Here is a 110964-nt window from a genome sequence, read left to right on the forward strand (position 1 = left end):
GGCAGCGAACAGGTGACCGGTTGGATCGTCGTGCAGAAGATAGTATTGCGCGTCTATCGTTCGCTCGGCCGCAGTGGCCAACAACAGCCGTGATACGAGCGCTTCTTCTCCATCACTGATCAGCTTGATGCCTGACCGACCGTCTTTAGGATCCCCAAGGCGATTGGCCGCCTGACCCAGAGCCGTGCTGGAATTTGCCGGTAGCGCAGCTGATACCGTCTTTTCATACGTGCGGGTTTTCGGAGCGCAAGCGACAAGAAACAGCGCGCAATAAACACTAATCACGAACTTCCACAGCGCCATTGGCTTTCTCCAACCCTATGCCCTAGGTGACTACGCCCGAGCACGCGATTGCAAGTTTGTTCTATGAAGCCTGAGGTTGTTTCGTTCGCTAGTGTTGATTTCGTAACTCTCGCAAGCGCCATGTTGTTGGTTTGCGATTTCGGCACACCCCTAGTTTCAACGGACTATGGCAGAACCCAGATGCGTCGAACCACACCGCTTGTAACCAGTTTCCGTGTTATAAGTCTCTGATCAGGTAAAATGATGCTCTCTGATTTTGGAAGTTTAGGTGCTCTTAGCATTGACGTGTTACGATTCCACCCCACAGTTTTGACGCAGATTCTCGGAGCATCCAGAGTGTTTGTGAGGACAACCGCCTTGTTGATTTTTGCTGTGTCGACCCCGGCCACGGCATTGCAGCTTCGCGAAACAGGGCGTTATGAACTTAATCAGCCCGCAAGTCTTGACTACGATCCGACCTTTTGTGGGTTGTGGATTGCGAACGAGGGGCCCGAGGCAATTCTCGTTACATTGCAAGGTGATGAATTGCGCCGTATATCCAGCGATCTCTTTCGGATCAAAGCAATTGCTGTTGAAGGGGATCACTTGTTGCTGGGCGATGGTCTCGGCAGTCTTCAACGTGTCACCAAGGACGGATCACGCCTGGGAGCACCCTTCGAATTGGAAGGTGGTTTCGCGGATACGGAAGGAATTGCGATCAACGCCAAGGGACAGATCGTGACCGTAGAGGATGACCCCGAACGGTTGTCGTGGTTCACCTCAGAGGGTGCTTTGACGGCGAGGTTGGATACCATGAAGCTCTCTCCTCCCTTGAGTGAGGCGCAGGGCATCGCGATTGATCCGCGTACCGGCCACATGTTGATTGTTGATGACTGGGAAGGGTCAAACAGCCTGTATGAGTTCACGGCAGATGGCCAACTGCTCGCCCAGCAAAGTTTGTTGGAATTCGGAACCGATCCAGAAGGCATCGCCATTAGGCCGGGATCCAACCAACTGTTCGTGGCATTCGACGGTGGCGCGAAGATTGTGACATTTGACTACACACCCACTTTGCCTGAAGGATCGCCGCCGCTCCCGCCGGGCGCGGATTGCATGATGTTCTGAAAATTTGGTTGCTTGCTTCGGCTGGCGCAGGTTTCGGCTAGTCGCGCTCGCTATCCAAAGTTTCGCGTATGAGCGTCAGATTAGGCAATGATTCATGGAACGGTTCAGGCCCGAGTTCGGACAAAACTGGAGCCAGGGATTCCGACATCCGCTCCATACAAGCTTTCAAAAACTCAGCGCCTTGCGGTGTAGGCCGAGCAATTTTCGAACGCTTGTCATTGGGGTTGGCTTCAAGAGTAATCAGGTCATGATTTTCAAGACTGGAGAGCATGTGCGTCATCGAAGTTTTAGGCACTTGAAACGCGTTCGAAAGTTGCTGTGGAGTTTCACCCTCGGGACGCCGTACCAGATGGCCCAAAATTCCGAATTGAGTCGCCGTCATCCTACCAGGTAAGAACGCTTCCAGCTTGGTCGAGATCAACTGATTGATGATCCCGACCTCGGTGAAGAACCGGTAAACTTCGTTGGTCTCATCTTCAGGCTTCATTCAGAATTCGTGTCTCCAGCGGCCAGCGGGGTGTGGCAATTGGTTCAGGTCCATACCCCAAACGCAGCAACATTTGCACCGTGTGGCGCGGTGACGCAAGAAGCTCATGCGCCAGAGCGTATTCATCGGCCATCTCAGGATATTCCTGAAGGGCCTGACTGACCGGATGCACGCCCAGGCCCATTTCGGTTGTCTTCAGGTAAAAACGCATCAACTGACGCCCGGCATCGATTTGATCGCTTCGCGTATTTTTAGCTGTCGTGAGAACTGCGTACTGCGGTGTCGCGTCTAGCATAGCGAAGTAGTCTTGCATGTGCGCCTGAGTGCCTGGGTGATCAACGTTCATCAGGGTCTCATTGTCCAATAGGCCGGTAAGTCGCAGCGTTTCCAGCATGGGATCACGCAGTTCAATCCCGTCTGGGTTTGCGTTGATTTCTGCTTTGCCGATCCGCATCAGGTCGACGGATTCTCTAAGAGTCTGTGGAGTTCGCATTTCGATTTCAAAAGCGCGTTTTGTGAGGTCTCGAATACGGGCCACTAGATCCTCATCGGAAATCAGAGTGGCATAGTTTTCAAGGACCGATATTTCCGCCTCAGAGAGCCGCTGTTCAGTGTACGGTTCTTTATTTGAATGTCGGTTGAGGATTTGATCTGAGAGTGGATCGGATGCCCCGCCAGATACAAACATCGCTTCTGCGATAGGTCCGTCATTCCCTTCTGGCAGTAACTCGACCTCAGTATCAAACCCGTGGGCACCTGCTGCCAGAACCATCGTTTCAACAAATGCACCGAAGCCAATATAGAGCTGGCGGTGGTAAGGATCGGTTTCCGGAAGCTCGCGATCTGTATCACGGTGGATCCGCACCTTGTCTTGCCCAACCAACTCGATCAGCCAAGGTTGCAAATTGTGCGGATTGGGGGCGAGAATTGCGTAGGACAAAGCAGCCTTGCGTGGGTCATCATACGGTTTCGGCGTCCACGGAGCTAAAGCTTCATGGGGTGTACGTGTCGTGAGAAACCCAGCCGCGCCCGTTGCCGCCAGTATTGTGCCTCCGCCTAGAATCTTGAGAAAACGTCTTCGGTTTGGCATCTTGACTCTCCAATAGTACGATATCGAACTAAATTAATACGAAATCGTACTATTTCAACCCCAATCGATGCAGTGATTGTTTGAGCGACTAGAAAAAGAATATCAGAGCAGCAGGAGGCAACTGCGGGTTGCCGTTATCGACAAGTATTCGGAGCGCCTTTAGTACCGAAAATAAGCAGATATTTTAGATGATTAATGGCTGGATACGAGAAGATCAGAGGCTGTTGAGCCGATGCTTTTCGAGTATCTCGCAAAGCATAGCCTTGGCTTGCAGCCTGTGTTCTCGATGACGTTCACGGGCGACATCCGGTCGACCTTCACTAATCGCATGGAAAACAACCCGGTGGTCTTCATTGGATTTGACGGGCAGGGGTCTGATGAACAAGGTCGTTGCGCGCGCGCGGCGCACCTGGTCGCTCATCATGGCGACAATCGCTTCGACCCGTTTGTTGCCGCCCAACCGAACGAGCTCTTGATGAAACAACTCATCGGCCTCGGCCCAGGCTTCAAGATCTTGGGATTCGATGGCTCGGTCCATCTTCGCAATTGATCCAGCAAGTACCGAAAGTTCATCTTCTGAATAACCCGCTTCGGCAGCGCGTTGTGCAGCGAGGCTCTCGAGCTCCGTCAGGATGTCGTAGATTTCACGCATATCGTCTGATGAAACCGGCAGTATCCGCACGCCTTTGCGGGGCCGCATTTCCAGCAACCCCTTGCTTTCCAACATGAGCGCAGCTTCCCGTATCGGGGTGCGGGACATACCAAGGGTTTCGGCGAGTTCCGACTCTAGGTGGTCCGTTCCGGCTGCAAGTTCGCCGGACAGGATCATCTGCCGCAAATCCCTAACGGCGCGTTGCGTATTGGAAAGAGTTTTTGCGTCTTGACCCTTCACGGCGTCTCCAGGTTGATCTTTCGTCCCTCCGCAGCCGAGAGATAGATGCTCTCTTCGATGCGGATCACGTCCAAATAGTCTCGAGCCGTGTTTTCCAGCGGCGTGCCCTTTACAAGGCCTGAAACGACGTGACTTTGCAAGGCGTGGACGCAATCGCCGCCAAATCCATTATGATCGCTTGGAGGTAGAATTTGCTGCTGCGTCTGCTTTCCAAAAGCGCGGAGTTCAACTGAACCATCGCCGTTAAGAACCAATGATCCTGTTGTTCCTTCAATGAGAGCTTCACCCATAGTTTGACGCAGGTTTTTGGCGCTGTGGTCAAGACACCTGTTCCCATCGAACAGAGCTTTCAAACCGTTGGGATGATCAAACAGGATATAGCCGGCATCCTCACCCGCGATAATGGGGTTCACTTGGCGCAAGTCCGCATAAACTGCGCTGGGCGCATCGAACAAGAATCGGAATGTGTCTACCCAGTGAACTGCTGTTTCATGAACCAGGAAACGCGGCATGTCCTGAAAATACGGCTGCCGGTCAAGATAGGCGCGTGGTCCTTGTCCGTCGCCAGGCCGAAGCCGGAAAGTAGCTTGTAGAGGTGTACCAATTCGACCCTCGGTCATCGCCTCTTTGATCGCGCGATACCAAGGTTGAAAGCGAAAGTTCTCGTGTACAACAATAGTTGCTCCTACCGCTTCGGCCTCTGAAACAATTTTCTCAGCTTCATGCAACGACATGCAGAAAGGTTTTTGGCAGATCAACCACTTTATTCCAGAGTGCAGCGCCGTTCGGATGGCATCGGCCTGCGCCACAGGCGGGAGGATGATGTCAACGAGATCTGGTTTTTCCGCCTCCAGCATTTTTGACAGATCATCGTAAGCGGCCAGTCCTGTTTCTTTCGCCTTTTTGATGTCACGGTTGCAGGATGCAATCGGAACCGCTCCGGGCATTCGAGACCAGCTTTCGTAGTGGAACTTGCTGAAATACCCCGCACCTACGCACGCGACCGTGATGGCTTGTTGAGTATTCATGCCAGCAATGCTTCCAATACCGATGAGGCTGCGTCCTGCGTTCCGGCGGTGCCACCAAGGTCACGCGTCAGGTTTTGACCGCTCTCAGTCACCATTTCCACGGCTTCCCGTAAACGTTCGCCATCTTTGGACAGTTCTGGATGATTATGGGTCAACCCTAACCATTCAAGCATCATTGCTGCAGACAGGATCATCGCGAAAGGATTGGCAATGTCTTGTCCCGCAATGTCCGGAGCAGAGCCGTGACAGGGTTGGAACACGGCGTGGTTCAACCCGATATCTGCTGAAGGAGCCAATCCAAGACCGCCCATAAGGCCGGCGCCAAGGTCAGAAAGGATGTCGCCGAACATGTTTTCAGTCACCAAAACATCGAATTCCCAAGGCTTCTGCACCATCCAAAGCGCAGTGGCATCAACATAAGCATGGTCTGCCTGCAATTCGGGATGGTTTGCAGCTTCTGCATCAAACATCGATCTGAAGAACGCAAAGGCGCGGAATACATTGGCTTTGTCGACACATGTAACTCGACCCCGACCGCGCCCGGTTCTTTTGCGGTTCTGGGCGAGTTCAAACGCAAACCGGAACAGTTTTTCGGAAACCTCACGAGTGATCAGCAGAGTTTCACGTGCTTCGTGTTCGGTAACTTCTCCAGCGCCTTGGGTGAAGAACAGTCCTTCTGTGCTTTCGCGTATCAAGACAAAGTCGATCTCTTTTCCGGGAGGCAGCGCCAAGGGGGTCATTTGTCCGCTGTTTACCTTTACTGGTCTTACACCAGCGAAAAGTCCCAGTTGCTTTCGCAGATCGATCTGTGGTGAAATCTCGGTTCCGTCAGGGTAGCGAACATCCGGAAAACCCATTGCAGATAGCAGAATCGCATCAGCCTTGCGTGCAGTTTCAAGTGAACCAGTCGGAAACGATTCTCCAGTTTTGGCGTAGTGGGCTGCGCCCGCCGGAGCGTCTGCAAACACCAGTTCGTAGGAAGGACTGCCGCGCGAGAGCTGACGCAGAATTTCAAGCGTAGGGGCCATAATTTCCGGGCCGATTCCGTCCCCGTGGAACACTGCCACATCATAACTTTTCTTCATCTTAGCCCGCTTCCTTCCCGTTTCGCATTCATAGCGCGATAGCAGCTTTCACTACAGTCCGTTGACAACGCATTCTTTAATGTATACGCAAATAAATGCAATAATAAACGCAAAGATGTTTGGGAGGACTTGGAAATGAAACTGAAGCTAGGGCAGTTGGCGGCCGCAGCCGTGATTGCAACCGGAATTTCAGGCGCTGCTGCCGCGCAGGATTACCCTTACCGTGATATCACCACAGCTGTGGTCTGGGGGGCCGGTGGCGGCACGGACACGATCAACCGAATGATCATGGCCGAAATGGAAAAACACCTTCCAGTCTCGATCAATGTGATCAACCAAACCGGTGGAGTCGCAGGCTCCAACGGCATGGTCTACGTCATGAACCAACCAGACGATGGCTACACATTGGTTGGTCTGTCTGAATCGAACGTCACCGCTGCTGTGCAGGGTGGTTGGGATAAGAAATTTGACTTTTGGTATCCGTTTATTGTTGGCGGATCACCCGATCTGATCTCGGTTCCGGCGGACAGCCCTTACAATACTCTGGAAGAACTGGTCGACGCTGCCAAAGCCGCTCCTGGCACTATTCCCGCTGCCGCGTCCGGCGCGGGTTCGATCCACCACTTGAATCTTCTCGCCATCGAGAAAGGGTCCGGTGCAGAGTTCAAGTTTGTTCCATACAAAGGCTCAGCGCCCGGGCAGGAAGCGGCGATAGCAGGTGAGGTTGCGTTGGTTGTGACTTCGCTGGCTGAACAAGCTCCTTTGATCGAAGGCGGACAATTGAAGCCACTTGCGATGTTGACACCGGAAGATGCGCAGATTGCCGGAGCTACAGTGCCATCTGCCTTTGGCATCTATGACGGTCTCGACAAGTATCTGCCGCTAAAACAAGCCATCGGATTTGCCGTTCACAGCTCGGCTGGAGATGATGTGAAGGCGGCCCTCGGCGATGCGTTCGAGCAGGCGATTGCATCCGATACCGTCGCTGAATGGGCTGAGGCAAACAATTATGATGTCGGTGGTCAACACGGCGAAGAAGCTCAAGAATTGTTTGCGAACCTTGAGGCTACTTTTGCCTATACCTTGCAAGATTTGGGCGCTGCCACGGTCGATCCAGCCTCGCTGGGTATCGAGAAGCCCTAATCCGATCAATTTTGGAAGGGCGCGTTTGATCGCGCCCTTTCCTCTAGGAGGCAGGCATGGACAAAATCGACGAAACACTGGTCATGCGGACCCGCGACTTCTGGGCTGCTATTGTTCTAATAACAGTGTCCGTCTTTTTCCTTTGGAAAACGTTGGACATCCCACTTTGGGGTGAAAACCGCGCAGGTGTAAGTGGGTCGGACTGGTACAACTCGGCTGCAATTGTACCGTTGTTCATCTTCGGTGGATTGCTTGTGTTGTCCTTCGTCTTGCTGGCTATTTCGATCTGCTCAGGTGGAGCCCAGAACGCGCTCACGGCTTTGGGGATCGGATGGGATAAGTGGGAAGCCTATCGAGCAACAACAATAGGCCTGATCCTTCTTGCATACGTCGTCGGGCTGGTTCCCAGAGTGGACTTCATATTGTGCTCGGGGTTACTGATTACAGCTTTGACTTACGGTTACTACGGCGGTCACGCGCGGCGTGCTTTGGTAGCCTGTATCGCAGTTGTCTCTGCCGGGCTTTTTGCGTTCGCTGTATTTCCCGCGCAGGCGGAATGGAATGCACACAGTGATGATTGGTTTACACTGGCCCTATGGGTCTCGCTATCACTTGTGGTGTTGACCAAAGCGGCTTCCGAACGCGTTTTGCGGTTAGTGCCAGTCGTCGCAATATTGGCCCCGCTGATCCTCGTTTGCGCGATGGCCTTTATTTTCCGACAGAACGTGCCCGCGCGCGGGGGACTGATCTTCAAGCAAATCGAATACCACTACTACGTGACGCTTCGTCCGTTTTGGAAAGACTGACCGGATGGACTTTATCCTTTCGCAACTGGCTGGGTTTGGGACCGCATTCGTTGGTCTGGCAGTGGACCCGCTGACCTATCTGTATTTGATTGCATCCGTGTTCCTAGGCATCACGTTCGGCGCATTGCCCGGCCTGACCGCAACGCTGGCAGTGACGATCCTGACGGGATTTTTCGGCAACAAGATCCCATTGGACTATTCGCTTATCGCTTTGCTCGGGGCCTATGTCGGCGCGATTTACGGCGGCTCTTACCCGTCTATTCTGCTGAACATACCTGGCACAGCAGCCAGCGCGGCGACGGCCATGGATGGCTACCCTCTGGCCAAAGCAGGTCGAGGGGGCGAAGCACTTGGTCTGACCACAACGGCCAGCTTTATCGGTACGGTTATCGGGACGATCACGCTTTTGATTTTTGTCTGGGCACTGCTTTTGGTTTCGAAGAACATCGCGAGTCCGGAAAAAGCACTTTTGGCTTTGTTTGGCATCCTTCTATCTGGCACACTTATGAGCGAGGATCTGGTGATCAAGGGATGGATCGCCGGTCTGATCGGGCTTGCAATGTCTATGGTGGGGCTCGATCCGCTTCTGTCTGAGCCGCGCTATACTTTCGGCTGGTCTTACTTGTTGAGCGGGTTTCAGGTCGTGCCAGTTTTGATGGGGGCCTTCGCCATCCCCCAAATCATCGACGGCTTGAGGCATGTTGAGGCCGGGAAAGTTCTGGCCCTGAAAGGTCGCATCCTTCCGAACCTACGCTCCATCCGACGCTACCTGCCCACCATTGGCCGGTCAGGAGTGATTGGGACCGGGGTGGGAGCGCTTCCTGGCGTCGGCGAAGATGTCGCCGGTTGGGTCAGCTACGGTGTCGGCAAGACCGTATCTGCCGAGGGCGACAAGTTCGGAAAAGGGTCATTGGAAGGTCTGCTATGCTCTGAAACAGCAAACAACGCCTGCATTGGGGGCGCGCTAATCCCGCTTTTGGTTTTGGGCATTCCCGGTTCACCACCCGCCGCGGCTTTAATGGGGGCTTTCAAGATCAACAACGTGATCCCGGGCCCCACGATAGACCCCGAGATCATTCTGCGCGTAGTCGCAATCCTGGTGTTGGCATCCCTGACTATGTTCTTGATGGGCCTGTTCACTGCTCGGGTCTTTATCAAAATACTCGCCATACCGCAGACCATCTTCTTGCCGGTTGTGATGGTTCTGACAACAATCGGGTCCTTCAGCGTCGGTGGTGGCATCAATGATCTCTACCTGATGCTTGGTGTCGGCGCCGTCGCCTATTTTATGAACCTGATGAAGTACCCAATCGCTCCATTGGTCATTGGGGTTATACTGGGAAGCCTGTTTGACGAAACTTTCCGCCGATCGCTGTTCTTGTCGGACGGGGATCTTTCGGTCTTCTTTTCACGACCCGGTGCGGCCATTCTACTTGTGCTCAACGTTGGTCTGATCCTCAGCCAACTGCCCGTGGCAAAGCGCGCTTTCTCACGTCTGAAAGGACTTTCCGTCTGATGTTTGTGGTTACCGTCACCTTCACTCTCAAGCCCGGTACGAGAGAAACCTTTTTGCCGCTAATGGTCGAAAACGCTTCAACCTCTTTGCGTGAAGAACCCGGATGCCAGCAGTTTGACGTTTGCCTAGGCGACGATCCCGAGACAGTTTTTCTCTATGAGGTTTATGATGACAGCGTGGCGTTCTCCGCCCACCTGGAAAGCGCGCATTTCCAGTCCTTCGATACGGCTGTGGCTGATATGATCGCCACCAAGACTGTTCACCAGTATTCCGAGGTCATCCGATGAACGATTGGGAAATTCACGCCGTGAAATACGCGGATCGCAATGCCCGCACTCGACGCGACAGCTTCATATTGGATGACAATCACGATGCACCTCACGCGATGGACTATTTCGTTTGGGTGCTCAAGCGTGGCAACAAAGTTATACTGGTCGATACCGGATACGACGGCGACGAGGCAGCCGCCCGTGGTCGTCCCATTGCGATGGACCCACGCGAGGCTTTGCGCCCATTAGACATCATGCCTGAAGCGGTGACCGAGGTTATCGTGACCCATCTCCATTATGACCACGCTGGGGGGCTGCATATGTTCCCAAATGCGAAGTTGCACATGCAATCGGCGGAAATGGCCTTCGCTACAGGTCCCTGCATGTGCCACGACCACTTACGCGCGCCTTTCTCGGCGGGCCATATCTGCGAGGTCGTAAAGCGCCTCTATTCAGGCAAGGTCGTGTTCTACGACGGAGAGGCCGAGATAGCAGATGGGGTGACCGTACACTGTATCGGCGGGCATTCGCGGGGGTTGCAATGTGTTCGTGTAAGAACAGCAGCCGGGTGGATGGTTCTCGCCTCTGACGCCTCGCATTACTATGAGAATTTCATGGCCCGCAAAGCCTTTCCCATCGTAGTCGATTTGCAGGACATGATGGATGGTTTCGAGACACTCGAGAAGTTAGCCTCACATCCTCGACTTATCGTGCCCGGCCATGATCCACTTGTGCGCGAGATTTTTCCCGTCGGAGCAGCAACGCACATCCATAGGCTGGATCCAGGGCCGACGAAGGACATTAGAACATGCTGATCGGCGTCATAGCGGACGATTTCACTGGTGCGAGCGACATTGCGAACACCTTGGCAAAGGGCGCCGAGCCGGAAGGTGGGTTAAGAACCGCGCAGTTTCCAGGTATTCCGGATACCCCGGCCGACAAAGAGATCGAAGCGGGTGTCGTCTCACTCAAGAGCCGCACTGCACCTGTCGAAGAAGCTGTTGCGGACGGCCTGCGAGCCCTGCGATGGCTTAAAGATCAAGGATGCCGCCAGTTCATCTTCAAGTATTGCTCGACCTTTGATTCCACTAGGCGGGGAAATATCGGCCCGGTTGCGGAAGCGTTGGCCAACGAACTGGGCGCGCAAAAGGTGGTTTTCTGTCCAGCATTTCCGACAACGGGGCGCACCATCTATCACGGCCATCTATTTGTGCTTGGCAAGCTGTTGAACGAGTCCGGGATGGAAAATCACCCTCTTACTCCGATGACGGATGCGGACATCAGGCGGTGGTTGCAGTATCAGACCCAAGAAGCGGTTGGGTTGGTTTCAATTGACGCCGTGACGCAAGGACCAGAGGCGATTGCTACTGCTTTGCGGAACGTCGACGAACGCTTTGTGATCGGTGATGCGATTTCGGACGAGGATTTGCTGGCCTGGGGCGAGGCTCTGAAGGATGCCCAGCTCATTACTGGGGGATCTGGGATAGCGCTGGGGCTACCCAAGAACTTCGTCAGAAGAGCTTCGTCCAAAAGAGGTGGCAGTGTATTCACAGGTATCGCTGGGCCCGCCGCTATCCTTGCAGGGTCTTGCTCAGGTGCGACCCGTGGTCAGATCGATGTTCATGCTAAATCCCATCCGACCTTCGCCATTGACGTTCCGGGTGTTATGTTCGGGGATGTGACTACGCAAACGCTTCTGGATTTCTTTGAAACGCATCCGGGTCAGGCACCGCTCGCCTATTCATCGGGAAGCCCGGATGATGTGCGCGCGGTACAAGGTCAATTTGGCCAAGAAGCCGTGGCGGAAAAGCTGGACAATCTCTTTGCAGATACCGCGCGCGAGCTTGTTCAGAAGAGCTACAAGCGATTGGTGGTTGCCGGAGGGGAGACGTCGGGAGCTGTCGCCAAGGCTGTCTCTGAGGCACTGGGATCACCGGCCATGTCACTAGGGCCAGAGATCGACCCGGGCGTACCAGTCTTGAGCGTTGGAAAAACTGAACCCATTGCGCTGGCTCTAAAGTCTGGAAACTTCGGCGCTCCGGACTTTTTCGCTAGGGCGCTCAAAATGATGGAGGCCGGCAAATGAGTTCTAAAGAACAGGCGCTGCGAAAGCAGATGTCGGACCTGTGTGCATCGCTGTTTGCGCGCGGATTTTCCGTCGGCACTGCTGGCAACGTCTCTGCGCGTCTGCACGACGGCATCCTCATGACACCAACCAATTCCACCTTGGGCGATATCGACCCCGAGCGCATCGCTAAGATTGATTTGGATGGCAACCACGTCTCCGGCGACAAGCCGACCAAGGAGGTCTTTCTGCATCAAGCCTTCTATGAGACGAGGCCACAAGCTGGTGCAGTGGTGCATCTGCATTCGACCTGGGCCACTGCACTGTCTTGTCTGGAAGACACCGATCCTGACGACTGTATTCCACCGCTTACGCCATATGTGGTTATGCGTGTCGGCACAGTCAAACTGGTTCCATACGTCAAGCCGGGCGACCCGACGTCCGGTGATTTGATCCGCGATCTGGATGGCAAATATAGTGCGGTTCTGTTGGCCAATCACGGTCCCGTCGTATCGGGAGAGGATCTGTTTTCAACGGTCTCTGCAGCAGAAGAGTTAGAAGAAACAGCCAAGCTGCTCGTGACACTGCGCGGCCTGCCAACCCGCCTACTGGATGCAGAACAAGTCGCAGAACTCAAAGAGACTTTCGGAAGGATTTGATCTGGCACCAAAATGGTGCGTGTGCAAACTATCGGGCAAATCGTGCAAAGTTATCCGGTGACTTACCTCAGCAGATCTCAAGCGATACAACCCAGCAAACGATTGGCGGAGAAAGAGTTTTTTATAAGGCCACGTTCACCACTATAGACGGTACTGATAACTATGTCCTCTACCCTTTAGAGGTATCGACGACAGCGGGTGACTATTATGGCGGGGCAAGTAGCTGGTTCTTTTCGACGACCGGGCCTTGCTAGAAGGCGTTCCGCTTGCATTAGCCAGCATAAGCACAAACAATCCGAACAAGATGAATTACGTATGCTTTGTCGATGGAACAGCAATCGAAACAGCCACAAGTAGCGTAATTGTTGAAGGCCTCTCAGGCGGTGATGAGATGATCCAGGCGGATGGGAGACCAGTTAAGATTTGATGGGTTGGCGCTAATGATGTGAGCCTTGCAGAATGCCTTGCAAATCAGAAGCTTTGGCCTGTGAAAGATTGATATGAATGCGCTTGGACGCGGAATCCCGAATTGTGATCTCTTTGTCTCGCAACAACACTAAGTTTCTAGCGGCCAAAACGGACTTTCGCCGCGGTATAACGAATGTCGGTTTTTGGATTTCAGAAACTTATTGAGCGCTGATCTCCCCCGGTTTTTTCCCCTTGTTTATGCTGTGTTTGCCTTAGTAATTGGACTTTTTTGAACCAGTGATAAGTTCATTGTTGACAATTTTGGACTCCATTTTACAGAATCGGCCATGATCCATCCAATTGATCGCAAGCTAGATATCGTTGTCCTGGTGAGTCCGCATTTCAATGTTTCGGCGACTACGTCTTTCGTGGATCCTTTCAGAATAGCCAATTACCTGACAGGTTCGGCTCGATTTTCTTGGACCTATGTCTCGGACCTCGGTGGACCAGTTGAGTCTAGCAGCGGCCTTGTCGTTGACACTGCCCCATTGGCGGCCGTGACGGGGCGCAAGCCCTGGTTGGTTCTGGTGAGTACAAGTTGGTCACCTGAACGTCACGGAACATCTCAGTTTAAGGTGGCCCTTCAGAAGTGGGAGGCGTGCGGAGCAATCGTTGGCGGCTTGGATACTGGTGCGATTGTTCTTGCGGCTGCTGGACTGCTTAAAGGCAAGACAGCGACGGTTCACTATGAGCACATCGATGCCTTTGCTGAAATGGCCCATGATACCACAGTGTCAGAGAACATGATTGTTATGGATGGAAAGATGTTCACTTGTTGCGGGGGTTCCGCAGCGACTGATCTGGGTTTGCGGTTTGTGCACTCCGTCGATGGTGAGAGTATCGCCAATGCATCTGCGCGATATCTTTTTCATCACAATGTACGCGGTGAGGGCCAATCACAGAACCCCAAAGACGTGGAGCCACTGGGGTATGTCACCTCTGGGGTGGTAAGGGACGCGATCGACTTGATGGAGGCACATTTGGAAGCCACTTTGTCGATCCCTGAAATATCAGCGAGGTTGAAGATTTCGCAACGACAACTTAGCAGATTGTTTCGGCAATATGTCCAGAAGTCGCCGATCGAGTACTACCGTGACATACGCCTTGATCGCGCGCGTGGACTAGTAACCCAAACAGAGCTGAAATTCAGCGAGATTGCAGAAGCATCAGGATTTAACGGGCAAGTTCATTTCAGCCGGGCATATCGAAGCCGTTTTGGCCTCACACCAACTGCAGACCGTATTGAAGGCCGTACTCCATTCGAGTTCCGCGCGTGGCCAATGTTCAAGCCTGATATTAAGTCCGAAGGTGTTGGGTAGCTTTTTGCATCGCCGTAAGCATCTTGTCGCGTTGCGCTGATAACTCTTCGGTACTTTGCCCTTGAGTTTGATCGTTAATGCCATCGACCAGTTTATTGATGACATCCTCATCAAGACGAGGGTTGCCCAGGTCGTCCCACCAGCCATTGAATGTATCCTTGAAATGGTCACAGAAGGCCCGCAGACCGCCGTCGCCTGCACCCAGGTGGAAAAGCGTCGTCGGACCCATCGCGGCCCACCGCAATCCCGGGCCGGCCCACATCGCTTTGTCGATGTCTTCGACGCTCGCAACGCCTTCAATCGCCATATGGACGGCCTCGCGCCATACTGCAGCTTGTAAGCGGTTTGCGACGTGTCCGGGCATGCCCTTCTTGATCCGGATCGTGACTTTACCCAGATCTTCGTAGAACGTCTCTGTTCGGTTCAGAACATCTGAACCGGTTGCGTCGTTCGCCGTCAACTCGACCAGCGGAATGAGATGTGGCGGGTTGAACGGATGACCTAAGATGAGCTTACTCGGATCGCGCCATCCCTGTTGGAGAGCCTCGAGTGTTAAGCCGGATGTTGAGCTTGAAACTATTGCATCAGCACCCAACTCTGGCTCAACTTCCGCATAGGTGGAATGTTTGATCGGCAACCGCTCGGGCACATTCTCCTGAATGAACTGCGCGTTTCGCACGGCCTCAGCTGCGGTCGGTGCAAAGGTGATCGCATCTCGGGTGGCGTGGCCAACTTGGCCCAATTCTTCCAACGCAGGCCACGCCTTTTCAATGTATTTACGGACGGATGCCTCAGCGTTCGGATCGGGATCAAATACAGTCACACTGCGACCCGACGCGAGGAACAGCGCTGCCCAGCTTGCCCCGATGACACCGGCTCCGAGAATGGCGGTTCTTTCGATTTCCGACATCAGAACAGTCCCGGATTCAGGGGGGATGCCGCAGTCATACCACCGTCCACAGTGAACAGTTGGCCAGTCGCAAAAGACGACTCGTCAGAAGCTAGCCAAACAGCCATCGCAGCAATGTCTGCGGGCTTACCAAAGCGTTTGACCGCATGGCGTGCCAGCGCGTCTGATCTAGCCTTTTCCGGGTCATGGGCGAGTTCGAATGCTGCGTCCAGCATGCCGGTCTCAATCCATCCCGGGCAGATTGCATTGCAGCGCACCGCAGGTCCATGGTCCACTGCGATAGAGCGTGTAAGCCCATGCACAAACGCTTTTGAAGCATTGTAGAGCGCCATCGACGGGTCAGCGGCATTGCCCGAGATCGAACCAATGTTGATGATCGAACCACCCTGAGACATTTTCGGAACAAAGGCGCGGCAACAGTTAAAAACGCCTCGTGCGTTTACTCCCATCACCAAATCCCAATCCGCGTCTGAGCTTTCGGTCACTGTTTTTTCGACCTGAACGCCGGCGTTGTTTACCAGGATATCTACCAGGCCGATTGTTCGGGCAGTACGTGCAACCGCTTCGGGATTGGATACATCCAGCGTATACCATGCTACGTGATCCGGTAGATCATCTGGCTTAGGGCCGCGCCCGCAGGTGGCGACAGCCGCACCTTCGGCTGCGAAGGCCTCAACGATGCCGCGACCAATGCCCTGTTTGCCGCCGGTAACAAAGGCGCGTTTCCCAGCTAACCGCATCAGTGTGCCACCATAACGTGACGGACTGCGGTGTAAGCATCCAGCGCATAGACCGACATATCGCTGCCCGTGCCCGAGCCCTTCATCGCGGCCCATGGCATCTCGGGGGTCGCAACCCCATGCGTGTTTACCCAGGTGAATCCATAGCGCAACTTGGACGTCATTTGCATTGCTCTCCCAACATCTCGTGTCCAGACCGAAGAGGCCAAACCGTAAGCTCCGGTGTTGGCGATCTTCAACGCATCTTCTGCCTCAGAAAACCGAGAGACAGTTACAACGGGTCCAAAAACCTCATTGCAGGCAATCTCTGCTGTGTTGTCGACATTGGCGATGACTGTCGGCTGGTAGAAAAAGCCGTCTTCTTCGCCAGACGCCCCACCGGAAACGATTTCAGAGCTGCTGCGTGCGCGATCCACAAAACCCGCTACACGATCCCGCTGTGTCGCAGAGACAAGCGGGCCCATTTCCGTTCCTTGAGCTTTCGGTGCACCGATCTGGATCTGGCCAACCTGATCGGCAATCGCGGCCACAAGTTTGTCGTAAACTCTGTCTGCAACCATCACGCGGCAAGGCTGTGCGCAGTCCTGACCGGCATTGAAGTAGCTGCCATATCGGATCGTCTCGGCCACAGCATCGAGATCAGCATCATCAAAGACAATGACTGGCGCCTTGCCGCCCAATTCCAGATGAACGTGTTTAATTTTCTGGGAAGCAGCCCGCATTGCAGCCATGCCTGTCGCCGGAGAACCCGTAACACTGATCCCCTCCATCTGTGGGCTGTTCATCAGGGTATTCCCCACGCCGGGCCCGCGACCATGGATCACGTTAAGCACGCCTTTTGGCAGAACATCTTGTAACAGTTCTGCAAGTCGCAGAGTAGATAGCGGCGTGATCTCGGACGGTTTCAACACCACCGAACATCCTGCCGCAATTGGTGCAGCAATCTTCCAGGACGCCATCATCAGCGGATAGTTCCAAGGGGCGATGGCTGCGACAGGGCCAATGGGGTCGCGCCGGATCATCGACGTATGACCCGCGACATACTCTCCAGAGGCAGACCCCATCATGGTGCGCGCAGCCCCGGCGAAAAAGCGAAAGACATCAATCGTCAGCGGCATTTCATCATCATGAGCCGATGGCCAGGGTTTTCCCACATCTAGGCTCTCAAGTTCTGCCAACTCCTGGCTGTTCGCCTCGATAACATCAGCTATCTGAAGCAAGATTGCAGCGCGTTCTGCAGGGGTCGTAACCGAAAAGGTTTCAAATGCCTCTGCTGAGCCGCGCACCGCCGCCTCGATCTGTGCATCGCTGGCTTCTTTTGCGGTACCAATAACCTCTCCTGTTGCAGGGTTCAGGATGTTCAAGGCGTCGCCGGTGCCTTCAACCATTTCGCCGTTGATCAACATGTTCGTCTGCATATGCGTCTCCTCAGAAGCCAACCTGATCGCCGCCTTTTAGTGCGAGCCGCATGCGCGCTTCTGCTGGCGTCGCGACCGTAAGGCCAAGGTTTTCAACGATTGATCGGATGCGCGTGACCTGTTCCGCGTTAGATTTTGCCAACTCACCCTTGCCGATGAACAGGCTGTCTTCGAGACCGACACGCAGGTTACCGCCCCGCATCGCGCTTTGGGTCGCAAATGGCATTTGGTGACGACCAGCGGCAAGGACCGACCATTCGTAATTCTCTGCTCCGAACAGCTTATCGGCTGTGTTGTGCATGTGTGTCAGATGGTCGGCATCTGCGCCAACGCCACCCAAGATGCCAAATACCATCTGAATGAAAAATGGCGGTTTGATCAGGCCCTGATCCACGAACCATTTGACGTTGTAGAGATGTCCAAGATCATAGCATTCGAACTCGAACTTGGTGCCGTGATCTCCACCAAGTTTTTCGATGGCGTAACGAATTGTTTTGAAAGTGTTGGGAAAGATAAAGTCTTCCGTCATCTCCAAAAATGGCCGTTCCCAGTCGTGCTGAAACTCGGTGTATTTCTGCAGCATCGGAAAGATACCAAAGTTCATGGATCCCATGTTGAGCGATGCCATCTCTGGGCTGGTAGACGTCGCCGCCAGCAGCCGCTCATCCATCGACATCCCCAAGCCGCCGCCGGTCGAGACATTCATCACAACATCGGTGGACTGCTTGATTACGGGTAGAAACTGCTTGAACAGCTCAGGTCGGGGATCGGGTTTTCCTGTCTCCGGGTGCCGTGCGTGCAGGTGAATGATTGATGCCCCTGCCTGGGCCGCCTCAATACTGGCCGTCGCAATCTCGGCCGGTGTAATCGGCAGATGCGGAGACATTGACGGCGTATGGATGCCTCCGGTCGGCGCGCAAGTGATAATGACTGGCTTGGGCATCAGAGCTTCATCTGCTGCACTTGTGCAGACAGCCCCCCGTCCAGAACCCACAACTGGCCAGAGGCATAGCGCGCCTCGTCCGAGGCAAGCCAGTTGACCAAATTTGCAATATCCTCGGGCGTCCCGTAGGTCCGCATTGGATGAACATCGCGCACGGCCTTTTGCAGCGTTTCAATGTTGCCACCTCCTCCGCCGGATCCATCGCCGTTGAAGAAGCTCTGCAGCATTGGAGTGTCGATATAGCCAGGGCAGATGGCATTCACCCGGATACCTTCTGGGCCATGATCGCAAGCCATTGCGCGCGTCAATGCGTGAACTGCACCCTTGGTCGCGCAATAGGCCGCAAGCCCAGGGTCTGCGATGAACCCGTCGTAGGAGCCAAAATTGATAAGGCTTGCGCTATTCCCTGTCTTCGCCGCTTCGCGCATCAATGGGATGGCGTATTTCGAGGTCAGGAACGTGCCCGTGGAATTAACCGCAAAGCTTTGATTCCATTCCTCCAACGTGGTCTCTTCAACCGTTTTTTCGATCTCAATCCCCGCCGCGTTCACTAGGATGTCCAACTTTCCGTGTGCGGCGCGCACATGATCCATCGCCGCAACCGAGTCTGCTTCTTGAGTCACATCCAGCTTAACAAAATGACTGCCGTCGTCGTCGTGTTGATCTAACGACCCTTCCGGTGTGAGGTCAGCGGCAAATACCGTTGCGCCTTCTCTTAGAAACCGAGCGACAATCGCGCGCCCGATTCCACCGCGGGCACCAGTCACGAGAGCAACTTTTCCGTTCAGCATCATTTGTTTCAATCCTTCAATGGCGGATAGCGGTAGCGGCGTGCAGCCACTGTCCAATCCATATTGTTGCGTACATACTGCTGACTTGCATCGGACGGCGGGTTGTAGTCCCAAGGCTCGCTGGCACCGGCCTCCATCGCGGCATGTAATGCACGGCGCGATTTTTGTGTGGCGATTATCTTCTTTCGCAAAGCACTGCCGTCCCAACGTTCGGCGACTTCGGCTGCAAAACGAGTTTTCGCGTCGGAGTAGCTTGGGTCCGAAGCTAAATTATTCGTTTCCATCGGGTCAGCACTCAGGTCATAGAGCTGCGGTGGGTCGCTATCACAATGAATATATTTCAAGGGCCCGCGCCGGATCATGATCACAGGATAGCCCGTCATCTCGGCACAGTATTCTCCGATCGCCTCATCAACTGGATCATCTTCACTCCGAGCCAGAGGCATAAGGCTACGACCGTCGATCGGCTCTCCAATCATCGTCTCATCACCGCCACCGATGTCGATAAATGTCGGCAACAGATCGACCAGTGACACTGCATTTTGAGCGGCCCCAACAGCGATGCCTGGCCCGGCCATGACCAGTGGAACTCGCGCGGAGTGCTCGAAAAAGTTCATTTTGTACCACAGCCCTCGTTCACCCAGCATGTCGCCATGGTCGGCTGTGACAATCACAATGGTGCTGTCCAACTCGCCCGTTTCTTCGAGGGTTTGAACCAGCTCTCCGATTTTGCTGTCGAAGTAACTGACGTTTGCCAAGTAGGCATGGCGCGCGCGCAGGATTTCTTCCTCGGTCAGTGGCACATAAGACGCTTCGATCCCATCCAATAAACGTCGTGAAAAGGGGTCTTGATCCTCCAACGCGGGCACAAAGGCGGGCAAGTCAATTTCATCATCTGTATACAGGTTCCACCATTCGGGCCGCGCAACGTAAGGATCATGCGGGTGAATGAAGCTCACCACCATCGCAAAGGGCGCATCGTTCCCACGTGCTTTGTCTCGGGCAACATCGAAGAGCCAGCGATTGGCGGCAAAGCCAACTTCGTCGTCATAGTCGATCTGGAAGGTAGCGTGGGCAACGCCGCTTTCCTTGACCGTTTGCATATTGTGATACCACTTGTCGATCCGCTCGTCCGGGGCCTCCCAATCCGGGGTCCACGCAAAATCAGCAGGATAGATGTCGGTTGTCACACGATCCTCAAATCCATGCATCTGATCCGGCCCGACAAAATGCATCTTGCCTGCCAAACATGTACGATAGCCCAGCGATTTCAGATAATGCGCAAATGTCGGCACCGAAGCCTTGAACTCGGATGCATTGTCGTAAGCTGCGATGCGACTGATGTGCTGACCCGACATAAAGGAAAACCGTGAAGGCGCACAGAGAGGGGAATTGCAGTAAGCTGCATCGAAGCGCATGCCGCGCGCGGCCAACGCGTCAAGATGTGGCGTCTTGGCGACCTTATGCCCGTACGCCCCTGTGAAATGCGGAGCCAATTGGTCCGCCATGACCACAAGGATGTTTGGCCGCGTCACGTGGCACCTTTTGCGTAAGCGTCCAAGACTAAGCCATGGAAGTGATGAACGGCGTGCTCGGACTTGCCAGACCCATCCGGGTCATTGACGATCCGACCTTGTGTGAACGCAGGCGTTTTCATCCCGCGCTGCACGCTTTCGACGAGGCTGATATCTTCGACCTGAAGTACCTCGTCCAGATAGCGAATTGCATCCAGCTCCATCGCGTCAGGTTCCGGCGTCTCAAGGAAGAAGTCGTAAGTTTCAAGCGTCCGATCTGGCCCAACAGGGATAATGTTCAACACGATCATGCTGGACCGTCCCGGATATCGCATCAGGCAAGTGGTAGGATAGAGCCACCAAACCGCGTGGGTTTTTACCGTGGCGTTCGAGACGTCATAGGCGGTATTTGGACTGTTGCCTGCGTCAGCCATATGGCTGGAGTAAATGCCGTAGGTCGTAACCTTGTAGGTATCCATATCCACGAGGTCACAAAAATCCTTATGGGCCGTAGGGCAATGATAGCACTCAAGGAAATTGTCCACGACGTTCTTCCAATTCGACTTGATGTCGTAGGTCAAACGGTGGCCAAAAGTGAGTTGATCCACATCCGGTGCCCAATGGCGCACCTCGGTTTCTAGGTTTCCGGATTGCTCTGACAAAGAGGCAGCCGTCGGATCCAAATTGACAAAAACAAAACCGCAGAATTCTTCAACCTGTACAGCATCGAGACAAATCTCATCCTTGTTGAAGTCTTCTAGGTTTTCAGTATGTGGCGCACGCGCCAATTGCCCGTCAAGTTTATAGACCCAGGCATGATAGGGGCACATAATCCGTGTTGTATTGCCTTCGCCTGATAGCAGTTCATGGGCACGGTGTTTGCATACGTTGTAAAAGGCGCGAAGCTTACCCTCTTTGTCGCGCACAACCGCAATAGGTTGACCGGCAATATCCACTGTTACATATGATCCCGGCTCTTGTGTTTTCTCGACATGACACACCCATTGCCAAGTTTTGGAGAGGATGGAGCGAAGGTCTGCGTCAAACCACTTGCGCTCGGTGTAGGCAGCAGCCTGCAATGAGCTGGAGCGCGATGGGTCAGCATGATAGCCAAAGAAAATTGCACCTGAATCAGTCATGATAGCGTCTCCGATGTTAGGTTAAATCTATTGCACGTGGGATTCGAAGCTATGTTTAATCAGCCGCTAGTTTGATTATTTTCGCTAAGCATTTGGCTTTCGGGGACACCGTATTAACCCATCAAGCACTGCGTTTAGCTGACAAGCGAATGCTGGGCCCTTGACTGCATCTGTTATGCGGTCATTCGTGCACACTGCAGGAATCGGCAAAATGGGCTCAAACCGAACATTCTCTGCACTGCGGTTGTGGGAATCTGGCGGAGTGTCTGGATTGCGGGGCAAAGTCGCCTTTTGTTGACGCCGCTTTTGCTCACGCAGCATTTCCTCGCATCTGCGGCAGCGTCCTCTCGTTGGTGCAGCAAATTTCACGAGACCGGACATTGAAGCCCATTCGGTTAGTCGGCTTTCAATCCGACCTTTCGCCGCGACCAACCTCAATCACCAAGGGGCGGACGAAGCCAACATTCATTCGTTGAACGTTTTCGACGGGTCGTCCAGTGTAAAAGGGCGTGAATCGCACATAGCTGTACGTGGAGTAGTATTGACCCTTTGGAAAAGGCTTAGAGAACGTTCAAGCGACCGGAATTCGCTGGGCCTGATCACAGGAGCAGGGAAGCATTTATACGCAGCTTTTGTCAGGACTACAAAGCCTGGAATGATCATTGCATGGCGATAAGCACCGCAACCGAGTGTCTCAAACGTCCAGAAATGATATCAGAGTTATCGAAGGCTTACTCTGATTTCGTTGGCAAATACGCCACTCCCGACATCGAGCTACAATTGATATCTTTCGGAACGGATGCATCCTTCGACCCAAGCAGGCTGACGTGCGGAACTGCGGGAATAGAAGGCTCTCGTCTGAAGCAACCGTTTTTAATCAAAAGCGTGCACGGGGATTGGTCTGATGAGTACATAGCACATAACAAGGAAAGCGTGGACGGCTCGTTTCGGCTCGAACAGATTTACTTTATAGATCCATTTCCTGAGGATAATAAGGAGAACGAAGCCGCTTTTCTTCCTATTTTGTGAACGTCAAAGTTGGGCTTTCCTGGCACCTTCGTCGCAAGATCCATGAACGATCGCTCCAGGATGGAGCTCCCTTTGCTGTGCGTCGTATGAATGGGCAAGATGCAGGACAAATCTGCCGTTCAACTTTTCTGTGGTGGTGTCTGCTTATCTAATAGTCGTATTATCCGTTCAGTTAGTTATGCTTGAACCAGAACAGGTAATTTGATCCTGCAATTTGGTGTTGTTGACCTTCAAACCTGACAAATTTGGATTTTCTATCAGGTCGCTGCTCAGACTCCCACATCGCTCGACGAACACCCACCTTGGCGTTAAGTTGCCCGAACAGGTTGGCGAAAATGATCAACCACGAAGGCACGGATTGGGCGGAGGCAACAAAGCATTATGCCCGAGAAAAATTAATGACATCGAGATTAACGCATTTCTTCCAAAAAGCACTTGGTCGTAAGCGCAATAGTCACAGGTTATCGAATGAGGACGAAAATTTCGTCGGCAGCGCAGCCTCGGGAATGTTGGCACAAATTCAGCACGAAACGAATATGCGCGCCGCGCGTGGGAACGAGCCGATCTCCGTTCGTCTTGTCCCCCAAGTGCCAATACGGGATGCGGATGCCGCGGCGGGTTGGATCGGAGGAGGGGCTTGTCGGTTACTTTGCCCTCTGGCGCCATAGCGCGTGTAGAAGCGATTTCGACCTGAATGTCGAGAGCTTCGCGCCAGGCGAGGACAGAAATCAGCACCAGGTTCTCGCCAATTGGACTGCCCGTGTAAGCGGCGGTCATTGGGGGCATCTACATAGGCAAACGGTTTCTTATCGCGGCTTGCTGGATGTTTCGCGGCATGGCGACCTTTGGATGCTTGATGACCTGACGATTATCAGCGCCAAAACAGGAGGGTAATTCAGTGGCTGAAACGCGGCCTCAAAACCAGTCATTTGAGCACTTATCGGAAATTGGACTCACAATGCGAGCAGGGAGCTGACATTTCAGTGTTTCGGCATTCACTTGAATTGCCACCAATCGCCAATGTCTCGAAAGGCACCAAAAGTACGGCAGTGCGTTGGCAGTTCATTTTGAGGCCGAAACGTCTTAGGCTGTGAAATGGGCCGTAAACGGAGGAACCAATCGTAATACGAACAATCGCACTCGCGCTTGTGGCAAGCGTCATTGCAAACCCTTCTTTTGCAACGTTTCTTGTTTCCTGCGAAGCGCCTGATGAGTCAGGCGTTTCGGTAGCATTTGGCTTTGGATCTGTACCCGGCCTTGCGATTATCAGCGCGACGATCCACGCGGATGGACAGGACTGGAGCATGACAGAGACAGAAGGTGCGCTGCCCATTGTTTTGGCGCAGGGGGCCTCGGAGAACACACACACATTGCTGGATTTCGCCGATCCTGAGTTTGATCGCATTGTTGCATCCGTGCGGCTGATTACGGCTGATGAAGGCGATGACCAAATCACCGTTGGCACGCTTAAGATCCCAGAGGTCGGGGTCTTTCCGCTGGTCTGCGAAGGACCATGACCCATATCTGTGCCAGAAACGTGTGGGCGGGGCAGAGAGAGAATTCCGATGCCCATGACCTGGTGAAAGAACATCCAGTTATAGCTTCATTCTCCGTTTTTTGGCGATCTCGGCCCGCCCTGACCTATAGATATGAGGTCAACACCCCGGACAAATTCAGACGTGGCATTTTCTAGCTGGATTCCACACCACGCCCACCCGGCAACCTTCTAGCGGCCACGCCACCTCAGGAGACAGTCGCATGATCCAAGAAATACAACAACCTGGAGATCCAGTAGCCGACATTCTCTTCAATTGGCTTCCATTTCTTGGGATGGTTGCGCTTGGCGTAGTAGGATTGATCATCACCGCGCGGGGCTATCGGCACTATCTCAATTCGACGTATCTAAAGCGAGCCGGCCGACCTGGGCAGGCGCGCGTGACCGACAAGTGGGTCAAGAAGGGCCACGTTGGTCGCAACGAACGGCATCGTACGAAACCTTCGAAACGTTACTTTCTGCGCTTCCAACTTTTGGATGACCCGCGCGCATTTTCCCTAAAAGAAGTCGCTCCGGTAGACCTTTGGAACGCGGTCGAGGTCGGCGACGCGGTCGACGTGCTCTATCACCCGAGGCGGCGCTTGATGCGCCTTGCTGCCTGGGCGAAGTACAGCGGGACAATCGCAGGTGCGGCCCAGATGGCGATTGGTGCGATCATGCTGTCAGCAGCCATCGCTTCGGTTGCAGAAGGCGCAGTCTCCGCTTTGCGAAGTCCTGAGCAGCGCATTGCAGGCGAAAGATGGGTTCGCAGCAAGGCAGAGGTTTTGATCATGGGTAAGCCTGCGGATCCGTATCTGCGTATGTTTGCCCCAGGGTCTCGGATGATCCGTGTCGTGTTCGGAGAGACCCATGGCGGCGCATTCTTAGGGAATGAGCGCTTTATCCGTGTGACCCCAGCAGAAATTGAAACTTACGCCATCGACGACGAAGCGATCCTGGTTGCCTGGATGGACCCGGAGAATGAATTCAATGCCGTTCTGGACCTTGAGAGGCGTGACACAGATTTGCGCTGATTGTTTTGACTAAAATTAAGGCGACAAATACACGCAGATGGCGAGTTGGCCCGAATTACGTGACTGATCTTGGTTGCAAAGAAAGTGCACTTTTGATTCTGGAAAAGTCGAAGTGCTGAATAACCAGATTGGCAATGCAAGCATCAACATCGCTTTATGTCTGCCGCATGTGAACACGTGCTGCGACAGCGCTCTCTGAAATTCAAAAATCTAGAAGGTCCGCGAGTCGCACGTTGATTATTGGTCTGATGCTGCGTTGTTGATGAATGTCCGGTTCGAAGGGCCTCGCCGCAGCAACTTGACCAGGATGTGTAGGTCGGCTTTAGGCCGGGCATGTAGCCTTAGATTGGAGGTACGGCGCGTTCGGTGACCAACTGTCTGGCCGCCACCCTTTCGCGATGTATCATGTACAGCCCTGCACTGATGATGATCGCAATGCCAATCAGGCTAAGCGTATTCGGGAAGTCATTGAAGACAAGATAGCCGAACAAGGTCGCGACCGGCAGCTCAAAATACTGCAGCGGTGCCAGCGTGACGGAAGGCGCAAAAGACAGCGCATAGGTCATCATCATGTGGCTCACCGTCGCGAAGAAGCCAGCGCCCAAAAGCCACAACAGAGCGGTGTCTGTTGGCCAAACGGGATTAAACAAATCAGAGCCGGAACCTTGCGCAACAATTAGAGCTGGAATGCAAAACAGGCTGGCGATCAGACCGGTGTGGAATTGCAGGGTCACGGGGTGCACCCGACGCGACAATCCCCGGGTCACAAGAATGTAGAAAGCGAAGGCAACTGCCGTTCCTACCGGAATAATAGCGACCGCGCCGAAAGCTGCGAAACTGGGCTGGATGACGAACAACACCCCGACAAACCCCACAAGCGCCGCGCAGACGCGACGCGGGCCGACATCTTCACCAAAATAGAACTTGCCGACCAACAAGACGATGAACGGGGCCACGAACACGATTGCTAATGCATCGGCAAGGGGCATCACCCGGATCGCGGCAATGAAGCAAAATGTTGCGAACACCAACAGCAATGAGCGGAAAACCAGCACCATCACCTGACCTTTCGCCACGCGCAACGACAGTCCCATTATCCAGATGAAAGGCGCCATCAACGCGCATTGTACCACAAACCGAGCAGCCGTAATCTGCCCAACCGGCACACTGGTTGACGCGAGTTTCGCAGACACATCCAGCAAAGGAGCGGTTAGGCAAAACCCCAGCATCAGCGCAACGCCAACAAGTGTGCGATCCGGAGATTGAGGTATGCGTTCAGCTGAGGTCATCACTTTATTTAGAGATGTCGCCAAATGCGTGTCTGTTCTCAATACGACGACAGGCAAAAATCCCGCTATCCACGAGTTCGGGTTGAATTGGATATAGCGCTCGTGGCGAATGTCTCTTCTGACGGTCCGCACAGTCGCATCAGATGGCCGGGCCAAATGGCAGCTAGGGCCGTTATCACACATCCCAACAAACTGACTTATCGGAAGCTTTGTCCGCAGAGCGGTCATTCGGGGTGAGGCGATCAGTGTCTGCTGTGCGGACAAAGCGGCCACATGGGCCGCTCAACAATTCAAATGACATGCGCGGTCGTCTATTACAAAGTGCGGGTTGAGGAGTGCGTCATGTCCGATGTTTTCGACCGTATTGCAGACTGGTTGCAAAAGCTGGCCTTTTTCGACGGCGATGTTGGTGGCCTGGTTGAGCATCTCAGTCACAGGCTGATCGACGGCGGTGTGCCAGTCGCGCGGGTTTCGCTGGGCCGTCTCATGATGCATCCCGTCATCGGACTGGTCGATGCAACTTGGGATGCATCAACGGACCGCATAGACTGGACTGTCATGCCACGGAGTTCAGTGACCGATGACCTTTTTGACAAGGCGCCGTTCGGTGAAAACACCAAGCTGACCGCCAAAATAGCCACTAAGTTCTTTCAAAGTGATATCTGGGATCTGGCCGACGGGCTGGTCGGCGAGACGGAAATGATGCCGGTGCTGCGTGCCAATCTGACCGATCCGTCAACCCGTGACAAATATCCGATCTACCAGAAGCTGGCTGCATCGGGCATCACCGATTACCTGGTATTTTCCGTTCCGTTTGGCAAACGGAGCATTACCTTCGAAAGCGGCACTCAGTGGGTACTGGGCGCTTCGGTGTCCTTCGCGACAAAAAGGCGCTCCGGCTTTACACAGCGGGAAATCGACGGCCTCACGCGACTGTCGATACCACTGTTTGGCACCGTCCACGTCTTCACGGAGCAGTTCCTGGCGGCTGAACTGATGGAGGCCTACCTGGGCAGGATTTCAGGCCGATCCGTCTTGAACGGCCAAATATCGCGTGGCGATGTCCGCGAGATCGATTGTGCACTTCTGTTCAGCGACATGCACGGCTCTACGGCCCTGAGCCAACGCCTGTCACCGGGTGACTACGTGGCCGCGGTCAACCGATACTTTGACTGTGTCGCGGGTGCGGTACACGACCATGGTGGCGAGGTGCTGAAGTTCGTCGGTGATGGATTGCTCGCGATTTTCCCGTTTGATGGTCATCGGCGGCTGCCCGAGGACATGTGCGAGGCAGCCCTGTCGGCGGCACGGGAAGCGTTTCAAAGGCGCGAGGAAATTGAGCCCGAGAATCGAACGGATTTTGGAATCGGCCTGCACATGGGCGCGGCGATCTACGGCAACGTGGGAACTGAAAGCAGGCTGGACTTCACGGTGACCGGGACTTCCGTCGCAATGGTCAGCAGGTTGGAGGGGCTGACCCGGTCCGTTGATGCACCCATTCTTGCGACGAGCGAGTTTGCCGAACTTGTCACCGAAACACCCAGCACGTTGGGATCACACACCTTGCGCGGTTTCGACGACGGCGTGGAAGTCTTCTCATTCGAACCCCTGGTTTGACAGCCCACCGCTCCGGTAATTGATGCAGAGTTACCCGGCGGCCGATGTCCGCTTTGGGCTCGGTGCAGACCTTCGCTGCGTTCCAGCTAACAGACCTCTTTGCGGACAAAGCGGACGTTCGAACTCAGACGCAATAATAACTCCGCGCACAATTGGCAAACAGGCTCAATGCTGTGATCAGAACCTGACCCTAAACGCCAGCCCAACCAATGGCGCTGTTTCATAGGTCTGACGACTAATTTCCGCTCCATTCGCATCATCTAGCGTCAGGCGGCCGTCAAATTCTGCGCCTGCAAATACGCTCAATGAAACTCCAGGATTTGGGTTGTATCCAACGGAAAGTACGACGGGGACACTCTTGTCTTCGCCCACCCCGTCCTGCGCGAGACCTTCCCCATCCAACCTGAATCGAATTCTCTCCGATCGTGCGGTTAAGGAAAGATCTATGGTCTCAGTCAACGTGTAGCTCAGGGTCAACCCGGGGCCTTGTGTCGCTCCAATCCCTGAGCCAGTGTTCAAGTTCCAGCGATCATTTAGGTCCCAATCGATCAGCAGGGCCGGAAAAAAATCTGTACCACCATCGTCAAATTGAGAGAACGCGCCAAAGGCCGGTCCTATCGTCAGGCGCTCGTTAAGTTTCCAAGCAATACCCGCGAAAACACCGTAGGTCCTACCATCAGATGCGGAAGCTCCAATTTGATAATCCCACCTGATCTGTGGTGACACAAAAACTGTTGCTGTATCGCTCGCACGAAATCGCAGGGGAACAGAAACGCGAAAGTCACGGAGGTTCTCCCATGGCTGATTGTTCGATTGACTGAAGCTATAGTCCAGCTTGCCGAAGCTGGTTGAAAGCCCAATGGAGTTTCCTCCTTCCAGATTGTAAAGTGCGGTAGCACGTAGAAATGCTCGGCTTGCAGAGAATTCACCGCCGTCACTCAAATCCGCGTCCCCTTGAAACGCAGCAAGCCCATCAACCTGATACGCCCAACCTAGCCGGGGCTGCGCGGCTGAAGGTGACGCTGCAAATCCTAGAGAAATAGCTCCAAAGCAGCACGTCAGAAAAAGGTTTTTCATTTGGCATTTCCCACGTGACGCTGATTCCTTTTGAGTTGCCATTCCTGAACGAGCGTTTCAAGTCCCTAATGGTCGGATCTGTGGACTGCGGAGACATGGCTACTCAATGACATATTTATGCAATACGAAGCTTAAGCACTGACACTGATAACCTATAGCTGAATGCAGTTTATTCAGCGTGATGAGCAAGCTTGCCGTCCCATTCCTCTGACGAAACTTTGGGTTCCGGCGGGTCCGCAATGTACGACGGTGTCATTATCTGTGTTCCGTTTTCATTAAACACATCGACAATGTTTTCGCGCAAATCGGACAAAATCTTAGGCAAGCGCGATCCGCGCGAAGTGTATGCGTTGATCTCATAATTGATTGCGTAGTCAGCCAGCTGCGTCCAAAGCACAAAAGATTCAGGGTTCTTTCTTAACCCTTGAGTACGATGAGCTGCCTCTATCAGCATCGCTTTGATTTTCTTTGGTGGCTCCTCGTATCCGATCCCTACTGTCGTGTGAACCAACAGCCCTCGACCATCCACTTTGCGCGAATAGTTTACGACTTCGGAGTTGAGCAGCTGTGCATTTGGAATGCTAATCATCTCGTTCTTTATCGACTTAATGAGTGTTTCCATCAGTTTGATCTCGGTTACATCCCCAATCTTGTCGCCAACCTGAATTCGATCACCGACATTGGTACTGCGTCTATAGATGACAAACAGACCGGCCATCATATTCGAGACGACTGTGTTCGACCCTAACGATACCATGATACCGGCAAGGATAGTCAGGCCTTGGAAGGCTCGAGAGTCAGATCCGGGAATATAAGGGTAGGCAAACACCAGCGCGATAACAATCAGCAAAGCCCTGCACAGCATTTTTGTTGGTGCAATCCAATGATCTTCAAAATCTTTCAGTTGGAACGCGCCGCTCTCGACGTTGTCGAAAAAAAGATCGAGGCCTCGAACTCCCAACCGTGTCACAGCTGCAATGATTGCGAGCATGATCAAGTTGGGGATATATTCAACAATTGCCAAAACGACGGTTACGAGCGGCTCGCTGACATACTTCAAGAGGATCTGGGCAATGCCCTGGGTCTCGGCAAAGGAGAGCAGCACCAATGAAAGGTAGTAGTAGAAAAAGAACAGAAACAGGACCCACATCAATATGTGTATTGAATAGACGATAATCGACGCGATTGCCCTGCTTCTCAAGAGCGATTTCGTGGCTTCTTCAACACCTTCAGCTCTCTTTTCCAAGATGTTTCTAAGTAGTCTAATAACATTTGCCGTTTCGCAAAAAACGCATAAGAAGTGAGGGCAAAGACTGCTGTCCAAACAAAGGCAGCCATCGCACTATCTACTCGGCCCTCATTGGACCGAGCATCTCGGTATTGAAGGATTGCAGTCTCAATCGCTTCGGACTGAAGCCCAGCTAGAACTTCAATAACCATTTGTTCGTGCTCAGCATCAGCTTGGGTGGTGATCGTAACCATCTGCCCGTCAACGCGTATCATTTTCCCAAATTCGGCGTCCGAAATCTCAAGCTGTACTGAAGCTTTCGTGGATGCATTGGCGACTTGAGCGATCCGCTCCTCAATTTTTCTCGCTCGTTCGGTTGCGGGCAGCGCACTTGAACCGCGAACCACGAACAATTCTTCGCCATCCACTATCACTGGCGCAATAAACTCGGGATCTTCTCTCTCTTCAGCCGGAGCGAGGATTTCTTCAGACTGAGCAAGCGCAACAGTGCAGGAAAATAGAAGAGGCAGTAACCATAGCGTAAGGGCCCTCATGATTTTGCTCCTTCTGCGGGAATAATATGCACATCGCGTTGCGGGAACGGTATAGATATGCCTTCTTTGTCAAACCGCTCTTTTGCTTGACCGGTCAGGTCCCAATAAACGGTCCAATAGTCATCAGACTTGGACCATGGACGGCAGAAGATGTTGACGGAGTTGTCTCCCAACTCACCCACGAAAATTTCTGGTTCTGGTGCCTTCAGACAAAGCTGGTGATGCGCAACCAAGTCTTTGAGCACTTCAATTGCTTGGGCAGCGTTGTCCGAATAGGCGATGCCAAAGACCAGATCGACCCGACGTTCTTCGGATGCACTTACATTGGTAATGACATCCCCCCAAATCTTGCTGTTGGGAACTATAATAATCTGGTTGTCGAATGTTCTGATCTTGGTTGAAACCACCGACATCTCATCCACAAACCCAGATGAACCGCCCACTTGGATATAGTCGCCAGTGTCGAATGGCTTGAGGACCATGATCATCAGACCGCTTGCGAGGTTTCCTAGCGTTTCCTGCAATGCGAAACCTAGGATGAACGACAAACCACCGAGCACGGCAAAAAGCGGTGTGACGTTAACTCCGAACAAAGCTAAAACGACGAGTATACCAAGGACGAAAACGGCCCAGTATACGGCGGTGGCAATGAAGCGTTTCAGCATTCTGGAGATAGTTGGAATTTTGTTCAGACCCCGTTCAGTGACCCGGCGCACCATCCGAGCAATGAACATCATGGCCCAAACTGCCAACAAAACACCCAGACCGGCCATCAGCAGGCCTACGCCCCCATCCCACGAGAACAACCAGGCCCAAGCGTTCTGAAAAAGCGTTTGAAGGTCGGTAGTTTTTAGGGCTCCCGTTTTCAACGCGAGAATATAGTCAGAATGCGGTTCTAGATCTTCCGCCTTCGCGCCTTTCAGGGCCCATGCTTCGAGTACCAGACGATAGTTGTTGAGAGTTTCTGATCCAGAGTCGTTCAAAGAGGACAACTGAGACCGCAAGTTGTCTTCCCGAGCTCCGCTCGCCGACCGAAGTTGCAAGTTTACTTGCGCGACTTCTTCGAGCCGAGAGCGCACATAACTCTGCCAAGTACCAGCGACTTGGGAAAGCTCTTCCGCGGTTAGGGGAACAAGTAGGATCTCGAGATCGTCAGCCGCAATCATCTCATCAACGACTGCATTTTTTAGATCGTCATTCTCGACTTCCACAGCCTCTTGGTCGGCCTCAGTCTCTTGCGCGCCGGCAGGAAAAGCACTCGCTAATGCCGTGAACCAAATGAATGACCAAATCTTCAACGTTCTCAGTGCTCGTCTCATCTGTCTGTCCCTTACTTCTTTAACGGTCGAAGAGAGCACACACAGATGCAACAAATCCAGACTTATGTTTATGTTTGAATATTTCCTTGTGACGAACCCCACGGATTTTTGGGTCGCCGTAGATATAGAGAACCTCTCAAATTCGCGGAACCATAGATCTGCGAATGAAACAGAAATTTCCCAAAGGGGTCATAGACTTGCCGTGCACGTAGAATTGGGAGCCTTTTCCATTAGACCCATTAAACCGAGAATAACGGCCTCCTGGCGACACCACTCACTTGCGTCTCCAGGAGGCAACCAGACAAGTCTGGCGAATGCGCGAGCAACAGAGGTAACACAAATTCGCCACGCATTCGAATACTTGAATCTAAAATACAACAAATCAAGTAATTTTACGCGCGCCAAAAAGTTTGCTCTCGCGTGCATGAGAAATACTTGTTTATTCCAGCTTACACGTCCGCTTCAGAAAACGTGGCGGCGCTGTGCAGATGGCGGGTGACGAACTTTGACTGTAGCGAACAGAATTTGCGCTCATGCCAACTTGGTTGACTAACAGCGGCCAACCACACATTCGACTTAGTCTGGCCAGTCCCATGGTCAGACTAAATCCCCGCGTTGCCCATCATCCCAGATAGAGGTGACGCGGGGAACTTTGATCCATCTTTCAATTAGTACCGTAACACCAACACCCCAAAACTACAGCCCGCGTTGTTCACCTGGTTTCCCTCCGAACGATGCGGGTTTTTTTGGGGGATGGGGATATAATGAGTTTCCATTTTGCAGAGCGACCGACTGGACCCTCTACTTCTGATTTGGTCGATGGCGCAAGTGTTGGCCTCATTACCACCTGCTTTTCAAACCATTCGAAAGGACGCAGCCATTCATTTTAGTTTGAAGATTCGCGTTTTCGGTTTTCCCTCACATCTTCATTCTGCAATATTATAATGGGATTGTTCCTATGAAAACGACAACTAAGACCCTTGTTGCCGCTGCCGTTCTTGCATGCGGAGCAACCGTAGGACATGCTAAGGACAAAAATATTCTGCCAAAAGACAACGCAGAGTTCGTAAACTATGGCGAGGAATCCGGCTGGAATATGTTTGTGGATTAGAGCCGAAATACTTGCCTGATCGAACGGGTGGATGAAAATACCAACGTTGTTCAAATGGGTCTGACCCCAGACAAAGATTTTGGCTACATGGGTGTTTTTACAAAGGCAGACATCGAATTTGAGGATGATAAAGTCTAGCTGCTCATGGACAACAAATTATACTATGGCGATACAACAGCGGCGCCACCTAATTTGGCGGACGGGTACAAAGGCGGTTATCTCATTGCCAACAATCCCGACTTCGTCACAGACGTGATGGAGCGCGAAACCATGATTGTAATGCCACAGTCTATTTTTGCCTTCGAATTAAGCCTTGCTGGCACCAAGAAGGCAATTGAAGCGGCGCGTGAGTGCAATGCTTCTCTGACCAACTGATCGGTGTCGATACTTCAAGGCCGTCCACTTTGTGGGCGGCTTCGTTTGTGACTGCGCGAACCCTGTGTATCGAGGAAGCCTATAATCGATTTCAGGCTTCAATTTCGATCAACTCTGTTTTGTAACTTAGATAGTTTGTCCCTTTGTTCCAAAATAACTTCTTAGAGGCGCAAAAATACGTCCGCTTCGGGCTCGAAGGGGACGTTCGCCTCACTTTACATGAGTGACTGCTTACCTCCCCAAGCACTCACATGGGAGTGAGCGATGACGCCCCAGTTACTGACCTGAGCCCGATGATCCTTGCGGGAGATTCAACTCAATCGACGACGATGGTGACGCTCGTCTCGGCTCGAAAGTCCGGTGGAAAGTCATCACTTATGCGACAATTGCCAATCACGAAATGCGGACGACTCTTGCTGCTCGCTCAATCTTCAAACGTCGATCTTTTCTGCGATATTCAGCGCGTCTTCCAATCCAACGCCAAGATATCGAACTGTGCTGTCAACCTTGGTGTGGCCAAGCAAAAGCTGCACCGCGCGTAGATTACCTGTTTTCCGGTAGATCAGTGCCGCTTTTGTGCATCTCAGCGAATGCGTGCCGTATTTGCTCAATTGAGGGAGGGCTTAAGCTGAACCGAAAAACGGACAGCATTTTCTCCAACCTTCTAAGTAGCCTTTCGTGTTCCCCGGCACTTGGGAAATTCCACGCACCCAAAGAAAGCACTACCCGATTTCCTGTTAGTGCGTTTGACCATATTAGCGCCGCATCTCGGGCAAGATGTTCGGCCTATTCGCCCGCTAGGCCTGTCTGTCGAGCTTTTTACTTTGGAAGCAGCCATCCTCTCCAGGTTTTTCAGGTGTTCTTTCTTCGTCTCCCTGCTGTTTTCCAATGCTATGTTGCGTAGTTTCGCTACGTACGCGGTCACTTGTACGTCCGAGAGTGCAATCTTCTTCTCGACTGCAATTAGCCTTCCGAGGTCTTGCAGTCCCCAAGCGACGCTTTCTGGCATCGCCGTTTTTGGTCGGGCCGAGCCCGTAAACACCACAAAGTTGTGTAAAAGACTTTCCTCAATACCCAAGATGACTTGGACGGCCTTCACGTGGGCATAGTTCTGCCGAAGCGGATTTTGAAAACTGCGGCGCTTGCCGCCTTTTAGCACTTGGGTCCAACTACGTTGGTCGGAACTGCCAAAAATCCAACCGGACATGTTCTTTGTCTCAACAACAAAGATGCCATAGCGAGAGATCAGGAGATGGTCGATCTGAGTAGTGCCACCGGCTACGGGAAGCGTTAAATCGGACAAGACCTGATAGTCTTTTTCGTTCAATACTGATGTGAGTGCTGAATGCACCCGACGTTCACCTCTGGCGCCTTTTCTTTCAGGTGTATTGTAACTTGCTTCAAGTGCCCAAAAAGCGGATTTCAACAGGAATTTTAGCATAACAATTCAAACCATTCCTTTGTTGAAGCTGATCTAACGCTGCACTGCTGTGCACCAGGCTCAGAATTTGAATGGACATTTTGTTACTTGGGTTTTTTGAAGTGCGACCGCTTGTTAGCGGGCGCCAAAAGGTTGTTAGATTATGACAAATCTGGTGCACCTTAAGTGCAAAGAAGATAGATTGTTTTGAGCAATGCGCACCAAACAAGAGCCTTTATACATCTCGAAGAAAAGCTATTGTCGAGCACTAAGTATCCGATACACGGACGCCCGACCTATACCCAGCCTACGCGAGATTTCCGTAGCGCCGATCCCTTCACTTGCAAGAGCAATCACATCAACCGACTTTGCCTTTGCCGTAGGTTTGCGACCCTTGTACTTACGCGTCTTTGCCTTATCTAGTACTACCGCAAAGTACTTATACACCTGTGTGCGCAGTTCGCCGTGGTTCATGCCCGATGCTTCTATGTGCTTTGTTATTGTGTCGCCGCACACTGCAAGACGCCGTGCCAGAGTACCAGCCTCTTTAGGGCATCTTGTGCGCTACGACACCCGAAGGGTCCTACGTTTAGTGTTTGGTCTAGTGCAGTGTTTTCGTGTCGTGTCGGGTATTGGCCAACGGAAGTAATATATGCCGTGTCTGGACAGAGAGAGATATGCATGCAGCTTCATTTTGTGTCACACCTGTGTGTCACACCGCTCTAATGCTTGCTATCTAGTTGTATTGTTAGGTTTTGGTGGAGCCTAGGGGAGTCGAACCCCTGACCTCTTGCATGCCATGCAAGCGCTCTCCCAACTGAGCTAAGGCCCCATAAAGGTACCGTCGTAACGGTGGACGGACGTTTATGAGACGCCGTCGATGAGTGCAAGTCCTAAAATCGGAATCCGCAAAAAATTCAGACCGACCTCGCAGGCCGGGTCGAGGCGGCGGGGCCGCCTCGGGATCCATCAGTTTTCGTCTTCTGACGACATGTCCTTTATATCGTCTAGTGAAACGTTGTCGCCGTCGTCATCGTCGTCCAGCAGATCGTCATCCAATTCGACATCGACATTATCGTCATCATCCAAAACGATGTCTTCGTCCGACGACGCTTCGCGCGCCTTGACCGATGCGGCATCTTCAGCATCCGCGGCGATCATCCGGCTTTTTCCGGTATCCAGCTCCACGACCTCGCCCGTATAGGGGCTGACGATCGGGTCCTTGTTCAGGTCGTAAAACCGTTTGCCGGTTGTCGGGCAGACACGCTTTACGCCCCATTCTTCCTTGGGCATATCAAATCCCCTTGATATCAGGTGAATCTCATCAATGATTCAGGTCACCTGCCACATGCGGCAGGCACTGTCAAAGCCTTTGCGCAAAGGAGGCCCACCCATGGGGCGACACGCATTGCCCGGAACACCTCCGGTGCCGCTGACACTGCGCAGATCGGCGCGCGCACGGCGGATCAGTTTGCGAATTTCCCAATTGGATGGACGGGTTACGCTGACCTACCCGACAGGGGTGGCTGAAGCCGAAGCGCTGAATTTCGCACAGCAGAAAGAGGGCTGGATCCGCGGGCACCTGCAGGATCGACCCAGCATTGAAGCAGTTGGCGTAGGGCAGTTCATTCCGATCGAGGGTACGGCGCGGCGAATCGTTCCTGCATCGGGGCGGAGGGTCTTGCTGAGTGGCGATGCGATCGGGGTTCCGCCCGGTGCCGAAGCACGGCGACTAGCGCGGTTTCTAAAAGAGCTTGCCCGCGATCGTCTGACCGGTGCGTGCGATGATTACGCGGCGATGCTGGGGCGGTCGTACAGTAGCCTTACTTTGCGCGATACGCGTTCGCGCTGGGGGTCGTGCAGTTCTGCGGGCGGGTTGATGTTCTCGTGGCGGTTGATCCTCGCCCCGACAGAGGTTCTCCATTATGTGGCCGCGCATGAAGTGGCGCATCTTGCCGAAATGAACCACTCACCTGCGTTCTGGGCGCAGGTCGAGCGTATTTTTGGCCCTTACAAAGAACCACGCCGCTGGCTGCGAGACAACGGGGCTGAACTGCACAGATATCGCTTCGACTCCGTCGCTTGACCTCAGCGCGATTTGTGATCACATAAACTCATGTTAACCTCACGCCCCGCCGAGTCTCATACGGCAACCCATGATCGCGTTTATCGCGCCCTCAGATCCCGCATCATGCATGGAGAGATTGCCCCGGGGCAGGCGTTGACGCTGCGCGGGATTGGCAAGGAATTCGGTGTGTCGATGACTCCCGCGCGCGAGGCGGTGCGACGTCTGGCGGCAGAAGGTGCTTTGTTCCTGTCCACCTCCGGTCGGGTATCAACGCCGGAACTCACGCGCGATCGGATCGAAGAGCTGGCGGCGCTGCGCGCGCTGCTTGAGGTTGAACTGGCCAGCCGGGCCCTGCCGCGCGCGCATATGGCGCTGATTGACCGGTTGCAAAGCATCAACATGGCAGTAGCCGAGATGGTCACGAAACGCGATGCAGTGGGATATATCCGTGCAAATCTGGAATTTCACCGCACGCTGTATCTACGCGCGCAGGCCCCCGCGATGCTTGCCATGGCCGAAACCGTCTGGCTGCAACTGGGTCCAACGATGCGTGCGCTATATGGTCGGTTGCGGAGGACCGAGCCACCGCACTACCATCGCCTGATCATCGCTGCGCTCAAGGCCGGGGATGAGCCCGGTTTGCGACTTGCTGTACGTTCGGATGTGACACAGGGGTTGCGGCTGCTTGTGACCTGAGCGGCTTGTTGCCTATCTCTCTGTTCAGGTGATTTCGAATGTCGCTTTGCTGGCCTGAGCGACAGGGCTGCGCTATCCTGAGCGCAAATCACAACAAGAGCAGATTTAATCATGATTAATCGACGAATGTTCTCCTTCGGGCTTGGGTCAACCCTGTTGGCGGCCTGTTCCACAGGCACCGCACCCAACACTGCTCCGGCTTCGCGGATGCGTGCTGTTCCGAACGCCGGATGGGATGCCTGGGTGGCCAGTTTCAAAAACCGGGCAGCGTCTCAGGGCATTTCGCAGACGACCCTTAACCGCGCGTTTCAAGGCGCAGGATATCTGCCCGAAGTGATCGAACGCGATCGCAATCAGGTCGAATTCAAACGCTCGCTTGAGGATTATCTGGCCATTGCCGCGTCGGACGAGCGGATCAGCACCGGCAAACAAATGCTTGTGCGGCATGCAGGAACCCTGTCGCAGATCGAAGCCCAATACGGTGTCGACAAAGAGGTCGTCGTGGCTGTTTGGGGCCTAGAAAGCCGCTATGGCGCACGGCGGGGCGATGTGCCGGTGATCTCGGCAACGTCGACTCTGGCCTATGACGGGCGGCGCGGAGCGTTTTTTGAGAAGCAACTGGTGGCGGCGCTAAAGATAATTCAAGAGGGCGATACGACCCCGGCTAACATGACCGGCAGCTGGGCCGGAGCGATGGGCCACACACAGTTCATTCCGACATCTTACCTTGCTTATGCGGTCGATTTCACCGGCGACGGGCGGCGCGATATCTGGTCCGATGACCCAGCAGATTCACTTGCGTCAACGGCTGCTTATCTGGCACGTGCCGGTTGGGTGCGAGGGCAGCCTTGGGGCGGTGAAGTCGGCACGGTTTCGGGCACGCCGGCGGCAGTGCTGCAACCGCAGACGCCCGGCCCACGTATTGCTGTGTTCCGCAATTTTCAGGTGATCAAGCGCTACAACAATTCGGACAGCTACGCGATCGGCGTAGGTCATCTTTCTGATCGCATTGCTGGCGGCGCGCCGTTCCAAGCGTCATTCGGGCCGGATGCGACCGGTTTGACGCTGGAGGATCGTAAAGAACTGCAGCGCCGCCTGACATCCGCGGGCTATGACACACAAGGCGCAGATGGTGTTATCGGCAAGAATACTGAGGCGGCAATTAGCGCCTACCAGCGCGCCAACGGGTTGTCCGTGACTGGCCAGCCTTCGGTGGCTCTGTTGCAGCGGTTGGGTGGCTGACGGGTTAAGCCGCCAGCCCTTTCGAACCGATATCCAGGAACTTCTGACGGCGGTCCTTGATCAGGGCTGCCGCGTCTTTCCCATCAAGCTCTTCCAGCATCGAGGCAATTGCAGACCGCACGGCTTCGACCGCCGCCGGGCGGTTGCGATGTGCACCGCCCTTGGGCTCGGTGATGATGTGGTCACAAACGCCCAGCTTGTGCAGATCCTGAGCGGTAAGGCGCAACGCCTCGGCGGCCTCGCGCATCTTCTCGGCATCTTTCCACAGGATCGACGCGCAGCCTTCGGGCGAAATCACCGAGTAGACCGAATGCTCCAACATCGCTACGCGGTTCGCAGTCGCAAAGGCGACCGCGCCACCCGAACCACCTTCGCCGATGATTACGGACACCAAAGGAACGCCAATCTTTAGGCACATCTCGGTTGAGCGCGCGATCGCCTCGGACTGGCCACGTTCTTCCGCCCCCTTGCCGGGATAGGCCCCAGCTGTATCGATCAAGGTGATTACCGGCAGGCCAAAGCGGCCTGCCATTTCCATCAGGCGTACAGCCTTGCGATAGCCCTCGGGGCGGGCCATGCCGAAATTGCGTTCAATCCGCGATTTGGTATCGCTACCTTTTTCGTGGCCAATCACCATGACGGGTTGATCGTTGAACCGCGCCAGACCGCCAATTACCGCCAGATCGTCGGCAAAGTTCCGGTCACCTGCCAGTGGGGTGAATTCGGTAAACAGCGCATCCACGTAATCGTTGCAGTGTGGACGTTCAGGATGACGCGCCACCTGACATTTCCGCCATGGGGTCAGATCGGCATACAGCTCGTCCAGAAGCTTGGCGGCCTTGGCATCCAGCGCGGCGGCCTCTTCCGTCACATCCATTTCTTCATTGGCACGGGCCAGCGCGCGCAGCTCTTCAGCTTTGCCTTCGATCTCGGCCAGCGGTTTTTCGAAATCCAGATACTGGGTCATGACGCCTCTCAACGCGGAAGTTCCCTGCTATATGACCAAAGGTGGTCCGGGATGCAACTCAGCAAGATTTGTGGTCGCGGAATATGCGACCACGGACGGGCAAAGAGAAGGAAGGATACCGATGGCCACCAGCTACGAAGATCGCGTGTTGCGCGTGTTGGCCTACATCCATGATCACCCCGCCGGGGATCTGTCGCTGGATGCTTTGGCCGAGGTCGCAGCCATGTCGCGGTTTCACTGGCATCGCGTGTTTCGCGCCATTACTGGCGAGACCTGCGCGCAGGCCACCCGTCGGATACGCCTGCACCGTGCCGCCTGCTGGCTGGTGCAAACAGACAGACCGGTTACGCGGATCGCGACCGACATTGGCTATCCGAACCAAAAATCCTTTGCGCGGGCCTTTTCCGAGGCCTACGGCAGCAGCCCCACCGCGTTTCGACGTGCGGGGCAAATACTGCCGGCCCATCCAATGTTCAAAACCGGAGGATATCCGATGCATCCCGTAACAACCCGAACCGAACCGTCCCGCCGAGTCATAGCGCTGCCACATAAAGGGGCGTATGCCGAGATTGGCCGCAGCTTTGAGGCCTTTGGTGCCCTGTGCGAATCCCGCAAACTGTGGCCGCAAGTCGGCCCGATGATCGGGCTGTATCTCGACAGTCCGGACGATGTGCCCGAGGATGAATTGCGCAGTTTTGCAGGTGCTGAATTCTGCGGTGATGATACGCCCGAGGGGATGGAAGACCTTGAAATTCCGGGTGGCAAAACAGCGGTGCTGACCTTCAAGGGACCTTATTCCGGCCTTCACGGCGCGTATCAGGCATTATTTGGCAATTGGTTGCCCGAGTCTGGCGAAGAACCTGCGGACCATCCGTGTTATGAGATCTATCTCAACGATCCACGAGAAACGGCCCCCGAGGATCTGTTGACAGAAATTTGCCTGCCGCTCAGGTAACCTAATTCGGCCACAGCACCGGATAGAGCGAGGCCACAAGCAGGGCCGCCATCGTCCAGTTGAAAACCAGCAATCGGTGCGGGTTCGTCAGGATTCGCGCCATTTGCTGTCCAAGAACCGTCCAGGTGCTGACCGAGGGCAGGTTGATGGCTCCGAACACCAGCGCGACCAGCAGAATCGCGTTGATCGTTTGGTCGGGCGCATAGGCGGCTGTCGCGGTCAACGCCATCGCCCAGGCTTTTGGGTTCACCCATTGGAACGCTGCAGCCTGCAGGAACGTCATCGGGGTGCCTGCAGCATCGGCACCTTTGGCGGGCGCTGCGTGGGCGATTTTCCAGGCCAGATACAGCAGATACAGAACCGACAGTACTTTTAACACGGTATGACTGATCGGATACCGGTCAAAGATCTGAACCAGACCCGCCCCCACCAGAAGCACCATAAAGGTAAAGCCCAAACCAATGCCCAGCATATGCGGGATTGTCCGGCGAAAGCCGAAATTCGCACCCGATGCCATCAGCATAAGGTTGTTAGGGCCTGGAGTGATTGACGAGACAAAAGCAAACGCGATCAGGGCCATCAGGATATCGTAGGTCATGGCTGCATTTTCTCGCTGAACCCGGCAAATGAAATTGCGTATTCGTGCGTTCTAAGGCTAATGTCGCAATAAATGGCGAAGATTGATCAGATCAACCAACAAATATTGCACGAACTTTCGCGCGATGGCCGCGTCAGCAACCTCGATCTTGCCGAGCGGGTGGGCCTGTCCCCATCCGCTTGCTTGCGCCGGGTGCAGGAGCTTGAGCGGGCAGGGGTCATTTCCGGCTACCGAGCGGTGCTGAACCCGGCGGCGCTGGGGGTGGGTTTCGTTGCCTATATCGGCGTTGGTTTGGGCGAGCACACAAAAGCGGCGCAGGAAGGGTTCGAAAGGGCCTTGCAACAAGCGCCCGAAGTGGTGGAATGTCACAATATCACGGGCACGATCGAATACCTGCTACGGGTCGAATGTGCCGATCTGCCTTCCTACAAAACCTTCCACACCGAGGTGCTGGGTACACTGCCGCATGTGACCTCGATCACCTCATATGTTGTGATGGGATCGCCCAAGGATATGCGTGCGTGACCATTAAAAAGTGATTTTTAACCATCTTGCGAGGTCAAAGTTCAGCGCCTAGTGTCATCTCAACAGGATCGTCGGCAGGGATTAACCCCGAAGCAGGCGCAAATTCAGGGAGTAGACCATGACATTTTTCCGCACCGGAGCGCTGGTGGCTGCCTTGGCAATGTTTGCCGGCGCTTCGACAGCAGCACCTTTGAAGTTACAGCCAGCTAGCCCTCAGCCCAGCCCAAAAGCCGGTTTGAACGTAAAATACAGTTGGGAAGGTAACCCGCCTCGCAAAATCCAGAACCTCTCGAAGGTCAATCATCTGCTGAAAAAGGCAAAGCCGGGTCAGCCCCTCCGAGGTTTGGACTACAGAGACACGAACGAAGGTGATCCTGTCCTGACCTACAATCAGGCGTTCAATGTTGCCGCGGAAATCAGCGGATATATCCGGTTTGATTCACCCGGAGTTTACGAGCTTGAGACCTGGTCGAACGATGGGATTGACGCCTGGGTCGGCGGTCAGCAGATTGGCTATGTCAACGGCCGTCAGGGCTGCGAAGCCAACCAACGCACCGAGGTCGAAGTGCCGCAGGCGGGTTGGTATCCAATCAAAATCAAGTATTTTCAGAAATACGGTACCTCGTGCCTGATGATGAAATCAGGAAAGAAGGGTGAGCGTTTCACATGGACACCAAACAATGTATTTGGACGCTGATCAGATCGATTAGGGCGCTCGGCTGAGCGCCCTTTTTTCTTAGTTACCCGCCGCGATCAATTCCGCCTGTGCCACAATTACCTCGGCCTGTTTGATTGAGGCGATATCGACCAAACGCCCTTTGTAGACAGTCGCGCCTTCACCGTTGGCTTTTGCCTCTTCCATGGCAGCCAGGATCTCGCGCGCTTCGGACACTGCTTCATCCGACGGTGTGAAGACCTGATTGGCCAATGCGATTTGCTTGGGGTGGATGGCCCATTTGCCGACCATCCCCAGTGTGGCAGACCGTTTGGCCTGCGCGATATAGCCCTCATCGTCTGAGAAATCGCCAAACGGGCCGTCGACAGGCAGCACGCCATGAGTCCTACAGGCGGCGACAATTGCGGCCTGCGCCCAGTGCCACGGATCGGACCAGTGCTTCTCACCCTCGCGCAGCATATAGTAGTTTTCCTGCGTACCCCCGATGCCGGTTGTTTGCATGCCCATTGAGGCTGCAAAATCTGCGGCACCAAGGCTCATGGCCTGCAGGCGCGGGGATGAGGCTGCGATTTCTTCGACATGCGCCAGTCCGGCGGCAGATTCGATGATCACTTCGAATGAAATTGGCTTGGTTCGGCCCTTGGCACGCTCGATTGCGGTAACCAGCGCGTCCACGGCATAGACATCGGCCGCGCAGCCTACCTTGGGGATCATGATCTGATCCAGACGGTCGCCTGCCTGTTCCAGCACATCAACCACGTCACGGTACCAATAGGGTGTATCCAGCCCATTGATCCGAACCGACATGTATTTATTGCCCCAATCGACTGTGTTCAGCGCCTCGATTACGTTAGCGCGAGCGGTATCCTTGTCGGAAGGAGCCACCGAATCTTCTAGATCCAGATTAATGACGTCTGCAGCTGATGCAGCCATCTTGGGAAATAGCTTGGTGTTCGAGCCCGGGCCAAACAGTTGGCAGCGATTGGGCCGGGCCGGAGCGGCAGGTTGGATGCGGAAGCTCATTTGGACCTCATGAGAGTAAGGAAATTGCGTTTAGGGTTGGTCATGGGATATTAAATTGCGCAATGCTGCGCAAGCGTGATTGTGCATATGCGGCAATGCGTATGCAGCATGATTGAAGATACTGGCAAAATGGGGTGCTTAAAGTTTGATCAGTTTAAAAACTTCGAACAATCTTGTGCAAGAAAGTCCAAATACGCAAAAACTTCCCGCTGTGGGCGGGCAGGCAAGAAGAATTTGAGAAACCCTCGTCAAAACGGTTCTCTAGCTTAAGCCAGAATCAAAGGAGTGCACCGCAATGATCGAGACACCGTACCTGTTGTTTTTGGGCGATGCGCCCGACTTGTTGGCGGCCAAAGTGGCCATTGGTATCCGCGACTGGCGTCCTGAGAATGCCGTGGGTCAAATAAGGCTGGATGGTTGCAAGACTGATTTGGGTCTTACCGAAATGACACTTGCCGAAGGTAAAGCTGCTGGTGCCAAGACTCTTGTCATTGGTGTTGCCAACCGAGGTGGGGTCATCAGTGAGGCCTGGAAAGAGGTTCTGATCGCAGCACTGGAGATGGGTTATGATCTGGCGTCGGGCCTGCACAACCTGCTGCGCGACGAAGGCGATCTGGTTGCTGCGGCACAGACTCACGGCTGCACATTGCACGACGTCCGTGTACCGACCGTAGGATATCCTATCGCAAACGGCCGCCAGCGTACTGGTAAGCGGTGCCTGGCCGTTGGAACCGACTGCTCTGCCGGCAAGATGTACACTGCGATGTCCATGGACGCTGAAATGCGCAAACGCGGCATGAAATCCACCTTCCGGGCCACCGGTCAGACCGGAATTCTGGTCACGGGTCAGGGCGTTCCGCTGGATGCGGTTATCGCCGATTTCATGGCGGGATCCGTTGAGTATTTGACACCGGACAACGATCCGGATCACTGGGATCACATCGAAGGGCAGGGCTCGTTGTTCCATGTGTCCTATTCTGGCGTGACCATGGCGCTGATTCATGGCGGTCAGCCCGACGCGCTGATCCTGTGCCACGAGCCGACCCGGACCCATATGCGAGGATTGCCTGAGTATTCGCTGCCGACGCTGGAGCAGTTGCGCGACACAGCGCTGCCGCTGGCGCGTGTTGCTAACCCGGAATGCCAGGTTGCGGGCGTGTCGATCAACACCCAGCATCTGAGCGAAGACGACGCACACGCATACATCGCCAAGGTTGAGACCGAGATGGGTATCCCAGCAACCGATCCTTACCGGTTTGGTGCCGGTAAACTGGTGGATGCGCTGGCCGCACTGTGATCTAAGCAGGTTGCCGATCGCCCCTTGCTGTCGGCAACAGACACCACTTTCGATGAAAGGTTGAACGCGTGCAGATTGACGTTTCCCGCGATGTATTTCGGCTGGCGCAGGTATTCACTATCTCGCGCGGCTCACGGACTGAGGCAAAGGTCCTGACGGTTCGGATCTCGGATGGTGTGGATCATGGTTGGGGCGAATGCGTGCCCTATGCGCGCTATGACGAAACGCTGGATTCAGTCGAGGCCGAGATTGCCGGCCTGCCCGACGTATTCTCTCGCTATTCCCTGATGGATCTGCTGCCTGCCGGCGCGGCTCGGAATGCATTGGATTGTGCGCTTTGGGACCTTGAGGCGAAACGCTCCGGCAAACGGGCGTGGGAGCTGGCGGAACTTGCCGCACCGGGGCCTGAAGTTACGGCCTATACTCTTTCCCTGGACACTCCCGAGGCAATGCAGGCACAGGCAGCAGAAAATGCGTTCCGACCCTTGTTGAAGATCAAACTTGGTACACCGGACGACATGCCCCGGCTTGAGGCTGTGCGGGCTGGTGCGCCGGACTCCAAAATCATTATCGACGCCAATGAAGGTTGGTCTGCTGAAGTGTACGCCGATCTTGCGCCGCATCTTGTGCGACTGGGCGTTGCTCTGGTTGAACAACCTCTGCCAGCCGGTGAGGATGATGCACTGATCGGCATGGATCGTCCGGTGCCGGTATGTGCCGACGAATCCTGTCACGATCGGGCCAGCTTGCCTGCGCTAAAAGGCAAATATGATGTGGTGAACATCAAACTCGACAAGACCGGCGGTCTGACCGAGGCGCTGGAGCTGCGAAAGGCCGCGCTGGCCGAGGGCTATGGCATCATGGTCGGATGCATGGTTGGAAGTTCGCTGGCCATGGCACCTGCAACGCTGGTGGCGCAGGGCGCGATGGTGACGGACCTTGACGGACCGCTTTTGTTGGCAGAAGACCGCGACACACCCCTGATTTTTGATGACGCCGGAGTGCATCCGCCCAAAGCGGCACTTTGGGGCTGAGGAGAAGAACATGACCCGCACCGTTTATGTGAATGGCGAATACCTGCCTGAAACCGAGGCAAGCGTCTCGATCTTTGATCGAGGTTTCCTGTTTGCAGACGCCGTCTATGAAGTAACCAGTGTGCTGGATGGTAAGCTGGTCGATTTCGAAGGCCACGCGGTGCGGCTGAAACGCTCGCTGGACGAGTTACAGATGGCTGAACCCTGCAGCAAAGAAGAACTTCTGGAAATCCATCGCAAACTGGTCGAGCTGAACGACATCGAAGAGGGTCTGATCTATCTACAGGTTTCGCGCGGCAGTGACGGCGACCGGGATTTTGTGTTTCCGTCAGCGGATACCAAGCCTACGCTGGTTTTGTTCACGCAGAATAAGCCAGGTCTGGCCGACAGCCCCGCGTCGAAGAAAGGGGCCAAGGTCATTTCGATCGATGACATCCGTTGGGGCCGCCGCGATATCAAAACCGTGCAACTGCTGTATCCGTCCATGGGCAAGATGATGGCGAAAGCGGCTGGCTGTGACGATGCCTGGCTGGTTGAAGATGGCTATGTCACCGAAGGCACCAGCAACAACGCCTATTTCGTCAAAAACGGCAAGATCGTCACCCGCCCGCTGTCCAACGACATTCTGCACGGCATCACCCGCAAGGCGGTTCTGCGCATGGCAGCCGAGGCGCAGATGGAGATTGAGGAGCGCCTGTTCACCATCGACGAGGCGAAAGAGGCGGATGAGGCCTTCACCACTTCGGCCAGCGCCTTTGTCATGCCGGTGGTTGAGATTGATGGCGTGGCACTGGGTGATGGCACGCCGGGCCCGATTGCCAAACGCCTTCGCGAGATCTATCTGGACGAAAGCCGAAAGGCCGCAATCTAAAGCAAAGGCCCGCCAAAACGGCGGGCTTTTTCGTTTTCGGGGCGTCAGCCTTTTTTCGTGACGTTCTCTTCAAACGCGACCTTGAAGGCGGCTTGTTTCTCTGCGTTCGCTTCGGTCTGGTAGTTGGCCTTCCACTCATCCATGGTCATACCATAGAAAATCTCGCGCGCTTCGTTTTTGTCCATGTCGATGCCCTTGGCATTGGCGGCTTCCTGATACCAGCGCGACAGGCAATTGCGGCAGAACCCGGTCAGATTCATCATATCGATGTTCTGTACGTCGGTGCGATCCTGCATCAGATGCTGCTGCAAACGGCGAAACGCTGCGGCCTGAAGTTCGATTTCGGTTTGCTTGTCCATTGTCGGGCTCCGAATGATTGTCTTGCGTTCTGAACCTGACCTAGCAATCCGTGGGCCATGTTACAACGAACAGGAGGGGCCTTAAGGCCCCTTGGAACGTCAGGTTTGGATGCTTTATGCCAGTTTGAGGGCCAGCCACGGCACAAGGCAAAAAATGATTGTCAGGATTTTGTAGTTCGCAAGATACCTGAAATAGGCCCTCTTAACGTCGGCCCGCTCCATTTGGAACATTCTGCCATGCACGCCTGCAATCCAGTCCTGCATGATGAGGATCATAAGTGTGCTGAACAACAAAACAGCGATGTTAAGGGCGGTCATCCAGCCGAAGACAGTAGTCAGGAATTCCTGAGTCATGGTCGTCTCCTTTCCGTTAATATATGGGTGTCAGTATATTGGCTCACAATATTTCGAGGATCGGAAGCGGCATGAAGTGACCTAACGTCATAGTCCGCTATCGTTCAGTGCATCCTGCAGAATAACGGCCAATCGTTCGGCCCAGCTGCGTTGCCCGTCATGATCCGCAATCAGATCATTACGCAGTTCGATCAGTGCATTAGGACGGCCGAAACTGCTGCAATGCTTGTCGATCGCATCGCCGGGTAGCACACCTGTATAGGGTTCATTTACCCCAACGCACAGATAATCCTCGGCGTTCAACCGGTTGATCAGCGGGCGCGAGAACCGCTCATCCGGTGTGTGCAAGACGCCGATGTGCCACGGCCGAGGATCGCGGCCACGGAGCTGGCGCGTAAAGGAATGCATCGAGATGATGACCGCATGCGGCAGGGCCGCAAGCTGTGCCAGCGCATCGTGATAGGGCCGGTAACACATATTTAGACGACGCTCACGCTCGGTCGCATCTGCGTGTCGGTTACCGGGGATGATCGAACCGTCATAGAGCTTCATCAGCAGCGTCGGATCGTCCTCGCCCCGGTTGGGGTCAATTACGAGGCGCGAGAAGTTGGCTGCGATTACGGGGGCGTTCAGGACCTCACCCAGATGCTTTGAGACCTCGTAGGCGCCCACGTCATAAGCGATATGGCGTTCCATATCTTCGCGCGGCAGGCCCAGGTCTCCGCCGTTGATATCGGGCGGCACCATGTTGGTGGCGTGGTCACAGGTAATCAGCCAACGCGACGGGCGATCCGCGCCGTGAACAAAAAACGGAGAGTATGTCATGAGCCTGTCATCTTGTTTGTCGCAGGTGTAGGACAGTTGCGTTGGAAAGGGAATTGCGCAATAAGCAGCCTGAGCAATGTTTGCGGTAACATTTACGCGTTTGAGGAGAGCCTGATCAATGCGACGCCTGAGAAATGTGAAAATCGTGGCGACGCTGGGACCGGCGTCCAATGACTATGATACCATCCGTGCGCTGCATGAGGCAGGGGCCGATGTATTCCGGCTGAACATGAGCCATGGCAGCCACGATGAGATTCGCGAGAGGCACCGTATAATCCGGCAGATCGAAAAGGATCTGGAAAGCCCGATCGCGATTCTGGCCGATCTGCAGGGGCCAAAGCTGCGCGTTGGCGTGTTTGCAAATGATGCGGAAGAACTTGAGGAGGGCGCAGCTTTTCGTCTGGACCTTGACCCCGCAGCCGGGGATATAACCCGTGTCTGCCTGCCACATCCCGAAATTTTTGCCGCATTGGAGCCAGGTGCGCGCCTGCTGGTCAATGACGGAAAGATTCGTCTGATCGTACAGGATTGCGGACAGGATTTTGCACATTGTACCGTTGAAGTCGGCGGTACGATCTCGAACCGCAAGGGTGTGAACGTGCCTGACGTGGTGCTGCCATTGGCAGCGCTGTCGGCCAAGGATCGCGACGATCTGGAATTTGTCTGCCAACTGGGTGTGGACTGGTTGGCGCTGAGCTTCGTTCAGCGTGCCAAGGATGTGTTCGAGGCGCGCGCACTGGCGGATGGCCGAGCATCGATCTTGTCCAAGATCGAAAAACCTGCTGCGGTCGAAGCTTTTGACGATATCCTTGACGCCTCAGACGGGATCATGGTTGCGCGGGGTGATCTGGGCGTCGAACTGCCTGTTTCGGCAGTCCCCCCGATCCAAAAACGTCTGGTGCGTAAATGCCGTACAGCCGCGAAGCCTGTGATTGTCGCAACCCAGATGCTGGAAAGCATGATCGAAAGCCCAATGCCCACACGGGCCGAGGTTTCAGACGTGGCCACCGCGATCTACGAGGGTACCGATGCAATCATGCTGAGTGCTGAATCGGCTGCTGGTTCTTATCCCATCGAGGCGGTTCAGACGATGAACAAGGTTGCCATCGAAGTTGAAGCTGACCCAACCTACACTCAAATTATTGCCGCGTCGCGTACCGCCAAGGGTACGACCATCGCTGATGGTATCGTGGCTGCGGCACGCGAGATTGCCGAAAAGACTGACATCAAAGCCATCTGCTGCTTCACTCAAAGCGGGACCACCGCCTTGCTCACCGCCCGTGAGCGTCCCGGTGTGCCTATCATCGCGATGACCCCCGCCACCGGCACCGCCCGCAGGCTTTGCCTGAGCTGGGGTTGTCATTGCGTCTTAACCCCTGAACAAGAGCGGTTCAAAGGTGCGGTCGTCAGCGCCGCTCGCGCCGCCCGTTCGGGTGGTTTCGCCGCTGAGACTGATCAGATTGTGGTCACCGCCGGCGTCCCTTTCAATGTTCCTGGCACCACCAACATCTTACGTATCGCCCCTTGTGATGAACGGCTGATCTACAACACTGATCCGGGCTAAGCCCGGATCACCACTACTAATTTCAGTTTGATACCAAGCGTATGCCTAATATTTGGGCATATAATAATATTTATTTACAGTGCCTTAGAAGTTTGAGGGTTGTATCCAGCAATAATCTCTCTGTTTTTGCGTGTTTTTTCGGGATACTTGCCCTTAGGGCGGTCTACTCAAGCAAGTTCCAGGTTCCGGCTGCCCTGCCGGGGGCGAGGGCCCCGGCCAAAGCAACAATAACGGAGGAACGGCATGACAACGAAAATTGTCATAGGACTGGACGGGACAGAAACCGGAGAACGCGCGATCGCCTTTGCCAAAGACTTGGCCGGGCGTATCGGTTCATGCGAGCTTCTGGCGGTTTACGTCATCGAATGGTCTCCTTTCACATTCCAGACACCAGAAGAGAACGCCCTGCGCCACAAACGGCGCGAAGAAGAGGTTGCGTTAGCTACGTCACGGATCATCGAGCCAGCGGTCGAAGCGTTGAAGGCTGCAGGATTCGAGGCGCGCGGCATCGTCCGTCACGGAGATGTGGCGGAAACGCTGAATGCAATCACGGTTGAAAACGGTGGCTCCCAGATCGTTGTGGGTCGGGCCTCGGCAGATGGGTTTAAAAAACGCCTGTTTGGCAGTTCGACCCAGAACCTTGTCATGCACGCCGATGTTCCGGTTACGGTCGTGAACTGAGGGGAGAGATTATGATGAATATTCAGAACAAACTGAGTCTGGCAGCACTTGCCGCTCTGGTTGCGAGCCCCACTGCCGCACAGGAGGCGGTCGGGTTGGACGATAAAATCAACCAGGCCTTTGCTGATTTCACCGGGCCTTTCGTCAGCTTTATTTTTGCCCCGTTTCCGGGCACCGGGTTCCCTTGGATCGTGGGTTGGCTGGTCATCGCCGCGACCGTCTTCACGCTTTATTTTGCCTTTGTACAATTGCGTTTCTTCGGTCATGCGATCAGCCTTGTGAAAGGTGACTATTCTGATCCCAATGATGCGGGTGAAGTTAGCCACTTTCAGGCGCTGGCAACGGCGCTGTCCGGTACAGTTGGCCTCGGTAATATTGCTGGTGTTGCGGTCGCCGTCGGTATCGGCGGGCCAGGTGCAACTTTTTGGATGATTGTCGCAGGCCTGTTGGGCATGGCGTCGAAATTCACCGAATGTACGCTGGGTGTAAAGTACCGCAACGAATATGATGACGGCACCGTTTCTGGTGGTCCAATGTATTATATGTCGAAAGGGTTCAACGAACTGGGCCTGCCGGGCGGTAAAATTCTGGCCGTTCTGTTCTCGATCTTCTGCATCCTTGGCGCGCTTGGTGGGGGCAATATGTTCCAGGCCAATCAGGCGCATCAGCAGATCGCAGGCATCGTCGGAGATTACCCGGGCTGGATCACTGGCCTGGTCTTTGCAGGCATCGTCTTTGCAGTGATCGTGGGCGGCCTGAAATCCATCGCGCGCGTGACTGAGAAAGTCGTTCCTTTCATGGGCGTGATGTATGTGGCCGCGGCTCTGGTGATCATTCTGATGAACGCGGATCAGATCGGTTGGGCCTTTGGCCAAATCTTCGCGGGAGCCTTCACCGGTCTTGGTGTTGCTGGCGGTATGGTCGGCGCATTGATCCAGGGCTTCCGGCGTGCGGCGTTCTCGAACGAAGCGGGCGTTGGTTCTGCGGCGATTGCCCACTCGGCGGTTCGCACCAAAGAACCGATCACCGAGGGCTTTGTGTCTCTGCTGGAGCCGTTCATTGATACGGTCGTAATCTGTACCATGACCGCGTTGGTGATCATCATCACCCAGCAGCTGATCGTCGATCCGGAGACCGGAAACTATATGCTGAACGAGGCGGGCAACGCGATTGCAACCGTTGATGGCAACTCGGGCGTTAGCCTGACCTCTGCCGCCTTCGGCAGCGCGTTCAGCTGGTTCCCATACGTGCTGGCGATCGCCGTGGTCCTGTTTGCCTTCTCGACCATGATCAGCTGGTCCTACTACGGCCTCAAGGCCTGGACTTATCTGTTCGGTGAAGGCCAGACCAAAGAGCTGGTGTTCAAGGTCATTTTCTGCATCTTCGTAGTCATCGGTGCAGCGGCCAACCTTGGCCCCGTTATCGACTTCTCGGATGCGGCGATCTTTGCCATGGCGGTTGTGAACGTCTTCGCGCTCTACTTCTTGATGAAAGTGGTACGTCAGGAACTGGCATCTTATGCAGAGCGTTTGAAGAGCGGTGAAATCCGCAAATTCGAACATTAATCCAAACCACCGGGGCGGCGCGCGTCGCCCCGGTGCCTAGCCAGCCTGCAAAAAGCGCAGATTCTGGCCCAAACCCCCTTGCCAGTATGACCGAACTTGCGTAAACGGCGCTTCTGATCGCGTGACCGGCCGAGATGGCATGCCGAGTCGCGTCTGAAACCGAACCCCGAAAGGAGACGGAAATGCCTAAGATGAAGACAAAGTCGAGCGCCAAAAAGCGCTTTAAGGTGACTGCGACCGGTAAGGTCCTTGCTGGCCAGGCCGGCAAACGGCACGGCATGATCAAGCGGACCAAGAAATTCATCCGCGACGCCCGTGGCAACACCACCCTGTCCGCCCCCGACGCCAAGATCGTCAAGGGCTACATGCCCTACGACCGCTAAGAGGAGATTAAGAGATGTCCCGCGTTAAAGGTGGAACCGTAACTCACGCCCGTCACAAGAAGGTCATCAAGGCTGCCAAAGGTTACTATGGCCGCCGCAAGAGCACCTTCAAGGTTGCCCGTCAGGCCGTAGACAAGGCCAACCAGTACGCAACCCGCGACCGCAAGAACCGCAAGCGCAACTTCCGCGCGCTGTGGATCCAGCGTATCAACGCCGCTGTCCGTTCGCATGACGAGGCACTGACATATTCCCGCTTCATTAACGGCCTGAACCTGGCCGGTATCGAAGTGGACCGCAAAGTTCTGGCTGACCTGGCTGTGCACGAACCGGAAGCGTTCGGCGCGATCGTCGCCAAAGCACAGGCCGCGCTGGCTGCCTGAACCTCTTTCGAGAGACAGTGAATGAAAGGCCGTCCCAGTTGGGACGGCCTTTTTTTGAATCCGTAACGGGTGTCGATTGCGCCAGTTTGCCAAATTGAGCTTTCTAGGGCGACGAAGATAGATATCTCACCGCCTCCAACATCCTGGGCTGAATTGTACTGCAGACAACGCACCAAGCTCCGGCATCAGGGTGCAATGGTTGATGCGAGCGATCCAATCCGCCTTGAGAAATGGTAGTGTGCAACGCCCGTGAAATGCCGTGAATTCAGTGGGATGATTTTATGAGATCGTTCAGACCATGGCAGGCATCGCAGGTGATGCCCGGTATGGGTGGCGGAGACGAAGGGATTCGAACCCTCGAGACGGTTTCCCGCCTACTCCCTTAGCAGGGGAGCGCCTTCGACCACTCGGCCACGTCTCCGCTGGCCGGTATATCCTTGCCTGTCATCCAGATACAAGGCGATTTTCTATGTCTGGAAAATTTTTCTGAATACCGATGATCAAACCCACAAGAAGGAGCGCTGGGGCTACCGGAAGCAGGGGTGCGAAACCCCCGAAATGCTGAAAAACATGCAAAACCTTGCCAACTCCACCTGTTCTGGCGCATATTTGTCTAGTTTTAAGGCTCTAATAACTATTCAGATTTAGCTTTCTGAGGCGACAGATATCGGGCGTGGGGTGTTTGGCACCCTGGTAGGTACCTTTTGGGGGAAGGGGACTTGGGTTTGGCCTGGTTGAAATTGTTTTGTGTTTTCTTGGTTCTAGCGACGCTGCCTGCGTCGGCCATCGCATCAATCGGAAAAGTGCTCAGTGCTAAACCGGGCGCGGATATTATCCGGGCCGGTAAAAAGATACGCTTGCGTGAAGGGATGGATGTTGTTTCAGGCGATACTATTTCGACCGACAGATCAGGCGTGGTTCAATTGGTGTTTGTAGATGAAACCAAGATCGCGGTTGGTCCGAACGCGCGAATGATCCTGGATGTCTCGATGCTGCGAGGCAATCGGAAGGCAAAAAACTTCACCGTGCAGGCGCTGGGCGGCAGTTTCCGTTTCATTTCAGGCAAAAGCCGAAAGCGCGCTTATTCGATCAAAACGCCCGATGCCACCATGGCCGTGCGGGGAACGACATTTGACATGTGGATTACATCCGGCAGCCAAAGCGCGATGCTGGTTATCGAGGGCACCGTTCAGATGTGCGGCCGACGCGGGTCGTGCCGGTCGGCAAGCCGACAGTGCAGTCTCTTTGCGACCGGTTCGGGCGGTCAGGTGGGGCGCCCGATAGATCAGGAGCAGTATGACAAAGCGCTAAAAGGTGGTTTCCCCTTCATACGCTCGCAAACGCAACTGCTGCCACCGTTTCGGGTGAGTGCCGAAGGGTGTTCGGGCAGACAGGCTCAGGCCCCAAAGATTGAATCTGAAAGGCCAGAGCGGCGCGAAGCGCGGCGGCAAACGGAACAAGGTCGTTCTGAGGTGTCGGCGGCCCGCGAAAGCGGGCGATCCGAAGCGCCAGACCGGGCCTCAGCCAGCGCCGAAGGGCGTTCTGGGACATCAGCGCGCGCAGGTGTAAGCGCCTCGGGTGAAACGAGAACATCCGTAAACGCATCCAGTGGAAATATCGGTGGATCGGGTGTCAGGGCAACGGCGACGGCAGGTAACGCTTCAGCGATAGCTGGTTGGTAGCATCAGGTTACATATATTTTCATGTTCCCCTGCGCCTGGAAGGTGAACGTGGTGGGTAAGATAAGAGACAAAATTGGGCATCGATTAGTATTCAGGCTTGTGGGCTTGGCGCTGATCCTGATGGGCTGCTTCATTAGGGTCGCGGATCCGTATCCCGTTCAAATGTCCAGATTGATTTACTTCGATATCCTGCAGCGTATTTCACCACGGGCTTACAACCCGGATCTGCCGGTCCGCGTGGTGGATATTGATGAAAGGTCTCTGGCAGAATGGGGCCAATGGCCTTGGCCTCGTACCCTGTTGGGTCAGATGGTCGAACGATTGGGCGAATACGGTGCCGCTGCGATTGCCTTTGATATGCTGTTTGCCGAGCCCGACCGATACTCTCCGATGCGACTGTTGCAAGACCCGACCTTGTCCGGACTATTGCAGGTGGATCAGACCGCGATCGATCTGGACAATGACGTCAGATTTGGGGACGAAGTTGCGAAATGGCCAGTGGTTCTGGGTGTGGCAGCCCGGCAAACCGATAGCGGTTCGGCCATTGTACCGAAGGCGGGGTTAGTCGAAATCGGAGAGAACCCCGCAGCTGGCCTTGTCAGCGTTGCCCACTGGACCTCTCTGGCACCGCCATTGGGGGAAGAAGCGGCCGGGATCGGGGGTGTTAATGTTTCGCCCCAAGGAAGTTTGGGTGTGGTGCGACGGGTCCCTGTGCTTTGGTCCGGGCCCAACGGTGTATTACCTGCGCTTGGGGTTGAAGCCCTGCGGGTGGCCATGGGCGAATCCGTTTATTTTGCCGAAGGATCGCAGGACGAGATCGGCATCATGCTTGAGGTTGGTCTGGGTGATTTTGTGCTGCCGACCACCGAGAATGGCGAGATCTGGGTGCGTTACAGGCGGGACAATCCTGGCCTCTATCTGTCGGCCGATGATGTCATGCGCAGCGGTAGTGATCCAACGCTTCAGTCAGAGATAGAAGGACGGATCATTCTGGTCGGCACCTCTGCGGCGGGCTTGTTCGATATACGCGAAACGGCACTGGGTGAATCTGTTCCCGGTGTTTCGATCCACGCCCAGATTATCGAACAGATCATCCTTGGCGATGTGCTGAGCAGATCGGATGTTACCTCAGCGCTTGAGTTGTTGGCGTTCGTGATCCTGGGCGTCGTTGTCACAGTGGTCATGTCCAACTATGGGGCGGTCGCTTCTTTTGCTGCAGGCGGTGTGGCCGCATCGGCCGTGATTGCCATCAGTTGGTTGGCGTTCCAGAACCAGTCGGTTCTGTTTGATGCGACCTTCCCTTTGGCCGGAGGTATGGCCAATTTCGGGCTTCTGGCCGGGTACCTCTTTGTTTCGACCGAGCGGGAGAAGCGGGTGATCCGCCAGACTTTCTCGCATTATGTCGCACCGGAAATCCTCGATGAGATGGAGGCCAACGGGCATCAGCTGCAATTGGGAGGTGAATCTCAGGAGATCACGGTGATGTTTTCGGACATTCGGGGCTTCACGCCATTGTCCGAGTCTGTATCAGCCACCGATCTGGTGGCCTTGCTGAATGCGCTGTTCTCAGAGATCGGGGATCAGATTCTGGTCGAGCGTGGAACGATCGACAAGTTCATCGGCGATGCGGTTATGGCTTTTTGGAATGCACCGCTGCCCGTGGATGATCACCCGTGCCGCGCTGCTTTGGCCGCGCTGAAGATGCGCGGCGCGTTAGATAGGTTCAACACTTTGCCCATCATGCGCGGGCGTCCTCCCATCGCTCTGGCGACAGGCTGCGCAACCGGAGCCGCCTGCGTAGGCAATATCGGCTCGCGGCGCCGGTTCAATTACACAGTAATCGGAGATGTGGTGAATGTGGCAGCGCGGATCGAACAAAACTGCCGACATGTGGATTATGATATTCTAGTCTCAGACTCTATTCGCCGTGTCACCAATTCTGATCTTGCGCTGCTAGAGGCGGGCTTCGTGGATTTGAAAGGCAAAAGCGAGCCAGAGCCTGTTTATGTACTGGTCGGAGATCGAGAAGTAGCAGGCAGTGCATCGTTTCAAAAGCTGCAGACCGCACACATAGGTCTACTAGAGGCGATACGCGCACGGGAATCACAGACCGTAGTCGCTGGGTTGTGCAAGGAATGTGCCAAGTATGCGATGGCGGTTGAGCCAGGTTTGGCATCATTCTATCGCGCGCTACCGGGGCGCATGGCGGATTTCCGATCAGAGGTGCTTCATGCGCGGCCGGTGTTTAGTCATCATCATGGTCTGCGCGAAGGTGCAGAGTAAGTACTTCGCCATATGCTTTGGAAAAGAGAACGGGGCGCTGTTGAAAATCAACTGCGCCCCGCCGGAAGTATCAATCTCGCCCCCTCGAATACCATCTAAAACAACACGGGCTAAAACTTTCGATATATTCGAGATCGACCTTCTGTCCCCATATTTAACGAATTCGGCAGGGTAGACAGTGAAGAAGTTCACATTACCCTGAAATTGTTTAAATTTTTTCTTAGCGCCAGTCGAAAAACCCCGGTCCGGCCTGTATCAGCAGAGAGGCGGCCATTGTCTGACCCAGTTTTGCGCCGTCTTCGAGCGCCCCGGTGGCCTCTTCGCTGATCGCCTCGGAACCGTCCGGGCGCAGAACTTCTCCACGCAGATGCAGTTGGCCATCTTGGACTTGTGCCAGACCGGCGATCGGTGTTTCGCATGAGCCATCCAGCCCGGCCAGCAGGCTGCGTTCAGCCGCAAGGCGTTGGCTTGTTTCAACATGATGAATCGCCGCCAGCATCTCGGCGGTGCGGCTATCGTCGCTGCGCCGTTCAATGCCGATGGTGCCCTGCGCAATGGCAGGTAGCATGTCATCAGGCGATATAGCAGTCGCGGGGACGTCTTTCATATCCAAGCGGCGCAATCCGGCCATGGCCAGGAAGGTACAATCGGCCACGCCATCTGCCAGCTTCTTCAGGCGAGTCTGCACATTGCCGCGAAACTCGACCACTTTCAGATCGGGCCGCCGATTCAGCAACTGCGCCCGGCGGCGCAACGATGAAGTCCCGACAACTGCGCCCTCTGGCAAGTCGTGAATCGAACTCAGCGTCGGAGAGATAAAGGCATCGCGCACGTCTTCACGCGGCAGAAAAGTATCCAGCACCAGCCCATCAGGCTGTTCGACCGGCATGTCCTTGGTCGAATGCACGGCGACATCAATCTCGCCCTTCAGCATCGCCTCTTCGATTTCCTTGGTGAACAGACCCTTGTTGCCAATCTCTTTCAACGGCCGGTCCGCGTCGATCATGGCGCGGTTGTCACCGGTGGTCTTGATTACCACGATCTCAAACGCGTCCTCAGGCAGGTCGAAAGCGGCGCCAAGTCTCTGACGGGTTTCATAGGCCTGCGCCAGCGCCAGCGGAGATCCACGGGTGCCGATTTTCAGAGGCGATGCGGGGGTAGGCAATATCAGACTCATGTGCACAGCTTTAGTCGCGTCACATTGCCCTGACAATGGGGGCAGAGCTTGACAAATTGCCACTGAGGGCCGACGCGTTGCACCAAACCGGAACACTGGGGGCACGAATGGCCGAGACAAAGAAATTGCTACGGGCGCTGGCGGGGGAAGTGCAGGATGTGCCGCCGATCTGGATGATGCGACAGGCCGGGAGGTATTTGCCTGAATATCGTGCAACGCGCGCACAGGCCGGAGATTTCCTGTCTCTTTGCTATAACCCCGAGCTTGCCGCCGAAGTCACCCTTCAGCCCATTCGCCGCTACGGCTTTGATGCCGCGATCCTGTTTGCTGATATCCTGCTTGTGCCGCAGGCGCTGGGTGCGGATTTGTGGTTTGTCACCGGCGAAGGTCCTCGCCTTTCGACAATTACACGGGAGTCGGAGTTTGATGCGCTGAAGCCGGTTGATGCAATTCATGAGACGCTCTCTCCGGTGTATGAAACCGTGCGTATTCTTTCGCGTGAGCTTCCTTCTGAGACAGCTCTGATCGGATTTGCAGGCGCGCCCTGGACAGTGGCTACCTACATGATCGCCGGACGGGGCACCCCGGATCAGGGGCCAGCCCATGCGCTGCGCGAAGAAAACACTGCGCTGTTCGAGGCGCTGTTGGATCGGATCACGGCCGCGACAATTGAATACCTGTCTGCCCAAATCGAGGCAGGGGCCGAGGTTGTCAAAATATTTGATAGTTGGGCGGGATCATTGAAGGGCGAAGCGTTTCAGAAATACGCCGTAGAACCCTGTCGCGAGATTACTGCTGCCATAAAGGCCCGCCATCCGGGCATTCCCGTCATCGGTTTCCCACGCGAAGCGGATCAGGGTTACATCGGTTTCGCCAAGGCCACCGGTGTGGATTGTGTCGCGCTGGACAATTCTGTGTCGCCCGAATGGGCTGCTGCGAATGTGCAAGTCGATGGGTGTGTGCAGGGCAATTTGGCTTCATCGCATATGGTGACAGGCGGGCAAGCGCTTGTCGATGAGACGCGGCGGATTGTCGAAGCCTTCTCAAAAGGACCGCATATCTTCAATTTGGGTCATGGTATTACGCCAGATGCGGACCCTGAGAACGTTCAATTGATGATCGATACGGTGCGCGGGCGGTAAGCCTGGCGAGGGGGCCAGCCCCCTCTTGGCCTGCGGCCAATTCGCCCCCGAGGTATTTTTAGCCAGATGAAGCGGGAGGAAGTTCGTTCAAAATCTCATTTGTATGCTCTCCGCGTTTGGGGCTGGGCCGCGGTTGCCAGTTGTAGGTTGAGAATCTAGGAGCGGCTGCGGCTTGACGTGTTTCGTCGTGGTCGACCCATGCTTGGCGAGCCGAATTCATGGGGTGATCTCGTGCTTCTTGTGGACTTAGGACTGGGGCAACGCAGGCGTCCGTGCCTTGAAACAGCGCCGCCCATTCGTCGCGCGGCTTCTCGGCAAAGATTTTGCTCAACCGCTTCGTCAGGTTGGGCCACGTCGCATGGTTATATTGCTGAGCGAATTCCGCGTCATCGCTGAGCCCGAGGATGTCCAGGAAGTGAGCATAGAATTTTGGCTCCAGACATTGAACTGAGATGAAACCGCCATCTGCGCAGGCGTAGGTTCTGCTCCAATGCGGTCCGTCAAGCAGGCTTTGACCCCGGGTGTCGGACAGGTTGCCGGTTTGGCGCAGGCTCATCAGCAAATTCATCATGTGTGCCGAGCCATCGTAGATGGCGGCGTCCACCACCGTGCCTTTGCCTGTGCTCCGGGCATTCAGAAGCCCGGCGAGCAGACCTGCAACCAGATACATCGCACCACCGCCGATATCCCCGACAAGTGTTGCGGGCGTCAAAGGCGGTTGGCCGGGCAGCGACGCGTAGGATAAAGCCCCTGAAAGGGCGATATAGTTGAGATCATGGCCCGCTGTCTCAGAAAGTGGGCTATGCTGCCCCCAGCCTGTCATTCGGCCATAGACCAGCTTTGGGTTCAGGTAATGACAGTCTTCCGGCCCCAGCCCCAGCTTTTCCATCACGCCGGGGCGAAAACCCTCGATCAGCGCATCAGCCGTTGCGATCAGCCGTTTTGCAACGCTAAGGTCCTGCGGGTCTTTGAGGTCCAGCGCAATTGATCGTTTGCCGCGATCCAGCAGCGAACGTTCAGGCATACCCGGAGTGACGGCGGACCCTTTGCGATGGATGGTGATGACATCGGCGCCCATATCCGCCAGCAGCATGGCCGCGAAGGGGGCTGGGCCCAGCCCCTCGATTTCGATGATGCGTATGCCGTGCAGCATGTCTTCCTCCTGCGGCGCAGGGTTTCTGTTGGGCGGAGCGAATGCAAGCGAAGAATCCCGATCCAGTGCCTTGGTGTGAGCAAACTGGTTGCCTGCATCGATGTTTCAGGGCTAGGTCTTTGTGGTCTGCCGTAGGATTAAAAAGAGGTTGAGAGATGCAGTTAAGCGATACCCGTGAAATTCAGGCGCCGCCTGCCGCCGTTTACGCTGCGTTGCTGGACCCTGAAGTATTGAAAGCCTGCATCAGCGGCGCGCAGGAGATTACCGGCGATCCAACCGAGGGGTATAATGCGACCGTGGTGCAAAAGGTTGGCCCTGTGAAGGCGACTTTCAAAGGCACAGTGACCATGTCCGACATGATTGAGCCCGAACGCCTGACCATCGCAGGTGAGGGCAAGGGGGGTGCTGCAGGCTTTGCCAAGGGAAGCGCTGATGTAACCTTCGCGCCCAGCGAGGCTGGTGGCACCCTTCTGACCTACGAGGTCGAGGCTAAGGTGGGTGGCAAACTGGCTCAGCTGGGCAGCCGCCTGATTGATGGGTTTGCCAAGAAGATGGCCGATCAGTTTTTCGCCAATCTTCAAGAATATTTCGAAGGTCCGCCACCGCAAGAAGACGCTGCCGAAGAAGAGACCAAGTCAGGCTGGCTAGGTCGCCTGACGGGACGAGACTGAACCCTGCGCACACGCGCATGGCACTGTGCGGAATTGGACTGTTCGACGATGGTCCGTCACGATAGGTTGCGGGGTCAGAACGAGGGTACGCATGACGACCATATTGTCGATCCGGGATTTGCGGAAGTCTTATGCCGATGGGTTTGAGGCGCTGAAAGGTGTGTCTCTGGACATTGAAGAAGGTGAGATTCTAGCGCTGTTGGGCCCCAATGGGGCGGGTAAAACAACGCTGATCTCGACTGTGTGCGGTATTACCACGCCGACTTCGGGCTCGGTCACCGTAGGTGGCCATGACATCCAGACCGAGTATCGCGCAGCCCGCAAGATGATTGGGCTGGTGCCGCAGGAAATCGCGCTGGAACCGTTCGAGAAGGTCTGGAACACTGTCCGCTTTTCGCGCGGGCTGTTCGGTCATAGCGGAGACAACGCTAGGATCGAGGAAATCCTGCGCAAGCTGTCCCTATGGGACAAACGCCGTAACGCAATCAAGGAACTATCGGGAGGCATGAAGCGACGTGTGCTGATCGCGAAAGCCTTGGCGCATGAGCCAAGGGTGCTGTTTCTGGATGAACCCACCGCCGGCGTAGATGTCGAGCTACGTAAGGACATGTGGGAGATCGTGGCCGAATTGAAGCAGGCTGGTGTCACCATCATCCTGACCACTCACTACATCGAGGAAGCCGAGGCAATCGCCGACCGTGTAGGTGTCATCGACAAGGGTGAGCTTTTGCTCGTGCAGGACAAAGACACATTGATGGCGCAGATGGGCAAAAAGCAGATTGAGGTCATGTTGACCGAGCCCATTTTATCCGTTCCCGACGTTCTGTCCGATCATCAACTGACGCTCAACGGTGCAGGCGATGCGCTGATCTATACTTACGACACCAATGCCGAGCGCACGGGCATCACCACTCTTCTCAATGATGTTGCTCAGGCCGGTCTAGTGCTGCGTGATGTGCAGACGCGGCAATCGAGCCTTGAAGAGATTTTCGTCAACCTCGTGTCCGGAGAACCCGCATGAACTGGTCCGCTATTACTGCCATCTACCGGTTTGAAATGGCCCGATTCTTTCGCACACTGGCGCAGAGTTTTTTGTCTCCGGTCCTGTCGACCTCGCTTTATTTCGTGGTGTTTGGCACTGCCATCGGCAGTCGCATTCAAGAGATCGAAGGCGTGTCCTACGGGGCCTTCATTGTGCCGGGTCTGATCATGTTGTCCGTAGTGATGCTATCAATCTCGAACGCGTCCTTTGGCATCTACTTCCCCAAATTCTTGGGTACGATTTATGAGTTACTTTCAGCCCCCATCAATTTCATCGAGATTGTGATTGGCTATGTGGGCGCGGCCGCAACTAAGGCACTGTTTGTAGGTCTTGTCATTCTGGCCACTGCGACGTTCTTTGTGGACATTCGCATTGAACACCCGTTTGCTATGGCGGCTTTCCTGATCCTGTCCTGCCTCAGCTTTTCCTTGCTGGGTTTCATCGTGGGTATCTGGGCGGGTAATTTTGAACAGATGTCGCTTGTCCCCCAGCTTGTTGTGACGCCCCTGATTTTTCTGGGTGGGACGTTTTACTCGATCTCGATGCTACCTCCGCTTTGGCAGACGATCACTCTTTTCAACCCCGTGGTTTATCTGATTTCCGGGTTCCGCTGGTCATTCTACGGTATCGCAGATGTCCCGATATTTTGGAGCCTTCTGGCCATACTGGCCTTCACCGGAATATGCCTCGCGATCATTGGCTGGATCTTCAAAACCGGTTGGCGCATCCGCAGCTAGTGCGTTGCATTTTTGCCCATCAGGTGTGTGAAATTGGTTCACGTCGCGTTTATGGCGCTTCGGGTCTCTTGTTTACGGCTCCGGCGCGCTCTACATCGGCTTCCATGAAACTCAGCCTGCCCTTCATGAAAAAGCCGCCACTTGTGGCCGTTGTTCGCCTGTCCGGTGCCATTGGAATGGCCGGGCGAGGGTCGATGAACGCGACCGCTCTGGCACCGGTGTTGGAGAAAGCCTTTCGCAAGGGCAAGCCCGCTGCGGTCGCGCTGGAGATCAATTCGCCGGGCGGCTCCCCCGTTCAAAGCTCATTGATCGGTGCGCGTATCCAACGGCTGGCGGAAGAGCTTAAGATCCCTGTCTACGCCTTCGTCGAAGACGTGGCGGCTTCGGGTGGATATTGGTTGGCGGTTTCAGCGGATGAGATTTGGGCTGATGACAGTTCGGTTCTGGGGTCGATCGGCGTGATATCGTCGGGATTTGGCGCGCATGTTTTTCTGGCACGTCAGGGCTTTGAACGACGCGTACATACTGCGGGTCAGTCGAAATCAATGCTCGACCCGTTTGCTCCGGAAAAGAAAGAAGACATTGCACGGCTCAAAGTGCTGCTGGGCGATATCCACGAGAATTTCATAACCCATGTGAAATCTCGCCGGGACGGCAAGCTGGACAGCAGCGCTGATCTGTTCAATGGCGAGGTCTGGCTGGCCCGTCGCGCGCAACAGCTGGGCTTGATTGATGGTATTGCCCATCTGAAGCCCAAGATGCAGGAGAAGTTTGGCGACAAAGTCAGGTTCCGCCGCTATGGCCTGCGCAAACCGATCTGGTCGCGCTTCGGCGCGACGCTGGCGCAGGATGCCATAGCCGGTATTGAGGAGCGCGCTGCCTACGCGCGTTTCGGGTTGTAGAGTGATCGTCAAAGCAGTCACCTTGTTCCTGATCGCCATGGGCGTTCTGGCGATGTTCGGCAAGCTACGCTTTCCTGGACAGAAACGATTGAGTTCTGCGAAATGTCCGCGTTGTGGGCGGTTTAGGATCGGCAAAGGCCCGTGTCCTTGCGAAGAAGGAGGCCGTGGATGACGGCATGGCTGTTCTCCGGCCTCGGGCTGCTGATCCTGTTGTTGGCAGGCGACGCGCTGGTGCGAGGGGCCGTGAACCTCAGCCTGCGGTTGGGGGTTCCCGCCCTGATCGTCAGCCTGACAATAGTTGCCTTTGGAACTTCGGCCCCTGAGCTGCTGATTGCAATCAGCGCGATCAAGGAAAACGCGCCGGGCATTGCGTTGGGTAACGTGGTGGGCTCGAATACAGCGAATATCTTGCTGGTTCTGGGATTGCCCGCGCTTCTGGCGACCTTGCACACAAGTGAGTGCGACAGCCGCAAGAACTACATCTTCATGCTTCTGGCGTCGGTGTTATTTATCGGGTTGGCTTTTTGCGGGGTCTTTAATCTGCTCAGCGGGGCAATTTTGCTGGCTGCGTTGGCTTTGATCCTCGGCAACGCGTTTCGCGAAGCACATGCGCACCGTAAAGCCTGTGGTGAAGCATGTGCCGATGAGGACGAGCTTGAGGGTCTTGAGGAAGCAGATCCTGACATGCCCTATTGGAAGGTGGCGATCTACCTGATCCTCGGCTTGATCGGCCTGCCAATGGGTGCGCATCTGCTGGTCGAAAATGCGACCGTCATTGCCCGGAACTATGGTGTGAGCGAAACAGTGATCGGCCTTACGCTGATCGCGGTGGGTACGTCCCTGCCGGAACTGTCGACAACCGTCATGGCTGCCCTGAGGCGACAAGCGGATGTGGCACTGGGTAACGTCATCGGATCGAACATGTTCAATCTGCTGGCCATTGTCGGCATTACGACCTTGTTTGGGCGTATTCCCGTCGATCCTGAATTCCTGCGTTTCGATCTGTGGGTGATGCTCGGCGCGTCGCTCTTGTTGGTCCCTTTTGTGTTCTTCAAGAAAGATATCACACGCGTCTGGGGCCTGATCTTGACAGCGCTCTATGTGATCTATGTTGCAAGCCTGTTAGCCTGACCTGACGAGGAGAATGAGCCCATGACCCGAGCATTGGTGACCGGTGCCGGTAAACGCCTTGGTCGTGCCATGGCGCTGTATTTGGCGCAGCGCGGAATGGATGTCGCTGTGCACTATTCCAGTTCGGATCAGGCCGCGCGTGAAACGGTTGATGAGGTTCAGGCGCTGGGCCGAAGGTCAGTTGCGCTGCAGGCCGATCTGCTTGATGAGGGGCAAGTCAGCTCATTGCTGCCGCGTGCAGCTGAGGCGCTGGGTGGTCCGATCACCTGTCTGGTCAACAATGCATCGATATTTGAGTATGACAATATACACACAGCTACCCGCCAAAGCTGGGATCGGCATCTCGACAGCAATCTGCGCGCACCATTCGTACTGACCCAAGCCATGGCCGAGCAGGGGTTGCAGTCGGAGCTTGATGATCAGGGAGAGCCTCTGGCGATTGGGCTGATCGTGAACATGGTGGATATGCGGGTGCGTAAACTGACGCCTGAGTTCATGTCATACACGATTGCCAAGATGGGGTTGTGGGCCTTGACCCGGACTGCAGCGCAGGCTCTGACACCCGCAATCCGTGTGAACGCGATCGGCCCCGGTCCAACGCTGCAGGGTCATCGCCAAAGTGATGCTCATTTTAGCGCTCAGCGGCAGAACACGATTCTGGAGCGCGGCGCGAACCCGTCGGATATTACTGCTGCGCTGGGATACTTTCTGGATGCACATGCCGTTACGGGGCAGCTTCTTTGCGTCGATGGTGGGCAACATTTGGGTTGGCAAACACCCGATGTTCTTGGTGTAGAATAAGTAAATCTGCTGCAAGTTTTGCACCGCTCTCATCTCTGTTACTCGAGCGTTACAAAAATGTCTTAATTTTCATACACTTGTCGCAGATCAAGAAAATTATCCTTTAAAAACAACGTCATAATTTCCTGCCTATTTTTTGTGCAGATCAACGAAAAGGCAAGGATTCAAGGGAAAATCGTGATGCCCCAAAAGTTATCTGCACAGTTATCCACAGAAGCCGTGGATTTGTTTTCTCTTGATCTGAAGCGCACAAGATTGCAGCCATGGTCAGAGAATCATATCTCAGACTCATGACCGCTAGCACTGATTCCGAATCGTCGACCCAAGCCAACGGCTATGCCTGCATTCAGCGTTATGTGAAAACGCTGGACAGCTCGCCGGGTGTGTATCGGATGTTGGATGGGGACAGCCGAGTTCTTTACGTAGGTAAAGCGCGAAACCTGAAGGCGAGGGTATCGAACTACACCCGCCCGGGGCACTCGGGTCGGATCGAGAAAATGATCGCCGCAACTGCCTCGATGATGTTTCTGACCACTCGGACCGAGACCGAGGCGCTGCTGCTGGAACAGAACCTGATCAAGCAGCTCAAGCCCAAATACAACGTATTGTTGCGGGATGACAAAAGCTTCCCGAATATTCTGGTCGCCAAGGATCATGCCTTTCCGCAGATCAAAAAGCACCGAGGGGCGAAGAAAGAAAAGGGGGCTTATTTCGGCCCCTTCGCCAGTGCAGGCGCGGTGAACAGGACGCTGAACCAGCTGCAAAAGGCGTTCCTGCTGCGGAACTGTTCGGATTCCATGTTCGATAGCCGGACCCGGCCGTGTTTGCTCTATCAGATCAAGCGATGTTCTGGACCGTGCGTCGAACTGATCTCGGAAGCCGACTATCGTGAAAGCGTTCAGGATGCCGAAAGGTTCCTGTCAGGCCGATCTACCAAAGTGCAGGAAGATCTCGCCCAGCAGATGATGGCTGCCTCCGAGGCGATGGAGTTCGAACGCGCCGCCGGTTTGCGCGACCGTATCCGGGCGCTAACGCAGGTGCAGACGTCTCAGGGCATCAACCCGCGCGGCGTGGCCGAGGCTGACGTCATTGGTCTCTACATGGACAGCGGGCAAGCCTGCGTTCAGGTGTTCTTCATCCGCGCCAACCAGAACTGGGGTAACCGCGATTTCTATCCGCGCGTCGGCCCGGATGTATCACAGGCTGAGGCGATGGAAGCGTTCCTGGGCCAGTTCTATGACAACAAGGAACCACCCCGGCAGTTGATCCTGTCTGATGCAATCGAGAATGCCGATCTGATGCAGGAGGCATTGTCCGAAAAAGCTGGACGCAAGGTGGAAATCCTGGTGCCCCAACGCGGTGAAAAGCAGGAACTGATCGCCGGTGCCTTGCGCAACGCACGTGAAGCGCTGGCCCGGCGGATGTCGGAAAGTGCCACGCAGGCCAAATTGCTGCGCGGCGTGGCCGAGGCATTTGATCTGGACGGGCCGCCCAACCGGATCGAAGTTTACGACAACTCTCACATTCAAGGCACCAACGCCGTGGGTGGCATGATCGTCGCGGGCCCAGAGGGGTTCATGAAAAACGCCTATCGCAAGTTCAACATCCGCGGCGATGATCTAACCCCCGGCGATGACTTCGGCATGATGAAAGAGGTCCTGACCCGCCGTTTTACGCGCCTGCAAAAGGAAGATCCGGATCGGGACAAAGGGCATTGGCCCGATCTGCTGCTGATCGACGGTGGTGCAGGGCAGGTGAGCGTCGTGAATGAGATCATGGCCCAGCACGGGGTCGAGGATATCCCGATGGTCGGTGTCGCTAAGGGTGTCGATCGCGATCACGGCAAGGAAGAATTCCACCGCATCGGGCAGCGCCCTTTTGCGCTGAAACGCAACGATCCCGTATTGTACTTTATCCAGCGCTTGCGGGATGAGGCGCATCGCTTTGCCATCGGCACCCATCGCGCGAAACGCGCCAAGGCGGTTGGTGCAACGCCACTAGACGAAATCCCCGGCGTCGGGGCGGCGCGCAAACGCGCCCTGCTGACTCATTTCGGCAGCGCCAAAGCGGTGAGCCGAGCCAATTTGGCGGATCTTAAAGCCGTCGAGGGGATTTCAGCCGGGTTGGCGCAGAAGGTCTATGACTTCTTCCATGACAAGGGCTAGGCTTTTCGCCCCCGCCAAAGGATATAGAGGCCCGACGCCACGATGAGGCCGCAGCCAATCCACATGGTCTGATCCAATCGCTCGCCAAACATCACCACGCCCAAGCCGATACCGAACAACAGCCGCGAATAGCGAAACGGCGTCACAGATGAGACCTCGCCGGTGCGCATCGCCTTCATCAGCGCGGCATAGGCCATGACTCCCATCACAATCGCCCCGCCCATGTGCAGGCTGACATTAGGCGTCAGAGTTTGCAGCGATGTTCCTTCCCAGAATCGATAAGCCAAACCCGCGACAATGATGCAGAGGAAGCCATAGAACCCCAGAACCTCAGTGCCCAGTGTTGCGGGCGCGGCGCGGCTGGCCAGATCGCGCCCCGCAAAGCCGAGCATCCCCAGCACGGCAAGGATTGACAGGGCCGAGAAGCTGTCTCCGGTCGGTTGGATGATGATCACAACGCCAACAAGACCGATCAAAATGGCGCTCCATCGCCGCCAGCCGACGGATTCACCAAAGAACAACGCGGCCCCTGCGACGACAACCAGTGGTGTGGCCTGAAGGATCACCGTAGCCGAGGACAGTGGCGTCAAAGCGATCGCCAATACATAGAAAAGCCGTCCAAGGATCTCGAAGACCACACGTACCTTCATCGGGCGCGACAACACGTCGGGCTGGAACAGACGCGTGCTACGTACTGTGGCAACCGCTGCGTAGATTACTGCACCGCCCGCACCGAAGAGAACAAGCACTTGCCAGATCGGGATCGACGCCGAAGCCGCCTTAAGCAGCGCATCCTCCAGCGCGAACAGTGCCATTGCGGCGACCATCCAGGCGCTGCCGATCAGATTTGACCGGGGATCGGTTTGAATATGCGGTGTCATGTCAGCTCTGGGGTGTTGTCTGGTTGGCCAGCCGACAATCTGACGCCAAAGCAATCAAGTGCCAAGATGAAACCTGTAATGTGACCACCGCTGCGACGCTTTGACTTTTAAGACAGCAAACGCTTGTGCTGGGTCAGTTTTTTAAGACCCTGTCTTTTCTGTCTTGAACCGGCGATGTAGGGTCCAAGCCATGAAATGGAACCTGCCGAATATTCTGACTGTACTGCGCCTTGTGGCGGCCCCCGGTCTCGCCGTGATGTTTCTGTATTTCACCCGTCCCTATGCGGATTGGTTTGCTTTGATTCTGTTCCTGTCAGCGGCGATCACCGATTGGTTCGACGGGTATCTGGCGCGCGCCTGGAAACAGGAAACGAAGATTGGCGCCATGCTGGATCCCATTGCCGACAAGGCAATGGTGGTAATCGCGCTGATGATATTGGTGGGCTATTCGACTGAACACTGGACACCATGGCTGGTCCTGCCCGCTACAGTGATCCTGTTTCGCGAAGTCTTTGTCTCAGGCTTGCGAGAGTATCTGGGCGATGTGGCCGGAACCCTGAAGGTCACCAAGCTAGCCAAGTGGAAAACGACGGCACAGATGGTAGCGATCGCGATCCTGTTCTCGCAGGGGATATTCGAGCACCATTTTGTGATGGCCACGTTTGGCATGGATGCGACAACCATTGATCAGGTTCTGGCAGGGCAGGTCGAGGACCTGAACAACATCCGCTGGCATCTTGAGGCCATGTTCTGGTCAGGTCGTATCGGGCTATGGCTGCTCTGGATTGCCGCGACGCTGACATTGATCACGGGCTATGACTACCTACGTAAAGCCATGCCCCACCTGAAGGAGAGCTAACCGATGAACGTGCTGTATTTCGCCTGGGTGCGCGAACGCATCGGCCTGCCGAAAGAGAAGATTGAAACTGAGGCCGAAACAGTCAGCGATTTGGTCGCGGAACTGAGCGCGCGTGAGGATCGCTATGCTGCTGCCTTTGCTGATCTGTCGGCCCTGCGCGTGGCGCTGGATCAAGAGCTTTCGGATTTTGACGCCCCACTGACCGGTGTACGCGAGGTTGCGTTCTTTCCGCCCATGACGGGTGGCTAGAATGCGGATCGTCGTGCAGGAGGCCCCGTTCGATCTGGGGGCCGAAGCCAACGCTTTTGCCGCCGGGGACGATACCAACGGGGCCATCGTGACCTTCACAGGCGTTGTGCGCGATCTGGCTTCGGGCGATCTGGATGTGATGGAGATCGAGCACTATCCCGGCATGACCGAACGCGCCCTAACCAAGATCGCGGAAGAGGCGCAAGCCCGTTGGTCACTGGGCAACGTTCTGGTGATTCACCGCCACGGAAGGCTTGCTCCGGGTGACCGTATCATGATGGTCGCCACCGCCGCACCGCACCGAAAAGATGCGTTTGAGGCGGCGGAATATCTGATGGATTACCTTAAGTCTCGCGCGCCATTCTGGAAGAAGGAAATCACCACGTCCGGAGCAGAATGGGTGGCTGCCAAGGACGAGGATGAAGACGCGCTGACCCGCTGGTAGGGTGCCTAGTCTGCGTTGTTGATCCGCCCGCGCATCTCTTCGGCTTCCTGCCGCGCCGCGCGCAGCCCTTCCATTGCGGCATTCAACTCGGCTTCGGTTTGCGTCAGCTGGTTGGTCAGCTCTGCCTCGCGCTGCTGAAGATATGTGATTGCCTGATCGCGTGTTTCTTCGGCCTCGTGCAGTTCCTGACTCATGCGGTCAAGATCGGCCACGTCGCTTTGGCGAACACGGGACAGCCGATGGGCCAGCCAGTTGGCGAACCAACCCATGCAGAAAGCTGCGAACAGGATGATGGCTGTGGCGATGATGAATTCTGTTCTGTTCAACTTACTGGTCCTCTGAGCCTGCATCCGGTGCGTCGGTTTCAGGTGTCTCGATTTCGGCCTCAGATTCGGCCTCGGCTTCCATCGCCTCAAGCCCGGTCAGGGTGTTGGCCACGGGTTCAGGACGGATCAGGCGAAACTCGATGCGGCGGTTCTCTTCGCGGCCTTCTTCGGTTTCGTTATCGGCGATGGGCTGCGTCTCGCCATACCCGACCGCAGAAAAGCTTGAGGTCGGCACGCGCCGTCCGCGCAATTCGTTCAGGATCGACTGCGCGCGCGACTGGCTGAGCTGTTGGTTCATCTCTTCACGGCCCTGACTGTCGGTATGGCCCTGAATCTCCAACCGGATGGGGCCACATTCACGCAGGATGTCCGCGATCTGGTTCAGGGCATCGCGCGAGTCTGCTGCGACGGTGGCTGATCCCGGTTCGAAAGCAATCTTGCTGGTGGCCTGAACCTCGGCTAGCTGCTCTTCGCAGACCTCAGGGTCGGGCGGCGCGTCGGCGGGTGCGGGCGGCTCCTGATAGGTGATTGACAGGGTGTAATCCTGCGCCTCGCCCAGCTTGTCCGACAGCATGCCGGCGATCCGGGCCTTGGCGTCGGGATCATGGCTGATGCCCGACAGCGCTACATTGTCCGGCGTAACGGTCAGGGCGCCATTGTGCAGTTGCGACAGTGCCTCCAGCCCGGCCAAGACGCGTATGGGCCAATCCGCGGGCAGGTCCGGTGCAATCCGGGTGGCTGTGTGCACCTGCAATGATCCAAAGGCGGCACGTGCAAAGCTGTCGGTCATTTCACGCAGCGTTTCGTCACTCAGACGGCCACGCAGTTGAACCAAACCCTCAGGGCTACGTGTTGCGACGAATTCAATAGGCCCAGTCGGGTCATCCGGTTCGGGTTCGGGAAGAACTGCATGCAAGGCGAAAACCTCGGGCAGCGTATTTTCGAGCTCTCCCACGATGCGGTCGAACTCCAAAGGGTTAGTCCCTTGTGTGGCAACTAGAGTGATATCTGCATCCGACAGAGTAACTGAACCCTGACCAAGTTCGGATAGCGCACGAATGCTGAGCTGCGCTGCATTCGCCCAACGCGGAGACGGTACGCCTAGCCCAATGGTGCAGGAATAGGGGCCGGTTAATCCGGCCTCTTGTGCTGCAGCGACGATGATGTCGCGCGCAACTTCATCCTGGGCCGAGCACGCATCAAACTGCCCGCCATCCTCATCTATCAGATAGCGCAGCGTGAATGGTGTGATTACCGGGCGAGGTGCCGAAATCGAAAGGCCGATTCGCAGACCTGGTGGCGCGGCGCGGCTTAGGTCTTGTTCCAGCTGGTCTTTCTCTTGCTGGCTATCGGCAATCGCCGTGATACGCACCAACCCTGGGCTGGCAGATATCTTGGCCCGTGGCAAATCCGAGAGCGCTTCGATCGCATAGTCGATTGCCTGATCCCATCCGTCTGGCTTGGGATAGTCGGCACTTTCCATCAGGTCCGAGACTGACGCGTCCCGATCAAGGCGTTGCAGCCTGTCTACCAGATCGTCGCGATCCAGAGCCGCAGGTACTAGCCCGATAATCGAAATTCCGCTGTCATTGCGCAGGATCTCGGTAGAAAAGCGGGGCGGTGTCAGATCGGCGGTGGGAGCAACCTCCATCTCGTCAATGACGCGCGAGGTGTCGACCTCGGTGCCCGCAGCGATCAGGGCGTTGAATCGGGTCGCCTCAGTCGGGGCCGTGCCGGTCAGAACGACACGCAGGCCGTCGGATTCGACTTCTGCCCAATCATGCCCCTGCAAGTTCAAGGCCTTTCGCACGGCCAGTTCCGAGGCGTCTTCGATCTTGCTGACCGCAAATCCAGCGACCACCAGCGATAGAACGGCGGACACCGCGAAAATCAACGCAACAGCTAGGGCGTAAGGCAGACGCATGGGCGAAATCGAGACTCCTCGGGCGGTTGGTTCCGGGACTCATACAGAGCGCAGCACAGAGGTGCAATCAGAGGAAAAGGGCGACGCAGAGGAAGATCAGCGGAATCAAGCCGGTGTCACGATTGGCCCGGAAAAGCTGCAGCAATTTGGCGTTGTCCTCCGTGTCCAGTCCCCGCAATTGCCAAGCCAGATGCCACCCCATCGCCCAGGGCCCGCCAAGGGCGACCGCCAAAGCAAGAACCGATGTCCCGGGCAAAGCCGCGTCGATAATTGCAAAGGCCATTAGACTGACGGTTCCAATCAGAAAATACTTGAGCCAACGGGCGGTATCGGTGCCAAACAGCCGTGCGGTTGACTTGATGCCGATCAGCTCGTCATCCTCGGCATCCTGATGGGCGTAGATCGTGTCGTAGAACAAAGTCCAGGCGATTCCTGACAGATAAAGCATGATCGCAGGCCAGCCCACGGTGCCGGTATGTGCAGCCCAGGCCAGCAATGCGCCCCAGTTGAAGGCCAGCCCCAGAAAAATCTGCGGCCACCACGTAAAACGTTTTGCATAGGGATAGATGGTAACAGGCAGCAAAGACAGAACCCCCATCGCAATCGCGGCCCGGTTGAAGGTCAGAAGGATGGCCAGGGCCAACAGACATTGCAGCACCATCCAGAATGCAGCCTGACGGACACTCACTTGGCCTGAGGGAATCGGGCGCGACCTTGTACGCTCGACCTTCCCGTCAAACTCACGATCAGTAATGTCATTCCACGTACAGCCCGCGCCGCGCATCAAAAACGCACCAATGGCACAACCAACTGCGATCCAAAGATCCTCCCATCGTGGTGCGCCGTCGCTCAGGATGGCCAAGGCCAGCCCCCACCAGCAGGGAATCAGCAGAAGCCATGTGCCGATGGGTCGGTCTGCGCGGCTGAGCCGCAGGTAAGGGCGGGCAAAGGCGGGGGCGTGGGTGTCGACCCAATTGCCGGTTACGGCATCGGCGACTTGACCGTCTGGTGTTGGGGCATTGCCTTGCATATGTAGGGTCTCATGAATGCGAAGATCAGACTGTATGTAGAGCACCCTTTGGGTCCGGGGCAATCGGTTCCTTTGACGCGTGAGCAGGCGCATTATCTGTTCGGTGTCATGCGCCTGTCGGTTGGGGGGCAGGTCGCGCTATTTAATGGCAGCGATGGCGAGTGGCAGGCAGAGGTAGCAGAAGCAAGTAAACGAGGCGGAATTCTGTCGTGCGTGGAGCAATCGAAACCTCTGCAATTACCGCCCGATCTGTGGCTGCTCTTTGCACCGATCAAGAAGGCGCGGACCGATTTCATCGTTGAAAAAGCGGCTGAAATGGGGGCCGTGCGGATCATACCGGTGCAGACCGAATTCACCAACTCCGAGCGCATTCGGCAGGATCGCTTGCAGGCCCACGCAATTGAGGCGGCCGAACAATGTGGCGGCACTTTTGTGCCTGAGGTCGCTGACCTCCAGCGATTGGATCGTATCCTGGGCGCGTGGCCCGATGATCGCCAATTGATGTTCTGTGACGAGGCTGAAGCCGGCTCGGCCCTGCGCATGGCAGAGAATGAGAAAGGCAAGCCGTGGGCGATCCTGATCGGCCCCGAGGGCGGGTTTTCCGAGCCCGAACGCAAACGGTTGGCGGAGCTACCATTTACCCATGTGGTCAGCCTCGGCCCACGCATCCTGCGCGCCGATACAGCAGCCGTTGCGGCGATGACAATGTGGCAGCAAGCGTTGGGAGATTGGACGTGACGTGGCAATTGGCGCAGGAAACGGACCTGTCCAGGATCGACTCGTTTTTGTCCCAACATATCCAAACATCGATGTTCCCTTTGGCCAATCTACGGGATTTTGGCCTGTGCGGTACGCATCCCCGGTCGTTGAATGCATGGACGCTTGGCAGCCCGTTGCGTGCGGTCTTTGCCATAACAAATGAAGGCATGATCCTGCTGCAATGTCCCGACTGTTCGGATACCGAACTTGCCGCAGCGATTGACCTTATTCGAGGCCGGGCCCTGTTCGGCATCGCGGCTGAGGCAACGCAAGCTCGTCGGATAATGCGGTTGGCAGGTTGGGAAGGGCGACCCGCGACCCTGAACAGCGATGAGCCGGGGTTTTCCCTGGCGCTGGATCGACTTCAAATACCGGATTTCAGTGGGGCAGATCTCATGCCGCTTACTGATGTAGACCGATCGGTCCTTGAAAACTGGCGAGAAAGCTACCTCATCGAAGCCATGGATTTTGATCCTTTGCGCGCACAGACGCAGGCTGGGAAGGACATCAAGACCTATATCGAGCGGGATTCGCATCGAGTTTTGCTACATAACGGCCTACCGGTCAGCATGACCGGCTTCAACGCTCGCTTGCCTGAAGTGGTGCAGATCGGCGGTGTCTACACACCACCCGATTTACGAGGGCGGGGCTATGCGCGTTTGGCTGTTGCCCTGCATCTGGTTGAGGCGCGCGACGCGGGAGTTTCCAGAGCTGTCCTCTTTGCGGCTTCCGATGCGGCCGCGCGTGCCTATATATCCATTGGGTTCCAGCCTGCAGGTCAATACTCGCTGATCCTGTTCAAAAACCCGGAGGACGTGGCATGAGTTTCTTTCGACCCGAAGCCAAACTGGCCCTGTGGCGCTGGCGCGAAGTGCTGGTTGCAGGGTTTGTTCTGATCCTCGGCCTCAGCTGGATCAGCGGCCCCGGCGGATTGCTGGCGTGGTTGGGGTGGCTGCTGATCGTCGTCTCGATGGCACTGGCGGTGATCGGAGTGCAACGCGCGCGCTTTCGCAATGGTGCGGGAGGACCGGGTGTGGTGACTATTGATGAAGGCCAGATCACCTATCTGGGCCCGCTCGACGGCGGCATCGTTGCAGCCCGCGAAATCGAGCGGTTGGCGTTGGATCCGACCTCGCAACCTGCGCATTGGGTTTTGGATCAGCCGGGGCAGCCGACCCTTCACATTCCGGTGAACGCCGAAGGGGCCGAGGCACTGTTTGATGTGTTCTCAGCACTTCCGGGGCTTAAAACCGAGCAAATGCTGTCGGAACTCAACGGTCGTGCGGCACATCCGGTGGTGATCTGGGAACGCACGCCGTCACGGCCTGCGCACCTTAGGCTGCATTGACACTGGCGCGGTTTGCGCTCAGGACTGACCGCCAAGACAGACACATCAGGATCGGAGCACGGGTCACATGTCCATCCCCCAGTCCGGCGGCGGACCGATCGAACGCCATGAGCAACTGGCCGAATATCTGGAATCGGGCTGCAAGCCTAAGGAAGATTGGCGCATCGGAACCGAGCATGAGAAGTTCGGCTATTGCAAAGACACTCTGAAACCTCTGCCGTTTGAAGGCAAACGGTCGATTGTGGCCGTGCTGGAAGGTCTGCGAGACCGCCATGGCTGGGCCGAAGTGCGTGAAGCTGGACATTTAATCGGGCTTGAGAAGGACGGCGCGAACGTCAGCCTGGAACCAGGCGGTGCGTTGGAACTGTCCGGCGCTCCGCTCGAGACAATTCATGAAACGTGTGATGAGGTGAACACTCACCTGCGTGAAGTGAAGGATATCGCCGATGAGATCGGTGTAGGCTTTATTGGTCTGGGCGCAGCCCCGATCTGGACCCATGAAGAGATGCCGTTGATGCCCAAAGGCCGTTACCGGCTGATGAACGATTATATGGAGAAAGTCGGCACCATGGGCCGTGCCATGATGCGGCGCACCTGCACGGTTCAGGTCAATATCGACTTCGGGTCCGAGGCCGACATGGTGCAGAAGCTGCGCGTCGCGCTGGCCCTTCAGCCGGTCGCGACGGCGCTGTTTGCGAACTCTCCGTTTTTCGAGGGCAAGGTGAACGGCCAGAAAAGCTGGCGCAGTTATATCTGGCGGCATCTGGACGATGCACGGACGGGCATGCTGCCCTTTGTGTTCGAAGAAGGCTTCGGGTTCGAACGCTATGTACAATATGCGCTCGATGTACCGATGTATTTCGTCTATCGCGACGGCCAGTATATCAACGCGCTGGGCATGTCATTCCGCGACTTCCTGCAGGGCAAACTGCCTGCACTGCCCGGTGAGACGCCGACTCTGTCCGATTGGGCCGATCACCTGACCACGGCATTTCCCGAAGCGCGGATCAAGAAATTCATGGAGATGCGCGGCGCCGATGGTGGCCCATGGCGCAGGCTCTGTGCGCTGCCTGCCTTCTGGGTTGGTCTGACCTATGATCAAACCGCACTGGATGCCGCTTGGGATCTGGTCAAAGGCTGGGATGCCGAGACGCGCGAAGCGCTGCGGGTTGAGGCTGCCAAGGATGGTCTGCAAGCACAGGTTGGCAACATCAACATGCATGATCTGGCGCGCGAAGTGGTCTCGATTGCCGAGGCCGGTCTGGCGTCGCGCGCGCGCCCCGGCGCAGGTGGTCTGGTGCAGGACGAGACGCATTTCCTGAACGCGCTAAAGGACAGCATCGATACGGGCAAGGTTCCCGCTGATGAGTTGCTGGATCACTACAATGGCGACTGGAATGGCGATCTGACCCGGATTTATCCCGAATACAGCTATTGATCCCCACCGTCCCGCTTGCATTCGCGGGGCGAGGCCGATAGCAGGTTGGCGACCAAATTCAGAGGGCGTCATGGACGATCTTAAGGCAAAATATCTGGGCCAAATCGCCGAAGCGGGCGATGAAAACGCGCTTGAGGCGATCCGCGTCGCCGCCGTGGGCAAAAAAGGCGAGGTCGCGCTGAAGATGCGCGAGCTGGGCAAGATGACCCCCGAAGAGCGTCAGGTCGCAGGCCCCGCGCTGAACGCCCTGAAGGATGAGATCAACTCGGCCCTGTCCGCCAAGAAAGCAGCGCTTGCCGATGCCGCGCTGGATGAGCGTCTGCGCACCGAATGGCTGGACGTCACCCTGCCGACCCGTGCCCGCCGTCACGGCTCGATCCACCCGGTCAGTCAGGCGACTGAGGAACTAACCGCGATCTTTGCCGAACTGGGTTTTTCGGTGGCCGAAGGGCCGCGGATCGAGACCGACTGGCACAACTTCGACGCCCTGAATATCCCCGGCCACCACCCCGCACGGGCCGAGATGGACACGTTCTACATGCACCGCGCCGAGGGCGATAATCGCCCGCCGCACGTGCTGCGCACCCATACTTCGCCGGTCCAGATCCGCTCGATGGAACTGCAGGGCGCGCCGATCCGCGTGATCTGTCCGGGCGGTGTCTACCGCGCCGACTATGACCAGACTCACACGCCGATGTTCCATCAGGTCGAAGGGCTTGCCATCGACAAGGACATCTCGATGGCGAACCTGAAATGGGTTCTGGAAGAGTTCGTGAAAGCGTTCTTCGAGGTCGACGACGTCGAGCTGCGCTTCCGTGCCTCGCACTTCCCATTCACCGAGCCATCGGCCGAGGTCGATATCCGCTGTTCCTGGGACAATGGTCAGCTGAAGATCGGCGAGGGCGACGACTGGATGGAGATTCTGGGTTCCGGCATGGTCCATCCCAAGGTGATCGCCGCCGGTGGCATCGACCCCGAGGTTTATCAGGGCTTTGCGTTCGGGATTGGGATCGACCGTCTGGCGATGCTGAAATATGGCATTCCTGATCTGCGGGCGTTCTTTGATAGCGACCTGCGCTGGCTGCGGCACTACGGCTTTGCAGCGCTGGATATGCCGAACCTGCATGGTGGTTTGTCGCGGTGACAATTTCAATTGGCGCTGTGTCTGGTGGTTGGTCTTGGCTGGGGATAGCGCAGATCACACTTCCACCGTTTGTAGCGCTTTTTAGTGCTATTTGCTTGTTTTTTGCTCAGCGGAGGTCTGATCGAGAGCAACACCTAAGGGAGAAGAGATCAGTCATTTATGCGGAGTATCTCTCCGTGCTTATGGACCGCAATGTGAGCAGAGCATCAGTTTCGGCTACAGATTTTTTTGAACAAGCAAACAGGCTCACCAATCTACACAGTTTGATAGTAGTGGTGGCTCCAAAAGACGTTGTTCAGGCGTCCAAGAAAATGTTTGGAGCAGCCTTGGTTAGAGGCATGGAAAGAGCAAATGCTAAAGAGCCAGATATTGATGTAGATGCCGATAAAAGTGTTTTGGAGAACTATCTCGCCAATCATAGCGACCTGAAGAAACTTGGCGAAAGAGATCAGGAATTTCACGACGCATATCAGAAGCTGGTTACAACCATGCGGTCAGACTTGCTTTCCGGTACTAAAGTAGACAATTTCCCGGCTGACGAAGCGTTCGCTAACAAAGCTCTGAGCTAATTTAGCGTCTGAATTTAAGGCCAACTGGCCGCCGCGCGATCGCCAGACCGCCCGCACGGGCTGGCGATTTGTCTCCGTTAGCGCTCCGTTTGAACGTTTCGCGGATTTGGCTGGCATAAAGTACTCAACACAAACCTTTGATGGCCACCCCGGGGTCTGGCGATAGCGCGGCTTTGTGATTTGATCCGTTGTAGGGTGGGGTTTCACCCCACCGTGGGGTGGTTGGTGGGGTGAAACCCCACCCTACACCAATAAGTTACGTGACAGGGCGGAGCATGTCGCTAGGCTCCGGCGTATGATCTATCAACTGCTTTTTCTTCTGCTGACTGCGACTCCGGCTTTTGCCATGGGGCCCTGGAAATCTGACTGCCACGGCGATACCGCCTGTCAGATCGGCGACCGCTCGTACCATGTGATGGAACCTGATGGTTGGGATGGCGAAACGCCTCTGCCGGTGCTGTTGCACTTCCACGGCTGGGCGCGGCAGGGCGATGTGGTGGTGAACCATGAGCGCATCGCCGGGGCAACCAAGCTGCGCGATGTGCTGTTGGTGGCTCCGAATGGGCTGGGCAAAAGTTGGAACTTCTGGACTGCTGATACCGCAGACGTGCCGTTCGCAGATCGCGTGCTTGAGGACGTCGCCAAACGCTATCCCATTGATCCTGAGCGTATCTATGTCTCGGGCTATTCTTATGGCGGCGCAATGGCATGGCGCTATGTCTGCCAGTCGGGCAATGACATCGCCGCGCTGTTGGCGGTTGCGGGCTCGATCCGCCAGACCGAGGACTGCCCGGAAGCCCCGCGCGAGGTGCGCCATGTGCACGGGCTGGACGATACGGTGATGGATTTCCCCTTTGGGCCGGACGGCGATACGACCTATCCGGTGGCGCTGTGGAAGGCCAAGTTCAACTGCAACGGCGCGACCCCGCGCGGGGAGTGGAGCGTGAAGCCCTTCCTGACGCTCAGCCGATTGGAGTGGACCGATTGCGCGCAAGGGCAGGTGACACTGGACACCCATCCCGGCGGGCACTTTATTCCCCACGGCTGGATCGGCTGGCAGCTGGACGAGCTTTTGGGTCGCACCCCTACCTATCCGTGAGCCGCAGCGCTTGCACCTTGGCGCAATCTTTGCCATTGCCTGTGCCGACTGAATGTTTGCCGAAAAAGGCCCGCTGCAATGAAATTCACTCTGTCCTGGCTGAAAGACCACCTCGATACGGATGCGTCGGTTGATGAGATTGCCGAAGCGCTGACCGATCTCGGGCTTGAGGTCGAAGAGATCGTCAACCCGGCGGACCGTCTGGCGGGCTTTACGCTGGGCCATGTGAAACATGCCGAGAAGCACCCGGACGCCGATAAGCTGCGCGTTTGCACGGTTGAAACCGACGAGGGCGATCTGCAGATCATTTGCGGCGCGCCCAATGCGCGCGAAGGCATCACCGTGGTGGTTTGTAAACCTGGTATGTATATTCCCGGCCTGGATATCACCATCAGCGTCGGCAAGATCCGTGGCGTCGAGAGCTATGGCATGATGGCATCCGAGCGCGAGCTTGAGCTGTCGGATGAACATGACGGGATTATCGAGCTGCCCTCGGGTGAGGTCGGCGACAAGTTTGTCGATTGGTTGGCTGAGAACGATCCGTCAAAGGTTGATCCGATGATCGAGATCGCGATCACGCCGAACCGCCCGGATGCGCTGGGTGTTGCGGGTATTGCGCGTGATTTGGCCGCGCGGGGGTTGGGCACGCTGAAAGTGCGCGATTACACTCCGGTGCCGGGTGATTTCGAAAGCCCGATCAAAGTGTCGATCGACGAGGATACGCTGGACGGCGCGCCGCATTTCACCGGGCGTCTGATCCGTGGCGTAAAGAACGGCCCGAGCCCTCAGTGGCTGCAGGATCAACTGAAAGCGATTGGTCTGCGTCCGATCTCGGCTCTGGTGGATATCACCAATTATATGACCTTCGACCACAACCGTCCGCTGCACGTGTTCGACGCGGACAAGGTGCAGGGCAATTTGCGGGTGCATCGCGCCAAGGGTGGTGAAAAGCTGGTCGCGCTTGATGAAAAAGAATACTCCCTTCAGCCTGGCATGATGGTGATTTCGGACGACAAAGGCCCGGAATCTATCGCGGGTATCATGGGCGGTGAGGAAACCGGTTGTACCGAGGAGACTGTGAACGTCTTCCTTGAAAGCGCGTTCTGGGATCATGTACAGATCGCCCTCACAGGTCGGGCGCTGAAGATAAACTCGGACGCGCGGTATCGATTCGAGCGCGGCGTCGACCCGGAATACACGCGCGAAGGGTTGGAGCATGCGACGCAGATGATCTTGGATATCTGCGGCGGTGAAGCCTCGAATGTGGTCGAGGCGGGCAAAGCGCCGAACCACGCGCGGGCCTACAAACTGGACGCGGCGCGCGTGCAGTCCTTGGTCGGGATGGAGATTCCGGAAAGCGAGCAGCGGCAGACACTGACCCGTTTGGGCTTTCGTCTGGATGGCGAGATGGCGCATGTGCCCAGCTGGCGACCCGATATCATGGGGGAGGCCGATCTGGTGGAAGAGGTTGCGCGGATCGCTTCTCTGACCAAGTTGCAGGGTATTCCGCTGCCGCGTACGACGGCGGGTATCCCCAAACCGGTCATGACAGCCACGCAGCGTCGCCAGTCGATGGCGCGCCGGACCTGTGCAGCGCTGGGGTATAATGAATGTGTGTCTTACACCTTCATCGATCAGGCCTCGGCGGCGCTGTTCGGCGGCGGTGACGCAGCAACCATGTTGGAAAACCCGATCTCGTCCGAGATGAGCCATATGCGCCCTGATCTGCTGCCTGGTCTGCTGCAAGCGGCGGCGCGCAATCAGGCGCGGGGTTATGCCGATCTGGCCTTGTTCGAGGTCGGGCCGGTGTTCCATGATGGTGAGCCGGGGGATCAGCAGACGCAGATCACCGGCCTGTTGGTTGGGCGCAACGGCCCCAAGGATGTGCACGGTGCGTCCCACCCGGTGGACTTGTTCGACGCGAAGGCCGACGCTGAGGCGGTTCTGGCCGCTATTGGCGCGCCTGCCAAGGTACAGGTTTTGCGCGACGGCGATGCCTGGTGGCACCCGGGCCGACATGGAAAAATCTGTCTGGGTCCGAAAAAGGTACTGGGCGTCTTTGGCGAATTGCATCCGCGCGTGTTGCAGGCGATGGACATCAAGGGCCCGGCGATGGCGTTCACCATTTGGCCGGATCAGGTGCCGATGCCACGTAAATCCGGTGCGACCCGTTCTGCCTTGGAATTGCGCGACCTGCAGGCGGTCGAGCGCGATTTCGCCTTTGTTGTAAATGCGGATATCGAAGCTCTGACGTTGGTCAATGCGGCTGCAGGTGCTGATAAGGCTCTGATCGAGGACGTGCGCGTCTTTGACGAATTCATTGGCGGTAGCGTCGGCGAGGGCAAGAAGTCTCTGGCCATTACCGTAAGGCTCCAGCCGTCGGACGCGACCCTGAAGGAAAAGGATATCGAGGCGGTCAGCACCAAGATTGTCGAAAAAGTGATGAAAGCCACTGGCGGCGTCTTGCGGGGATGAGTTGGTTTTCGCCTCCGGCGGGAGTATTTTTGAAATGATAAAGGGGCCATTGCGCCCCTTTTTCACGGGAGGAGAGAAAAATGCTGAAGGTCTATTTGTCCGGTGAGATTCACACGGATTGGCGCGAGCAGATCATTGCGGGCGCCGATGGGTTGGATGTTGAGTTCAGAAGCCCGGTCACCGATCACGGTGCTTCGGACGATTGCGGTGTCACGATCTTGGGGGCCGAGCCGAACAAGTACTGGCACGATCACAAGGGTGCCATGGTCAACGCGATCCGGACCCGCAAGGGCATATCAGACGCGGATGTTGTGGTTGTACGCTTTGGGGACAAATACAAGCAGTGGAACGCGGCATTTGACGCGGGCTATGCGGCAGCACTGGGCAAGTCGATCATTGTTCTGCACGGGGCTGATCATCAGCACGCGCTGAAAGAAGTAGATGCAGCAGCACTCGCCGTCGCTGAAGAACCCGCGCAAGTTGTTGAGATCTTGCGCTACGTTCTAACAGGCGCGCTGCCTGGGTAACCCGATGGCCCGTGGCGGCGGATTTGGATCCCGCCGCACAGGCCTTGTGTATCAATCCCGTGAGGGGATGTTCATTCCTCTTTGCACTGCGGGTCGATCCAGGAACCTATCCAGATAGCGCGTAACGTTGCCATAGCTTTCCCAGCCTATGACATCCTTGACGCCGTAATAATCTAAACCGCGCAGCCAGGGCGCGATTGCGATATCCGCGATCGAGAATTCTCCTGCGATCCAATCTTGGCCGTCCAGTTGCAGGTCGAGAACGTTCAGCAGGCGTTTGGCCTCGGACACGTAGCGTTCGCGCGGGCGGGGGTCTTCGATTTCAGCCCCTGCGAATTTGTGGAAATACCCAAGCTGGCCAAACATTGGTCCGATACCGCCCATCTGGAACATAACCCATTGGGTGACCCGGTGCTTGTCGCCTTTGTTCTGACCCAGCAGCTTACCGCTCTTTTCAGCGAGGTACAGAAGGATTGCACCGCTTTCGAACAAAGCCAACGGAGCATCGTCGGGCCCGTTGGGATCAATGATCGCCGGGATCTTGTTGTTCGGGTTCAGCGAAAGAAACTCCGGGCTTTTGACATCTGCATCGGCCAGTGTGACACGATGTGCCTCATAAGGCAGGCCGGTTTCTTCCAGCATGATCGACGCCTTTACCCCGTTGGGTGTGGGGAAGGAATAAAGCTGAATCCGCTCGGGGAACTGTGGGGACCATTTATTCATGATCGGGAATTGGATTGTGTCCAGCATGATGGGCTCCTTTTATCGCGCCTGTCTCAGTCAATCTGGTAATTTGTGGCGCTTTTGTAAGGTCCAATTCTGTGCGTGATCGGTCAGTCGATGTTTGCTGGGGAACAGCAGGGGGGAAAACTCGGAAATCCCGCACCTAGACCTGCGCGCAAAATTAGCCCAGACTTTTCAGCGATCCCGCGCCAAAAGGCGCGGGTTTGCTGTTGGCGCAAAGGAGAAGCGTGTGGAAGATGTCGTAACACAGGTGGGCGCATTTGGTCCGCTGATCATGAGCGCGATCAAAGCGTTGATCGTTCTGGTATTGGGTTGGATCGTTGCCGGAGCCATTAGCGGTCTGGTGCGGCGGCGGATCAACGCCACGCCACATATCGACCCGACTTTGGGGAATTTCGTTGCGAGCCTCGTGAAATGGGTGCTGCTGGCGATTGTCTTTGTCGCCGTTCTGGGCATTTTCGGAATCGAGGCGACCAGCATTGTGGCCATTCTGGGTGCCGCATCCCTGGCCATCGGTTTGGCGCTGCAGGGAACACTCAGCGATCTGGCCGCGGGCGTGATGCTGGTGGTGTTCCGGCCCTATAAGCTGGGCCAATATGTCGATATTGGTGGCACAGCGGGTACTGTGAAAGACCTGAACCTGTTCACGACCGAGCTGGTGACGCCGGACAACGTGCAGATCATCGTGCCAAACGGTCAGGCTTGGGGTTCGGTGATCACCAACTATTCCGCCCATGACACCCGCCGGGTCGATCTGGTGTTTGGCATCGACTACGGCGATAGCGCGGATGAGGCTATGAACATCATCCTGGATGTGGCCAAAGCTGACGATCGTATCATGGCTGATCCTGAGCCCTGGGTGCGCGTGACAAATCTTGGGGATAGTTCGGTTGATCTGACCGCGCGCCTGTGGTGCGCAGCGGCTGACTATTGGGATGTGAAGTTTGAACTTACCAAAGCGATCAAAGAAGCGTTTGACGCCAAAGGCGTATCCATCCCGTATCCGCATTCTGTGGAGATTCACAAAGAGGCGTAAGCCTCCCGCCCGTCGATCGGGCATTGAAATGCCCTCTTCCGGTTGGGCCGGGCACCGCGCTAAGGCGCGGTGCTTTTTTGCGCGAACCTTGGTCCAGAAAACAACAGCGCCGCGCTATTGGCGCGGCGCTGGGCCCAAGTCTGTAAAGCGTCCTTTGGATAAGGACGCTTTCAGAGGCGGGAGCGCTCTTAGTTCAACAGAGTTGTTGGATCGACAGAGTCGATGTTAAGGGCGGTGCCCACCGCTTCGTAAGTCAGCTTGCCGGCGTGGACGTTCAAACCTGCCAGCAGGTGTGCGTCGTCCTTACAGGCCTGCTTCCAGCCCTTGCTTGCCAGCGACAACATGAACGGCATGGTTGCGTTGCCCAGTGCGATGGTCGAAGTCCGGGCAACCGCACCGGGCATGTTGGCGACGCAGTAGTGCATGATGCCGTCAACTTCGTAAACCGGATCGGCGTGGGTGGTGGCTTTCGAGGTTTCAAAACAGCCGCCCTGATCGATCGCAACGTCTACCAGAGCCGCGCCGGGCTTCATGGTCGACAGCTGTTCGCGCGAGATCAGTTTGGGAGCAGCTGCGCCCGGGATCAGGACCGCACCGATGACCAGGTCGGCATCCTGGATCAGCTCGGCTGTCGCACCAGCGGTTGAATACTGGTTCTTGAAGGTTCCACCGAACACATCGTCCAGATAGCGGAGACGCGGCAGCGAACGGTCCAGTACGGTCACATCCGCGCCCATGCCTGCGGCAATCTTCGCTGCGTGGGTGCCTACGACGCCTCCGCCGATGACGATCACTTTGGCAGGGCCTACACCCGGAACACCACCCATCAGAACGCCGCGGCCACCGTTGGCCTTTTGCAGAGTCCAGGACCCAACTTGCGGAGCCAAGCGACCGGCAACCTCGGACATCGGCGCCAGCAGCGGCAGGCCGCCATTGGAGTCAGTCACGGTCTCATAGGCAATCGCGGTGCAGCCGGATTCCAGCAGATCGTGAGTCTGGTCTGGATCGGGTGCCAGGTGCAGATAGGTGAACAGCAACTGACCTTCGCGCAGCATTTTACGCTCGACCGCCTGAGGCTCCTTGACCTTGACGATCATATCAGCCGTGGCGAACACTTCTTCTGCAGTGTCGACGATGCGGGCACCTGCCGCTACATAAGCATCGTTATCAAAGCCCGAGCCCATCCCGGCACAGGTTTCGATGATGACTTCGTGACCGCGGGCCACAGCTTCGCCAGCAGCGTTCGGGGTCATCCCGACGCGGAATTCCTGAGGTTTGATTTCCTTGGGGCAGCCGATTTTCATGTGAGACTCCATTCATAAACTGCCTAAATTATGGGCATAAATTGGCGCAATTTTTGTGAAACCCCACTTGCTAAACACACAATCTGCGGGAAAATATTCAACATATAGACAACTTGACGCAATGGATGTGCGCAAATGACGATTGACGCAACAGATAGGAAGATTCTGGCTGCCCTGCAGCGCAAAGGGCGGATGTCAAATTCGGAATTGTCCGAACAGGCGAATCTATCCCCTTCGGCCTGCCACCGGCGCGTGCAGCGACTTGAGGCTGAGGGTTATATCAAGGACTACGTCGCCCTGTTGGACGCACGGAAGCTGAACGTTCCAACCACCGTGTTTGTCGAGATCACGTTGCAGGGTCAGGCGGAAGAAGTGCTGGAGGCGTTTGAAAAAGCCGTAGCACGGATTCCGGATGTGCTGGAATGCCATTTGATGGCGGGCACGGCGGACTACATTCTGAAGGTCGTCGCAGAAAATACTGAGGATTTTGCTCGCATCCATCGGCAATACCTGTCTCGCTTGCCTGGGGTGGCGCAGATGCAAAGCTCATTTGCTTTGCGCACGGTGTTCAAAACCACGGCCTTGCCTGTCTGAAACCAACTATTGGGGTTAGCCTTGCGTCAATTCTGCCGCTTGTATCTGTCGTGCGGTCGGGCCAAAATCCATGTTTCCGACCTTATGTACGACCTCGGCACTTTGCGCTGACACTCCGTGGTTACACTGGCCGTGTACGGTCCGAACCCGATGAACGATAAGGAGCAGACCTTGGCTTACGAAAACAACAGCACGCCGAAAGATTGGCTGGAAGCTGAACTGGAAGACACGCTGGACGAAGATTTCGAGATCGAATTCAGCGAACCCATGCTTTCGATGGAAGTGCGCAAGATTTACAAGGACCAGCATCCTGACATGCTGGATCGCAAGGTCTATTTTCGTAACCTTTTGCGGCTGCAGGCTGAACTTATCAAAGTTCAGGATTGGGTGGTCCATACAGGGGCCAAGGTCTGTATTCTATTTGAAGGGCGCGACAGTGCCGGGAAAGGGGGCGTGATCAAGCGGATCACGCAGCGCTTGAACCCTCGTGTAGCGCGTGTGGTCGCCTTGCCTGCACCCAGCCGACGCGAACAAAGCCAGTGGTATTTTCAGCGCTACGTGCCCCATTTGCCTGCGGCCGGTGAGATCGTGTTCTTCGATCGGTCCTGGTACAACCGCGCTGGTGTTGAACGCGTGATGGGATTTGCCAACGAGGATCAGGTCGAACAGTTCTTTCAGGACGTTCCTGAATTCGAACGGATGCTGGTGCGGTCGGGGATTATCCTGCTGAAATACTGGTTCTCGATTACAGACGAAGAACAGCAATTGCGATTCCTGATGCGTATTCACGATCCGATGAAGCAGTGGAAACTGTCACCGATGGATCTGGAATCCCGCATCCGGTGGGAGGCATACACCAAGGCCAAAGAGGATATGTTCTTTCGCACCAACATATCCGAGGCGCCTTGGTATATTGTTGAAGGCAACGACAAGAAACGCGAACGGCTCAATTGTATCGAGCACCTGCTGACCAAGATCCCCTATGAGGATGTGCCGCAGGAAAAGGTCAATCTGCCGGATCGGCGCTATAACCCCGAATACGAACGGCGCATTTTGCCGGATGAGCTACACGTGCCTAAGATATATTGATTTGGCAGGAAAGTGGTGCGGGAAAAGGATCCCCGCACCTGAACGGTTTGATTAACCCCAATCAAATCCGCAGTTCGTTTCGAAAACAAACACGCCGCACATGTCGTCGTTCATGTCTTCGACTGTGGCCTCAACGGTTTCGATCATGTCGTCAGCGAAGTCGGTGTCGAACACCAGATCGAAATCATCCATCTCTGGGGTCGTGTCAGCCTGCTGCACCGGAGACCATTCGAACTGGTCAAATTGGGCTTGCAGCGCATTAACAAACGCTTCTATCCCGGCAAGGAAGGCCTGAACGTCAAAGCAGTCCGCGCCCGGTGCACCATTGTCAACGACAACTTCAGGTGTTTCTGGCTCGGGTTCTTCGACCTCGGTGACGTCGGTCTCCGGAGTTTCGGGTTCCTCGACCTCGACGACTTCAGTATCCGGCACATCGGGTTCCGGGTCTTCAACTTCAGTCACATCGGTATCAGGCGTTTCCGGCTCTTCAGTTTCGGTCACGTCTGTTTCCGGAGTCTCCTCAACCGGGTCCTCGGTCTCGGTAACGTCAGTTTCTGGCGTTTCGTCTGCCGGTTGCTCGGTTTCCGTCACATCGGTGTCGGGTGTTTCGTCCGATGGTTCTTCGGTTTCGGTGACGTCTTCCTCCGGGGTCTCCTCTGCCGGTTCTTCGGCATCGGGAACTTCCGCTACCGGTGTTTCGTCAACTGGTTCCTCAGTCTCGGTCACATCGGTTTCTGGCACTTCTGGTTCGGTCGGGGTGGTAACCTCTTCCTCCTCTGGCTCAACAACTTCTTCAACCGGAGGCGTCACCGGCGGGGTGGTGCCGCCGTTATCAAGATCGACATCGCCCTGAGTCGCCGCAAAGTTCTGCGTCACCATGACAGCGTCGTACCCCTGCATGTCGCCTTCTTCGATCCCGATGCCGATATATTTGAAATCGGGGTTCAGAATGTTGGCGCGGTGACCGGGGCTATTCATCAGGTTCTGGTGCAACTGGGCGACATCATCGCTGATACCGGGTGCGCCACGCTCGGATTGCCAAGCGATGTTTTCTCCGGTGCGCCAGCTCCCGGACAGGTCGAACCCTGCGGCTTGCATCCGTTGGGTCGCGGATGAACCACCCTGACCGGTGTGGCTGAACCGGTCGGTATCCAGCATCCAGCTGCTGTGGTCCTCGGAAGATTCGTTCAGGTTGCGTTCAAGTTCCAGGGGATCAAGACCGCGGGATGTGCGCTCTTGGTTGATCAGCGCGAGCATTTCGCGCTCGACCGTACTTGCTGTCGACATCAGTGCCTCCGTTTTTGGTTATGTCTGAGTGGACGGCCTCACTTACAGACGATCAAAGAACGCTGAATAGGGCGGGTACGGCGATGGGCGTTTTTCGGCGGCAGAATGCAACCGAACGGCGATTCGCTGCGCTGTAAAATGCCGACTGCGGCGATTGCATCAAAATCGGCAGGTTGCCGCGAGGGTAAAGCCGGGAATTGGCGGGATCATCCGCCCTAAAAACGACAAACCCCCGGGCAGGGCCTCGGGGGTCGTCAAATAGTGTCATCCAAAGCTGGACGAGTCGCAGGAAGCTCTTAGAGCAAACCTTCGCGCTGTGCTTTCTTGCGTGCCAGTTTACGGGCACGGCGGATCGCTTCAGCTTTCTCGCGCGCTTTTTTCTCGGACGGTTTCTCGAAATGTTGCTTCAGCTTCATTTCACGGAACACGCCTTCGCGCTGCAGCTTTTTCTTCAGGGCACGAAGCGCCTGATCGACGTTATTGTCGCGAACACTAACCTGCATGTGGTTGTCACCACCTTTCTAGATAGAGTTGCAAGGATTTGCAGGAAGTGGCCGTATAGCAAAGCACGCCTAACTTGTCTAGTACTGGACCCGCAGCCTCGGAGACCCGACATGACAGCAACCTATGAAGACACCAAAGAGCAGCTTCTCGATGCGATTCTGAACCATGTGCCGTTCGACGGCTGGTCGGAAACCAGCTTTCGTGCGGCCATCAGCGATTGCGATCTGGAGCCCGCGCTGGCCCGAGCGATCTGTCCGCGTGGTGCCGTCGATCTGGCACTGGCCTTTCATACGCGCGGGGATGCCGCGATGTTGGAGCGGTTGAAATCCGAAGACCTGAGCGGTCTGAAATTCCGTGAAAAGATCGCCGCTGCCGTCCGTCTCCGCCTGCAGGCGGTCGAAGACAAAGAAGCAGTGCGCCGAGGTATGACTTTGTTCGCGTTGCCGATCCATGCCGCGGATGGGGCCAAGGCGGTCTGGGGCACCTGTGACCAGATCTGGACAGCACTTGGCGATACTTCGGACGACGTGAACTGGTACACCAAACGTGCCACTCTGTCGGGCGTCTATTCTTCGACACTGTTGTATTGGCTGGGTGATGACAGCCCGGATTATCAGGCGACATGGGAATTCCTGGATCGGCGGATCGAGGGCGTAATGCAGTTTGAAAAGTTCAAGTCGCAGGTGAATGGCAACCCGCTGCTGAAACCGTTTCTGGCCGTCCCCAACTGGCTTGCGGGTCAGGTGAAGGCTCCGACGAAGTTGCCCAACAACCTGCCCGGTTCGCTGTCATCGGGAAAATAGTCGCAGCGTTTCCACTTGCCGCTGGGCCTCTGCGTTTTCGCCTGCTAGGCATTGGGCAAAGGAGATATGCCCATGACCCAGACAATGCGCGCTGTCGAGATCACCGAAGCTGGTGGCCCGGACGTTCTGCAACTGACGGAACGCCCGATGCCGGAACCGGCAGAGGGACAAGTGGTTCTGAAAGTCGCGTACGCCGGGGTGAACCGTCCTGATGCGCTGCAGCGGGCGGGGGCGTATGATCCACCTCCCGGTGCAAGCGATTTGCCGGGGCTAGAGGCCTCGGGCGAGGTCGTCGCCATCGGCTCGGGTGTCGAAGGTCTGGTTGTTGGCGATCAGGTTTGCGCCCTGTTGCCCGGCGGCGGTTATGCTGAATATGTCGCAACGCCCGCCGCCCATTGCCTGCCTGTGCCTGCGGGTATGGGTTTGAAAGAAGCTGCCTGCCTGCCCGAAACCTTCTTTACTGTTTGGTCCAATGTCTTCACCCGTGGCGGCTTGAAACCGGGGGAACGGTTTCTGGTCCATGGCGGTTCCAGCGGGATCGGCACGACGGCCATTCAGCTGGCCAATGCGTTTGGCGCCCGCGTCTTTGCAACCGCCGGGTCGGCTGAGAAATGTGAGGCTTGTATCAAGCTAGGTGCCGAAAAGGCGATCAACTATCGCGACGAAGATTTCGTGGCTGCGATGCGCGCCGAGGGCGGGGCGAACCTGATCCTGGACATGGTCGGTGGTGATTATATCCCGCGCAACATCAAGGCTTTGGCGGAAGACGGGCGGCTGGTTCAGATCGCTTTCCTGCAAGGTCCGGTGGTCGAACTGAACTTTGCGCTGATGATGGTGAAACGCCTCACCCTGACTGGCAGCACCTTGCGCCCACAAAGCGATTTGGCCAAGGCGCGCATCGCGCAAGACTTGCGTGAAGCCGTGTGGCCATTGCTTGAGGCCGGGAAGGTCGCACCGGTGATGGATTCAGAATTCGATCTTTCTGATGCCGCCGCTGCACATGCGCGGATGGAAGCATCGGGCCACATTGGCAAGATCGTTCTGAAGGTCTCTGGTTAAGCTGCTGCCATGTAGTCAGGCGACCGCCCGGCGATACAGGTGCCATGTGGCGTGGCCTAGAACGGGCATGACGACGATCAGCCCCAGCAACATCGGGATCGCGCCCAGTACCAACATCGCGGCCACAATGGCCCCCCAGGTCAAGATCACACCCGGGTTCTGACGCAAGACCCGTACCGAGGTTACGACGGCCACGGGAACGCCCACTTTGCGATCCAGCAACAGCGGAAAGCTGACCACGCTTAGCGCCAATGCGACCAGTGCAAACAGGAAACCGGTGGCGGTGCCGATGATGATCATGCTCCAGCCTGCTCCGGTGGTGAACACTTCTGTCACGAATGCCATGGCCGAAGCCGGAGGTTCTGGCCCTAGGGTTTGCGCGTAGATGCCTTGCGCGACCATCAGCCAGATCATCAATAGCATGACCAGATAGAAGCCCAATGCCAGTATGGCTCCGAAGGAAGGCGAACGGAATACGCCGAACGCGTCCAGCCAATGAACGTCTCCGCCCTGTTCCCTCTTGCGACTGATCTCATAAAGCCCGACGGCGGCGACCGGCCCGATCAGGGCAAAGCCCATGACAAGCGGGGCCAGCAGGGGCACCATGTCTTTGTTGAGCCCAATACCGAACATCAGCAGACCTGCGATTGGATAGATCAGAACGACAAAGATCGCATCGGCCCGGGTTTCGAGAAAATCGTTATATCCAGCTTTCAGGCATTCGCGCAGATCCTGCAGGGTCAGCGTATGCACCGTCGGCAGAGCCTGAACATCCGCGCTGCCGATCTCGGTCACGGATTCAGTGACATGATCGCTGGTTGCCCGCAGATTTCGGGCGACCCAGGTGATTGGGTTACCGATTGTCTTGTCCATGTTCATCCCCTTTTCTGGCGTGGGTGCGCCGCGGGATGCATCCGGCGTGGCAATTCGCGTGACCGGATCAGCCGGCAACGTCTGCCCAATTACAACGTCTCGTTGCATTATAGCACATATTGCGAAATTTTGCCCGATCACCCTTGCTGAGCCGGAAGGATTGCTCTGCCGCACAGGCGTGTTAGCTTTGTTTCCACAGGCAAGGGAGGCTTTCATGCAGCAGACAGCACGCACAGTCGTCATACACGAATCCGGCGGCCCCGAGGTTCTTCGGATTGAGGATCGCCCGCTTGGCGATCCCGGCCCGGGTGAGGTGCGCATTCGCCATCATGCCTGCGGATTGAATTTCATCGATGTGTACCAGCGTACCGGCCTTTATTCGCTGGAGTTGCCTCATGCGTTGGGAATGGAAGCGGCCGGAGTCGTTGAGGCGGTAGGCGAAGGCGTTACGCATCTTGCCCCCGGCCAACGCGCGGCCTATGCCGCAGGCCCATCGGGAGCATATTCCGAAGCGCGCGTGATGCCTGCAGCACAGGTTTGTCCGCTGCCCGAGAGTATCTCGTTCCGCACCGCCGCGGCCATGATGCTAAAGGGCATGACGGTTGAATACCTGTTTCACCGCACAACGCCGCTGCGGCGCGGAGATACCGTGTTGTTCCACGCGGCTGCCGGAGGTGTGGGACTGATCGCCTGCCAATGGGCGAAATCCGAAGGCATCAAACTGATCGGGACAGCGGGAACGGATGAGAAATGCAGCCTGGCGCAATTCAATGGCGCGTCACATTGCATCAACTACCGGACCGAGAATTTTGTCGAGCGTGTGGCCGAGATCACCGGAGGCAAAGGGGTTGATGTGGTGATGGACTCCATCGGTGCGGACACGTTTGAGGGATCGCTGGATTGCCTGAAACCCTTGGGCATGATGATTTCATTCGGAAACGCTTCGGGGCCAGTGCCGCCTGTCGATCTGGGAATGCTTGCGCAGCGGGGATCTCTGAAGGTGACGCGGCCAACCTTGTTCACGCATATCTCGGATCACGCCACCTGTCAGGCGATGGCGCGACGCTTGTTTGGCAAAGTGGACGGGCGCGAGGTCAAGATCCATGTCGATCAGGAGTTTCCGTTGGATCAAGTTGCTGATGCGCATCGTGCTTTGGAAGCACGACAAACCACCGGCAGCACAGTCTTGGTGCCCTAGCGGCACGGGCCCGGCGCAAATAGCCAGGCCCTACTTTCTCATCAAAACCGATATGCGACGCGCAGTTGAACTGTAGTTGCGTCAACATCGACGCCCGATGAGTTGAAGTCGTCGAACTCATGATACAGAATCTCGCCTCCAACGCTGATATTGGGGGCTACGATCTGCTCATAGCCTGCGCCGATGAACCAGCCATCGTCACTGCCCAGATTATCGGTATCCGCATCGGCATAACCGGCGGTGCCATAAAGCAGGCCCTGCGGGTTCAACTTGTAGCCCGCGCGCGCTTTGAGCCGCCAGACATTCTCGACCGTGGCGGCGCCGGAAAGGTCTACGTCGCTCCAGTCATAGTCGAAGCCACCTCCGACGACCCAATCGCCCAGATCGTAATCATATCCAAGGATGATACCGCCGATCGCACCATCGCCGTCGACGCCTGATACGTTTGTGTCGATGTCCGCATAACCAAACTGCGCACCGCCGTAGAATCCAGTCCAGTTGCCCGAGGATTGCGCCATGGCGGATCCCGCAGCCAATACGGCGACCGAGGTGATCAGTGCCAATCTTCCTGTCATCGTCTCATTCCTTTCGCTCGAAACCTGCTGCCAATCAAATCTAGTGGCAGCGTTATGATTGAATCTACGTTCCGGCCCTTAGGCCGGATCAGTGATGTTTTGACTGTCCCGAACAAATTTATTCTGGCCGGTGCCCCGGCGTGGGCCCACTCAGGTTGGGCTCTTTTCTCATATGCTAGATAGGGTGAAACATGATGCCTTCAAACGAAGATCGGCGGCAGATACGATCTGCCGCCGATGCACAAAGGTCTTGTCAGCGAATTATTGCTGTAGTTCAGCCGGGTCTTTGTCGGCGATGTCTTCCCAGTTTGCGCTGGCTTTCTCAACAAAGCCAGGAATGTCGCCTTCCCAACGCTCCTGAATGTCTTGTGACAGGTTCAGATACAGCTTGTTGTCGACGATTTTCCAGTAGTTCGGGTCACCATCGAACTTGAAGCCCATTGCGGTGCCAAATGCGCAGTAGCCGCCGTAGGCAGGCAGATAGGCCTCTGGGTTCGCCTCAAAAGCGGCTTTGTTCTCTTCTGATGCAAAACGGTACAGGGCGTCGTTGTGCAGCGTGGTGATTTTGTAATCACCCTTGGTTGCTTCGCCAACGGTGAAATAGGCGACTGGGTCATAGCCCTGCATTGCCAATCCGGTCGAGCTTGCGTTGATTTCGACGCCAGCCGCCATTGCTGAGCTTGCGATCGCAACAGACAGCGCGACTCCGCTGATGATGGATTTGAACGTGTTCATGACTTCACCTTTCGTGAATAGGCTCGCTGAAGAGCACTGTAATTTTGCCCGGGCGAACCGGATTTGATTGTCGCGACGCCTGTAATTGGCCGTCACAAAATCCCAGTTGGGGAATGGCCCGATCACGTTCAAAGCAATCAATTGTGATTGTGCAATCACAAAGACCGGTTGTTCATTCCTGCACGTCAGGCACCAGCGCCAAGACAAAATCGACCACCTTTTCCGCAGGCATTTCGCAGGGGCGAAGCAATGCGCCGCTTTTCTGTGTGAGATAAAGGTTCAGGCTGATGTAATCCGGCCCGCCCAACTGGTGAGCCACCAGTTTGTGAGATTTCCCGCGGGCCATGATTTGATGTGAAACCACATATCTATGTGGGCCAACCGTTCCGGTGAACGTGCCGACAGGCAGATCATGGAACGCTTTCAGCAACGCGCTGGGCGCCGTCACGATTTACCGATTCTCGGTTCTGTCCCTGCCTTGATCCGCGCAAGGTTGGCGCTGTGCCGCCAGTAAAGCAGTAGGGTCAGAGCAATTCCAAGAATGAAGGTACTGCCATCTGTCAGCACCATGATCCAGGTGGTGGATAGGGCGGCGGCGGCCAGCGCACCAACGGATGAAATACGCCAGATCAGCGCCGCGACCAGCCATGTCAAACAGCAGGCGACACCCACGCGCCAGTCAAGTGCCAGCCAAAGGCCCAGAAAGGTCGCAACGCCTTTGCCGCCTTTGAAACCCAGCCAGACCGGAAAGCAATGCCCGAGGAACGCGGCCAATGCGGCGATCTGCGCGGCATCTTCACCAGCCAAAGCGCGTGCCAGCAGAACAGCAACGGCACCCTTGGCTGCATCAAACAGCAATGTCAGCGCTGCCGCTGCCTTATTGCCGGTTCGCAGGACGTTGGTTGCGCCGATATTGCCCGACCCGATTTGCCGCAGATTTCCCAGACCCATCACGCGCGCGACGATCATGCCAAAGGGTATGGACCCAAGCAGGTATCCTAACGCGGCCCACAGGATGAGCTGGGTCATTGTGCTGTCGATCAGGGGCATCAGGCTCTCCGGTACACTTCTTGTCCAGCGACAAAGGTTGCGGTGACCTTACCCTGCATCCGCTGACCGTCAAACGGTGTGTTCTGCGATTTCGATTTCAGCGTAAATCGGTCCAGAACAAAGGGAACATCCGGGTCGAACTGCACCAGATCGGCAGGCGCGCCTAGGGCCAGGCGACCGCTCTCCAACCCCAGCCGTTTGGCCGGATTGAGGGCCATGGCGCGGAACAGGGTCGGCAAGTCTAGCTGTTCGGAATGATATAGCCGAAGCGCAGCAGGCAGCAGTGTTTCCAGCGCCACCGCGCCCGAGGCCGCCTCTTCAAACGGCAGTCGCTTGCTTTCCTCATCCTGCGGCGTGTGCATGGAGCTGATCGTATCGATCAGACCGGTTCGCACCGCTTCGATCACGGCTTGCCGGTCATCTTCGGATCGCAGTGGAGGCTTAATCTTGAAGAAGGTGCGATAATTGGACACGTCCAATTCGTTCAACGTCAGATGGTGGATTGACGTGCCTGCTGTGATGTCCAGCCCGTTGCGCTTGGCGCGCTCCAGTGCAGGCAGGGCGCGGGCGGTGGTGATCTGATCTGCGTGATAGGCGGCCCCGGTCATTTCAAGCAGGGCGATGTCGCGGTCCAACCCCATACGCTCGGCCATAGGCGATACGGCAGGCAAGCCTCGCAGTGCGGCGAATTTACCGCTGGTGGCCGCGGCACCGCTGCTCAGGCCCGGCTCTTGCGGGTGGGCAATCACAAGCGCGCCACAGGATTTGGCGTAGGTCAGCGCGCGTGAGAACACCTTGGTATTGGTGATGACATGATCGCAATCGGTGAAGGCCACAGCTCCCGCATCTTGCAGGAACCCGATCTCGGTCATCTCACGCCCTTCGCGTTCTTTGGTCAGGGCGGCCATTGGCAAAACGTTGACCGGAGCGTCCGCTTGCGCGCGGCGGGTGGCGAACTCCAGCGTCTCGGGTGTGTCGACGGCAGGCAGAGTATCGGGACGGGTGACGATGGTTGTCACACCCCCTGCAGCCGCAGCCAGACCTGCGGATTTATAGCTTTCTTTGTGCCGCTCACCGGGCTCACAGACCTTGACGCCAATGTCGACAATTCCGGGGGCGAGGCACTGCCCACCGCAATCGACCACCTGCGTGTCAGCGTCTGGGGCCGTGCCTTCATCAAGCGCTGCGATCCGACCATCGGCAATCTGCAGCCAGCCGATGCTATCTGTGCCAGCTTCGGGGTCGATCAGGCGAGCGTTAGTAAAAATCAGATTGCTCATGCCATGGCCCTTTCGATTGCAGCTTTGGTGGCGGCGGGGTCCGCCTGATATTTGATCAGGTGCTTGTCGCCGCCTTTTGTGACGATCTGGACAAAGCTGCCAATGGTATTGACCGCCTGAATTTGGTTCAGCGCCACCTTACGCGGACCAGGACCGGTGAGAGTGGTGCCCGTCATTTCCCACTTGGCGACCAGTTCTTCCGAAGCCAAATACCAAGCGCGGATGGTGATGGCGGCCAACCCTGCGGGCGCGCCGGTCCAGACGTAAGGGTTGCCTATCAACCAAAGCAAGACCATCGCAGCCGCCATTGCAAACGCGGCGAGCCATGCGTTGGTGCGGATATAAGCGCCCTTGTCTGGCGTGAATGTTACAGGATCAGCCACAAGGCACCTCCGACGGCGATCAGAATCAGCAAGGCAATGACGGCTGAACCGATGCGGCTTGGTTTATTATCCACTGGCGGGCTTTGCGCGCCCGAGAACGGTTTTGCGCTTTCGGTCTCAATCGTGCCGCCGGACCAGTTGGTAGCCTCTTCGGTGAACAGGCCAATCAGATGCAGGCGGGGATCGAGGGAAAGGGTTGCAGATCGACCACCCAGCGCCGCACTGCGCAGGACCATCACCCAGCCTTCAATGGCGTCGAACTTCGCGCGATCCAACTGGTCTTCCGAGACACCACAGCCTTCGCTGAGATAGCCATAAAGCCCGAGATCTTCGAGGTCGGATACCGGAAAAATGTCGATCTGTTCTGGATCCAGCCCCTCGACACCCAACACCTGATCAACAGCCCCCGGTTCGCGCAGGAATTTCGCTTCTTCCGGGCGCATGTCCAGCGAGAACAGGCGGATCACACCGCGCTCATGGGGGGCGATGATCAGATCGTTCATGCGGCTTCTCGCACGTTGCGCGCCAGCAGGTCCATGGCGGCCATGCGGACGGCAACGCCCATCTCGACCTGTTCCTGAATGACGGATCGGTTGATGTCATCGGCCAGAGTGCCGTCGATCTCGACCCCGCGGTTCATTGGACCGGGGTGCATCACGATGGCGTCTGGCTTGGCCAGCGCTAGCTTTTCAGCGTTCAGACCGTAGCGGTGATAATATTCGCGTTCCGAGGGGATAAAGCCGCCGTCCATCCGTTCCTTCTGAAGGCGCAGCATCATCACAACGTCGACGTCTTTCAGACCCTCATTTATATCATCATAGATCTCGGCCCCGAATTCCGCGAATTGCGACGGCACCAGCGTCGGCGGGCCGATCAGACGGATGCGGTTTTCCATCTTGCCCAGCAGGATCAGGTTCGATCGCGCCACGCGCGAATGCGCCACGTCTCCGCAAATCGCGATGTTCAGCCGGTGTAGGCGGCCTTTGGCACGGCGGATGGTCAGCGCGTCCAGCAGGGCTTGCGTCGGGTGCTCATGCCGCCCGTCACCTGCGTTCAGCACGGCGCAGTTTACCTTCTGCGCCAGCAGGTCCACCGCGCCGGAATGAGGATGCCGCACCACCAGCAGATCGGGATGCATTGCGTTCAGCGTCATTGCTGTATCAATCAGCGTCTCGCCCTTTTTGATCGAACTGGCCTGCATCGCCATGTTCATCACATCCGCGCCCAATCGCTTGCCCGCAATTTCGAAACTCGCCTGCGTACGGGTCGAGTTTTCAAAGAACATGTTGATTTGAGTCAGGCCCGACAGCACATCGGAATGCTTAGCCGATTGCCGGTTCAGATCGACATAGGTTTCGGCCAGATCAAGGATAGCGGTGATATCGGATTGCGACAGATGCTCGATGCCAAGAAGGTGACGATGGGCGAAACGCATGGGCGGGCTCCTGTCTGACAATCGGACCGCTTATAGGAAGCCATGCAGGCCAAGGCAACCTAAGGTTCCGACCCTTCGGTTAGTTTCTCACATCCGCCTTCGGGCAGGCATTGTTCCCCTGGTTTGCACCACTTGCCATAGCCACAATCAATGGCCTTGATCGGAACACAGCCCTGATAAGCCGAGCATTTAAAGCCGGGTCGGCATTGCGAACCGGTTTCTTCACACAGAAACCAGCCGGGGCGCGAACATCCGCCGCCCGGCAAGCAGGATGAACCGGCTCCGCAACTCCTGCCATCGGCGCAGGTTGTGGATGGAGCGGGGACCAAATCCGGTCTGCTGCGCTCGCATTCACCGCGTCCGTTGCAGAAGCTACCACCGGGGCAATCCAAGCGCGAGGTGCACTTATTCGCCCCAGCAGGGGCGCAACGGGTTCCTCCTGCCACGCAGCGCTCGAACGGGCCGCAGGTGCGCCCACCTCCACAATAGGTGTGTCCCGGCGGGATACAGCGGCCATCAAAGCTGCAGCGCTGGCCTGCGGGGCAACAACCGCGCCCGCATTGCAACTGTCCGGCGCGGCATTGTGTATCCCGATCAAACAGCTGCGCACTCGCCGAACCGCCAGAGGTTGCCAGCAATGGAGCAATCAGAAGGAATCGCAGAAATGACACCATGACCCTGCCATGGTCGGTGCGACCCTGTGCCATGGCAAGGTCTATTCGCTTTCCCTCGGTCAAAAGCTGGTTAGATTGAGGGTTATGGAATCGGGCTTGGACCATCATACCGCGCGGGCGCTGCTGGAATGGCAGATCGAGCTGGGCGCAACCGAGGCGATCGGCGACGCGCCGGTGGATCGCTATGCGTTGCCGGACAAAGCGGCCAAGGCTAAGAAACCAGCTGCGGTTGAACCTGCGAAAAAACCAGAACCGGTCGATACCGCAGCTGTTGCAAAACAGGCGGCGAAAACCGCTGGATCGCTCGTCGAGTTGCGTGCGGCGATGGAGGCGTTTGATCTTTGCGACCTCAAACGCGGCGCGCGGCAGTTGGTGTTTTCCGACGGCACCCCCGGCGCACGGGTAATGATCATCGGCGAAGCGCCCGGCCGTGATGAGGATCGCGAAGGTAAGCCCTTTGTCGGGCGCGCTGGGCAATTGCTGGACCGGATGCTGGCCGCGATTGATCTGGATCGGCGCGAGAATGTCTACATTACCAACGTGTTGCCGTGGCGGCCCCCGCAGAATCGCGATCCCAAGCCGGAAGAGATTGGCATGATGAAGCCGTTTCTGGAGCGGCATGTGGCGTTGGCCAAGCCCGAGGTGCTGGTGGTGATGGGCAATATTAGCTGTCAGGCCTTGCTGGGCAAACGCGGTATCACGCGGCTGCGCGGGAAATGGGATCAGGCGCTGAACCTGCCGGTCATCCCGATGTTCCACCCGGCCTACCTGCTGCGTCAACCGCAGATGAAGCGACAGGCCTGGGCCGATCTGCTGGACCTGCAAGCAAGGCTGAGGAGCGCGGGATGAGAGTTCTGGCGTTTTCCGATCTTCATTTGGCGCGCAACCGGGCCGCTGATCTGGTGGTCGCCAGCGCCGAGGCTGATCTTGTCATCGGTGCGGGGGACTTTTGCAATGCGCGGCGGGGCCTGAATGAAGCGATGCAGATGCTGTCGGGCATTGCAGCGCCGCTGATCCTGGTGCCGGGCAACGCTGAGAGCGCCGAGGAACTGACAGCCGCTGCGCCCGAAGGCGCGCATGTTCTGCACGGGACGGGCATGACATTGGATGGTCTGCGCCTGTTCGGGCTGGGCTACGGCGTGCCGGTGACGCCTTTTGGAGACTGGTCCTGCGATCTTACTGAAGCTGAAGCATCGGAACTGCTGGACCGGTGCGAGGCTGCGGATGTTCTGATCGCGCACTCTCCGCCAAAAGGATATGGGGATGTGACATCACAAGATGTGTCGGTCGGCTCGACCGCAGTTCGGGACGCGGTTGAACGCATCCAGCCCGGTTTTGTCTTTTGCGGTCATATCCACGACAGCTGGGGATATCGCGGCATGCTCGGGCGGTCTCAGATCGCCAATCTGGGTCCGAAACCACATTGGTTCGAGGTAAGAACGTGATCGAGACAGTGACATTGATGGCCTTCGTCCCAGCCGCACTGGTGCTGAATTTCACACCCGGCGCTGACATGATGTTCTGTTTCGGGCAAGGGTTACGGTCTGGGTCACGCCCAGCGATGATGGCCAGCCTCGGTGTTTCGACGGGTCTGATGGTGCAAGTTTTGCTGGCGGGGCTTGGACTTGGGGCGTTGGTATCAGCCTTGCCTTGGCTGTTTGACGTTATCCGGTGGATGGGCGTTGCTTATCTGTTGGTTCTTGCATGGGGCGCAATCCGGAAAGGGGCAGTGTCGGACGATGCAGCAGTCAAGCCTGCTCATTTCGCGTTTCGCGAGGGGTTGCTGGTGAACCTGACCAATCCCAAGGTCATTCTGTTTGTTTTGGCCTTTATCCCTCAGTTCGTGGACCCAGCAAACGGCCCGGTTCTGCTGCAATTCCTAACCTTTGGTGCAATCATTACTTTGGGCAGCATTCTAGTGAATGGGATGGTCGGTATCTTTGCGGGCGGAGCAGGGCGCATTTTGATCTCAAACCCACGCGCTTCACGTATCATTGGATGGGTCACGGGCGGGATACTCGCGGCTCTTGCCATCCGGCTTGCCATTATGGAAAGGGCTTGACGACATATGTCGCGCATTGACGAAAGCATTGAGTTCATACCCGTCCGTATTGCGGTTCTGACCGTGTCGGATACACGCTCACTGGACGACGACCGCTCGGGCCAGACGCTTGTCGACCGGATCGAAACGGCTGGACATTCAGTGGCGGACCGCAAGATCATTCAGGACGAACGCGCCCAGATTGCCGAGCAATTGCGCAGTTGGATCGCGGATCCTGAAATCGACGTCGTGATCTCGACCGGCGGCACAGGTCTGACGGGTCGCGATGTTACAGTCGAGGCGCACCGGGACGTTTATGAAAAAGAGATCGAAGCGTTTGGCACCGTTTTCACCATCGTGTCTATGGAAAAGATAGGTACTTCTGCCGTGCAGTCCCGCGCTACAGGCGGAGTTGCAGGCGGAACCTATCTGTTTGCGTTGCCGGGCAGCCCGGGTGCCTGCAAAGACGCTTGGGATGCGATTCTGGAGAAACAGTTCGATTATCGCCACCGGCCCTGTAATTTCGTTGAAATAATGCCCAGATTGGACGAACACCTGCGACGGAAGTAGACTGGTTCTGCGTTTAACGGATCATAACCGCTTTGTGGCTTGGCATTTTTTGCGACCCGGCTACCTTTGCGGAAGGCAGCATGTGCGACCAAAGGTGAGTGACCGATGCGATTTCTGCGGCAAAGCCTTGTTGGGGTGTTCCTGGCGTTTCTGACGCTGGGCCTGCTGATCGTTGCCGCACAGATGATCTCGGGCGCGGTGCAGGATGTGCTGACGCGGGACAATCAGGCACCTGAGGCGCGGGAACGCATATTCGCCGTTACCGTACGAACCGCCGAGCCGGAAACCATTACTCCTTATCTGGAAGCGTTTGGCCAGATTCAAAGCCGCCGCCGGTTAGAGCTGCGCGCGGCCTTGGGCGGGCGCGTTGTATCACTGGCCGAAGACTTTGAAGATGGCGGTACCGTAACGGCGGGAGAATTGCTGGTCGAACTGGACCCAGCCGATATGCAATCGGCTCTGGACCGTGCCAAATCCGATCTTCTGGATGCCCAGTTTGAAGAGCGGGACGCCGAACGCTCGCTGCTGTTGGCGCAGGATGAGTTGAAATCAGCCGAGGCACAGGCCGAACTTCGCGACCGGGCGCTGCAGCGCCAGCAGGATCTGCAGACACGTGGTGTCGGGGCTGCCGCAAGCGTCGAAGAAGCGGAACTGGCCGCAACATCGGCTCATCAGGCAGTTCTCGCGCGCAGGATCGCGTTGGCGCAGGCCGAATCCCGGGTGGACCAGGCGACAACTCTGTTTGCGCGGGCGCGTATCGCGCTGGAAGGCGCTGAGCGTGATCTTGAGGATATGACGATCCATGCCGGGTTTGATGGGACGCTGACCGAGGTCACTTTGGTTGAAGGCCGCTTGGTCGCGGCCAACGAAAAGCTGGCCGAACTCGTCGACCCCAATGCGCTTGAGGTCGCGTTTCGGGTTTCCACCGCGCAATTCGTGCGGTTGCTGGACGCGCAGGGTGATCTGATCTCAGCCCCGGTGACTGTATCGCTTGAGGTCACGGGGACCGATCTCACTGCCACCGGCCGGATCAGTCGCGATAGCGGCGCGGCGGGTGAAGGGCAAACCGGGCGTCTGATCTATGCGCGTCTCGACGACGCGCCGGGATTCAAGCCGGGGGATTTTGTCACCGTTTCGATTGAAGAACAGCCGCTCGATAATGTGGTCCGTCTGCCATCCTCGGTTCTGGACGCCACGGGCAACGTGCTTGTTCTCGGTCCCGATGACCGGCTGGAACCGTTGGCTGTGCAATTGATCCGTCGTCAAGGCGATGAGGTGCTTTTGCGTGGTGAAGGCCTGGAAGGCCGCGAGGTTGTGATTGGCCGGACGCCTCTGCTGGGTTCGGGTGTACGTGTGCGGCCCCTACGGATTGAGGCGAACGCTGAAACTGATCCGGGCATGGTCGAGCTTTCGGACGAAAAGCGCGCTCAGCTTGTGGCTCAGGTCGAGGCCAGCGATGCGATGTCACAGGAAGACAAAGCCCAAGTATTGGGTCAGTTGAGCGAGGCCAAAGTGCCCGCCACCCTAATACGCCGTCTTGATGACAACCGGGCCGGGGGCTAAGCGCGATGATCCGCGACATTCCCAACGCGGCGGGCGGTATCCTCAGCTATTTCACCCGGCACCGGACTGCGGCCAATCTGTTGCTGCTGATCATGCTGGTGCTGGGGGCCGCCGCGATCCCCAACATGCGGGCACAGTTCTTTCCTGATGTGATTCTCGAACGCGTCGATGTGAACGTTCAATGGGACGGCGCAGGCCCCGAGGATGTCGACAATGGCATCATCCAATTGCTCGAACCTGCGCTTTTGGCGGTTGAGGGCGTTGCCAGCACGGAATCAACCTCTCGGGAGGGAACGGCACAGGTCCGGCTGGAGTTTGAGCCGAACTGGGATATGTCCCGCGCGGTTGAAGAGGTTCGAACGGCTGTCGATAGCGTCACCAACCTGCCCGAAGACGCCGAGGAACCAACCATCCGACGTGGCGCTTGGCGGGATCGTGTCACGGATGTTGTCATCACGGGGCCCATCGAAGCTGAACAACTGGCCAAATTCACCGACGAATTGATCAGCCGCCTATTCGCGGTTGGTGTCACGCGGACAACGATCCGGGGACTGGCCGCGCCGCGTGTGGTGGTCGAGGTGCCCACCGCGCAATTGATCGCCAATGATATCTCGCTTTCGGACATTGCCGAGGCCATCGCGGCAGAAGTCACCGCGAACCCTGCGGGCGATGTCACAGGTGCCAATGCGCGTATTCGCACAGGCGTTGAGAAACGCACCCCGGAAGAGATCGAAGGTATCGCCCTGCGCAACTTTGCCGATGGTTCAAAGCTGGTTGTGGGCGATGTGGCTGAAATTCGGGTCGAAGGGGTCACGCGCAACCGCAGCTATTTCGTTGGTAACAATCCGGCGATGTCGATCCGCGTCGACCGGTCCAATTTGGGCGATGCCATCGGAATTCAGCGCGATGTCGAGGATGTCGTCGCCGAGATGCAGGCCAGCCTGCCCGAAGGTATCACGATTGAGCTGATCCGCACCCGCGCACAAGCGATCACCGACCGACTAGATATTCTGGTCGACAATGGGCTGGTTGGGCTTGGGCTGGTGGTTTGTCTACTCTTCCTGTTTCTGAACGCCCGCATCGCTTTCTGGGTGGCTGCCGGTATTCCGGTGGCAATGTCTGCGGCGATTGCGCTGATGTATCTGGGCGGGTTGTCGCTGAACATGGTGTCTCTGTTCGGTTTGATTATTACCTTGGGCATCGTGGTTGATGACGCCATCGTCGTGGGAGAGCACGCCGATTTCCGTGCCCGCCGTTTGGGCGAAGCGCCAATCGTAGCTGCAGAACGCGCTGCCCGCCGTATGGCGATGCCGGTGTTTGCTGCAACAGTGACCACGGTCATCGCCTTCTTTGGTCTCACCGCCATCGGTGGCCGCTTCGGAGAGCTGATCCGAGACATCCCGTTCACCGTTATCGCTGTCCTGATTGCCTCACTGATCGAATGCTTCCTGATCCTGCCGAACCATATGGCCCATGCCATCGCGCATTCGGCTAAGGAGCATTGGTATGACTGGCCCAACCGGGTTGTGAACAAGGGCTTCCGCTGGGTGCGCGACCACCTGTTCCGCCCGCTGGTCGCTTGGGTGGTCTGGGCACGGTATGTGGTTGTTGCACTGATGGTGGTGATACTGGCCAGTCAGATCGCTCTGTTCATTCGGGGTGATGTGAATTGGCGGTTCTTCAACGCACCGGAACGCGGCTCGGTCACGGGCAATTTCATCATGGTCGAAGGCGCGACGCGTGCTGAGACGCTGGAAATGATGCGCATGGTCCAGAAAGCCACGGAAGAACTGGGTCAGGTTTACGAAGAACGCCATGGCCGCAATCCAATCGAATACGTTCTAGCCGAGGTTGGCGGTTCGGCCGGATGGGGGCTGCGCGCGGCGGACGGCAAGGATGACGATTTGCTGGGCGGCATCTCGATCGAGCTGATCGATGCCGACTTGCGCCCCTATTCCAGCTTTGAATTTGTGGGCGAGCTGCAGGATTTCGTGCCGCGCCACCCGAAGGTTGAGCTGCTTAGCTTCCGTGGTTGGCGTTCAGGGCCCGGTGGCGATGCGATTGACGTGCAGTTCTACGGTGCGGATGTGAACACGTTGAAATCTGCATCCGAGGACCTCCAGGCGGAACTCGCGAAATACCCTGAAGTTTCAGCGCTCGAGGATAACCTCGCCTATGACAAGGAAGAGTTCATTCTGGACCTCACCGCGCAGGGCCAGGCGCTGGGTTTCCGCATCGAAACACTGGGCCGCGTGTTGCGAAACCGGCTGAACGGGATTGAGGCCGCGACCTTCCCGGATGGTCCGCGTAGCACCGAGATTCGGATCGAACTGCCCGAGGGCGAACTGACTGCTGATTTTCTCGAACGCACATTGATGCGGACTCCGGATGGCGTTTATGTCCCGCTCGCCGATATCGTCTCGGTCGAGCGTAAATCGGGTTTCTCGACCGTCCGGCGCGAAAATGGTCTGCGGGTCATCTCGGTGAATGGTGATATTTCCGAGGACGACCCGGCGCAGGCTGCCGAAATCGCCCGCGCCATGCGCGAAGAGATATTGCCAAACATCGCCGCCGAACGGCAGGTCGAATGGCGCATGGCTGGCCTGAGTGAGCAGGAGGATGAATTCCTGTCCGAGGCCCGCACAGGCCTGATCCTGTGTCTGACCGGAATTTATCTGGTATTGGCTTGGGTCTTTGCCAGTTGGACAAGGCCCTTGGTGGTCATGGCGATCATTCCCTTTGGCCTCGTGGGCGCGATCTGGGGGCATTACCTGTGGGGCGTGCCGTTAAGCATGTTCACCGTCGTCGGCCTGTTGGGCATGACCGGGATCATCATCAACGACTCGATTGTTCTGGTGACCACAATCGACGGATACCGGAAAGAGCGCGGGTTGGTGCCGTCAATCGTAGAAGGTACGGCAGATCGTTTGCGGCCTGTGATGCTGACCACGCTGACCACGGTACTGGGGCTGACGCCCTTGATGTATGAAAGTTCGCAGCAGGCGCAGTTTTTGAAACCGACCGTGATCACACTGGTCTATGGGCTGGGCTTTGGCATGGCCCTGATCCTGCTGCTGGTGCCTGCGTTGCTGGCCATCCTGAACGATATCTCACGCCCGATGACATCGATGAGACGGGCCTTGCGCGCGCCGGACAGGGTGGTGCGCAATGCCGTGCGCGCAACGGGCGCAGCGTTGGCGATCTGGCTGGGGGCCTCGATGATCTGGCCCGCAGTGACAGGTGCGCCGTTGGCGCTGCTCTCGGGTCTCTACCCAGCCGCCGAAGGTCCAGGTGTGCTGCAAATGGGCTTTGGTGTATTCGTGGCGGGTGCGACCGTAATCCTGCTGTTGGGTGTCGTGCTGTCCAGCGTGCTTTATGCGCGCTTGTCGGATCGGATCGAGGCTTGATCCATCTCTAAAGCTCGCCGCAAAAGATCGGGAACGCGGTCGCTCATTGGCAGGTCGCCGCTGGTGATCTGGTCCACCGGAAACCACTGAGCGTCCTGCGCGTCGTCTGTAGCGACAGGCGTGCCGGTTACATAGCGACACGCAACTCCGACCAGCAGGTAGTGCGCCCGGGTCTGCCCGCTATCATCGCGCAGCAAAAGGTCGAGATTGTCGAGATAGACCAAAGGCTCAGCAATCACACCAGTCTCTTCCCGCAGCTCGCGGGTGGCGGCGTCCAGAACCGTTTCACCCCATTCCACATGGCCGCCTGGAAAACCCCACAGCCCCTGATCGGGTTGCTTGCTGCGTTGCACCAAAAGTACCTCGCCATCGTGCAGCACGACAGCCAAGGCACCGATCTTTGGGGTCTGGCTCATCCGGTCAGCCTGCGCTGCATCCTTGGATATCGACAGCGTGGTTTGCCCCCAGAACCGTGATGCGCACTTCGGACCGATCCAGCGCAAATGGCCCGCCGGAGGCGCCGATAATCTCTGAGCTTGCGATCAGGGTGTTGCCCTGACGGCGTGTATCGGGCTGCGATGCCCAGAGTGCCGGGTTTCCTGGTTCAATGACGGCGAATTCGGACCCGCCCGCTGAAGGCATGGTGATACGCGCCTCGATCCGCATTCCGTCTGCAGTGGGAGTCAATTGGCACGTCGCATCCGCCACGCCTGCTTCGCGTTCGGAAAACGGGCGCTGGGCGAGGGCTGCGGCGATGGCCGGATTGCGTGCAGCGTCGGCATCCATTGTGTGATCGAATTCCAACCGACCTGGCACGCAGACATCCTTACACACGCCCAAGTCCATCTCGCCGCGCAAACGCACGGGTTTGGCAGGATTCTTAGGCGTGATTTCGACGGGCAGTACAAGTTGATCCTCATACCCGACCGAGCGCAGCCCGTTCTGATCAAACACATGCGGCGCGGGCCATGTGAAGGCTATGTCAGCAATATTGCGAGAGCCTTTCCAATCAAACTGTGGCGGAATGCCCGCATCGCCGGGTGCGCGCCAATAGGTCTTCCACCCGTCCTTGAGCTTTAGACGCAAGGCCCCCTGATAGGTACCTTCGGCGGTTTTGCCGCCGTCCAACACCTCAAGCTGAACCAGATTATCAACCCCCTGCGCAGTGGCGGGGGCACCAAAACAAAGGCTGACGGCCAACACGGCTGCAGCAGATTTGCAAAGCGCTTTCATATGCAGAACATGCGCATTCCGGTCGGGATTGCCAAGTCACGTTCCGGTCACTTCTGTGAAATGCACGGAAATCCCGGCTGATCCCTTGCCATTCCCCGGTTCACAGGGTCATTCTAGGGATATCCTATGGCGCAAGAGATATCTGCTGATGGACCTTACGGGAAAACTGTTGATTGCGATGCCCGGAATGGGCGACCCGCGATTCGAGCATTCGGTCGTCTATATCTGCAGCCATGGTGATGACGGCGCGATGGGATTGATCGTGAATAAGCCTTCGGACTTGCGGATCAAGACCTTGCTGGAACAGCTCAACATTCCGTGTCGGATACCTGTAATTGGCGAACGGCTGGTGCAGTTTGGCGGCCCGGTCGAGATGTCGCGTGGCTTTGTCCTGCATAGCGCAGATTACGAGGCGAATCTGCATTCAATGCAGATTTCCGAAGATTTCAGCATGACCGCAACGCTGGATGTGCTCGAGGATCTGGCCTCGGGCAAGGGCCCGCTGAATTCGATGCTGACTTTAGGTTATTCCGGCTGGGGGCCGGGTCAGTTGGAAGATGAGATCGCGATGAATGGTTGGTTAACGACTGATGCGTCGTCGAAACTGGTCTTTGATGTCCCTGATGACGAGAAATGGGAGGCGGCTTTGGCCACGCTTGGTGTTGATCCGCTGACCCTTTCAGCCAGCGCAGGCCGCGCCTAATCGCGAGGGGCTGCTGCGCGGCGTAGACGGTCGTTGATGGCCGTACCTAATCCGTGTTGGGGAATAGGTGATACGGCGATTGGCCGACCGGTATCGTTAAGTTTGTGAAGGGCGGCAAACAGGTTGGCGGCGGCCTCGGGCAGGTTGCAGGTGCTGGAGAGGTTCAGATCACAATCAACGGGGCCAAAACCCAGCAACACCTCGTCCCCCTGCCGTGACCGGGCGTTCAGCCGCACCGGCGCGTCCGGCGCGTAATGGGATTGCAACTGCCCCGGCGCAGTAAGCAGATCGCCGGGTCGGTGGTGATGCAGTTCTGCCTTTAGAACCTCTTCGATTTGTTCCAATGCGACACCACCTGGACGCAACAAGGCAGGGGTGCCGGCCAGACCCACAATAGTGGACTCAAGCCCGACACCGCACGGCCCATCGTCCAGAACTGCGGCTATGCGTCCCTCCAGCCCCGCTCGGACATGGGCCGCCGTCGTTGGGCTGATCTGACCAGAGGGGTTGGCCGATGGCGCTGCCACAGGACCGTCAAAAGCGGCCAGTAAAGCCTGCGCTGTGGGATGCGCAGGCACACGAACGGCCAGAGTATCCAAGCCAGCTGTGACCAGCGACGAAATCCCGTGATCGGGGCGCAGAGGAAGAACCAGAGTTAACGGTCCGGGCCAGAAGGCATCAGCCAACAAATCAGCCTGATCGGTCCATTCGACGAAGCGTTTTGCGGTCTCGGTTGAGGCGACATGGGCGATCAGTGGGTTAAAACTGGGTCGCCCCTTGGCTTCATAGATCGCGGCCACAGCCTCGCCGTTCCGTGCATCGCCACCCAGTCCATAGACGGTCTCGGTCGGGAAAGCGACCAGCAGCCCCTGCCGCAACAGGTCAGCGGCCTTGGCGAGCCCGTCGGCGTTTGCTGGTAAGTCTTGAGTACCGAGAAGGGTCATGGATCGTGACGCCGCGTTTTGGTTGCTTGCAGTTCAGGTAACGGTAGGTAATCGTGCCAGCCCAGATGAATACCGGCGTGGGGCCGGGATTCCAACCCCACGCTGACAACTTGCCAGAACCAGAGGGAAACCATGCCCTATCGCGCCCCGATCTCAGACTATGAATTCCTGTTCCGCAACGTGATCGGCTTTGACCAGATCGCCGCGACCGAAAAGTTCTCGGAAGCCAGCGAGGATGTGGTCAGCGCCATTCTGACCGAAGCCGGAAAGCTGTGCGAAGAGGTCATGGCCCCGCTGCAGCGCCCCGGCGATCTGGAACCGGCCCGATTGGAAAACGGCGTGCTGCGAACGTCTCCAGGCTATGCCGAAGGTTGGAAAGCAATTGCCGAAGGCGGCTGGATCGGGATGAGCGGCGATCCCGAATATGGAGGTATGGGTCTGCCCATGACCATGACCACTGCCGTGAATGAGATGATGAGCGCTGCTTGCCTGTCGCTGCAATTGGCCCCCTTGATGACCCAAGGCCAGATCGAAGCGTTGGAGCATCACGCGAGTGATGAGCTGAAAGCGCTCTATCTGCCC

At 56.3% G+C, this 110964-nt stretch carries 114 protein-coding genes, 2 tRNA genes and 1 pseudogene (2 of these 117 cut by a window edge); 65 read left to right on the forward strand and 52 right to left on the reverse strand.

What is annotated here, in order from left to right:
- On the reverse strand, positions 1-303 hold the start of the coding sequence (locus ACR0NM_RS14095; RefSeq protein ID WP_480615286.1) for a phospholipase D family protein. 1230 nt of this gene lie to the left of the window's left edge; the window shows 303 of its 1533 coding nt (coding positions 1-303); its start codon is at positions 301-303; its stop codon lies beyond the left edge, outside the window.
- A 240-nt stretch (positions 304-543) separates the two neighbouring features.
- Between ACR0NM_RS14095 and ACR0NM_RS14100 the strand changes: the two genes are divergently transcribed.
- A complete protein-coding gene (locus tag ACR0NM_RS14100; protein WP_480615288.1) occupies positions 544-1407 on the forward strand; it encodes a hypothetical protein in 864 nt (287 codons plus the stop codon).
- A gap of 37 nt (positions 1408-1444) precedes the next feature.
- Here ACR0NM_RS14100 and ACR0NM_RS14105 read toward each other — a convergent pair whose 3' ends face one another.
- The 5 genes from ACR0NM_RS14105 to ACR0NM_RS14125 all read right to left on the reverse strand — a co-directional run bounded on the left by ACR0NM_RS14105 (position 1445) and on the right by ACR0NM_RS14125 (position 5989).
- Entirely contained in the window at positions 1445-1894 is a 450-nt protein-coding gene (locus ACR0NM_RS14105) for a MarR family transcriptional regulator (protein WP_170647199.1), read from the reverse strand.
- Positions 1884-2984, reverse strand: coding sequence for an Acg family FMN-binding oxidoreductase (locus tag ACR0NM_RS14110; RefSeq protein WP_480615290.1), 1101 nt, complete (start codon positions 2982-2984; stop codon positions 1884-1886). The genes ACR0NM_RS14105 and ACR0NM_RS14110 overlap by 11 nt, the downstream gene beginning before the upstream one ends.
- Before the next feature lie 214 nt (positions 2985-3198).
- A complete protein-coding gene (locus tag ACR0NM_RS14115) occupies positions 3199-3876 on the reverse strand; it encodes a GntR family transcriptional regulator (protein ID WP_170613814.1) in 678 nt (225 codons plus the stop codon).
- Positions 3873-4904: a Gfo/Idh/MocA family protein gene (locus ACR0NM_RS14120; protein WP_480615292.1), complete on the reverse strand. Its 1032-nt coding sequence runs from the start codon at positions 4902-4904 to the stop codon at positions 3873-3875. The genes ACR0NM_RS14115 and ACR0NM_RS14120 overlap by 4 nt, the downstream gene beginning before the upstream one ends.
- A complete protein-coding gene (locus tag ACR0NM_RS14125; RefSeq protein WP_480615294.1) occupies positions 4901-5989 on the reverse strand; it encodes an isocitrate/isopropylmalate dehydrogenase family protein in 1089 nt (362 codons plus the stop codon). The genes ACR0NM_RS14120 and ACR0NM_RS14125 overlap by 4 nt, the downstream gene beginning before the upstream one ends.
- Positions 5990-6124: 135 nt before the next feature.
- Between ACR0NM_RS14125 and ACR0NM_RS14130 the strand changes: the two genes are divergently transcribed.
- From ACR0NM_RS14130 to ACR0NM_RS14165, 8 genes are all read left to right on the forward strand, one after another.
- Positions 6125-7132, forward strand: coding sequence for a Bug family tripartite tricarboxylate transporter substrate binding protein (locus ACR0NM_RS14130; protein WP_480615296.1), 1008 nt, complete (start codon positions 6125-6127; stop codon positions 7130-7132).
- Positions 7133-7188: 56 nt separating this feature from the next.
- Positions 7189-7938: a hypothetical protein gene (locus ACR0NM_RS14135; RefSeq protein ID WP_480615298.1), complete on the forward strand. Its 750-nt coding sequence runs from the start codon at positions 7189-7191 to the stop codon at positions 7936-7938.
- A 4-nt stretch (positions 7939-7942) separates the two neighbouring features.
- Entirely contained in the window at positions 7943-9454 is a 1512-nt protein-coding gene (locus ACR0NM_RS14140; protein WP_170638038.1) for a tripartite tricarboxylate transporter permease, read from the forward strand.
- Entirely contained in the window at positions 9454-9741 is a 288-nt protein-coding gene (locus tag ACR0NM_RS14145; RefSeq protein WP_170423472.1) for a putative quinol monooxygenase, read from the forward strand. Before ACR0NM_RS14140 ends, ACR0NM_RS14145 begins: the two co-directional genes overlap by 1 nt.
- Complete coding sequence (locus ACR0NM_RS14150; RefSeq protein WP_480615300.1) at positions 9738-10538, forward strand: N-acyl homoserine lactonase family protein; 801 nt, start codon at positions 9738-9740, stop codon at positions 10536-10538. The genes ACR0NM_RS14145 and ACR0NM_RS14150 overlap by 4 nt, the downstream gene beginning before the upstream one ends.
- On the forward strand, positions 10532-11809 hold the full coding sequence (otnK, locus tag ACR0NM_RS14155; protein ID WP_480615302.1) for a 3-oxo-tetronate kinase: 1278 nt from the start codon (positions 10532-10534) through the stop codon (positions 11807-11809). The genes ACR0NM_RS14150 and otnK overlap by 7 nt, the downstream gene beginning before the upstream one ends.
- A complete protein-coding gene (gene otnC, locus ACR0NM_RS14160) occupies positions 11806-12447 on the forward strand; it encodes a 3-oxo-tetronate 4-phosphate decarboxylase (RefSeq protein WP_170395486.1) in 642 nt (213 codons plus the stop codon). The genes otnK and otnC overlap by 4 nt, the downstream gene beginning before the upstream one ends.
- Positions 12448-13202: 755 nt before the next feature.
- Positions 13203-14234 (forward strand): GlxA family transcriptional regulator, encoded by a 1032-nt coding sequence (locus ACR0NM_RS14165; protein WP_170395488.1) that lies wholly within the window; start codon positions 13203-13205, stop codon positions 14232-14234.
- Here ACR0NM_RS14165 and ACR0NM_RS14170 read toward each other — a convergent pair.
- The 7 genes from ACR0NM_RS14170 to ACR0NM_RS14200 are packed head-to-tail and all read right to left on the reverse strand — an operon-like array spanning position 14212 to position 21689.
- On the reverse strand, positions 14212-15144 hold the full coding sequence (locus tag ACR0NM_RS14170) for a 3-hydroxyacyl-CoA dehydrogenase NAD-binding domain-containing protein (protein ID WP_480615304.1): 933 nt from the start codon (positions 15142-15144) through the stop codon (positions 14212-14214). The genes ACR0NM_RS14165 and ACR0NM_RS14170 overlap by 23 nt on opposite strands.
- On the reverse strand, positions 15144-15884 hold the full coding sequence (locus ACR0NM_RS14175; RefSeq protein WP_480615306.1) for an SDR family NAD(P)-dependent oxidoreductase: 741 nt from the start codon (positions 15882-15884) through the stop codon (positions 15144-15146). The genes ACR0NM_RS14170 and ACR0NM_RS14175 overlap by 1 nt, the downstream gene beginning before the upstream one ends.
- Positions 15884-17302: a gamma-aminobutyraldehyde dehydrogenase gene (locus tag ACR0NM_RS14180; RefSeq protein WP_480615308.1), complete on the reverse strand. Its 1419-nt coding sequence runs from the start codon at positions 17300-17302 to the stop codon at positions 15884-15886. The genes ACR0NM_RS14175 and ACR0NM_RS14180 overlap by 1 nt, the downstream gene beginning before the upstream one ends.
- Before the next feature lie 10 nt (positions 17303-17312).
- Complete coding sequence (gene kce, locus ACR0NM_RS14185) at positions 17313-18245, reverse strand: 3,5-dioxohexanoate:acetyl-CoA acetone transferase (RefSeq protein ID WP_170395496.1); 933 nt, start codon at positions 18243-18245, stop codon at positions 17313-17315.
- Positions 18245-19039, reverse strand: coding sequence for an SDR family oxidoreductase (locus ACR0NM_RS14190; RefSeq protein WP_170395498.1), 795 nt, complete (start codon positions 19037-19039; stop codon positions 18245-18247). Before ACR0NM_RS14190 ends, kce begins: the two co-directional genes overlap by 1 nt.
- A gap of 5 nt (positions 19040-19044) precedes the next feature.
- A complete protein-coding gene (gene betC, locus ACR0NM_RS14195; RefSeq protein WP_480615310.1) occupies positions 19045-20571 on the reverse strand; it encodes a choline-sulfatase in 1527 nt (508 codons plus the stop codon).
- Entirely contained in the window at positions 20568-21689 is a 1122-nt protein-coding gene (locus ACR0NM_RS14200) for an aromatic ring-hydroxylating oxygenase subunit alpha (protein ID WP_480615312.1), read from the reverse strand. The genes betC and ACR0NM_RS14200 overlap by 4 nt, the downstream gene beginning before the upstream one ends.
- Positions 21690-22355: 666 nt before the next feature.
- Between ACR0NM_RS14200 and ACR0NM_RS14205 the strand changes: the two genes are divergently transcribed.
- The 3 genes from ACR0NM_RS14205 to ACR0NM_RS14215 all read left to right on the forward strand — a co-directional run bounded on the left by ACR0NM_RS14205 (position 22356) and on the right by ACR0NM_RS14215 (position 25286).
- A complete protein-coding gene (locus ACR0NM_RS14205; RefSeq protein ID WP_170597202.1) occupies positions 22356-22718 on the forward strand; it encodes a hypothetical protein in 363 nt (120 codons plus the stop codon).
- Between the two features lie 1304 nt (positions 22719-24022).
- Entirely contained in the window at positions 24023-24235 is a 213-nt protein-coding gene (locus ACR0NM_RS14210) for a hypothetical protein (RefSeq protein ID WP_170395513.1), read from the forward strand.
- Between the two features lie 241 nt (positions 24236-24476).
- Complete coding sequence (locus ACR0NM_RS14215) at positions 24477-25286, forward strand: hypothetical protein (protein ID WP_480615314.1); 810 nt, start codon at positions 24477-24479, stop codon at positions 25284-25286.
- Between the two features lie 341 nt (positions 25287-25627).
- Here ACR0NM_RS14215 and ACR0NM_RS14220 read toward each other — a convergent pair whose 3' ends face one another.
- Complete coding sequence (locus ACR0NM_RS14220) at positions 25628-26575, reverse strand: DMT family transporter (protein ID WP_480615316.1); 948 nt, start codon at positions 26573-26575, stop codon at positions 25628-25630.
- Positions 26576-26917: 342 nt separating this feature from the next.
- Here ACR0NM_RS14220 and ACR0NM_RS14225 point away from each other — a divergent pair, with 342 nt between their 5' ends.
- Entirely contained in the window at positions 26918-28192 is a 1275-nt protein-coding gene (locus ACR0NM_RS14225; protein ID WP_170514318.1) for an adenylate/guanylate cyclase domain-containing protein, read from the forward strand.
- A 177-nt stretch (positions 28193-28369) separates the two neighbouring features.
- On the opposite strand, the gene ACR0NM_RS14230 is transcribed toward ACR0NM_RS14225, so the two are convergent.
- The 4 genes from ACR0NM_RS14230 to ACR0NM_RS14245 all read right to left on the reverse strand — a co-directional run bounded on the left by ACR0NM_RS14230 (position 28370) and on the right by ACR0NM_RS14245 (position 32370).
- Positions 28370-29269: a hypothetical protein gene (locus ACR0NM_RS14230; RefSeq protein WP_480615318.1), complete on the reverse strand. Its 900-nt coding sequence runs from the start codon at positions 29267-29269 to the stop codon at positions 28370-28372.
- 169 nt (positions 29270-29438) lie between these two features.
- Positions 29439-30515, reverse strand: coding sequence for a mechanosensitive ion channel family protein (locus tag ACR0NM_RS14235; RefSeq protein ID WP_480615320.1), 1077 nt, complete (start codon positions 30513-30515; stop codon positions 29439-29441).
- A complete protein-coding gene (locus tag ACR0NM_RS14240; RefSeq protein ID WP_480615322.1) occupies positions 30467-31051 on the reverse strand; it encodes a hypothetical protein in 585 nt (194 codons plus the stop codon). The genes ACR0NM_RS14235 and ACR0NM_RS14240 overlap by 49 nt, the downstream gene beginning before the upstream one ends.
- Positions 31048-32370 carry a mechanosensitive ion channel family protein gene (locus ACR0NM_RS14245; protein WP_170567857.1) on the reverse strand — a complete coding sequence of 441 codons (1323 nt, stop codon included), beginning with the start codon at positions 32368-32370 and terminating at the stop codon, positions 31048-31050. Before ACR0NM_RS14245 ends, ACR0NM_RS14240 begins: the two co-directional genes overlap by 4 nt.
- A 958-nt stretch (positions 32371-33328) precedes the next feature.
- Here ACR0NM_RS14245 and ACR0NM_RS14250 point away from each other — a divergent pair.
- Positions 33329-33481 (forward strand): hypothetical protein, encoded by a 153-nt coding sequence (locus tag ACR0NM_RS14250; RefSeq protein ID WP_170512778.1) that lies wholly within the window; start codon positions 33329-33331, stop codon positions 33479-33481.
- Between the two features lie 144 nt (positions 33482-33625).
- Entirely contained in the window at positions 33626-33856 is a 231-nt protein-coding gene (locus ACR0NM_RS14255) for a hypothetical protein (protein WP_223117491.1), read from the forward strand.
- Between the two features lie 431 nt (positions 33857-34287).
- Here the strand turns inward: ACR0NM_RS14255 and ACR0NM_RS14260 are convergent.
- From ACR0NM_RS14260 to ACR0NM_RS14280, 5 genes and pseudogenes are all read right to left on the reverse strand, one after another.
- A pseudogene (locus ACR0NM_RS14260) lies at positions 34288-34464 on the reverse strand (integrase); the annotation flags it as partial.
- Positions 34465-34520: 56 nt separating this feature from the next.
- The gene (locus ACR0NM_RS14265) at positions 34521-35297 is read right to left on the reverse strand and encodes a nuclease-related domain-containing protein (protein ID WP_223117493.1); all 777 of its coding nucleotides are present in this window, start codon (positions 35295-35297) and stop codon (positions 34521-34523) included.
- A gap of 234 nt (positions 35298-35531) precedes the next feature.
- Positions 35532-35750: a helix-turn-helix domain-containing protein gene (locus ACR0NM_RS14270; protein ID WP_223118243.1), complete on the reverse strand. Its 219-nt coding sequence runs from the start codon at positions 35748-35750 to the stop codon at positions 35532-35534.
- A 282-nt stretch (positions 35751-36032) separates the two neighbouring features.
- Positions 36033-36108: transfer RNA gene (locus ACR0NM_RS14275), tRNA-Ala, on the reverse strand.
- Positions 36109-36245: 137 nt separating this feature from the next.
- The gene (locus ACR0NM_RS14280; protein WP_170402007.1) at positions 36246-36569 is read right to left on the reverse strand and encodes a TIGR02300 family protein; all 324 of its coding nucleotides are present in this window, start codon (positions 36567-36569) and stop codon (positions 36246-36248) included.
- A gap of 100 nt (positions 36570-36669) precedes the next feature.
- On the opposite strand from ACR0NM_RS14280, the gene ACR0NM_RS14285 reads away from it, so the two are divergent.
- From ACR0NM_RS14285 to ACR0NM_RS14295, 3 genes are all read left to right on the forward strand, one after another.
- Positions 36670-37362, forward strand: coding sequence for a M48 family metallopeptidase (locus tag ACR0NM_RS14285; RefSeq protein WP_480615325.1), 693 nt, complete (start codon positions 36670-36672; stop codon positions 37360-37362).
- 30 nt (positions 37363-37392) lie between these two features.
- A complete protein-coding gene (locus tag ACR0NM_RS14290; RefSeq protein ID WP_170395556.1) occupies positions 37393-38040 on the forward strand; it encodes a GntR family transcriptional regulator in 648 nt (215 codons plus the stop codon).
- A gap of 111 nt (positions 38041-38151) precedes the next feature.
- Positions 38152-39282 carry a lytic murein transglycosylase gene (locus ACR0NM_RS14295; RefSeq protein ID WP_480615327.1) on the forward strand — a complete coding sequence of 377 codons (1131 nt, stop codon included), beginning with the start codon at positions 38152-38154 and terminating at the stop codon, positions 39280-39282.
- A gap of 4 nt (positions 39283-39286) precedes the next feature.
- On the opposite strand, the gene ACR0NM_RS14300 is transcribed toward ACR0NM_RS14295, so the two are convergent.
- Positions 39287-40249, reverse strand: a complete 963-nt coding sequence (locus ACR0NM_RS14300; RefSeq protein WP_170395560.1) for an acetyl-CoA carboxylase carboxyltransferase subunit alpha — start codon at positions 40247-40249, stop codon at positions 39287-39289.
- Positions 40250-40370: 121 nt separating this feature from the next.
- Here ACR0NM_RS14300 and ACR0NM_RS14305 point away from each other — a divergent pair, with 121 nt between their 5' ends.
- The gene (locus tag ACR0NM_RS14305; protein WP_480615329.1) at positions 40371-41204 is read left to right on the forward strand and encodes an AraC family transcriptional regulator; all 834 of its coding nucleotides are present in this window, start codon (positions 40371-40373) and stop codon (positions 41202-41204) included.
- A gap of 1 nt (position 41205) precedes the next feature.
- On the opposite strand, the gene ACR0NM_RS14310 is transcribed toward ACR0NM_RS14305, so the two are convergent.
- Complete coding sequence (locus ACR0NM_RS14310) at positions 41206-41802, reverse strand: LysE family translocator (protein WP_170663985.1); 597 nt, start codon at positions 41800-41802, stop codon at positions 41206-41208.
- Positions 41803-41874: 72 nt separating this feature from the next.
- On the opposite strand from ACR0NM_RS14310, the gene ACR0NM_RS14315 reads away from it, so the two are divergent.
- The gene (locus ACR0NM_RS14315) at positions 41875-42327 is read left to right on the forward strand and encodes an Lrp/AsnC family transcriptional regulator (protein WP_170733525.1); all 453 of its coding nucleotides are present in this window, start codon (positions 41875-41877) and stop codon (positions 42325-42327) included.
- A gap of 118 nt (positions 42328-42445) precedes the next feature.
- Positions 42446-43024 carry a PA14 domain-containing protein gene (locus ACR0NM_RS14320; RefSeq protein ID WP_480615332.1) on the forward strand — a complete coding sequence of 193 codons (579 nt, stop codon included), beginning with the start codon at positions 42446-42448 and terminating at the stop codon, positions 43022-43024.
- Between the two features lie 39 nt (positions 43025-43063).
- Here the strand turns inward: ACR0NM_RS14320 and ACR0NM_RS14325 are convergent, their stop codons facing one another.
- Positions 43064-44026 carry an L-malyl-CoA/beta-methylmalyl-CoA lyase gene (locus tag ACR0NM_RS14325; protein ID WP_480592349.1) on the reverse strand — a complete coding sequence of 321 codons (963 nt, stop codon included), beginning with the start codon at positions 44024-44026 and terminating at the stop codon, positions 43064-43066.
- A gap of 295 nt (positions 44027-44321) precedes the next feature.
- Here ACR0NM_RS14325 and dgcN point away from each other — a divergent pair, with 295 nt between their 5' ends.
- The 3 genes from dgcN to ACR0NM_RS14340 all read left to right on the forward strand — a co-directional run bounded on the left by dgcN (position 44322) and on the right by ACR0NM_RS14340 (position 47228).
- On the forward strand, positions 44322-45323 hold the full coding sequence (gene dgcN / locus ACR0NM_RS14330; RefSeq protein WP_480592351.1) for an N-acetyltransferase DgcN: 1002 nt from the start codon (positions 44322-44324) through the stop codon (positions 45321-45323).
- Positions 45324-45391: 68 nt separating this feature from the next.
- On the forward strand, positions 45392-46357 hold the full coding sequence (gene dgcA, locus ACR0NM_RS14335; RefSeq protein WP_480615335.1) for an N-acetyl-D-Glu racemase DgcA: 966 nt from the start codon (positions 45392-45394) through the stop codon (positions 46355-46357).
- Between the two features lie 10 nt (positions 46358-46367).
- Complete coding sequence (locus tag ACR0NM_RS14340; protein WP_170395576.1) at positions 46368-47228, forward strand: D-amino-acid transaminase; 861 nt, start codon at positions 46368-46370, stop codon at positions 47226-47228.
- Between the two features lie 44 nt (positions 47229-47272).
- Here the strand turns inward: ACR0NM_RS14340 and ACR0NM_RS14345 are convergent, their stop codons facing one another.
- The 3 genes from ACR0NM_RS14345 to ACR0NM_RS14355 all read right to left on the reverse strand — a co-directional run bounded on the left by ACR0NM_RS14345 (position 47273) and on the right by ACR0NM_RS14355 (position 48766).
- Positions 47273-47587 carry a DUF1244 domain-containing protein gene (locus ACR0NM_RS14345; RefSeq protein ID WP_170395578.1) on the reverse strand — a complete coding sequence of 105 codons (315 nt, stop codon included), beginning with the start codon at positions 47585-47587 and terminating at the stop codon, positions 47273-47275.
- A 114-nt stretch (positions 47588-47701) separates the two neighbouring features.
- The gene (locus ACR0NM_RS14350) at positions 47702-47941 is read right to left on the reverse strand and encodes a DUF6868 family protein (RefSeq protein ID WP_170401976.1); all 240 of its coding nucleotides are present in this window, start codon (positions 47939-47941) and stop codon (positions 47702-47704) included.
- Between the two features lie 87 nt (positions 47942-48028).
- Positions 48029-48766, reverse strand: a complete 738-nt coding sequence (locus ACR0NM_RS14355; RefSeq protein WP_480615337.1) for an N-formylglutamate amidohydrolase — start codon at positions 48764-48766, stop codon at positions 48029-48031.
- A gap of 118 nt (positions 48767-48884) precedes the next feature.
- Here ACR0NM_RS14355 and pyk point away from each other — a divergent pair, with 118 nt between their 5' ends.
- The 5 genes from pyk (at position 48885) to rplT (ending at position 53339) form a co-directional block, all read left to right on the forward strand.
- Positions 48885-50330, forward strand: coding sequence for a pyruvate kinase (pyk, locus tag ACR0NM_RS14360; protein ID WP_170395584.1), 1446 nt, complete (start codon positions 48885-48887; stop codon positions 50328-50330).
- A gap of 243 nt (positions 50331-50573) precedes the next feature.
- The gene (locus tag ACR0NM_RS14365) at positions 50574-51011 is read left to right on the forward strand and encodes a universal stress protein (RefSeq protein ID WP_170395586.1); all 438 of its coding nucleotides are present in this window, start codon (positions 50574-50576) and stop codon (positions 51009-51011) included.
- A 14-nt stretch (positions 51012-51025) separates the two neighbouring features.
- The gene (locus ACR0NM_RS14370) at positions 51026-52576 is read left to right on the forward strand and encodes an alanine/glycine:cation symporter family protein (RefSeq protein ID WP_170597221.1); all 1551 of its coding nucleotides are present in this window, start codon (positions 51026-51028) and stop codon (positions 52574-52576) included.
- A gap of 182 nt (positions 52577-52758) precedes the next feature.
- Positions 52759-52959: a 50S ribosomal protein L35 gene (gene rpmI / locus ACR0NM_RS14375; RefSeq protein WP_010443552.1), complete on the forward strand. Its 201-nt coding sequence runs from the start codon at positions 52759-52761 to the stop codon at positions 52957-52959.
- A gap of 14 nt (positions 52960-52973) precedes the next feature.
- Complete coding sequence (gene rplT, locus ACR0NM_RS14380) at positions 52974-53339, forward strand: 50S ribosomal protein L20 (RefSeq protein ID WP_008756009.1); 366 nt, start codon at positions 52974-52976, stop codon at positions 53337-53339.
- A gap of 331 nt (positions 53340-53670) precedes the next feature.
- Here the strand turns inward: rplT and ACR0NM_RS14385 are convergent.
- A tRNA-Ser gene (locus ACR0NM_RS14385) sits at positions 53671-53760 on the reverse strand.
- 304 nt (positions 53761-54064) lie between these two features.
- Here ACR0NM_RS14385 and ACR0NM_RS14390 point away from each other — a divergent pair.
- Entirely contained in the window at positions 54065-55021 is a 957-nt protein-coding gene (locus ACR0NM_RS14390) for a FecR family protein (RefSeq protein WP_480615339.1), read from the forward strand.
- A 21-nt stretch (positions 55022-55042) separates the two neighbouring features.
- Positions 55043-57304, forward strand: coding sequence for a CHASE2 domain-containing protein (locus ACR0NM_RS14395; RefSeq protein WP_480615341.1), 2262 nt, complete (start codon positions 55043-55045; stop codon positions 57302-57304).
- Positions 57305-57524: 220 nt separating this feature from the next.
- On the opposite strand, the gene hemC is transcribed toward ACR0NM_RS14395, so the two are convergent.
- Positions 57525-58481 carry a hydroxymethylbilane synthase gene (hemC, locus tag ACR0NM_RS14400; RefSeq protein ID WP_480615343.1) on the reverse strand — a complete coding sequence of 319 codons (957 nt, stop codon included), beginning with the start codon at positions 58479-58481 and terminating at the stop codon, positions 57525-57527.
- Between the two features lie 107 nt (positions 58482-58588).
- On the opposite strand from hemC, the gene hemE reads away from it, so the two are divergent.
- A complete protein-coding gene (gene hemE, locus ACR0NM_RS14405; protein ID WP_170636668.1) occupies positions 58589-59623 on the forward strand; it encodes a uroporphyrinogen decarboxylase in 1035 nt (344 codons plus the stop codon).
- A gap of 58 nt (positions 59624-59681) precedes the next feature.
- Here hemE and ACR0NM_RS14410 read toward each other — a convergent pair whose 3' ends face one another.
- Positions 59682-60776, reverse strand: a complete 1095-nt coding sequence (locus tag ACR0NM_RS14410) for a CaiB/BaiF CoA transferase family protein (protein WP_480615346.1) — start codon at positions 60774-60776, stop codon at positions 59682-59684.
- Positions 60777-60931: 155 nt separating this feature from the next.
- Here ACR0NM_RS14410 and ACR0NM_RS14415 point away from each other — a divergent pair, with 155 nt between their 5' ends.
- From ACR0NM_RS14415 to uvrC, 7 genes are all read left to right on the forward strand, one after another.
- Positions 60932-61447: an SRPBCC family protein gene (locus ACR0NM_RS14415; RefSeq protein ID WP_170395597.1), complete on the forward strand. Its 516-nt coding sequence runs from the start codon at positions 60932-60934 to the stop codon at positions 61445-61447.
- Between the two features lie 91 nt (positions 61448-61538).
- Entirely contained in the window at positions 61539-62468 is a 930-nt protein-coding gene (locus ACR0NM_RS14420) for an ABC transporter ATP-binding protein (protein WP_170395599.1), read from the forward strand.
- Positions 62465-63226, forward strand: a complete 762-nt coding sequence (locus ACR0NM_RS14425; protein WP_170395601.1) for an ABC transporter permease — start codon at positions 62465-62467, stop codon at positions 63224-63226. Before ACR0NM_RS14420 ends, ACR0NM_RS14425 begins: the two co-directional genes overlap by 4 nt.
- Before the next feature lie 104 nt (positions 63227-63330).
- Positions 63331-64128 (forward strand): S49 family peptidase, encoded by a 798-nt coding sequence (locus ACR0NM_RS14430; RefSeq protein ID WP_170423599.1) that lies wholly within the window; start codon positions 63331-63333, stop codon positions 64126-64128.
- A 168-nt stretch (positions 64129-64296) separates the two neighbouring features.
- Entirely contained in the window at positions 64297-65259 is a 963-nt protein-coding gene (locus ACR0NM_RS14435) for a calcium/sodium antiporter (protein WP_170395605.1), read from the forward strand.
- A 21-nt stretch (positions 65260-65280) separates the two neighbouring features.
- Positions 65281-66060, forward strand: a complete 780-nt coding sequence (locus ACR0NM_RS14440; RefSeq protein ID WP_170395607.1) for an SDR family oxidoreductase — start codon at positions 65281-65283, stop codon at positions 66058-66060.
- A gap of 290 nt (positions 66061-66350) precedes the next feature.
- Complete coding sequence (gene uvrC, locus ACR0NM_RS14445) at positions 66351-68225, forward strand: excinuclease ABC subunit UvrC (protein WP_480615348.1); 1875 nt, start codon at positions 66351-66353, stop codon at positions 68223-68225.
- Here the strand turns inward: uvrC and ACR0NM_RS14450 are convergent.
- Positions 68222-69106: a DMT family transporter gene (locus ACR0NM_RS14450; protein WP_223117503.1), complete on the reverse strand. Its 885-nt coding sequence runs from the start codon at positions 69104-69106 to the stop codon at positions 68222-68224. The two genes, uvrC and ACR0NM_RS14450, sit on opposite strands and share 4 nt — an antisense overlap.
- A 190-nt stretch (positions 69107-69296) precedes the next feature.
- Between ACR0NM_RS14450 and pgsA the strand changes: the two genes are divergently transcribed.
- Genes pgsA through ACR0NM_RS14465 form a run of 3 tightly spaced genes read left to right on the forward strand, consistent with a single transcriptional unit; the run spans position 69297 to position 70659 of the window.
- Positions 69297-69965, forward strand: a complete 669-nt coding sequence (pgsA, locus tag ACR0NM_RS14455) for a CDP-diacylglycerol--glycerol-3-phosphate 3-phosphatidyltransferase (protein WP_170395613.1) — start codon at positions 69297-69299, stop codon at positions 69963-69965.
- Between the two features lie 3 nt (positions 69966-69968).
- Positions 69969-70214 carry a molybdopterin converting factor subunit 1 gene (gene moaD, locus ACR0NM_RS14460; protein ID WP_170566168.1) on the forward strand — a complete coding sequence of 82 codons (246 nt, stop codon included), beginning with the start codon at positions 69969-69971 and terminating at the stop codon, positions 70212-70214.
- Position 70215: 1 nt separating this feature from the next.
- On the forward strand, positions 70216-70659 hold the full coding sequence (locus ACR0NM_RS14465; protein ID WP_170395617.1) for a molybdopterin synthase catalytic subunit: 444 nt from the start codon (positions 70216-70218) through the stop codon (positions 70657-70659).
- Between the two features lie 5 nt (positions 70660-70664).
- On the opposite strand, the gene ACR0NM_RS14470 is transcribed toward ACR0NM_RS14465, so the two are convergent.
- The 3 genes from ACR0NM_RS14470 to ubiA form a co-directional block, all read right to left on the reverse strand.
- On the reverse strand, positions 70665-70985 hold the full coding sequence (locus tag ACR0NM_RS14470; protein WP_170395619.1) for a hypothetical protein: 321 nt from the start codon (positions 70983-70985) through the stop codon (positions 70665-70667).
- Position 70986: 1 nt separating this feature from the next.
- Positions 70987-72909, reverse strand: a complete 1923-nt coding sequence (locus ACR0NM_RS14475; RefSeq protein ID WP_170513770.1) for an OmpA family protein — start codon at positions 72907-72909, stop codon at positions 70987-70989.
- A 67-nt stretch (positions 72910-72976) separates the two neighbouring features.
- Positions 72977-73939: a 4-hydroxybenzoate octaprenyltransferase gene (gene ubiA / locus ACR0NM_RS14480; RefSeq protein ID WP_170423611.1), complete on the reverse strand. Its 963-nt coding sequence runs from the start codon at positions 73937-73939 to the stop codon at positions 72977-72979.
- 12 nt (positions 73940-73951) lie between these two features.
- Between ubiA and ACR0NM_RS14485 the strand changes: the two genes are divergently transcribed.
- The 9 genes from ACR0NM_RS14485 (at position 73952) to ACR0NM_RS14525 (ending at position 83298) form a co-directional block, all read left to right on the forward strand.
- On the forward strand, positions 73952-74677 hold the full coding sequence (locus ACR0NM_RS14485; protein ID WP_480615350.1) for a 16S rRNA (uracil(1498)-N(3))-methyltransferase: 726 nt from the start codon (positions 73952-73954) through the stop codon (positions 74675-74677).
- The gene (locus tag ACR0NM_RS14490) at positions 74674-75522 is read left to right on the forward strand and encodes a GNAT family N-acetyltransferase (RefSeq protein ID WP_480615352.1); all 849 of its coding nucleotides are present in this window, start codon (positions 74674-74676) and stop codon (positions 75520-75522) included. The genes ACR0NM_RS14485 and ACR0NM_RS14490 overlap by 4 nt, the downstream gene beginning before the upstream one ends.
- Positions 75519-76046: a hypothetical protein gene (locus ACR0NM_RS14495; RefSeq protein WP_170408404.1), complete on the forward strand. Its 528-nt coding sequence runs from the start codon at positions 75519-75521 to the stop codon at positions 76044-76046. The genes ACR0NM_RS14490 and ACR0NM_RS14495 overlap by 4 nt, the downstream gene beginning before the upstream one ends.
- Positions 76047-76113: 67 nt before the next feature.
- Positions 76114-77484, forward strand: a complete 1371-nt coding sequence (locus ACR0NM_RS14500; protein ID WP_170408403.1) for a glutamate--cysteine ligase — start codon at positions 76114-76116, stop codon at positions 77482-77484.
- Between the two features lie 70 nt (positions 77485-77554).
- A complete protein-coding gene (gene pheS, locus ACR0NM_RS14505; protein WP_170395632.1) occupies positions 77555-78628 on the forward strand; it encodes a phenylalanine--tRNA ligase subunit alpha in 1074 nt (357 codons plus the stop codon).
- Positions 78625-79197 (forward strand): hypothetical protein, encoded by a 573-nt coding sequence (locus ACR0NM_RS14510; protein ID WP_480615354.1) that lies wholly within the window; start codon positions 78625-78627, stop codon positions 79195-79197. The genes pheS and ACR0NM_RS14510 overlap by 4 nt, the downstream gene beginning before the upstream one ends.
- 295 nt (positions 79198-79492) lie before the next feature.
- Positions 79493-80296 (forward strand): CE1 family esterase, encoded by an 804-nt coding sequence (locus ACR0NM_RS14515; RefSeq protein WP_480615356.1) that lies wholly within the window; start codon positions 79493-79495, stop codon positions 80294-80296.
- A gap of 78 nt (positions 80297-80374) precedes the next feature.
- Complete coding sequence (pheT, locus tag ACR0NM_RS14520) at positions 80375-82771, forward strand: phenylalanine--tRNA ligase subunit beta (RefSeq protein ID WP_480615358.1); 2397 nt, start codon at positions 80375-80377, stop codon at positions 82769-82771.
- An 80-nt stretch (positions 82772-82851) separates the two neighbouring features.
- Entirely contained in the window at positions 82852-83298 is a 447-nt protein-coding gene (locus ACR0NM_RS14525; protein ID WP_480615360.1) for a YtoQ family protein, read from the forward strand.
- 51 nt (positions 83299-83349) lie between these two features.
- Here the strand turns inward: ACR0NM_RS14525 and ACR0NM_RS14530 are convergent, their stop codons facing one another.
- Positions 83350-84048, reverse strand: coding sequence for a glutathione S-transferase family protein (locus ACR0NM_RS14530; protein WP_480615362.1), 699 nt, complete (start codon positions 84046-84048; stop codon positions 83350-83352).
- Between the two features lie 223 nt (positions 84049-84271).
- Here ACR0NM_RS14530 and ACR0NM_RS14535 point away from each other — a divergent pair, with 223 nt between their 5' ends.
- Entirely contained in the window at positions 84272-85078 is an 807-nt protein-coding gene (locus tag ACR0NM_RS14535; protein ID WP_170423629.1) for a mechanosensitive ion channel family protein, read from the forward strand.
- A gap of 188 nt (positions 85079-85266) precedes the next feature.
- On the opposite strand, the gene ald is transcribed toward ACR0NM_RS14535, so the two are convergent.
- Complete coding sequence (gene ald / locus ACR0NM_RS14540) at positions 85267-86382, reverse strand: alanine dehydrogenase (RefSeq protein WP_480615364.1); 1116 nt, start codon at positions 86380-86382, stop codon at positions 85267-85269.
- A gap of 135 nt (positions 86383-86517) precedes the next feature.
- Between ald and ACR0NM_RS14545 the strand changes: the two genes are divergently transcribed.
- On the forward strand, positions 86518-86976 hold the full coding sequence (locus tag ACR0NM_RS14545; protein ID WP_170395646.1) for an Lrp/AsnC family transcriptional regulator: 459 nt from the start codon (positions 86518-86520) through the stop codon (positions 86974-86976).
- Positions 86977-87126: 150 nt separating this feature from the next.
- Positions 87127-88065, forward strand: a complete 939-nt coding sequence (ppk2, locus tag ACR0NM_RS14550) for a polyphosphate kinase 2 (RefSeq protein ID WP_170395648.1) — start codon at positions 87127-87129, stop codon at positions 88063-88065.
- Between the two features lie 51 nt (positions 88066-88116).
- Here ppk2 and ACR0NM_RS14555 read toward each other — a convergent pair whose 3' ends face one another.
- Positions 88117-89352 (reverse strand): CAP domain-containing protein, encoded by a 1236-nt coding sequence (locus tag ACR0NM_RS14555; protein WP_170423631.1) that lies wholly within the window; start codon positions 89350-89352, stop codon positions 88117-88119.
- Positions 89353-89648: 296 nt separating this feature from the next.
- Positions 89649-89855: a 30S ribosomal protein S21 gene (rpsU, locus tag ACR0NM_RS14560; RefSeq protein ID WP_005614280.1), complete on the reverse strand. Its 207-nt coding sequence runs from the start codon at positions 89853-89855 to the stop codon at positions 89649-89651.
- Between the two features lie 111 nt (positions 89856-89966).
- Here rpsU and ACR0NM_RS14565 point away from each other — a divergent pair, with 111 nt between their 5' ends.
- Both ACR0NM_RS14565 and ACR0NM_RS14570 read left to right on the forward strand, forming a co-directional pair.
- Positions 89967-90659, forward strand: a complete 693-nt coding sequence (locus ACR0NM_RS14565; RefSeq protein ID WP_480615366.1) for a COQ9 family protein — start codon at positions 89967-89969, stop codon at positions 90657-90659.
- Between the two features lie 72 nt (positions 90660-90731).
- The gene (locus ACR0NM_RS14570; RefSeq protein ID WP_170589934.1) at positions 90732-91718 is read left to right on the forward strand and encodes an NAD(P)H-quinone oxidoreductase; all 987 of its coding nucleotides are present in this window, start codon (positions 90732-90734) and stop codon (positions 91716-91718) included.
- A 15-nt stretch (positions 91719-91733) separates the two neighbouring features.
- Here ACR0NM_RS14570 and ACR0NM_RS14575 read toward each other — a convergent pair whose 3' ends face one another.
- Complete coding sequence (locus tag ACR0NM_RS14575) at positions 91734-92591, reverse strand: DUF2189 domain-containing protein (protein WP_170408392.1); 858 nt, start codon at positions 92589-92591, stop codon at positions 91734-91736.
- 214 nt (positions 92592-92805) lie between these two features.
- Here ACR0NM_RS14575 and ACR0NM_RS14580 point away from each other — a divergent pair, with 214 nt between their 5' ends.
- Positions 92806-93789: a quinone oxidoreductase family protein gene (locus ACR0NM_RS14580; RefSeq protein ID WP_480615369.1), complete on the forward strand. Its 984-nt coding sequence runs from the start codon at positions 92806-92808 to the stop codon at positions 93787-93789.
- A 41-nt stretch (positions 93790-93830) separates the two neighbouring features.
- On the opposite strand, the gene ACR0NM_RS14585 is transcribed toward ACR0NM_RS14580, so the two are convergent.
- From ACR0NM_RS14585 to ACR0NM_RS14620, 8 genes are all read right to left on the reverse strand, one after another.
- On the reverse strand, positions 93831-94364 hold the full coding sequence (locus tag ACR0NM_RS14585; protein WP_170465891.1) for an outer membrane protein: 534 nt from the start codon (positions 94362-94364) through the stop codon (positions 93831-93833).
- 261 nt (positions 94365-94625) lie between these two features.
- Positions 94626-95099 (reverse strand): YHS domain-containing (seleno)protein, encoded by a 474-nt coding sequence (locus tag ACR0NM_RS14590; RefSeq protein ID WP_170395661.1) that lies wholly within the window; start codon positions 95097-95099, stop codon positions 94626-94628.
- Positions 95100-95271: 172 nt separating this feature from the next.
- Positions 95272-95547, reverse strand: coding sequence for a hypothetical protein (locus tag ACR0NM_RS14595; RefSeq protein WP_170626200.1), 276 nt, complete (start codon positions 95545-95547; stop codon positions 95272-95274).
- Positions 95544-96149: a glycerol-3-phosphate 1-O-acyltransferase PlsY gene (gene plsY, locus ACR0NM_RS14600; RefSeq protein WP_170513193.1), complete on the reverse strand. Its 606-nt coding sequence runs from the start codon at positions 96147-96149 to the stop codon at positions 95544-95546. The genes ACR0NM_RS14595 and plsY overlap by 4 nt, the downstream gene beginning before the upstream one ends.
- The gene (gene pyrC / locus ACR0NM_RS14605) at positions 96149-97429 is read right to left on the reverse strand and encodes a dihydroorotase (RefSeq protein ID WP_480615371.1); all 1281 of its coding nucleotides are present in this window, start codon (positions 97427-97429) and stop codon (positions 96149-96151) included. The genes plsY and pyrC overlap by 1 nt, the downstream gene beginning before the upstream one ends.
- The gene (locus tag ACR0NM_RS14610; RefSeq protein ID WP_170597242.1) at positions 97426-97812 is read right to left on the reverse strand and encodes a hypothetical protein; all 387 of its coding nucleotides are present in this window, start codon (positions 97810-97812) and stop codon (positions 97426-97428) included. Before ACR0NM_RS14610 ends, pyrC begins: the two co-directional genes overlap by 4 nt.
- Positions 97797-98315, reverse strand: a complete 519-nt coding sequence (locus ACR0NM_RS14615) for a hypothetical protein (RefSeq protein ID WP_480615373.1) — start codon at positions 98313-98315, stop codon at positions 97797-97799. The genes ACR0NM_RS14610 and ACR0NM_RS14615 overlap by 16 nt, the downstream gene beginning before the upstream one ends.
- Positions 98312-99247, reverse strand: coding sequence for an aspartate carbamoyltransferase catalytic subunit (locus ACR0NM_RS14620; protein WP_170566212.1), 936 nt, complete (start codon positions 99245-99247; stop codon positions 98312-98314). Before ACR0NM_RS14620 ends, ACR0NM_RS14615 begins: the two co-directional genes overlap by 4 nt.
- 758 nt (positions 99248-100005) lie before the next feature.
- Between ACR0NM_RS14620 and ACR0NM_RS14625 the strand changes: the two genes are divergently transcribed.
- The 6 genes from ACR0NM_RS14625 to ACR0NM_RS14650 all read left to right on the forward strand — a co-directional run bounded on the left by ACR0NM_RS14625 (position 100006) and on the right by ACR0NM_RS14650 (position 107502).
- Positions 100006-100770 carry a uracil-DNA glycosylase gene (locus ACR0NM_RS14625; protein WP_480615566.1) on the forward strand — a complete coding sequence of 255 codons (765 nt, stop codon included), beginning with the start codon at positions 100006-100008 and terminating at the stop codon, positions 100768-100770.
- A complete protein-coding gene (locus tag ACR0NM_RS14630; protein ID WP_170818576.1) occupies positions 100767-101366 on the forward strand; it encodes a metallophosphoesterase in 600 nt (199 codons plus the stop codon). Before ACR0NM_RS14625 ends, ACR0NM_RS14630 begins: the two co-directional genes overlap by 4 nt.
- Complete coding sequence (locus ACR0NM_RS14635) at positions 101363-101983, forward strand: LysE family translocator (protein ID WP_480615375.1); 621 nt, start codon at positions 101363-101365, stop codon at positions 101981-101983. The genes ACR0NM_RS14630 and ACR0NM_RS14635 overlap by 4 nt, the downstream gene beginning before the upstream one ends.
- Before the next feature lie 6 nt (positions 101984-101989).
- Positions 101990-102532 (forward strand): molybdenum cofactor biosynthesis protein B, encoded by a 543-nt coding sequence (gene moaB / locus ACR0NM_RS14640; protein WP_170408382.1) that lies wholly within the window; start codon positions 101990-101992, stop codon positions 102530-102532.
- Between the two features lie 105 nt (positions 102533-102637).
- A complete protein-coding gene (locus ACR0NM_RS14645; protein WP_170566222.1) occupies positions 102638-104095 on the forward strand; it encodes an RND family efflux transporter in 1458 nt (485 codons plus the stop codon).
- 5 nt (positions 104096-104100) lie between these two features.
- Positions 104101-107502: an efflux RND transporter permease subunit gene (locus tag ACR0NM_RS14650; protein WP_480615377.1), complete on the forward strand. Its 3402-nt coding sequence runs from the start codon at positions 104101-104103 to the stop codon at positions 107500-107502.
- Here the strand turns inward: ACR0NM_RS14650 and ACR0NM_RS14655 are convergent.
- Together ACR0NM_RS14655 and ACR0NM_RS14660 are read right to left on the reverse strand one after the other, a co-directional pair.
- A complete protein-coding gene (locus tag ACR0NM_RS14655) occupies positions 107469-107918 on the reverse strand; it encodes an NUDIX hydrolase (RefSeq protein ID WP_480615379.1) in 450 nt (149 codons plus the stop codon). The two genes, ACR0NM_RS14650 and ACR0NM_RS14655, sit on opposite strands and share 34 nt — an antisense overlap.
- A gap of 4 nt (positions 107919-107922) precedes the next feature.
- A complete protein-coding gene (locus ACR0NM_RS14660) occupies positions 107923-108735 on the reverse strand; it encodes a protein-disulfide reductase DsbD domain-containing protein (RefSeq protein WP_170395691.1) in 813 nt (270 codons plus the stop codon).
- Positions 108736-108883: 148 nt separating this feature from the next.
- Here ACR0NM_RS14660 and ACR0NM_RS14665 point away from each other — a divergent pair, with 148 nt between their 5' ends.
- Complete coding sequence (locus ACR0NM_RS14665) at positions 108884-109438, forward strand: YqgE/AlgH family protein (protein ID WP_170395693.1); 555 nt, start codon at positions 108884-108886, stop codon at positions 109436-109438.
- Here ACR0NM_RS14665 and ACR0NM_RS14670 read toward each other — a convergent pair.
- Positions 109435-110382 carry an L-threonylcarbamoyladenylate synthase gene (locus tag ACR0NM_RS14670; protein ID WP_480615382.1) on the reverse strand — a complete coding sequence of 316 codons (948 nt, stop codon included), beginning with the start codon at positions 110380-110382 and terminating at the stop codon, positions 109435-109437. The genes ACR0NM_RS14665 and ACR0NM_RS14670 overlap by 4 nt on opposite strands.
- A 132-nt stretch (positions 110383-110514) precedes the next feature.
- Here ACR0NM_RS14670 and ACR0NM_RS14675 point away from each other — a divergent pair, with 132 nt between their 5' ends.
- On the forward strand, positions 110515-110964 hold the 5' portion of the coding sequence (locus ACR0NM_RS14675) for an acyl-CoA dehydrogenase family protein (protein WP_480615384.1). 1254 nt of this gene lie beyond the right edge of the window; the window shows 450 of its 1704 coding nt (coding positions 1-450); its start codon is at positions 110515-110517; its stop codon lies beyond the right edge, outside the window.

Source organism: Ruegeria sp. AF2 (genome assembly GCF_056542025.1).

Excerpts from the sequence above, each read along its gene's own strand:
- ACR0NM_RS14620 (WP_170566212.1), bottom strand. The coding sequence starts at position 99,247 with ATGCGTTTCGCCCATCGTCACCTTCTTGGCATCGAGCATCTGTCGCAA.
- hemC (WP_480615343.1), bottom strand. The coding sequence starts at position 58,481 with ATGAGTCTGATATTGCCTACCCCCGCATCGCCTCTGAAAATCGGCACC.
- pheT (WP_480615358.1), top strand. The coding sequence starts at position 80,375 with ATGAAATTCACTCTGTCCTGGCTGAAAGACCACCTCGATACGGATGCG.
- ACR0NM_RS14625 (WP_480615566.1), top strand. The coding sequence starts at position 100,006 with ATGGAATCGGGCTTGGACCATCATACCGCGCGGGCGCTGCTGGAATGG.
- ACR0NM_RS14285 (WP_480615325.1), top strand. The coding sequence starts at position 36,670 with ATGGGGCGACACGCATTGCCCGGAACACCTCCGGTGCCGCTGACACTG.
- ACR0NM_RS14310 (WP_170663985.1), bottom strand. The coding sequence starts at position 41,802 with ATGACCTACGATATCCTGATGGCCCTGATCGCGTTTGCTTTTGTCTCG.
- ACR0NM_RS14250 (WP_170512778.1), top strand. The coding sequence starts at position 33,329 with ATGAAAACGACAACTAAGACCCTTGTTGCCGCTGCCGTTCTTGCATGC.
- ACR0NM_RS14580 (WP_480615369.1), top strand. The coding sequence starts at position 92,806 with ATGCAGCAGACAGCACGCACAGTCGTCATACACGAATCCGGCGGCCCC.
- plsY (WP_170513193.1), bottom strand. The coding sequence starts at position 96,149 with ATGCCCCTGATCGACAGCACAATGACCCAGCTCATCCTGTGGGCCGCG.
- ACR0NM_RS14305 (WP_480615329.1), top strand. The coding sequence starts at position 40,371 with ATGGCCACCAGCTACGAAGATCGCGTGTTGCGCGTGTTGGCCTACATC.
- ACR0NM_RS14300 (WP_170395560.1), bottom strand. The coding sequence starts at position 40,249 with ATGACCCAGTATCTGGATTTCGAAAAACCGCTGGCCGAGATCGAAGGC.
- ACR0NM_RS14140 (WP_170638038.1), top strand. The coding sequence starts at position 7,943 with ATGGACTTTATCCTTTCGCAACTGGCTGGGTTTGGGACCGCATTCGTT.
- rplT (WP_008756009.1), top strand. The coding sequence starts at position 52,974 with ATGTCCCGCGTTAAAGGTGGAACCGTAACTCACGCCCGTCACAAGAAG.
- moaB (WP_170408382.1), top strand. The coding sequence starts at position 101,990 with ATGTCGCGCATTGACGAAAGCATTGAGTTCATACCCGTCCGTATTGCG.
- ACR0NM_RS14355 (WP_480615337.1), bottom strand. The coding sequence starts at position 48,766 with ATGACATACTCTCCGTTTTTTGTTCACGGCGCGGATCGCCCGTCGCGT.
- ACR0NM_RS14345 (WP_170395578.1), bottom strand. The coding sequence starts at position 47,587 with ATGGACAAGCAAACCGAAATCGAACTTCAGGCCGCAGCGTTTCGCCGT.
- ACR0NM_RS14245 (WP_170567857.1), bottom strand. The coding sequence starts at position 32,370 with ATGAGACGAGCACTGAGAACGTTGAAGATTTGGTCATTCATTTGGTTC.
- ACR0NM_RS14130 (WP_480615296.1), top strand. The coding sequence starts at position 6,125 with ATGAAACTGAAGCTAGGGCAGTTGGCGGCCGCAGCCGTGATTGCAACC.
- ACR0NM_RS14665 (WP_170395693.1), top strand. The coding sequence starts at position 108,884 with ATGGACCTTACGGGAAAACTGTTGATTGCGATGCCCGGAATGGGCGAC.
- ACR0NM_RS14215 (WP_480615314.1), top strand. The coding sequence starts at position 24,477 with ATGATCCAAGAAATACAACAACCTGGAGATCCAGTAGCCGACATTCTC.
- ACR0NM_RS14255 (WP_223117491.1), top strand. The coding sequence starts at position 33,626 with ATGGACAACAAATTATACTATGGCGATACAACAGCGGCGCCACCTAAT.
- ACR0NM_RS14200 (WP_480615312.1), bottom strand. The coding sequence starts at position 21,689 with ATGACTGATTCAGGTGCAATTTTCTTTGGCTATCATGCTGACCCATCG.
- ACR0NM_RS14485 (WP_480615350.1), top strand. The coding sequence starts at position 73,952 with ATGAATGCGAAGATCAGACTGTATGTAGAGCACCCTTTGGGTCCGGGG.
- ACR0NM_RS14615 (WP_480615373.1), bottom strand. The coding sequence starts at position 98,315 with ATGAACGATCTGATCATCGCCCCCCATGAGCGCGGTGTGATCCGCCTG.
- ACR0NM_RS14545 (WP_170395646.1), top strand. The coding sequence starts at position 86,518 with ATGACGATTGACGCAACAGATAGGAAGATTCTGGCTGCCCTGCAGCGC.
- pheS (WP_170395632.1), top strand. The coding sequence starts at position 77,555 with ATGGACGATCTTAAGGCAAAATATCTGGGCCAAATCGCCGAAGCGGGC.
- ACR0NM_RS14270 (WP_223118243.1), bottom strand. The coding sequence starts at position 35,750 with ATGAACCACGGCGAACTGCGCACACAGGTGTATAAGTACTTTGCGGTA.
- ACR0NM_RS14210 (WP_170395513.1), top strand. The coding sequence starts at position 24,023 with ATGACAGAGACAGAAGGTGCGCTGCCCATTGTTTTGGCGCAGGGGGCC.
- ACR0NM_RS14190 (WP_170395498.1), bottom strand. The coding sequence starts at position 19,039 with ATGATGCTGAACGGAAAAGTTGCTCTCGTGACTGGTGCCCGCGGTGGA.
- otnK (WP_480615302.1), top strand. The coding sequence starts at position 10,532 with ATGCTGATCGGCGTCATAGCGGACGATTTCACTGGTGCGAGCGACATT.
- ACR0NM_RS14240 (WP_480615322.1), bottom strand. The coding sequence starts at position 31,051 with ATGAGGGCCCTTACGCTATGGTTACTGCCTCTTCTATTTTCCTGCACT.
- ACR0NM_RS14660 (WP_170395691.1), bottom strand. The coding sequence starts at position 108,735 with ATGAAAGCGCTTTGCAAATCTGCTGCAGCCGTGTTGGCCGTCAGCCTT.
- ACR0NM_RS14500 (WP_170408403.1), top strand. The coding sequence starts at position 76,114 with ATGTCCATCCCCCAGTCCGGCGGCGGACCGATCGAACGCCATGAGCAA.
- ACR0NM_RS14450 (WP_223117503.1), bottom strand. The coding sequence starts at position 69,106 with ATGACACCGCATATTCAAACCGATCCCCGGTCAAATCTGATCGGCAGC.
- ACR0NM_RS14650 (WP_480615377.1), top strand. The coding sequence starts at position 104,101 with ATGATCCGCGACATTCCCAACGCGGCGGGCGGTATCCTCAGCTATTTC.
- ACR0NM_RS14230 (WP_480615318.1), bottom strand. The coding sequence starts at position 29,269 with ATGAAAAACCTTTTTCTGACGTGCTGCTTTGGAGCTATTTCTCTAGGA.
- pgsA (WP_170395613.1), top strand. The coding sequence starts at position 69,297 with ATGAAATGGAACCTGCCGAATATTCTGACTGTACTGCGCCTTGTGGCG.
- ACR0NM_RS14645 (WP_170566222.1), top strand. The coding sequence starts at position 102,638 with ATGCGATTTCTGCGGCAAAGCCTTGTTGGGGTGTTCCTGGCGTTTCTG.
- moaD (WP_170566168.1), top strand. The coding sequence starts at position 69,969 with ATGAACGTGCTGTATTTCGCCTGGGTGCGCGAACGCATCGGCCTGCCG.
- otnC (WP_170395486.1), top strand. The coding sequence starts at position 11,806 with ATGAGTTCTAAAGAACAGGCGCTGCGAAAGCAGATGTCGGACCTGTGT.
- pyk (WP_170395584.1), top strand. The coding sequence starts at position 48,885 with ATGCGACGCCTGAGAAATGTGAAAATCGTGGCGACGCTGGGACCGGCG.
- ACR0NM_RS14180 (WP_480615308.1), bottom strand. The coding sequence starts at position 17,302 with ATGCAGACGAACATGTTGATCAACGGCGAAATGGTTGAAGGCACCGGC.
- ACR0NM_RS14175 (WP_480615306.1), bottom strand. The coding sequence starts at position 15,884 with ATGCGGTTAGCTGGGAAACGCGCCTTTGTTACCGGCGGCAAACAGGGC.
- ACR0NM_RS14325 (WP_480592349.1), bottom strand. The coding sequence starts at position 44,026 with ATGAGCTTCCGCATCCAACCTGCCGCTCCGGCCCGGCCCAATCGCTGC.
- ACR0NM_RS14555 (WP_170423631.1), bottom strand. The coding sequence starts at position 89,352 with ATGTCGACAGCAAGTACGGTCGAGCGCGAAATGCTCGCGCTGATCAAC.
- ACR0NM_RS14435 (WP_170395605.1), top strand. The coding sequence starts at position 64,297 with ATGACGGCATGGCTGTTCTCCGGCCTCGGGCTGCTGATCCTGTTGTTG.
- ACR0NM_RS14630 (WP_170818576.1), top strand. The coding sequence starts at position 100,767 with ATGAGAGTTCTGGCGTTTTCCGATCTTCATTTGGCGCGCAACCGGGCC.
- ACR0NM_RS14565 (WP_480615366.1), top strand. The coding sequence starts at position 89,967 with ATGACAGCAACCTATGAAGACACCAAAGAGCAGCTTCTCGATGCGATT.
- ACR0NM_RS14410 (WP_480615346.1), bottom strand. The coding sequence starts at position 60,776 with ATGCTGCACGGCATACGCATCATCGAAATCGAGGGGCTGGGCCCAGCC.
- ACR0NM_RS14495 (WP_170408404.1), top strand. The coding sequence starts at position 75,519 with ATGAGTTTCTTTCGACCCGAAGCCAAACTGGCCCTGTGGCGCTGGCGC.
- ACR0NM_RS14395 (WP_480615341.1), top strand. The coding sequence starts at position 55,043 with ATGTTCCCCTGCGCCTGGAAGGTGAACGTGGTGGGTAAGATAAGAGAC.
- hemE (WP_170636668.1), top strand. The coding sequence starts at position 58,589 with ATGGCCGAGACAAAGAAATTGCTACGGGCGCTGGCGGGGGAAGTGCAG.
- ACR0NM_RS14350 (WP_170401976.1), bottom strand. The coding sequence starts at position 47,941 with ATGACTCAGGAATTCCTGACTACTGTCTTCGGCTGGATGACCGCCCTT.
- ubiA (WP_170423611.1), bottom strand. The coding sequence starts at position 73,939 with ATGCAAGGCAATGCCCCAACACCAGACGGTCAAGTCGCCGATGCCGTA.
- ACR0NM_RS14525 (WP_480615360.1), top strand. The coding sequence starts at position 82,852 with ATGCTGAAGGTCTATTTGTCCGGTGAGATTCACACGGATTGGCGCGAG.
- ppk2 (WP_170395648.1), top strand. The coding sequence starts at position 87,127 with ATGAACGATAAGGAGCAGACCTTGGCTTACGAAAACAACAGCACGCCG.
- ACR0NM_RS14570 (WP_170589934.1), top strand. The coding sequence starts at position 90,732 with ATGACCCAGACAATGCGCGCTGTCGAGATCACCGAAGCTGGTGGCCCG.
- uvrC (WP_480615348.1), top strand. The coding sequence starts at position 66,351 with ATGACCGCTAGCACTGATTCCGAATCGTCGACCCAAGCCAACGGCTAT.
- ACR0NM_RS14165 (WP_170395488.1), top strand. The coding sequence starts at position 13,203 with ATGATCCATCCAATTGATCGCAAGCTAGATATCGTTGTCCTGGTGAGT.
- ACR0NM_RS14150 (WP_480615300.1), top strand. The coding sequence starts at position 9,738 with ATGAACGATTGGGAAATTCACGCCGTGAAATACGCGGATCGCAATGCC.
- ACR0NM_RS14440 (WP_170395607.1), top strand. The coding sequence starts at position 65,281 with ATGACCCGAGCATTGGTGACCGGTGCCGGTAAACGCCTTGGTCGTGCC.
- ACR0NM_RS14475 (WP_170513770.1), bottom strand. The coding sequence starts at position 72,909 with ATGCGTCTGCCTTACGCCCTAGCTGTTGCGTTGATTTTCGCGGTGTCC.
- ACR0NM_RS14515 (WP_480615356.1), top strand. The coding sequence starts at position 79,493 with ATGATCTATCAACTGCTTTTTCTTCTGCTGACTGCGACTCCGGCTTTT.
- ACR0NM_RS14105 (WP_170647199.1), bottom strand. The coding sequence starts at position 1,894 with ATGAAGCCTGAAGATGAGACCAACGAAGTTTACCGGTTCTTCACCGAG.
- ACR0NM_RS14170 (WP_480615304.1), bottom strand. The coding sequence starts at position 15,144 with ATGTCGGAAATCGAAAGAACCGCCATTCTCGGAGCCGGTGTCATCGGG.
- kce (WP_170395496.1), bottom strand. The coding sequence starts at position 18,245 with ATGCCCAAGCCAGTCATTATCACTTGCGCGCCGACCGGAGGCATCCAT.
- ACR0NM_RS14145 (WP_170423472.1), top strand. The coding sequence starts at position 9,454 with ATGTTTGTGGTTACCGTCACCTTCACTCTCAAGCCCGGTACGAGAGAA.
- ACR0NM_RS14290 (WP_170395556.1), top strand. The coding sequence starts at position 37,393 with ATGTTAACCTCACGCCCCGCCGAGTCTCATACGGCAACCCATGATCGC.
- ACR0NM_RS14100 (WP_480615288.1), top strand. The coding sequence starts at position 544 with ATGATGCTCTCTGATTTTGGAAGTTTAGGTGCTCTTAGCATTGACGTG.
- dgcN (WP_480592351.1), top strand. The coding sequence starts at position 44,322 with ATGATCGAGACACCGTACCTGTTGTTTTTGGGCGATGCGCCCGACTTG.
- ACR0NM_RS14420 (WP_170395599.1), top strand. The coding sequence starts at position 61,539 with ATGACGACCATATTGTCGATCCGGGATTTGCGGAAGTCTTATGCCGAT.
- ACR0NM_RS14120 (WP_480615292.1), bottom strand. The coding sequence starts at position 4,904 with ATGAATACTCAACAAGCCATCACGGTCGCGTGCGTAGGTGCGGGGTAT.
- ACR0NM_RS14225 (WP_170514318.1), top strand. The coding sequence starts at position 26,918 with ATGTCCGATGTTTTCGACCGTATTGCAGACTGGTTGCAAAAGCTGGCC.
- ACR0NM_RS14205 (WP_170597202.1), top strand. The coding sequence starts at position 22,356 with ATGGCGATAAGCACCGCAACCGAGTGTCTCAAACGTCCAGAAATGATA.
- ACR0NM_RS14110 (WP_480615290.1), bottom strand. The coding sequence starts at position 2,984 with ATGCCAAACCGAAGACGTTTTCTCAAGATTCTAGGCGGAGGCACAATA.
- ACR0NM_RS14370 (WP_170597221.1), top strand. The coding sequence starts at position 51,026 with ATGAATATTCAGAACAAACTGAGTCTGGCAGCACTTGCCGCTCTGGTT.
- ACR0NM_RS14670 (WP_480615382.1), bottom strand. The coding sequence starts at position 110,382 with ATGACCCTTCTCGGTACTCAAGACTTACCAGCAAACGCCGACGGGCTC.
- ACR0NM_RS14365 (WP_170395586.1), top strand. The coding sequence starts at position 50,574 with ATGACAACGAAAATTGTCATAGGACTGGACGGGACAGAAACCGGAGAA.
- rpsU (WP_005614280.1), bottom strand. The coding sequence starts at position 89,855 with ATGCAGGTTAGTGTTCGCGACAATAACGTCGATCAGGCGCTTCGTGCC.
- ACR0NM_RS14135 (WP_480615298.1), top strand. The coding sequence starts at position 7,189 with ATGGACAAAATCGACGAAACACTGGTCATGCGGACCCGCGACTTCTGG.
- ACR0NM_RS14320 (WP_480615332.1), top strand. The coding sequence starts at position 42,446 with ATGACATTTTTCCGCACCGGAGCGCTGGTGGCTGCCTTGGCAATGTTT.
- ACR0NM_RS14415 (WP_170395597.1), top strand. The coding sequence starts at position 60,932 with ATGCAGTTAAGCGATACCCGTGAAATTCAGGCGCCGCCTGCCGCCGTT.
- ACR0NM_RS14220 (WP_480615316.1), bottom strand. The coding sequence starts at position 26,575 with ATGACCTCAGCTGAACGCATACCTCAATCTCCGGATCGCACACTTGTT.
- rpmI (WP_010443552.1), top strand. The coding sequence starts at position 52,759 with ATGCCTAAGATGAAGACAAAGTCGAGCGCCAAAAAGCGCTTTAAGGTG.
- ACR0NM_RS14295 (WP_480615327.1), top strand. The coding sequence starts at position 38,152 with ATGATTAATCGACGAATGTTCTCCTTCGGGCTTGGGTCAACCCTGTTG.
- ACR0NM_RS14340 (WP_170395576.1), top strand. The coding sequence starts at position 46,368 with ATGACCCGCACCGTTTATGTGAATGGCGAATACCTGCCTGAAACCGAG.
- ACR0NM_RS14425 (WP_170395601.1), top strand. The coding sequence starts at position 62,465 with ATGAACTGGTCCGCTATTACTGCCATCTACCGGTTTGAAATGGCCCGA.
- ACR0NM_RS14585 (WP_170465891.1), bottom strand. The coding sequence starts at position 94,364 with ATGACAGGAAGATTGGCACTGATCACCTCGGTCGCCGTATTGGCTGCG.
- ACR0NM_RS14125 (WP_480615294.1), bottom strand. The coding sequence starts at position 5,989 with ATGAAGAAAAGTTATGATGTGGCAGTGTTCCACGGGGACGGAATCGGC.
- ACR0NM_RS14655 (WP_480615379.1), bottom strand. The coding sequence starts at position 107,918 with ATGAGCCAGACCCCAAAGATCGGTGCCTTGGCTGTCGTGCTGCACGAT.
- ACR0NM_RS14465 (WP_170395617.1), top strand. The coding sequence starts at position 70,216 with ATGCGGATCGTCGTGCAGGAGGCCCCGTTCGATCTGGGGGCCGAAGCC.
- ACR0NM_RS14430 (WP_170423599.1), top strand. The coding sequence starts at position 63,331 with ATGAAACTCAGCCTGCCCTTCATGAAAAAGCCGCCACTTGTGGCCGTT.
- ACR0NM_RS14280 (WP_170402007.1), bottom strand. The coding sequence starts at position 36,569 with ATGCCCAAGGAAGAATGGGGCGTAAAGCGTGTCTGCCCGACAACCGGC.
- ACR0NM_RS14575 (WP_170408392.1), bottom strand. The coding sequence starts at position 92,591 with ATGGACAAGACAATCGGTAACCCAATCACCTGGGTCGCCCGAAATCTG.
- pyrC (WP_480615371.1), bottom strand. The coding sequence starts at position 97,429 with ATGAGCAATCTGATTTTTACTAACGCTCGCCTGATCGACCCCGAAGCT.
- ACR0NM_RS14315 (WP_170733525.1), top strand. The coding sequence starts at position 41,875 with ATGGCGAAGATTGATCAGATCAACCAACAAATATTGCACGAACTTTCG.
- ACR0NM_RS14265 (WP_223117493.1), bottom strand. The coding sequence starts at position 35,297 with ATGCTAAAATTCCTGTTGAAATCCGCTTTTTGGGCACTTGAAGCAAGT.
- ald (WP_480615364.1), bottom strand. The coding sequence starts at position 86,382 with ATGAAAATCGGCTGCCCCAAGGAAATCAAACCTCAGGAATTCCGCGTC.
- ACR0NM_RS14530 (WP_480615362.1), bottom strand. The coding sequence starts at position 84,048 with ATGCTGGACACAATCCAATTCCCGATCATGAATAAATGGTCCCCACAG.
- ACR0NM_RS14590 (WP_170395661.1), bottom strand. The coding sequence starts at position 95,099 with ATGAACACGTTCAAATCCATCATCAGCGGAGTCGCGCTGTCTGTTGCG.